85 protein-coding genes and 1 pseudogene are annotated in these 98,010 nt (G+C 41.6%); 41 read left to right on the top strand and 45 right to left on the bottom strand.

From position 1 onward, the window contains the following. Nucleotides 1-81 precede the first annotated feature (81 nt). Both J3L16_RS14530 and nhaC read right to left on the bottom strand, forming a co-directional pair. Nucleotides 82-1,011, bottom strand: a complete 930-nt coding sequence (locus tag J3L16_RS14530; RefSeq protein WP_347564685.1) for an aminotransferase class IV — start codon at nucleotides 1,009-1,011, stop codon at nucleotides 82-84. Nucleotides 1,012-1,034: 23 nt separating this feature from the next. Further along, on the bottom strand, nucleotides 1,035-2,510 hold the full coding sequence (gene nhaC / locus J3L16_RS14525) for a Na+/H+ antiporter NhaC (RefSeq protein ID WP_207613722.1): 1,476 nt from the start codon (nucleotides 2,508-2,510) through the stop codon (nucleotides 1,035-1,037). Nucleotides 2,511-2,652: 142 nt separating this feature from the next. Between nhaC and sulP the strand changes: the two genes are divergently transcribed. Together sulP and J3L16_RS14515 are read left to right on the top strand one after the other, a co-directional pair. Next, nucleotides 2,653-4,347: a sulfate permease gene (gene sulP, locus J3L16_RS14520; protein ID WP_207613721.1), complete on the top strand. Its 1,695-nt coding sequence runs from the start codon at nucleotides 2,653-2,655 to the stop codon at nucleotides 4,345-4,347. A gap of 115 nt (nucleotides 4,348-4,462) precedes the next feature. Next, on the top strand, nucleotides 4,463-5,158 hold the full coding sequence (locus J3L16_RS14515; protein ID WP_207613720.1) for a GntR family transcriptional regulator: 696 nt from the start codon (nucleotides 4,463-4,465) through the stop codon (nucleotides 5,156-5,158). On the opposite strand, the gene J3L16_RS14510 is transcribed toward J3L16_RS14515, so the two are convergent. The 5 genes from J3L16_RS14510 to J3L16_RS14490 all read right to left on the bottom strand — a co-directional run bounded on the left by J3L16_RS14510 (nucleotide 5,155) and on the right by J3L16_RS14490 (nucleotide 9,716). Next, complete coding sequence (locus J3L16_RS14510; RefSeq protein WP_207613719.1) at nucleotides 5,155-6,714, bottom strand: DUF2235 domain-containing protein; 1,560 nt, start codon at nucleotides 6,712-6,714, stop codon at nucleotides 5,155-5,157. The genes J3L16_RS14515 and J3L16_RS14510 overlap by 4 nt on opposite strands. Before the next feature lie 146 nt (nucleotides 6,715-6,860). Next, nucleotides 6,861-8,051 (bottom strand): PepSY-associated TM helix domain-containing protein, encoded by a 1,191-nt coding sequence (locus J3L16_RS14505; RefSeq protein ID WP_207613718.1) that lies wholly within the window; start codon nucleotides 8,049-8,051, stop codon nucleotides 6,861-6,863. A gap of 79 nt (nucleotides 8,052-8,130) precedes the next feature. Then, nucleotides 8,131-8,469: an AzlD domain-containing protein gene (locus J3L16_RS14500; RefSeq protein ID WP_207613717.1), complete on the bottom strand. Its 339-nt coding sequence runs from the start codon at nucleotides 8,467-8,469 to the stop codon at nucleotides 8,131-8,133. Continuing rightward, complete coding sequence (locus tag J3L16_RS14495; protein ID WP_207613716.1) at nucleotides 8,459-9,193, bottom strand: AzlC family ABC transporter permease; 735 nt, start codon at nucleotides 9,191-9,193, stop codon at nucleotides 8,459-8,461. Before J3L16_RS14495 ends, J3L16_RS14500 begins: the two co-directional genes overlap by 11 nt. Then, entirely contained in the window at nucleotides 9,186-9,716 is a 531-nt protein-coding gene (locus J3L16_RS14490) for an XRE family transcriptional regulator (protein WP_207613715.1), read from the bottom strand. The genes J3L16_RS14495 and J3L16_RS14490 overlap by 8 nt, the downstream gene beginning before the upstream one ends. Before the next feature lie 196 nt (nucleotides 9,717-9,912). Here J3L16_RS14490 and J3L16_RS16455 point away from each other — a divergent pair, with 196 nt between their 5' ends. The 3 genes from J3L16_RS16455 (at nucleotide 9,913) to J3L16_RS14480 (ending at nucleotide 12,489) form a co-directional block, all read left to right on the top strand. Beyond that, nucleotides 9,913-10,038: a hypothetical protein gene (locus tag J3L16_RS16455; RefSeq protein WP_278252896.1), complete on the top strand. Its 126-nt coding sequence runs from the start codon at nucleotides 9,913-9,915 to the stop codon at nucleotides 10,036-10,038. A 116-nt stretch (nucleotides 10,039-10,154) separates the two neighbouring features. Continuing rightward, on the top strand, nucleotides 10,155-11,075 hold the full coding sequence (locus tag J3L16_RS14485) for a DUF547 domain-containing protein (protein WP_207613714.1): 921 nt from the start codon (nucleotides 10,155-10,157) through the stop codon (nucleotides 11,073-11,075). After that, nucleotides 11,032-12,489 carry a glycosyltransferase 87 family protein gene (locus tag J3L16_RS14480; protein ID WP_207613713.1) on the top strand — a complete coding sequence of 486 codons (1,458 nt, stop codon included), beginning with the start codon at nucleotides 11,032-11,034 and terminating at the stop codon, nucleotides 12,487-12,489. Before J3L16_RS14485 ends, J3L16_RS14480 begins: the two co-directional genes overlap by 44 nt. Here J3L16_RS14480 and J3L16_RS14475 read toward each other — a convergent pair. After that, a complete protein-coding gene (locus J3L16_RS14475; RefSeq protein WP_207613712.1) occupies nucleotides 12,422-13,576 on the bottom strand; it encodes a serine hydrolase domain-containing protein in 1,155 nt (384 codons plus the stop codon). The two genes, J3L16_RS14480 and J3L16_RS14475, sit on opposite strands and share 68 nt — an antisense overlap. A gap of 180 nt (nucleotides 13,577-13,756) precedes the next feature. Between J3L16_RS14475 and J3L16_RS14470 the strand changes: the two genes are divergently transcribed. From J3L16_RS14470 to J3L16_RS14460, 3 genes are read left to right on the top strand one after another with little or no spacing between them, the layout of a single operon-like run. After that, a complete protein-coding gene (locus tag J3L16_RS14470; protein ID WP_207613711.1) occupies nucleotides 13,757-15,118 on the top strand; it encodes an Ada metal-binding domain-containing protein in 1,362 nt (453 codons plus the stop codon). 8 nt (nucleotides 15,119-15,126) lie between these two features. Then, on the top strand, nucleotides 15,127-15,591 hold the full coding sequence (locus J3L16_RS14465) for a methylated-DNA--[protein]-cysteine S-methyltransferase (RefSeq protein WP_207613710.1): 465 nt from the start codon (nucleotides 15,127-15,129) through the stop codon (nucleotides 15,589-15,591). Beyond that, a complete protein-coding gene (locus J3L16_RS14460; RefSeq protein ID WP_207613709.1) occupies nucleotides 15,592-16,476 on the top strand; it encodes a DMT family transporter in 885 nt (294 codons plus the stop codon). On the opposite strand, the gene J3L16_RS14455 is transcribed toward J3L16_RS14460, so the two are convergent. Both J3L16_RS14455 and J3L16_RS14450 read right to left on the bottom strand, forming a co-directional pair. Continuing rightward, the gene (locus J3L16_RS14455; RefSeq protein WP_207613708.1) at nucleotides 16,466-17,887 is read right to left on the bottom strand and encodes a sensor domain-containing diguanylate cyclase; all 1,422 of its coding nucleotides are present in this window, start codon (nucleotides 17,885-17,887) and stop codon (nucleotides 16,466-16,468) included. The two genes, J3L16_RS14460 and J3L16_RS14455, sit on opposite strands and share 11 nt — an antisense overlap. Before the next feature lie 215 nt (nucleotides 17,888-18,102). Then, on the bottom strand, nucleotides 18,103-18,888 hold the full coding sequence (locus tag J3L16_RS14450; RefSeq protein ID WP_207613707.1) for a transporter substrate-binding domain-containing protein: 786 nt from the start codon (nucleotides 18,886-18,888) through the stop codon (nucleotides 18,103-18,105). A 238-nt stretch (nucleotides 18,889-19,126) separates the two neighbouring features. On the opposite strand from J3L16_RS14450, the gene glmU reads away from it, so the two are divergent. The 3 genes from glmU (at nucleotide 19,127) to glmS (ending at nucleotide 23,189) form a co-directional block, all read left to right on the top strand. Beyond that, the gene (glmU, locus tag J3L16_RS14445; RefSeq protein ID WP_207613728.1) at nucleotides 19,127-20,488 is read left to right on the top strand and encodes a bifunctional UDP-N-acetylglucosamine diphosphorylase/glucosamine-1-phosphate N-acetyltransferase GlmU; all 1,362 of its coding nucleotides are present in this window, start codon (nucleotides 19,127-19,129) and stop codon (nucleotides 20,486-20,488) included. Between the two features lie 85 nt (nucleotides 20,489-20,573). Continuing rightward, nucleotides 20,574-21,344: a DeoR/GlpR family DNA-binding transcription regulator gene (locus J3L16_RS14440; RefSeq protein WP_207613706.1), complete on the top strand. Its 771-nt coding sequence runs from the start codon at nucleotides 20,574-20,576 to the stop codon at nucleotides 21,342-21,344. Nucleotides 21,345-21,356: 12 nt separating this feature from the next. After that, entirely contained in the window at nucleotides 21,357-23,189 is a 1,833-nt protein-coding gene (gene glmS, locus J3L16_RS14435) for a glutamine--fructose-6-phosphate transaminase (isomerizing) (RefSeq protein WP_207613705.1), read from the top strand. A gap of 205 nt (nucleotides 23,190-23,394) precedes the next feature. Here the strand turns inward: glmS and J3L16_RS14430 are convergent, their stop codons facing one another. Further along, nucleotides 23,395-23,799, bottom strand: a complete 405-nt coding sequence (locus J3L16_RS14430) for a nuclear transport factor 2 family protein (protein WP_207613704.1) — start codon at nucleotides 23,797-23,799, stop codon at nucleotides 23,395-23,397. Nucleotides 23,800-23,926: 127 nt separating this feature from the next. On the opposite strand from J3L16_RS14430, the gene J3L16_RS14425 reads away from it, so the two are divergent. Further along, nucleotides 23,927-24,871: a helix-turn-helix domain-containing protein gene (locus J3L16_RS14425; protein ID WP_207613703.1), complete on the top strand. Its 945-nt coding sequence runs from the start codon at nucleotides 23,927-23,929 to the stop codon at nucleotides 24,869-24,871. 8 nt (nucleotides 24,872-24,879) lie between these two features. Here J3L16_RS14425 and J3L16_RS14420 read toward each other — a convergent pair whose 3' ends face one another. Next, nucleotides 24,880-25,815 (bottom strand): LysR family transcriptional regulator, encoded by a 936-nt coding sequence (locus J3L16_RS14420; RefSeq protein ID WP_207613702.1) that lies wholly within the window; start codon nucleotides 25,813-25,815, stop codon nucleotides 24,880-24,882. 103 nt (nucleotides 25,816-25,918) lie between these two features. On the opposite strand from J3L16_RS14420, the gene J3L16_RS14415 reads away from it, so the two are divergent. The 7 genes and pseudogenes from J3L16_RS14415 to J3L16_RS14385 all read left to right on the top strand — a co-directional run bounded on the left by J3L16_RS14415 (nucleotide 25,919) and on the right by J3L16_RS14385 (nucleotide 36,260). After that, the gene (locus J3L16_RS14415) at nucleotides 25,919-27,106 is read left to right on the top strand and encodes a multidrug effflux MFS transporter (protein ID WP_207613701.1); all 1,188 of its coding nucleotides are present in this window, start codon (nucleotides 25,919-25,921) and stop codon (nucleotides 27,104-27,106) included. Nucleotides 27,107-27,227: 121 nt separating this feature from the next. Next, complete coding sequence (locus tag J3L16_RS14410; protein ID WP_207613700.1) at nucleotides 27,228-29,318, top strand: TonB-dependent receptor; 2,091 nt, start codon at nucleotides 27,228-27,230, stop codon at nucleotides 29,316-29,318. Between the two features lie 57 nt (nucleotides 29,319-29,375). Next, entirely contained in the window at nucleotides 29,376-30,611 is a 1,236-nt protein-coding gene (locus tag J3L16_RS14405; protein WP_207613699.1) for a HAMP domain-containing sensor histidine kinase, read from the top strand. Between the two features lie 20 nt (nucleotides 30,612-30,631). Then, a complete protein-coding gene (locus tag J3L16_RS14400) occupies nucleotides 30,632-31,150 on the top strand; it encodes a response regulator (protein ID WP_242698851.1) in 519 nt (172 codons plus the stop codon). Between the two features lie 114 nt (nucleotides 31,151-31,264). Beyond that, nucleotides 31,265-31,690: a BLUF domain-containing protein gene (locus J3L16_RS14395; RefSeq protein ID WP_207613698.1), complete on the top strand. Its 426-nt coding sequence runs from the start codon at nucleotides 31,265-31,267 to the stop codon at nucleotides 31,688-31,690. 75 nt (nucleotides 31,691-31,765) lie between these two features. Beyond that, the gene (locus tag J3L16_RS14390; protein WP_207613697.1) at nucleotides 31,766-35,938 is read left to right on the top strand and encodes an EAL domain-containing protein; all 4,173 of its coding nucleotides are present in this window, start codon (nucleotides 31,766-31,768) and stop codon (nucleotides 35,936-35,938) included. A 46-nt stretch (nucleotides 35,939-35,984) separates the two neighbouring features. After that, a pseudogene (locus J3L16_RS14385) lies at nucleotides 35,985-36,260 on the top strand (TIGR03643 family protein). A 35-nt stretch (nucleotides 36,261-36,295) separates the two neighbouring features. Here the strand turns inward: J3L16_RS14385 and J3L16_RS14380 are convergent. Beyond that, complete coding sequence (locus J3L16_RS14380; protein ID WP_207613696.1) at nucleotides 36,296-37,135, bottom strand: glycosyltransferase family 2 protein; 840 nt, start codon at nucleotides 37,133-37,135, stop codon at nucleotides 36,296-36,298. Between the two features lie 134 nt (nucleotides 37,136-37,269). Beyond that, complete coding sequence (locus tag J3L16_RS14375; protein ID WP_207613695.1) at nucleotides 37,270-38,235, bottom strand: nucleoside recognition domain-containing protein; 966 nt, start codon at nucleotides 38,233-38,235, stop codon at nucleotides 37,270-37,272. A gap of 133 nt (nucleotides 38,236-38,368) precedes the next feature. Here J3L16_RS14375 and J3L16_RS14370 point away from each other — a divergent pair, with 133 nt between their 5' ends. Further along, entirely contained in the window at nucleotides 38,369-38,839 is a 471-nt protein-coding gene (locus tag J3L16_RS14370; RefSeq protein ID WP_207613694.1) for an Lrp/AsnC family transcriptional regulator, read from the top strand. Nucleotides 38,840-38,886: 47 nt separating this feature from the next. On the opposite strand, the gene J3L16_RS14365 is transcribed toward J3L16_RS14370, so the two are convergent. Next, nucleotides 38,887-39,348, bottom strand: coding sequence for an Lrp/AsnC family transcriptional regulator (locus J3L16_RS14365; protein WP_207613693.1), 462 nt, complete (start codon nucleotides 39,346-39,348; stop codon nucleotides 38,887-38,889). Nucleotides 39,349-39,492: 144 nt separating this feature from the next. On the opposite strand from J3L16_RS14365, the gene leuA reads away from it, so the two are divergent. Beyond that, nucleotides 39,493-41,139 (top strand): 2-isopropylmalate synthase, encoded by a 1,647-nt coding sequence (gene leuA / locus J3L16_RS14360; RefSeq protein WP_207613692.1) that lies wholly within the window; start codon nucleotides 39,493-39,495, stop codon nucleotides 41,137-41,139. 73 nt (nucleotides 41,140-41,212) lie between these two features. Next, nucleotides 41,213-41,614 (top strand): DUF302 domain-containing protein, encoded by a 402-nt coding sequence (locus tag J3L16_RS14355; RefSeq protein ID WP_207613691.1) that lies wholly within the window; start codon nucleotides 41,213-41,215, stop codon nucleotides 41,612-41,614. Nucleotides 41,615-41,684: 70 nt separating this feature from the next. Here J3L16_RS14355 and J3L16_RS14350 read toward each other — a convergent pair whose 3' ends face one another. From J3L16_RS14350 to J3L16_RS14325, 6 genes are all read right to left on the bottom strand, one after another. Beyond that, nucleotides 41,685-43,277: an ABC-F family ATPase gene (locus J3L16_RS14350; RefSeq protein ID WP_207613690.1), complete on the bottom strand. Its 1,593-nt coding sequence runs from the start codon at nucleotides 43,275-43,277 to the stop codon at nucleotides 41,685-41,687. Nucleotides 43,278-43,436: 159 nt separating this feature from the next. Next, a complete protein-coding gene (locus J3L16_RS14345; RefSeq protein ID WP_207613689.1) occupies nucleotides 43,437-43,880 on the bottom strand; it encodes a group II truncated hemoglobin in 444 nt (147 codons plus the stop codon). Beyond that, the gene (locus tag J3L16_RS14340) at nucleotides 43,877-45,757 is read right to left on the bottom strand and encodes a TonB-dependent receptor plug domain-containing protein (RefSeq protein WP_207613688.1); all 1,881 of its coding nucleotides are present in this window, start codon (nucleotides 45,755-45,757) and stop codon (nucleotides 43,877-43,879) included. The genes J3L16_RS14345 and J3L16_RS14340 overlap by 4 nt, the downstream gene beginning before the upstream one ends. Nucleotides 45,758-45,824: 67 nt before the next feature. Further along, on the bottom strand, nucleotides 45,825-49,109 hold the full coding sequence (locus J3L16_RS14335) for a glycosyl hydrolase (protein WP_207613687.1): 3,285 nt from the start codon (nucleotides 49,107-49,109) through the stop codon (nucleotides 45,825-45,827). A gap of 271 nt (nucleotides 49,110-49,380) precedes the next feature. Further along, the gene (locus J3L16_RS14330; RefSeq protein WP_242698850.1) at nucleotides 49,381-50,499 is read right to left on the bottom strand and encodes a polysaccharide lyase family 7 protein; all 1,119 of its coding nucleotides are present in this window, start codon (nucleotides 50,497-50,499) and stop codon (nucleotides 49,381-49,383) included. Nucleotides 50,500-50,583: 84 nt separating this feature from the next. Continuing rightward, nucleotides 50,584-52,455: a glycoside hydrolase family 2 TIM barrel-domain containing protein gene (locus tag J3L16_RS14325; RefSeq protein ID WP_242698849.1), complete on the bottom strand. Its 1,872-nt coding sequence runs from the start codon at nucleotides 52,453-52,455 to the stop codon at nucleotides 50,584-50,586. A 277-nt stretch (nucleotides 52,456-52,732) separates the two neighbouring features. Here J3L16_RS14325 and J3L16_RS14320 point away from each other — a divergent pair, with 277 nt between their 5' ends. The 4 genes from J3L16_RS14320 (at nucleotide 52,733) to J3L16_RS14305 (ending at nucleotide 58,368) form a co-directional block, all read left to right on the top strand. Beyond that, nucleotides 52,733-54,997 (top strand): polysaccharide lyase family 7 protein, encoded by a 2,265-nt coding sequence (locus J3L16_RS14320; RefSeq protein ID WP_207613686.1) that lies wholly within the window; start codon nucleotides 52,733-52,735, stop codon nucleotides 54,995-54,997. A gap of 304 nt (nucleotides 54,998-55,301) precedes the next feature. Next, nucleotides 55,302-56,936, top strand: coding sequence for an outer membrane protein assembly factor (locus tag J3L16_RS14315; protein ID WP_207613685.1), 1,635 nt, complete (start codon nucleotides 55,302-55,304; stop codon nucleotides 56,934-56,936). A 202-nt stretch (nucleotides 56,937-57,138) separates the two neighbouring features. After that, nucleotides 57,139-57,465, top strand: coding sequence for a hypothetical protein (locus J3L16_RS14310; protein ID WP_207613684.1), 327 nt, complete (start codon nucleotides 57,139-57,141; stop codon nucleotides 57,463-57,465). A gap of 18 nt (nucleotides 57,466-57,483) precedes the next feature. Continuing rightward, on the top strand, nucleotides 57,484-58,368 hold the full coding sequence (locus tag J3L16_RS14305; RefSeq protein WP_207613683.1) for a putative metalloprotease CJM1_0395 family protein: 885 nt from the start codon (nucleotides 57,484-57,486) through the stop codon (nucleotides 58,366-58,368). Here J3L16_RS14305 and J3L16_RS14300 read toward each other — a convergent pair. Next, a complete protein-coding gene (locus tag J3L16_RS14300; protein ID WP_207613682.1) occupies nucleotides 58,365-60,671 on the bottom strand; it encodes a Tex family protein in 2,307 nt (768 codons plus the stop codon). The two genes, J3L16_RS14305 and J3L16_RS14300, sit on opposite strands and share 4 nt — an antisense overlap. A gap of 212 nt (nucleotides 60,672-60,883) precedes the next feature. Here J3L16_RS14300 and greB point away from each other — a divergent pair, with 212 nt between their 5' ends. Next, complete coding sequence (gene greB / locus J3L16_RS14295; RefSeq protein WP_207613681.1) at nucleotides 60,884-61,417, top strand: transcription elongation factor GreB; 534 nt, start codon at nucleotides 60,884-60,886, stop codon at nucleotides 61,415-61,417. A gap of 21 nt (nucleotides 61,418-61,438) precedes the next feature. Here the strand turns inward: greB and J3L16_RS14290 are convergent, their stop codons facing one another. From J3L16_RS14290 to fkpA, 3 genes are all read right to left on the bottom strand, one after another. Further along, nucleotides 61,439-62,167, bottom strand: coding sequence for a sulfotransferase family 2 domain-containing protein (locus tag J3L16_RS14290; protein WP_207613680.1), 729 nt, complete (start codon nucleotides 62,165-62,167; stop codon nucleotides 61,439-61,441). Next, nucleotides 62,164-62,877, bottom strand: a complete 714-nt coding sequence (locus tag J3L16_RS14285) for an SGNH/GDSL hydrolase family protein (protein WP_207613679.1) — start codon at nucleotides 62,875-62,877, stop codon at nucleotides 62,164-62,166. The genes J3L16_RS14290 and J3L16_RS14285 overlap by 4 nt, the downstream gene beginning before the upstream one ends. A gap of 179 nt (nucleotides 62,878-63,056) precedes the next feature. Next, nucleotides 63,057-63,818 (bottom strand): FKBP-type peptidyl-prolyl cis-trans isomerase, encoded by a 762-nt coding sequence (gene fkpA, locus J3L16_RS14280; RefSeq protein WP_207613678.1) that lies wholly within the window; start codon nucleotides 63,816-63,818, stop codon nucleotides 63,057-63,059. A gap of 119 nt (nucleotides 63,819-63,937) precedes the next feature. Between fkpA and J3L16_RS14275 the strand changes: the two genes are divergently transcribed. Together J3L16_RS14275 and J3L16_RS14270 are read left to right on the top strand one after the other, a co-directional pair. Continuing rightward, nucleotides 63,938-64,915, top strand: coding sequence for a hypothetical protein (locus J3L16_RS14275; protein WP_347564686.1), 978 nt, complete (start codon nucleotides 63,938-63,940; stop codon nucleotides 64,913-64,915). Continuing rightward, nucleotides 64,912-65,145, top strand: coding sequence for a SlyX family protein (locus J3L16_RS14270; protein WP_207613676.1), 234 nt, complete (start codon nucleotides 64,912-64,914; stop codon nucleotides 65,143-65,145). The genes J3L16_RS14275 and J3L16_RS14270 overlap by 4 nt, the downstream gene beginning before the upstream one ends. 12 nt (nucleotides 65,146-65,157) lie before the next feature. Here the strand turns inward: J3L16_RS14270 and J3L16_RS14265 are convergent, their stop codons facing one another. Continuing rightward, nucleotides 65,158-65,364: a YheV family putative zinc ribbon protein gene (locus J3L16_RS14265; protein ID WP_207613675.1), complete on the bottom strand. Its 207-nt coding sequence runs from the start codon at nucleotides 65,362-65,364 to the stop codon at nucleotides 65,158-65,160. A gap of 142 nt (nucleotides 65,365-65,506) precedes the next feature. On the opposite strand from J3L16_RS14265, the gene J3L16_RS14260 reads away from it, so the two are divergent. From J3L16_RS14260 to J3L16_RS14245, 4 genes are read left to right on the top strand one after another with little or no spacing between them, the layout of a single operon-like run. Continuing rightward, the gene (locus J3L16_RS14260; protein WP_207613674.1) at nucleotides 65,507-67,423 is read left to right on the top strand and encodes an ATP-binding cassette domain-containing protein; all 1,917 of its coding nucleotides are present in this window, start codon (nucleotides 65,507-65,509) and stop codon (nucleotides 67,421-67,423) included. A gap of 1 nt (nucleotide 67,424) precedes the next feature. Next, nucleotides 67,425-67,868 (top strand): TIGR02444 family protein, encoded by a 444-nt coding sequence (locus tag J3L16_RS14255; protein ID WP_207613673.1) that lies wholly within the window; start codon nucleotides 67,425-67,427, stop codon nucleotides 67,866-67,868. A gap of 2 nt (nucleotides 67,869-67,870) precedes the next feature. Next, entirely contained in the window at nucleotides 67,871-68,875 is a 1,005-nt protein-coding gene (locus tag J3L16_RS14250) for a hydrolase (protein ID WP_207613672.1), read from the top strand. Next, complete coding sequence (locus J3L16_RS14245; protein ID WP_207613671.1) at nucleotides 68,872-69,075, top strand: YheU family protein; 204 nt, start codon at nucleotides 68,872-68,874, stop codon at nucleotides 69,073-69,075. The genes J3L16_RS14250 and J3L16_RS14245 overlap by 4 nt, the downstream gene beginning before the upstream one ends. A gap of 38 nt (nucleotides 69,076-69,113) precedes the next feature. Here the strand turns inward: J3L16_RS14245 and cysQ are convergent, their stop codons facing one another. After that, entirely contained in the window at nucleotides 69,114-69,956 is an 843-nt protein-coding gene (gene cysQ / locus J3L16_RS14240; RefSeq protein WP_207613670.1) for a 3'(2'),5'-bisphosphate nucleotidase CysQ, read from the bottom strand. Nucleotide 69,957: 1 nt separating this feature from the next. After that, complete coding sequence (nudE, locus tag J3L16_RS14235; protein ID WP_207613669.1) at nucleotides 69,958-70,521, bottom strand: ADP compounds hydrolase NudE; 564 nt, start codon at nucleotides 70,519-70,521, stop codon at nucleotides 69,958-69,960. Nucleotides 70,522-70,589: 68 nt separating this feature from the next. Here nudE and yrfG point away from each other — a divergent pair, with 68 nt between their 5' ends. From yrfG to J3L16_RS14215, 4 genes are all read left to right on the top strand, one after another. After that, nucleotides 70,590-71,282, top strand: coding sequence for a GMP/IMP nucleotidase (gene yrfG / locus J3L16_RS14230; protein WP_207613724.1), 693 nt, complete (start codon nucleotides 70,590-70,592; stop codon nucleotides 71,280-71,282). Next, the gene (gene yjjX, locus J3L16_RS14225) at nucleotides 71,282-71,815 is read left to right on the top strand and encodes an inosine/xanthosine triphosphatase (protein ID WP_207613668.1); all 534 of its coding nucleotides are present in this window, start codon (nucleotides 71,282-71,284) and stop codon (nucleotides 71,813-71,815) included. The genes yrfG and yjjX overlap by 1 nt, the downstream gene beginning before the upstream one ends. Before the next feature lie 80 nt (nucleotides 71,816-71,895). Continuing rightward, nucleotides 71,896-73,596 carry a D-lactate dehydrogenase gene (dld, locus tag J3L16_RS14220; protein WP_207613667.1) on the top strand — a complete coding sequence of 567 codons (1,701 nt, stop codon included), beginning with the start codon at nucleotides 71,896-71,898 and terminating at the stop codon, nucleotides 73,594-73,596. A 96-nt stretch (nucleotides 73,597-73,692) separates the two neighbouring features. Further along, nucleotides 73,693-74,880: a tetratricopeptide repeat protein gene (locus tag J3L16_RS14215; RefSeq protein ID WP_207613666.1), complete on the top strand. Its 1,188-nt coding sequence runs from the start codon at nucleotides 73,693-73,695 to the stop codon at nucleotides 74,878-74,880. On the opposite strand, the gene J3L16_RS14210 is transcribed toward J3L16_RS14215, so the two are convergent. Genes J3L16_RS14210 through gspC form a run of 12 tightly spaced genes read right to left on the bottom strand, consistent with a single transcriptional unit; the run spans nucleotide 74,875 to nucleotide 86,266 of the window. Further along, complete coding sequence (locus J3L16_RS14210; protein WP_207613665.1) at nucleotides 74,875-75,630, bottom strand: type II secretion system protein N; 756 nt, start codon at nucleotides 75,628-75,630, stop codon at nucleotides 74,875-74,877. The genes J3L16_RS14215 and J3L16_RS14210 overlap by 6 nt on opposite strands. Next, nucleotides 75,627-76,106: a type II secretion system protein M gene (locus tag J3L16_RS14205; protein ID WP_207613664.1), complete on the bottom strand. Its 480-nt coding sequence runs from the start codon at nucleotides 76,104-76,106 to the stop codon at nucleotides 75,627-75,629. The genes J3L16_RS14210 and J3L16_RS14205 overlap by 4 nt, the downstream gene beginning before the upstream one ends. Then, a complete protein-coding gene (gene gspL, locus J3L16_RS14200; RefSeq protein WP_207613663.1) occupies nucleotides 76,103-77,302 on the bottom strand; it encodes a type II secretion system protein GspL in 1,200 nt (399 codons plus the stop codon). The genes J3L16_RS14205 and gspL overlap by 4 nt, the downstream gene beginning before the upstream one ends. Then, complete coding sequence (gene gspK, locus J3L16_RS14195; RefSeq protein ID WP_207613662.1) at nucleotides 77,303-78,301, bottom strand: type II secretion system minor pseudopilin GspK; 999 nt, start codon at nucleotides 78,299-78,301, stop codon at nucleotides 77,303-77,305. It lies immediately after the preceding gene. Continuing rightward, nucleotides 78,298-78,939 (bottom strand): type II secretion system minor pseudopilin GspJ, encoded by a 642-nt coding sequence (gene gspJ, locus J3L16_RS14190; protein ID WP_207613661.1) that lies wholly within the window; start codon nucleotides 78,937-78,939, stop codon nucleotides 78,298-78,300. The genes gspK and gspJ overlap by 4 nt, the downstream gene beginning before the upstream one ends. 1 nt (nucleotide 78,940) lies before the next feature. Further along, nucleotides 78,941-79,327 (bottom strand): type II secretion system minor pseudopilin GspI, encoded by a 387-nt coding sequence (gspI, locus tag J3L16_RS14185; protein WP_207613660.1) that lies wholly within the window; start codon nucleotides 79,325-79,327, stop codon nucleotides 78,941-78,943. Continuing rightward, the gene (gspH, locus tag J3L16_RS14180) at nucleotides 79,320-79,955 is read right to left on the bottom strand and encodes a type II secretion system minor pseudopilin GspH (protein WP_207613659.1); all 636 of its coding nucleotides are present in this window, start codon (nucleotides 79,953-79,955) and stop codon (nucleotides 79,320-79,322) included. The genes gspI and gspH overlap by 8 nt, the downstream gene beginning before the upstream one ends. A gap of 8 nt (nucleotides 79,956-79,963) precedes the next feature. Further along, nucleotides 79,964-80,401, bottom strand: coding sequence for a type II secretion system major pseudopilin GspG (gene gspG / locus J3L16_RS14175; RefSeq protein ID WP_207613658.1), 438 nt, complete (start codon nucleotides 80,399-80,401; stop codon nucleotides 79,964-79,966). Beyond that, nucleotides 80,402-81,625 (bottom strand): type II secretion system inner membrane protein GspF, encoded by a 1,224-nt coding sequence (gspF, locus tag J3L16_RS14170; protein ID WP_207613657.1) that lies wholly within the window; start codon nucleotides 81,623-81,625, stop codon nucleotides 80,402-80,404. Between the two features lie 2 nt (nucleotides 81,626-81,627). After that, nucleotides 81,628-83,133, bottom strand: a complete 1,506-nt coding sequence (gspE, locus tag J3L16_RS14165) for a type II secretion system ATPase GspE (RefSeq protein ID WP_242698855.1) — start codon at nucleotides 83,131-83,133, stop codon at nucleotides 81,628-81,630. A gap of 23 nt (nucleotides 83,134-83,156) precedes the next feature. After that, a complete protein-coding gene (gspD, locus tag J3L16_RS14160) occupies nucleotides 83,157-85,247 on the bottom strand; it encodes a type II secretion system secretin GspD (protein ID WP_207613655.1) in 2,091 nt (696 codons plus the stop codon). Between the two features lie 29 nt (nucleotides 85,248-85,276). Next, nucleotides 85,277-86,266, bottom strand: coding sequence for a type II secretion system protein GspC (gene gspC / locus J3L16_RS14155; RefSeq protein ID WP_207613654.1), 990 nt, complete (start codon nucleotides 86,264-86,266; stop codon nucleotides 85,277-85,279). A 91-nt stretch (nucleotides 86,267-86,357) separates the two neighbouring features. Here gspC and J3L16_RS14150 point away from each other — a divergent pair, with 91 nt between their 5' ends. Further along, on the top strand, nucleotides 86,358-86,762 hold the full coding sequence (locus J3L16_RS14150) for a S4 domain-containing protein (RefSeq protein WP_207613653.1): 405 nt from the start codon (nucleotides 86,358-86,360) through the stop codon (nucleotides 86,760-86,762). Between the two features lie 14 nt (nucleotides 86,763-86,776). Then, nucleotides 86,777-87,679: an Hsp33 family molecular chaperone HslO gene (gene hslO, locus J3L16_RS14145; RefSeq protein WP_207613652.1), complete on the top strand. Its 903-nt coding sequence runs from the start codon at nucleotides 86,777-86,779 to the stop codon at nucleotides 87,677-87,679. A gap of 14 nt (nucleotides 87,680-87,693) precedes the next feature. Here hslO and envZ read toward each other — a convergent pair whose 3' ends face one another. Beyond that, complete coding sequence (gene envZ, locus J3L16_RS14140) at nucleotides 87,694-89,004, bottom strand: two-component system sensor histidine kinase EnvZ (RefSeq protein WP_207613651.1); 1,311 nt, start codon at nucleotides 89,002-89,004, stop codon at nucleotides 87,694-87,696. 12 nt (nucleotides 89,005-89,016) lie between these two features. Continuing rightward, entirely contained in the window at nucleotides 89,017-89,739 is a 723-nt protein-coding gene (ompR, locus tag J3L16_RS14135; RefSeq protein ID WP_242698848.1) for a two-component system response regulator OmpR, read from the bottom strand. Nucleotides 89,740-89,921: 182 nt separating this feature from the next. Between ompR and J3L16_RS14130 the strand changes: the two genes are divergently transcribed. Next, nucleotides 89,922-90,374, top strand: a complete 453-nt coding sequence (locus tag J3L16_RS14130; RefSeq protein ID WP_207613650.1) for a YHS domain-containing (seleno)protein — start codon at nucleotides 89,922-89,924, stop codon at nucleotides 90,372-90,374. Nucleotides 90,375-90,408: 34 nt separating this feature from the next. On the opposite strand, the gene J3L16_RS14125 is transcribed toward J3L16_RS14130, so the two are convergent. Genes J3L16_RS14125 through J3L16_RS14115 form a run of 3 tightly spaced genes read right to left on the bottom strand, consistent with a single transcriptional unit; the run spans nucleotide 90,409 to nucleotide 94,846 of the window. After that, complete coding sequence (locus J3L16_RS14125) at nucleotides 90,409-91,923, bottom strand: tryptophan halogenase family protein (protein WP_207613649.1); 1,515 nt, start codon at nucleotides 91,921-91,923, stop codon at nucleotides 90,409-90,411. Further along, a complete protein-coding gene (locus J3L16_RS14120) occupies nucleotides 91,920-93,323 on the bottom strand; it encodes a tryptophan 7-halogenase (RefSeq protein ID WP_207613648.1) in 1,404 nt (467 codons plus the stop codon). The genes J3L16_RS14125 and J3L16_RS14120 overlap by 4 nt, the downstream gene beginning before the upstream one ends. A 2-nt stretch (nucleotides 93,324-93,325) precedes the next feature. After that, on the bottom strand, nucleotides 93,326-94,846 hold the full coding sequence (locus tag J3L16_RS14115; protein WP_207613647.1) for a tryptophan halogenase family protein: 1,521 nt from the start codon (nucleotides 94,844-94,846) through the stop codon (nucleotides 93,326-93,328). Between the two features lie 261 nt (nucleotides 94,847-95,107). Between J3L16_RS14115 and J3L16_RS14110 the strand changes: the two genes are divergently transcribed. Further along, the coding region (locus J3L16_RS14110) for a TonB-dependent receptor (RefSeq protein ID WP_207613646.1) at nucleotides 95,108-98,010 on the top strand (2,903 nt) is incomplete at its 3' end.

Here is a 98,010-nt window from a genome sequence, read left to right as displayed (position 1 = left end):
TTTTGACTCAGAACCACTGAGCCTGCAAGCAAGTGCCTCGGTCAGCAAGGCCCTAAATGAACAAAACTTGTACAGCAAAGATCAACACGCCCTAGTCGCTTTTTGTTTGTATAACGCTTTGATTTTAGCTAACACTGAGCCTATTTTACCATCACCTATTTGCCTTCCATCTATTTCAGTAACTGGCGTTTGCCCTGCAAACGTTCCTGTTAAAAACGCTTCGTCAGCAGAATAAGTTTCGTACAAAGAATAATTTTTCAATTTAATAGGGATCCCGTTTTCCTCACAGATCTCTATAACTTTTTTACGGGTAATACCATTCATGCAATAGTCTCCAGATGAAGTCCAAAGTTCACCTTTACGGACAATAAAAAAGTTACAAGAATTAGAAGTATTCACAAAACCATGAGGGTCGAGCATTAATGCTTCGTTAGCGCCTGCTTTCAAAGCGTGATTAAGAGCCGTTATACAGTTCAATTTGTTATGGCAATTCAATTTAGGATCTTGAGTAGTAGGTAGTCCTCTAACAATTGGTACAGTATGTAAAGTTACACCACTATTAGCAGTTTCTAAGTTAATCACGCTATGCTCAGCAATCACCACTATAGTGGATCCAAAAATACTTAAGCGAGGGTCTTGGAAAGGTTTCGTCTTTTTACCTCGGCTCACCATTAAACGTACATGTACATTATCTGTCATGTCATTAGCGTCTAGAGTTTGCTGTAAAATAGCTTTCATTTCGTCGCGGCTTACGCCAATGTCTATATCTAGAAAATAAGCTGACTCATATAAACGCTCTAAATGCTCATCAAGGAAAGCTAACTTCCCTTTGTACAAACGCAAGCCTTCCCATACGCCGTCACCTAGTAAAAAGCCACTATCGTAAACAGAAACTTTCGCATCTTCTTTGTCAACTAACTCACCATTCACATAAATTTTTATATGCTCATTGCGAGGATCATTTTCACTATCATGGGTTGAGGGCACATATGCCACCGTTGTTGCTTTCACGTTGTTCTCCAAAGTAAAAATGACTACTTAATCAATAGCGTTTGGGTGTTTTCAGGCGATGCTTCCACCATATTGCCCTCAAACAAAATGAGCGACTTTTGCTGACACCAATGTTGAATTTCTTGCTCTGAGGCTTTGGGAATAAACCAGCCAGTTATGCCCCAAAATAAATTGATAAGAAAAGATATCCAGTTACAAAATGCAAAAGGCGCATAAAGCACAGTAGGGATGCCTAACGTGCTAGATACAAACACGGCACCTGAGTTCCATGGGATAAGTGGAGCACTCATAGTCGCTCCATCCTCTAATATTCTAGAGACATTACTGCTTGCTAATCCCTGTCCCCTAAATGCGGGCGTGAACATTCGCCCTGGTACGGTGTAAGCAATAAACGCATTGCTAGCAAAGTTAAAACCAACAGTTGCAAACATAGTGGCAAACACTAAGCCGATGCGCCCTTTAAGAAAAGGCATTACACTAGATAAAATGGCTTCAAAACATCCCGTTTTTTGCAACATACCTCCAAATGCCATAGCTATCATAATAAGAGTAATCACCCATGTCATAGACATAAGCCCACCTTTAGACAGCAAAGTATCTATGGCAGGATTACCACTATCGCTAACGTAACCACTCATCATTACCTGCAAAATTTCGTTTACTGGCATACCTTGTACAAAAAATGCGATCAAACTCGCCATTAACACACCTAGAAACATACAAGGCATGGGCTCTACCTTTTTCCAAATACAAATACCTATTGCCACAGGCGGTAATAGCACCCAAAGATTGAGTACAAAGGACTCGGTCAATACTCTATCCAAGACCTCCATATTACCCAACTCAGCCAAGCTACTAGTGTAGGCATGTCCCAAATAGGTATAAATAACCAAAGAAACAACAAGCGCAGGAAAAGTTGTAGGTAACATATTACGCATATGTGCGTAGAGGTTAGTGCCCGTAATGGCTGCCGTAAAATTAGTGGTATCAGATAATGGAGACATTTTATCTCCAAACCAAGCGCCAGAAACAATCGCGCCTGCAGTAAAGTAGCTGGGTATGCCTAAACTTTCACCTATCCCAAGTAATGCTAAACCAATTGTGCCCACAGTGCCCCAAGAGGTTCCCGTAAATACCGAGACAATGGCGCAAATGATACAAGTGAGGGGTAAAAAGCCTGCAGGGGTTAAAATTTCCAAGCCAATTTTAGTTAAAAATGGCACTGTTCCACTGGCAATCCAAGTACCTATAGTCATACCCACAACCATAAATATTCCGAGTACAGGTAAAGAGACAGCTACACTTGACAACATTCCCTGTTGTAAATCTGACCATTTATGCCCGTGTAAAATCCCAAAGATGGCGGTAATACCAATACCTAAGATAAGAGGGATATGCGGTGCCCCTCCAAATACTAAAATTTGCACCATCAATATGGCTAACGTACTCATAATAGGTATCAACGCAATTTGCCAACTTGGCTGACAAAGTTTTTTCATCTGATCATCACCTATCAACATTAAGTGCCCAAAGCATATCAAGACAAAATCATGATGTCGACAAAGCTGTACACAATATAAATTGTTGAGGTATAAAGGGTACCAAGGTAGGCTTAATTTCTAAATCGAGGAACAGCGACAGATGACTTGGTTCAAAAATTACAATTCAAGTATGTTTGTTGGAGACTGTGTGGCGGGGTTAGTAACCGCAAGTATTGCTCTCCCCCAGTCATTAGCCTATGCCCAACTTGCAGGGTTTCCACCAGAATATGGCTTATACGCGGCGATTTTACCTTTGTTGATTTATGCCTGCTTAGGGAGTAGCCGTACATTAGTTGTTGGCCCAGCTGCACTGATAAGTTTATTGATAGGTTCATCGATAACCAAGTTAGCACCGCAAACCACTCAAGAGTATATAAATCTAGGTGCCAATCTCACTATTTTAACAGGGTTATTTTTGTCACTACTCAGCTTGTTGCGGCTAGGGAGTTTAACTACTTTTATCAGTAAACCGGTCATCAGTGGCTTTACTAGCGCGTCTGCTATCATTATAGCAAGTAGTCAAATTCCTATTATTCTGGGTTTGCAGCCTAATAGTGGCTTGTCCTTTAAGGATGCGTTGCTCTTTACAGGCGTCCACTTGGATCAAACCAATTTGGCAGTGATGGCTTTAAGTATTCTGGGAATGATCTTACTTTGGTCTAGCCAGTCACTCCTCCCTGCTTTATTAAAAAAGCTAAAATTAACGGGCCCTGTTGCCTTAGCGTTAAGCAAATCTAGCCCAGTTTTACTGATTATCATTAGCATATTTTTAGTAGACCAATTCCACATGCAAGACAACTACAATATAGCCGTTATAGGTCAAATTCCTGATTCGTTACCCACTATTAACTTAAATATTTTGAACATTAACCGCTGGCCAGAATTGGCTTTTCCTGCAGCATCCATAGCCCTAATTTGTTTTTTAACCAGCATTGCTACTGGAGTTACCCTTGCCAGTAAAAGACGTGAAAAACTGAACTCAAATCAAGAGTTGTTAGCGTTGGGCGCGGCCAATATTGGTTCGTCTCTAATAGGCTCATTTGCATTAGCAGGCAGTGTCAGTCGCTCTATGGTGAATTATGCATCCGGTGCGGTTACACAAGCGGCAAATCTAATATCCGCGGCAGTGTTAGTCATTAGTTTATTGTTTGTTACCCCATACCTAATTAACCTGCCCAAGGCTGTGTTAGGGGTTATTGTAATCACGTCTGTGTTACCTATGATAGATTTCAAACATATTCGACGTTGTTGGGTGTTTAACAAGGCCGATGCCATCAGTTTATTATTTACCTTTCTAAGTTCTTTATTTTTTGGAGTAGAAATTGGAATTTGGGCGGGCATTGCCTGCTCTATGGTATTGTTCATACACCGAACTACTCACCCCCATATTGCAGAAGTTGGGAGGGCAGAAGGAGGGTATTTCAGAAATGTGAATCGCCTTAATGTGAAAACACAAAAACACACTGTATATTTGAGAATTGACGAAAACTTGTTTTTTGCCAATGTTCAATACATTGAAAACTATATTATTGATCGATGTAAACAAAGCCCAGAAGTTAAACACCTAGTGTTACTTTTTAGTTCGGTTAATTCTATTGATGAAAGTGCACTAGAGACACTCGAAGCCCTTATACTAAACTTAAGAGAAGCGAATATCACACTACACTTGTCAGACGTAAAAGGCATTATTCAAGATAAATTAAAACTAACTGACATTTTGCAAATATTGCCTCCAGGGAAGTTGTTCTTTACCGCAGATCAAGCCATGAACCATCTCGAGAATTTGAATGAATAACGCACAATTCAATCCAAAAGCATGTTGGAGTGACCCAAAGCGATCGATATTACTGCTTATTCGTTTTATCCCCTTTATAATACGGGAAGAGAGATAACACTTGTCGAACCAAATTATGTCTAACAGCTCAGCCCCTACTAACAAGGTATCCAATGCCGTTACCATTTACGAAACGATCAGAGAAGAAATACTCACCCTAGTATTAGCGCCTAGTAGTACCATTGATGAAAACAGTATGGCCAAACGCTTTAATGTGTCACGGTCGCCGGTTAGAGAGGCTTTTATACGTCTAGCGGCAGATGGCCTAATTAAAACTCTGCCTAATAAAAACTCTCAAGTATCTCCCTTGGCTCTAGAGGACTTTCCTAAATTTATGGATGCTCTTGATTTAGTGCAAAGAGCGGTGACACGCTTGGCTGCCGAGAACCACACAGATATAGACTTACAAATTATAAAAGATAAAAATCAGCAGTTTAAAGAAGCGGTTCGCTCCCATGACGTAGTAGCTATGATAGATTCTAACCATGCATTCCACATGGCCATAAGTGAAGCGTCAAAGAACAGCTACTTTACATTAATGTACAAACGGTTATTAGACGAAGGAAAACGAACATTGCGAATTTATTATCGCCTGTTCGACGACAATCCTCCTCCAGAGATGGTGGACAATCATGATTTGATCATCGAAGCCATTGAAAATAAAAATTGCAATCTTGCAGACAAGCTAGCACAACAACATGCCAATCAGCTGAGCGATGGTTTTATTACTTATTTGAGTAAGCGACAATCTCAAAACATGCATTTAAGTTAGGCTATACGAGTGACAATGGCATCAACAGTACCCATATTGTTTGCCATTTTCGACACTATATCGTTTGCAAAAAAGGTAAGTTCGCCCTTCTTTTTAACAGTGTAAACACCAGAACATCCCATTTTTTCGGCTAGTTCATCGTCTCGCCCGATACTAATGCACAAAGTAAACCAGTCTGCTTTAGGTACTCGTCGCAGTTTTCTTGCGACTTTTATCGGGATACCTTTCCAACCTAGCTCTTCATCATCTATTGTCCAACCATTGGCATCACAAGTGATACTTCCATCTGTCCAGGTATCTGATGGGGCTGAGGATACGTCATAAGATTCGCCTTGCTCCACCAAGATGCCTGAATGGGTATATAAAGACGCTGACTCTACACTGACGGTCATTGACTCTCCTACCTCTAATGCATACCAATTGGATCTAGGGTTGTCGAAATAATCACTAATACCTTTTCCCATTTCATTGGCTTGGCTAAAGCTACACCAAACTTGGTGGGTTAAATTCATTAGTGATTTAGGTCGGTAATCCTTATCAAAGGCAATTCTATTTACAATCGAATAGTGAATAATAGGAGCTTGTTTAGTGGATATTTGGTCCTGTTCAATCACACAGCAAATACGATCTTCTAAAGTTAGCCAATCACCAATTGGCCACCTATCTTGTTGATGATTCTTACCTAGTTCATTCGGTGCTCGGCGTATATCATCAAGACCAATTTTATTAATTAATTTGTCGGGTAAAAGGGCGTTTAATGCGTTTTCATCCGGTAACTTTAATGCGGGATCAATAAGGTTATGAGACTTCACTTGAAACGCAATCCATTCAATAAGATACGTTAAACTGATATCCGATAAACCATCTCGATAGTAGCCTCCTCCGACATCGCTATGAGCACCAGCAAACCACAACTCAACAATTCTACTTGGGTCATAATTCATTAGCGTTGGTTGAAATGCTTTGCGCTTGTCATCTAAGCTTACCATGTGTACAGCTTGTTTGATTAAAGGCGAAAGCGTACAGCCTTTTTCAAATACTACATCATAATCAGGCCGATCCGACTGGCTTAAGTTCGGCAAGCCAATACTGGCAACAGTGTCGAACACTGCCAAATGAATAAAACTATCACAGCCATCAGTTAAATAGGACGATTTTTCTATTAGTTTAGAACAAAAACGACGAGCAATAGCTGCACCTCGAGAGAACCCAGTAACGATAACTGTATCCCCTATTTGGTAACTTTGGTTAAAATCAGCATACGCACGATTCAAAATTGTCGCTATATCTCTAGACTCTGGCGAAACGCCTTGATTAACCAGTCGTGACAACCAATCTCCATAGGTCCCTACACCTTGGTAGTAAAAACATTGCTTGATTGAGCCATGACTTGATTCACCATACCTTTGGTCGAAATGAAGGTTTCCACCACATAAGAAATGAAATTTCAGTATGTTAGTAATGTTGTCGTCTTCTTTTTTACCTTTCTTTACCGTCTGATGCGCATCGACAGGTTCATTACCCGTTCCATCAAAATTGAATATTAACAGTGCCATGACAAATCCTTCTACCATTTACAAAAGAACAACAGGTCAAAAAATACACAAAGGGTACATCTTATTTTATGCTCTTTACAACACTTGGTTTTGTCGCATGTTAATTCAATTAGAACAAAGGAGCCTAGAAGGGGAGCTAGATTCCTTTACAAATAATTGGGCACATAGAAGCAGAAAAACACCACAGACAAAAGCAATATTGGCAAGGTGCGTTTTTGTACTTTAGTGAGGGTCGACATTCCAGTTCGCTTCCATGTCATTAATACGCCAGTGAACGACATAGCCGTGAGCGCAATACCAAAGACAAACCACAGCAACTTAAGCCAAAAGCCTCCAAAGTCACCAAAATGAAGCGGATCTGCATATTCATTAATATAAGCTTGGGTACTTATTGTATCTGGTGACCACGCCTCTACCACATCGAATGTTTCAGGGTGAATGTAAACCCTCAGAGCGCGATTTCGAATAACGGGGTTATTTTTACTGACGCCTCTAAGTTGAATAGGCGCTGTATTTGACGTAGGCATGAATAAAGCGGTTATTTCCCAGTTTTCATGAGTATCGTATGCTTTTGTAACAATTTTTCTAAACTCATCAACTGAAAAAATGATCGGTTTTTCTGTTTCAAGCTGTTCTATTTTAGGCCCTTTAGGCTCGATAGGTGATTGAGCAATGGCATTACCAAATTCATAAAAATACCAAGCGCCGGTAACAGCCATTAGGATAGAAAACCATATTCCCCACAATCCCATGACTTTATGAAGATCACTGAGGAGTATTCGTTTTCCTTGGTCGAATCGTATGCGCCACAACGCTTTTCGCCAATTCCTCGTGGTTTTTAAGCCTGTATAAATAGAAATTAAAAGAACAATGGATAACGGACCGACAATAAGTAGCCCCGGAAACGCAGACATAAATAAATAACGATGAAAATCTCTGAAAAATCGCTGAACAGTGAGCCTTGGCATATCGCCTTTGATTTCATGGGTCCAAGGGTCGATTTGTACAAAGCGATTATGCAAAGCATCTGACTTAAGTACCGCCCGCGTAGACAAATATTCTGAATCTAGCTGAACTATGGAAGTAATTTCAGTATCAGGGTACGCAGAGTGAATTGACTGGTAGGTTGCAACCCACTCTTCTATTCCCATAGCCGCAGGCGCATCATCTGGTTTTTCGCTTGATCTCAACTCAGGAAAAATAAGCCAATCAATTTCATTGGATAAGGTTGCTATAGTACCTGTAGCTAACACCACAAACATCAATAACGCTAATTGAAACCCTACCCACGCATGCCAATTATAGAGTTTTTTTAAACCAGATTTCTTGTTAGACATGCCTTCAACGCAAATGATAATGGATATTATTATAGTGTTTAGATTAACAGTTTTAGCGGGCTTCAGATAGCTTTTATCCCTACCTAAAAATCAATGCAACTACGCCAAATGCCAGTACACCTAAAAACACAGGCAACCCCAACGAACGATAGCGAAGCCACACCATAATAGTAGCGATTACACCAACCAAGGTAGACAAAGCACCCACCCAGTCACCACGCACCGGAACAAGTGAAGAGCCCAACATACCGGCTATCATCAAAGAACCAATTAACCCCAGCCAAACTGGTGGCACAACTTCTTGATCAGTTTGCTGTTGTTTTTCTAAGTGTCGACGCATCCAAATAAGAGGGATACATCGCATTGCAAAGGTGCCGATTGCGCACACAAAAATAGCAAAGGCGATTTCAAGCGTCATTACTTAGTGCTCCTTGTGACTGTTTTTCCAATAGAAAATAACATAATGCGCCACATAGAGCGGCCGAGGGAATAGCCAAATTTGTCATATCAAATAACGAAAGCATAAGTGCAACAACAATGCTCACTCCCAACGTCAGCGACCATAGCTGAGACGTAAACTTAGGCGCCAACAACACAATAAAAAGAGCGGGAAGCGCAAATGGCATCACTTGGGTTAACGTCGGCCATGTTTGCGTGACTTCCTCGCCGATAACAGCACCTAATGCGGTTCCTGCTACCCAACTAAACCAAGCAAGCAGCGACGCACTAATAAACCAAGCACTGCGATATTGTTCTGGAATATGAGGGAGCCTTGTATGGGCTAAGGCATAAATTTGATCTGTTAAACCATACATTAACAACCACCAATAGCGTTTATTCGGTATGAATAAAGCAAGATTTGGTGCGTAGACTAGGTGCCTCGCGTTAATTAGTAAGGTCATTAATACCGCTAGCCATAGCGAAGCCCCGCTAGCGACCATGGCCACTAATAAAAATTGAGAAGCACCAGCATAAATAAACAAGGAAATGAGCGTTGCTTCAAGAGGAGAAAAGTTGGCCTGAGTAGCGATAATTCCAAACGAAATAGCCACAGGAATATAGCCTCCCAAAAGTGGCATTGAATCTTTTAAACCCTTAATAAGAAAAGCGTTATTATTTAAAGAACAGTCATTCTTATTCATTGTTTCCATCCTTGTGATAGACAATGGTTAAAATACAACTCGTCCAGTCTTCAAAACTCTGATAACAATGAGCTTTATCGGATTCGAATGTTTTGCACTCTCCCGCTCTGAGTTTTTGCAATTCGCCTTCAACACCCACTGTTAACTCACCGCTTATGACATGAATAGTTTCGGTTGTGCCTGAGCTGTGTGCTTCAGCTTTGCGTAGTACATGAGGAGCAAATGACATCCAGTAAGCATCGACATTAGGGGTGCTACGACCTCGCTCGATTAAACGAATTTCCAAACCATCTTCACCAATAGAAGTAGTTAGTGGCACTACCAACTCACCAAAGGGTAAACCTAAGGTATTCGCTAGGCGCCATAACGTGTCTATCGTTGGATTGCCGTTTCCTTGTTCGAGGCGTGACAAGTTTGATTTAGCAATTCCTGCATCAGACGCAAGTTGAGACAAAGACAACTGCTTGTCCAAGCGCAATTGTTGAATGTGCTTACCCAAAATACTGAATGATTGATTAGTCAATTTAGCCTACTTACAAAATTGTTCCATATATGAAACGTTCTATATAATGAACACTGTTTTGTCAACCAATCCTCGCTATGTTTTTATCAAAACCCACACTAAGTAAAGCTGACGTTACTTAATGTAAAATATAGGCTGCATTAATTAGTACTTTCAGGGGTGTGCTGAAATCTAATTATTTTAAAAAGGTGTGAATATGAAAAGTATCAAAAGTACCAATATAGAAAAAGGAAAGTTCGATCCTAACTTACCTTTGGCATTTAAAGCTGCTAGATTGTTCGACATACTCATAGAGTCTATTTTTGATGACGGTGTTTCTTAAATTCCAAACCTTACATCTAACAGAGTTATAACAAAACCGACATAAAAATGTACAGCTGTTGTGCAACAACTATATTTAGATGCACTATTAGATTTTTATTCACGGAGTATACAACCATGCGCAACAAAATCGCATTGTTTAAATCTTTGGCGATAGCCCAAGGAATAGTACTTGCTGTAATGTTTAGCTTGTCGGTTCATGCTCAAAGTAGCATTCATGATCGCTGGGCGAAGCATGATGACACCTCAAAAAAAGTCGTTGATCATCAAGCAATGGATAATATTTTAACCTTCATTGCCATTCCCCAAGACAATACCAAATATAACTTGAGAGGACTAAACTCTCGCGTTATCCAATACATCACAGATTACAGAACATTCCTACAAACTGTTCCTGTGTCGCAGTTGAACAAAAACGAGCAATTGGCATTTTGGTTAAACCTATACAATGCTGCCGTTATAGAGAAAATGACAGCAAATATCTCTGACAGTGGAAAGCTGAAGAAGCTTCGCGGTGTTCCGGGTGATGCAGGGAAATGGTGGAGCGATAAAAATATTGAAGTTGAAGGTGTGTTGTTGTCGTTAGAAGATATTGAACAACAAGTTCTAGCAAAACAGTGGCAAGATCCTCTTTTCATTTACGGTTTGTTTTACGGTGTAAATGGTGACGGCTTTTCAACTAGCGTAGCCTTCACAGGCGCTAACGTTGAACGCCAACTGAAAACAATGGCAAAAAACTTTATCAACGACAAAGCGAACTTAAAAGTTAAACGTGGTCAGGCTAGAGTTTCAAGTTTAATTGCTTGGAATAAAGAAACTGTTTTTAACAATAGCGATGAAGCTATATTAGCCCATCTTCGCACCTACGCGAACTCAAAAACAGCACAACGTTTAGAAGGTGTATCTGAAATCAGTAAGAAACATTCTTTCAGTTGGAAAACTGCAGTTTACACCCCACCTGCAGTTAACCGTAATAGTTACGCAGGCTCAGGTAGTGCAGGTTTTGGCGGCGGCGGTGGGTATCGCGGCGGTTCTTAAGCACCAATCCAAGTTATTAGCGTTAGCACTTTCTCTAACGCTAATTTCATTGGCTCTAATTTCAAGTTATTTTGATTACGAAACTCCTTTTTCGCCTTTTTGGACATCCGTCAACATAGCGTTAATGGTCACCTCTGGCCTGTTATTTTTACTTCTTATCAAATCCGTTTTCAAAAAAGACCTTAGCGATAAATCGTTTTTCACATTTCTATTGATGGGACTTGCACTAAGAGCCATATTTATTCCGACACCGCCTATTTTAGAAGACGACCTTTACCGTTATTTTTTCGACGGTAGCATAGCTATCCACGGACATAACCCATATAACCATAAGCCTTCAGACGCCTATTCAAAAATTGAGAAAGATATAGTGGGAGAGGTGGCAATAGAAGCTAATATGCAGCTGTTATACCTACATGATTTCCACTTATTCTCGCGAGTTGCCTACCCAGAAATAAAAACAATTTACCCTTTAACTGCACAAGTTATTTTTGCCATTAGTGCAATGTTCGACGAATTCAATATACAGGTTTGGCGATGTGTACTCATAGGTATAGAAGTGATTACCTTGTTCTTACTCATGAAGCTTCTTCACCTCCTGCCCGTCAAACGAACTTGGAGCTTGATATATTGGCTAAACCCCTTGCTGATAACCGAAGGTGTTAATGCCGCTCATATGGACGTGGTTTTAGTCCCTTTTTTATTACTGACTTTGATTGCAGTACATTTTCGACATTATGGTGTAGCCGGGATATGCATAGGTTTGGCTGCGGGAGTAAAAGTATGGCCAGTGCTATTGGTACCCGTTATTGCGGCTTATATGATTAGACAATCGAAAACATTTGTGGTGTTTTTGATTGGATTTATCGTCACTTGCACTTTAGTTTTTCTGCCACAAATATTGGCATTAGATACAGAAGCCGGATTAGTGAAATATGCCCAGCACTGGCAAGTAAATAGTTTTATTTTCAACCTAATACATAGCGCCATGTTTGATTTTATTTATGCCGATATTACGGCCAGAGTTATTGTAGCTTCGGTGGTAGGGGGAACGGGGTTGTTTGCCGCTTGGCGAGTATTAAAATGTACACCATCATTAGCGATTAATGATCTTGCCCACTGGTGTTTGTGGATAGCCCTACTACTATTTTTGTTATCGCCCACAGGTTACCCTTGGTATAGTTTTTGGTTTTTTCCCTTTTTAGCGCTCGCTATGAATCATAGAACATGGCCAATTTTGCTGCTTACTGCAACCCTTCCACTTTATGATATGCGCTATTTAATAGCCGACTTTCAACACCCAATACTGTGGCAATGGGCTGTTGTCACACTCACATTTTTACCGGTTATTGTTTGTCTACTGATTCAAAATTTTCAAAAAAACGCGCCCAAAACTCAGCCGTCGCTGAATTAATCATATTCGATTCGGCATTCATCAACATCACAAAACCAGAGCCAGTTTCTGGAGAAAATGCAACATCTGCTCGATACCCTTTCACCCAACCGCCATGATAATTAATAGTATGACCATCAAAGTCATAAATACGCCAGCCTAAACCATAGTGCGCATCATTAAGGTATTCGCGCCAACCTCGTCGATAGCGTTCTCGGGTCGTTTTAACTCTAGGAGTGGTGATTTCATCAATAAGGTACGGAGGTAACACTTGAGGGAGCTCACCTAACAATGCTTGCAGATAGCGAGTCATATCTTGAATACTTGCGTTCACTCCAGCAGCCGGTGAAAAGCGATAATAATTGTTTTGTACGCTAGTTTCTCGCCATTTACTTCGCGTTATCGCCATATGAGGACGAGCCCAGCTTTCAGACTGCATCAACCCTGCTTTACCAACACTTGCTGTATCCATAGCCAAAGGCGAAAAGACTAACTCTTGCATTTGCCTGTGATAGGAAGTATCTCGTTGATGAAAATATTCCGTTAGCGCACCAAAAAGTGCATTTTGATAAGTGTAGCAATCTCCAGGAGCGCACAATAACTCTAAGTCGGTCAAATCATGCAAAACTCGCTGTAGCGAATAATCAGCTTCAATTAAATTATCGTACGCATTAGGTATGAAGCCGCTAGATTGACCCACAATATCGCCAAGAGACAAGGTATCAAAACGAGGTTGTTGCCACTCTGGCTGGGTTAAAATTGAACCAATTGGAGTGTCCCAGCTGGTCTCGTTTGCAACGTTCCATTTTGACATCATCACGCTTGTAAACGTTTTCGAAACAGATGCTAACCTAAATACAGTTTGCGGTGTTACCTTGCCACCCTTTTTATGGGTAACGCCATAGGTAACAATTTGAGGAGGCTGACCTTTTTGGTAATAAACAAAAGCATAACCAGGGACATTGTATTTTTGAGCTTGTTTGCGAACGTAGCGTTTATATTCTTCAAACCATGTATCGCTCTTCGCATTTACTGGATCCAGCAATAAGAAAAACGTACACAAAGCATACATAAAAAAACGGAAAAGCTGCAAAAAAACCTCTGTCATTGCTAATAAGCGCACTATTATGTTCATCAACGGAGTACCATGCAACTCACCTTTGTAAAATTTTATTTGAAAGTAGTTCCGTTCTTTTCGCATTTTATGCTTCAAGCTTATATATACTGTTTGAAATTACTGCATTACTTGTGATTTATGCTAGCTCAACTTTCTCTGAACAAAGAACAGATGCACAAAGCTCGTCAATCTAGAGACCACCGTTTTGATGGTTTGTTCTACATTGGTGTATTATCAACAGGCATTTTTTGCCGCCCTATTTGTCCAGCAAAGCTCGCGAAAGAAGAAAATGTTCAGTATTACCTTAGTGCAGCCCTTGCTATTGAAGCAGGTTTTAGACCCTGTAAATTATGTAAACCAGACATTGCCCCTATTAACTCGTCACTCCCTTCTATTAATCCGCTCATCGACAATGGAATTATATTAATACACAAAGACCTAGGGTTAAGTATAAAAGATATAGCCGCTCAACTCGGTGTCTCGACACGGCACTTACACCAACAATTTCAGCAAAAAATGGGACTTTCACCTTCCAGTTATCAACTAAGCGCCAAATTGCTATTCGCCAAACAGTTACTTCAGCATTCTCATTATTCAATATTGGAAGTCGCAATCGCATCAGGCTTCAACTCTAGCCGAGCCATGCAGTATGCGTTTAAAAACACGTTTTCTATGTCGCCCTCTAGCCTGAGAAAATCGGACAAAGACAAAATACCCTTAGAAACTAAACTGTTCATTGCTTATAGACCTCCTTATCTTTGGCATGCCTTAAGAGATTTTTTAGCTTCAAGGCAGCTGCCAAATGTAGATCAGGTCACTGAGAACAGCTATACCCGCTGGTTCGAAATTGACGGATACCAAGGAAAGGTTATAGCAATACACAACCCCGCTAGATCAGGTTTTGACCTTTTCATTTGTGTTCAACACTCAACGCATATCAAGCCTTGTCTCGACCAAATGACTCGAATTTTAGATTGCAGTGCCGATTGGCTTTCTATTGCTGACGGAATTAAGAAATCCGGCTATACATTGACAGAATCCACTGAAGGCCTTCGACTACCAGGTACTTGGAATTGCTTTGAAGCAGGCTGCAGAGCCATTCTAGGGCAACAAGTTAGCGTCGCGGGAGCCGTAACAAAAACAAGAGAATTTGTTCAAGCGATAAGAAAAATTCATTCTGGTATTGGTTTTCCTGCTCCTTGGCAAGTCACTCAAGAAACCTTGTGTGATGTTGGAATGCCTATTTCAAGGAAATCCACGTTACTCTTGTTTGCTGAATTCATGAGCGAAGAAAAGAACCAAGAACAAATAGAAAAAGGTGATGTAAGCCAACTACTGACCTTAAAAGGTATTGGCCCTTGGACATGTCAATACATCTTGATGCGGGGAGTTAGCCACCCAGATATTTGGATGGAAAAAGATTTAGGTATTATTCGCCAATGCGAACAGAACAACTTAGAACCACACAAAGCCAAACCATGGGGAAGCTACCTTACCCTGTGTTTATGGCACGACTACATGAATAAACAATAGGTATTTCTATGACAACTCACTACGTTGAAACCTTTGATAGCCCTTTGGGAATAGTAGAGGTAACAGCCTCGGAAAAAGGCGTTATATCAATCTATTTTGTCGAAAAACACGCTAAAAATCAAAATAAGAACATTCATTCCTCTTCAGCTGTAACTCAATTGCGCGAGTATTTTGTAAAATCGCGTACACAGTTTGATTTAACTCTAGAGCCTGTAGGTACAGAATTTCAAAAAAGCGTTTGGCAGGCTCTACTCGCAGTGCAATATGGAGAAACCGTAAGTTACAGCGATATCGCAAATGCAATAGACAAGCCTAAAGCTGTGCGGGCAGTTGGCGCAGCAAACGGGAAGAACCCTTTGTCTATTGTTGTCCCTTGCCATAGAATCATAGGAAAAAATGGCGCACTAACCGGTTATGCAGGTGGCATGGACAGAAAAGCCGCCTTATTAGTCTTAGAAAAAGAGGAGTTCTAATTGCAGTTATCATCACTCGTGGCGCTATTCATTTTAGCGGCTATTTGGGGCGCATCTTTCTTATTCATGCGTATTTCCGCCCCAGAGTTTGGCGTAATCACACTAGTATTCATTCGCGCACTCTTAGCTGGAATAGTGTTGATTCCTTTCGTGATAGCGGCAAAAGCAACGAAGGATTTAAAGCAACATTGGAAAGCAATGGCTATTGTAGGTTTGTTCAATACAGCCATTCCATTTGCTCTTTTTAATTATAGCAGTCTGCACCTTCAAGCTGGCGTGAATGCCATCCTCAATGGCACTGCCCCCATGTTCGCGGCATTAATTGCTTTTATTTGGCTCAAAGACAAGTTAAACATCATCGCTATATGTGGCTTGGTATTGGGTTTCGCAGGCGTTATTGCCATTAGTTACGATAAAACCCATGGTTCGACAATTTCCGCTATTCCTATCCTAGCGGCACTTGCTGCAACCTTTTGTTACGGTGTCGCCGCGAATTACATAAAGAAAAGCGTTATAGGCTGTAACCCTATAGCTTTGGCCACAGGTAGCCAAATATTCGCAGCACTTGTTTTGTTCCCCCCTATGCTATTCGATATTCCACCGGAAGTGCCGTCTAACTTAGCGTGGTTTAGCGCATTAGGGCTTTCTATCTTCGGTACTGGAATCGCTTATTTACTGTATTTCTATTTAATAGGAAAAGAAGGTGCTTCCAAAGCAATTACAGTCGCCTACCTCGTGCCTTTATTTGGCATTATATGGGGCGTATTATTTTTAAAAGAAAGTTTATCTATATCTGTTCTACTTGGCGGCGTACTTATACTGTTAGGGGTGATGCTTACCACTGGAGTGGTAAGTATTAAAAGGAAGAAACTCGCTACTCAATAAGACTTACACACACAGCATTTTTACCTTTTTGGCGAGCTTGGTATAACGCATTTTCTGCGTAACCAGACACTTCCATAAGCAAACGATGCGTATTTGTGTACGACACACCAAAAGAAGCCGTTACTGTTAAGCCCTTGTATGGTGGAATTTCAGACATGGTGGCAATACCATGACGTAGATTATTCGCTAGCTTTTCTGCGTCTTTTGCTTTTTTCTTAGGCAAAAGTAACACAAATTCATTACCACACCAGCGCCCAATTGCGCCACCTTCAGACATATTTTGCTGCAAATAAATGGAAACCTTTTCTAATACTTCATCGCCAGCATTGCGGCCAAACTGCTGATTAATTTCAAGAAAGTTATCAATGTCAACTAATACAAGGCTTAAATCACCACTTTCTTCAATTAACTCATTATATATGTCTGTAATTTTCAACCTATCGGGCAAACGAGAACTATCGCGAATAATAAGATCGGGCTTGATGTCCTTTCTAAAGTAATACAATAAATTATAAATCAAAATAAAGAGGGCAAACACAACAGCAAGCAGAACGACAACACTTACAATAAAGCCGTTAGAAATTTCTGTTTGACGCTTATCTAATGGATTGAGCAAGTAAACGGTCCAATCAAACTCCATCAAAGTTACTTGTGCAATTAAGAAATCCTTATTTTCTATACTGACGAGTTCATTGTTCAAATCTCTACTTGTCTGAATTTCGCTAGGAAGCGATGCAAACCAAGGCAAATCTTTTAAATTGGCAAATTCAGAAAAAGACGCCATTAATGAAGGGTCTGATGACAACATAATGTTGCCGTTTGGATCGACAAATAAAAAGTCATAACCGTATAGTCTTTTATATTGTTCAAATACATTGATAAAACTACTCAAACGCTTTCCAACGCCAAAAAAGCCTAAAAACTTCCCTCTATCGTCATAAATTTTCAAATCGATATAAAAGTGAGGGTCCTCCCACTTTCCGATATCTGCAACTTCATCGTCATCTTTCTTTTTATACTTAAAATACCAACTTACCTGACCTTCATTCAACGCCATCTTTTTACCATCTGAATGGTATTGCATACGGGTTGTTTCATGAGCTATGAAAAAAGTCATCCCAAACTCTCGCTCCAACCGAGAAAGAGTTAAGAATACTTGTTCTTCATTTATAACATCGCTGTTCATAATATCGATAAGCTCTCTAGACTTACCTAGCGTCTCAGAAATATGTAATGGTTTAAAAAGTTGGTCGACAATAAGAGATAAGGCTGGAGAAGTGCTACGCTGCTGAACAAGACTTTGTTCTGCAACAATTTTTGAAATACTAAAATGAACCAAAGTCACAATAGCTATAACGACGATAGCAAATAGTAACAAAATACTTCGATGGAGGGTTCTAAACGTGTTCATTTTTCCCTTCCTGAGATTTTGCTATTGATTGACTTTGATTATAATAACTCATAGCGACCTATATTCGAAAAATTTCTTCTTTTTGCAACACAACGCTGACAAGTATAACGGCAAAATATACTGTTTTTAACTGTTAGCTTAGCAGCAAGCAGAATTGGCTCTCTAAAATCATTGTTAATCGAAGCGTGCTTTAGACGGTGATGTTCAATCGTACATTACTTACCAGAAAGTAACGTCAAAAAATGCTCATCTATTAAGGCTTTTTCTCCGCTAATTTCCAGTTCAAACAATGCATTGTTAAACTTACGCATGTAGGTATTTGCATCTGGTATATTTCTAGAAATAATAAAGTGCAATGAAACCTCTCCGAATGGTTGTTCTAAAATACTAATGCTATCAACAGACCCGAACCTTGCTTTTAGTTCTGTGTCTTCAAAATACCCATTAGTTAAACCAAAATCACTCCACCCTTTTAACACTTGGCCTGCACATCCAGCAGCATCTTTTGCTCGATTAACCACAATTTTTAACTTTTTAAAAAGTTGCTCAGAGGTAGCGTCTAAATTGTAACCGTACGGTAAACAAAGTAGTTTACCAGACAAGGAATCTATATCGCCTATATCACTATTTGCAGCAACAAAAATACGCATAGGAACGGTATTTATCGGGTTGGAGAATAAAAATTCTTGACCGCGCTGGTCATTATAAACATAAGGGAAGGTCCCAAAATAAACCCCTTCATACGCCCACTGATAACCTCTAGACCAAGGTAGAGAATCGATCTTAATCGGCATTCCCATTTTATTAAAAATAGCTTTGACGATAGATTGGGACCACCCACCATTAGGCAACCTATCACTAATATAGGGAAAATAGGTGTCTCCAGTTACTAACTTCGTGTCATCTTCTGACTCATCTGCCACCGAGTGACAAGCCGCGAAAAGCATACAGAGTAAAACCAAAATGTTATATAAGGGCAGCTGTTCTGTTACTTTAATCATCCATACCTTTAGCAACAATTTAGATAGTTAATTATAGCAAGGTAAACGGGATTTACGGGTTACTACTTATCCCAAAAAACCGTAGCCTAGCTCAAAATTTATTCACTATTATGAATAGCCAAATAACTCTGAACTTATCTCTATTTTCAAAAAATTCTTCTTTTTTATAATGTTAACACTGGCATTTATAGCGACAAAGCGTACACTTTTTAGCAGTTTTAGTTTAATCCTAGTCTTTATTATGTTTTCAGTTGTTATTTTAGCGGCCGGCAAAGGCACGCGTATGAAATCGTCGTTACCCAAAGTGCTACACCCTGTAGGTGGAAAGCCGATTGTCCAACGCATTATTGATACGGTTGAAACCCTGTCACCAAGTGCTATTCAATTGGTATATGGCCATGGTGCGGATCAATTAAAGCAAACCTTAAAAGGTGAAAATTTAAACTGGTGCTTGCAACAAGAACAAAACGGGACAGGCCATGCGGTTATGCAAGCACAGCCTTATATTTCCGACGACGAGGACGTAATTGTTTTGGTCGGCGATGCGCCGCTGATACAAGCGTCGACCCTTCAACGACTGCAAGAAGCGAAAAAGAATGCGGATATAGCGCTGCTAACAGTAGATTTAGACGACCCAACAGGTATGGGTAGAATCGTCCGCGAAGGCAACAATATTGTGGGCATAGTTGAACACAAAGACGCCACCGAAGCACAGCGTACAATAAAAGAAATTAATACTGGCATGATGATGATGGGCGGCGCAGATTTAAAACGCTGGCTAGGACAATTATCAAATGACAATGCACAGCAAGAATATTACCTTACCGATGTGATTGCCATGGCAGCCTCAGAAGGTAAGCGTATTCAAAGTGCTCAGCCTGATACCGCAATCGAAGTTGAAGGCATCAACAACCGCGTTCAGTTGTCTCGTATAGAGTTAGCATTGCAAGCCAGACAAGCAGACGCCCTTATGACCGAAGGAGTTACTTTATTGTCTCCTACGCAGTTTAGTTTACGAGGCAACTTAACCGTTGGACAAGACGTTATAATAGATGCAAACGTCATTATAGAAGGTGATGTCAACCTAGGTGACAATGTTTACATTGGTCCAAATTGTGTCATTAAAGATTCAACTGTTGCCAGTAACAGCCGCATAGAAGCCTTTAGTTTACTAGAAAAAGCAAAGGTTGGGGAACAGTGTAATGTTGGCCCTTATGGACGTTTACGCCCTGGTGCAATTATGGAACAAGGCGCAAAGGTGGGTAATTTTGTTGAAATGAAAAATGCCGTGCTACGAGAAGGGGCAAAAGCCAATCATCTCACCTATTTGGGCGATGCCGATATAGGCGCTCGTACCAACATAGGCGCAGGAACCATTACCTGCAATTACGATGGCGTAAACAAATCGAAAACTATCATTGGTGAAAATGCATTTATTGGTTCAAACAGTGCACTAGTTGCTCCGGTAACCATAGGCAGTGGAGCTACAGTAGGCGCAGGCAGTACGATTAATAAAGACATCGACGACAATGTACTTGCAGTAAGTCGCGCCAAACAACGGGCAATACAAGGCTGGGAACGCCCCACAAAGAAAAGTTAACGAAATAAATAAACAACAAAAAACTTGCACATCGAAATTTATTCGTTATATTTACTTTCAAATCGAAGGATAACGAAAGATAAACGTGCAGAAACGAAACACGCAACAACGTCGAAGAAGCATCATAGAACAACTTCATCAAACTGGTGAAGTTGCTGTTGATGCGCTTGCGAGTGCGTTTTCCACCTCTGAAGTTACTATTCGCAAAGACTTAGCTGAACTTGAACAAAACGGCCTGCTACTTCGAAAGTACGGCGGCGCTGTTTTGTTACCACAAAACGCGTCTGAACTTTCAAACGAAACGGTTTCAGTTCGAAAGAAGTCGATTGCTAAAGTCGCCGCATCGCTCATCAGCGATCATAACCGCATTATCATAGACAGCGGCAGTACCACTGCTGCCTTGTTACCAGAACTAAGCCAGAAGCTGGGCTTGTTGGTTATGACAAATTCGCTACAAGTCGCCAACACCTTACTTGAACGTGAAAACGAACCTACCGTATTAATGACTGGCGGTACTTGGGATGCTCAATCTCATGCGTTTCAAGGGAAAATGGCCGAGCAAATGCTGAAATCCTATAACTTTGACCAAGCCTTTATTGGTGCGGCTGGCCTTGACCTTGAACGAGGTACAACTACATTTAATGAGCTGACTCATTTATGTGTAGTGATGGCCGAAGTCTCAAATCAAGTCATAGTCATGGCTGAATCTGAAAAACTTCAGCGGAAAATTCCAAATATCGAACTGCCATGGTCCGCTATCGATGTGTTGGTTACCGACACGCTTATCGAAGAATCGGCCAAACAAAAATTAACTCAACAAGGCGTAACCGTAATGTGCGCTGAACTCATCACCTAAACGGAGAACATTATGTGTGGTATTGTCGGCGCAGTTGCAGAGCGCAATGTTGTTGAAATTCTTTTAGAAGGCCTAAAACGTTTAGAATACAGAGGGTATGACTCAGCAGGTGTGGCACTTTTACAAGCCGATGGCACCTTCAGCCGCACCCGTCGTATTGGCAAAGTACAAGCCTTAGCCGATGCTGTTGATGCATCTCCTGTTTTAGGTGGTACAGGCATTGCTCATACACGATGGGCTACTCACGGCGGTGTAACAGAAGACAACGCCCACCCACATCAATCGTCCGACCGTATTGCCGTTGTGCACAATGGCATTATTGAAAATTACGAAACCCTTCGGTCTGGACTAGAAAGCCAAGGTTATACCTTTACCAGCGACACCGACACTGAAAGCATAGCGCACACAGTACATTCATTATTGAAAACCAATGAAACCTTACTCGGTGCAGTACAACAAGCTGTTGCTCGTTTTCATGGCGCTTATGGCACTGTGGTGATGGATAAAGAAGACCCTTCACGTATTGTGGTTGCTCGCTCAGGTAGCCCTTTAGTCATAGGATTAGGCTTAGGAGAGAACTTTGTTGCCTCTGATCAAATGGCTCTGTTACCGGTAACTCGCCGGTTTATCTTTCTAGAAGAAGGCGATGTTGCCGAGATCACTCGTCGTTCAGTGAGTATTTTCGACGCCAACGGTGCGCCTGTTGAACGAGAAATCATCGAATCCAATGTAGAACACGACTCTGGCGACAAAGGTGGTTACCGCCACTACATGTTAAAAGAAATACATGAACAACCTACTGTAGTTCGCAATGCATTACAGCATCGCTTAGTGGGTAATGACATCGCTGACAATGTATTTGGCGAAGGCGCTGACGCTATTTTCGCATCGGTAAAACACGTTCAAATTGTCGCCTGTGGTACTAGCTATCATTCAGGGATGACAGCGCGTTATTGGCTAGAAGAATTTGCAGGCGTTTCCTGCAACGTTGAAATTGCATCAGAGTTTCGCTATCGCAAATCAGTGGTTCTTCCCAACAGCTTGCTGATTACCATTTCTCAATCAGGCGAAACCGCCGATACCCTTGCTGCGCTGCGTTTAGCCAAAGAAATAGGCTATTCATCGAGTTTAGCCATCTGTAATGTGGCCGGTTCTTCGTTGGTGCGTGAATCTAGCCTTTCTTACATGACCCGGGCAGGTGCAGAAATTGGTGTAGCCTCAACCAAGGCGTTTACCACACAACTTGCTGGCTTCTTGCTACTGACTATGGCACTGGGCAAGCACAATGGTATGAGCAGCGACACCAGTAATGAAATTGCCCATGCCCTGCACAGCCTGCCAGCGAAGCTAGAAGAAACCTTAACAATGACCCAAGGCATTGAAGATTTAGCTGAAGAATTTGCAGACAAACACCACAGTTTATTCCTAGGCCGTGGCGATCAATATCCCATCGCAATGGAAGGCGCATTAAAACTAAAAGAAATTTCTTACATTCATGCTGAAGCCTATGCTTCAGGTGAATTAAAGCACGGCCCATTGGCACTGATTGATGATGAAATGCCGGTTATCGTGGTCGCGCCAAATAACGAGCTATTAGAAAAGCTCAAATCTAACGTAGAAGAAGTGCGAGCTCGCGGCGGTATCATGTATGTATTTGCCGACAAAGATGCCCACTTTAAAGGCGACGACACCATGCGTGTTATCGACGTACCTCACTGCGACAGCCCTATCGCCCCCATCATTTACACAGTACCACTGCAACTGTTGTCTTACTACGTTGCGCTCATCAAGGGGACCGATGTAGACCAACCAAGAAATCTCGCTAAGAGTGTTACGGTTGAGTGATGATGAAAAGAAACGCTGCTTTTGCAGCGTTTTTTGTCCCGTAGCACCACGCTGCAAAGTCACTTAAAAACAATACACTTAACCCGCGTTATGTATAAAAAGTTAATTTAATATACACAAACCAAAAACGTGTCGAAATTATCCAATAATATCGACATATATACTTTACCTGTCGATTCTATCGACATATGTTCAACAACAAAACTCAAACCAGCTTATCAACCTTCTCTAAATGCCATACTTTTGCGACTATTTTCCACTGGTTGTTTTCATCGAAAACAAAACTGAGATGATCAACAAAAATGTTGTCGAAGGCTCTGAGTCGTAATTTAACCACGGCGCTTTTTGCTGACAAAAAATCAATCATGATGACTTCTTCTTCAGCTCGGCTTTGCTTAATGCTGGCGGGTGCGTCTCGCTGGTCTACGTCTTTTCGGAAATCGCAAATAGGGTCGGTGAAGATTTTTCCTTCATCAACATCGAACAAGCTTGCAGTGTGATGGAACACCACATCTAACAAGCTAGCATCGGCAAAATAGATTGCGTCGAAATAGGTGTTAACTGTTGCTAGTAGTGACTGATAGTTTTCAGTTGCTGTGTGTTGGCTCATGTTGTTTTTCTCTGAATGTTGAGTATGAAACACACAATAGCAAAACAAAACCAAATGAAAATTGGCGAAAAAGACAATATAGATTAATATTACGCCATTATACTAAATTCATGAGCTTACCTGTTCCATGGCCTCAACCAACCCACTAGTGGTCATACTGACATACAACAATTTATGTATGTTTGAATATGCCATTGCATTGGAAATCTTTGCCCTACCCAGACCTGAAATAGACACCTGGTATGACTACAAAATTGTCTCGGTTAACCAAGCAAAGATAACTGCGGGTTTAGGCAATGTAATGGTCAATGCGTCTACAGATTTAAACACATTGCTTGAAGCGTCTTTGATTATTGTTCCTGGCTGGGATGGTGAAGCCAGTGCCGATTTAAAACGTGTTTTACGCCAAGCGAATCAGCAAGGGGTTCGTATTGCAACCATATGTTCTGGTGTGTTTTTGCCCGCACAATGTGGCTTGCTTGATGGCAAAAATGTGACCACTCACTGGCGCTATACCGATAAGTTACAAGCTGAATTTCCACAAACCAAAGTTAATCCCGACGTTTTGTATGTGGATGAAGGCACAATATTAACCTCGGCTGGTTCTGCTGCGGGGATCGATTTATGTTTGCACATAGTGCGTAACGATTTTGGTAGTGAGACTGCCAATAGCGTCGCTCGCAGATTGGTATTGCCAGTGCATCGGGAAGGTGGGCAAGCTCAGTTTATTCCAAAGCCCACATTGAAAACCAATGACAGATTTTCGCCTTTTCTTGATGAAATTCGCACTAAGCTAAATGAAAACTGGCCAATTGAAAGAATGTCAGACGTAATTGGTATGTCGCCACGCACCTTGCTGCGGCGCTTTAAAAACTCTACCGGAGAAACGCCTTTGGCTTGGTTAACATTGGAAAGAGTATCTTTAGCACGAGAACTATTAGAAACAACCACCAATAACGTGGATCAAATTGCCATTGCAGCGGGTTTTCGCAGCCCTGAATTACTGCGCTTACATTTCAAGCGTCACTTTAAAGTCAGCCCTTTGACGTACAGAGCGCAATTTCAAAGATAACAACGCCACTACACGATGGCTTGTTTAACGCTTTGGGTAATTAAATCCCGCAGCCACTTATGCCCTAAGTCTTTTTCAAAATGCTTATGCCAAAGCATGACATAAGCACCAGATTCAAATTCGATAGGCATTGGCAAGGTGCGTAATTTGAAATGAGATGCCATGTTGTTTGCATGCCTAGCGGGGGCGCAAAGTATCAAATCGCTTTGTTCACATAAACTCATAGCGCAGTGAAAATCCGGCATTTCTATCGCAATGTCCCGCGTAATATTTTGTTCTAATAGCACATCATCTAACAACCATTGCTCTAGTCCTCCCATCACTACCTGAATATGCCGGTAATACAAAAAGCTATCTAAGTTCCACGGTTTATTTAACGCTGGGTGATCTTCTCGTACCAAGCACAGCGAATGCTCACGTATTAACGTTGTGTGATATAAATCCGGCGGAATATAGCGCATATGCAAAGGCGAACGCTCGTCCCACTCACGACAAGCAATACCAATGTCTATCTCACATTTAAGTAATTTGTCTAAGCTGTGCTGTTCCCACGTTTGCGTTAGTAACTTCACATTAGGCGCTTTGGAAAGTAAATCCGGCATGAAATGAGGGAAGGTTAATGAGTACGCAGTATTGAGTAAATCAATGCGAAAACGTCTATCACTCACAGCGGGATCAAAAGCACTGGGGCGAGCGAACTGATCAAATTGAGATAACAACTGGCGTAGTTGAGGAAACAACTCTATTGCTCTGGGAGTGGGCTTTAATCCTTGGGCTGTGCGATCGAACAAGGGGTCATCAAACATATCCCGTAAACGAGCAAGATGTTTGCTGACCGCGGACTGACTTAAATTTAAACGTCGCGCAGCCGAGGTAACACTTTGTTCTTCAAATAAAGTATGTAAAACACGTAATAGTTTTAAATCTAGATCTTTCACAAGCATTCCAAATTGGAATAATTAAAATAACAATAATTCATTTTTACTCATAACGCTAATACACTACACTTGCGCGGTCTTAACAACCTTTTATGAGTCGGAGCAAGGAATGACTGGTTCACGCTTATTACCTTTATTAATTTTAATGGTGCTATTTAGTCCATTAGCAATTGATATTTTCTTACCTGCGTTACCCGTTATGGCAGAGTCTTTAGCTGTGTCTGTAGACACCATGAGCTGGAGCATAACCGTGTTTCTCTTAGCCTTGGGTGTCGGCCAGTTAATCAGTGGTCCACTAGCCGATAAATACGGCCGTAAACCTATCGCCCTTGTTGGCATTGTCATTTACGGTTTATCTTCCGCTCTCGTCATTTTTGCATCGACTATAGAGCTCATACTCTTTGCTCGTTTATTACAAGGACTAGGCGCTTGTGCGATTGTGGTTGCCGCTTTTGCATGTGTTCGAGACCGCTATAACGCCATTCAAAGCGGCATAATGTACAGTTATTTAAATGGTGCTATATGTTGTATTCCCGCGCTAGCACCTCTTTTGGGTAATGCGTTAACAACGTATTTTGGCTGGCGCAGCAACTTTGAGTTTATGGCGGGATATGCCGTTTTTGCAGGAATAATTATTGCCTTTGCGTTAAAAGAAACTCAAGAACCAACCAATAAAGCAGAAGTTAAATTATTAGACGCAAAAGCCTATTCTTTGATTATCCGCCACCCTGTTTTCCTCTTTAATGCGTCAGTCGTTATGCTGGCTATGGCGGTTATCATAGCTTATGTAACATCAGCGCCCGGCTGGTTGATGGTGAATTTAGGCTTAGACCGAGAAGGTTTTGTATTTTGGTTCAGCATTAATGCGCTGTTTAATATCGCGGCCTGCTTACTTGCCCCTAAAGCATTACTTAAATGGGGCCCAAGACCAACCATTGGGTTTGGAATGCTCACGCTCATATCATCTGGGCTAGTTATGGCAACGCTGTTGCAATGGGAACATCCTGCGGGGTTCATGATCCCCATAATGATGAGCTCGGTTGGGTTTTCTTTAATTATGGGTTCCTGTGCAGGTCAGGCGCTTGCGCCATTTGGCGACAAAGCGGGTTCTGCTTCAGCACTGCTGGGTTTAGCTCAAATGACTGGCGCATCGGTCATTGTAGGCGTACTGCAACTAACGGGGCTTAATGCCGCGGAACAGTTAATCATATTAATGTTAAGCCTATTTCCCATGTACTGCTTATACAAAAATTCCAGTGTGAAGAAAAAAATCACTTTTGTTGATATTGCCGATTAATAGCATCTGTCTGTTGATCTAAATCAAGAGTTGAAGCCCATCACATGCGACAATTTGCCACATCGGAAACATGGTTGTACCACGTTAAAATAGCATACCAATCGTTAAAAATTATAATGTTATGACTTACCGCACTTTATTTATCCCTACCCTATTAGCTTGTTATTCCATTGCCGTTATTGCTGAAGAACCACTCGAGACTATCGAGGTGTATGGGGTTCGTTCTAGTATTGAAGCCGACCGTCAAGAAATTCATTTGACGCCTGGCGGAGTGACACTCATCGACATAGACAAACTACAAGAAGCAAGCATAACCAACCTCGCCGATGTATTGCGCTATGTTCCAGGTGTCACATCAAGCAGTGATGCTGGTAGCGACGGTATCTTTTTTAGCAGTCGAGGTTCTAATTTAGATGCTTCTGACTTTGATATGAATGGAATAAAACTATTGCAGGATGGCTTGCCTGTAACCACAGCTGACGGCAATAATCACAACCGAATTATCGACCCACTAGCCTCTAGATATGCCGTTTTTGCTAGAGGAGCCAATGGTATTAAGTATGGAGCAAGTACACTCGGTGGTGCTGTTAATTTTGTATCACCTACAGCTCACGATACTTCAGGCACAGAAGTATTCATCAATGGCGGCAGCCATGGTTTACTTCAAGAAAGGGTTACATTTAGTAAGGTTTTCAATGAAAACTACGATGGTCTAGTGACTATTGAACGCAAAGACTGGGACGGGTTTCGCGAGCAAAACGAACAACAAAGAACAGGTATCTATGCAAATTTTGGCGTTCGCTTACATAAGGATGTATCTACACGTTTCTTTGTTACCTATGTAGAAAACGATCAAGAACTACCAGGCTCACTAACCCGAGCCCAAGTACAAGAAGACCCTGACCAAGCAGGTTCAACTGCGGTAAGTGGTAATTTTCAATTAGACGTTGAAACCCTGCGTTTAGCGAACGTTACTCGTTGGAATATTAATGACACTAGTAACTTACAAGTAGGCCTTTCAATCGAACAACAACGTTTATTTCATCCAATTGTCGACCAAATATTTGTTGATTTCGATGGCCCCGGTCCCGCAGATCCAGTAGAAGTATTCAGTTTATTGATAGACACGAATCATCAAGATGTAGCGGCGAATATACGCTACCAACAGCAATGGGGGAAACACGACCTATTATTCGGTGCAAACTATGGTAGAAACCGGGTAGATGGCGAGCATTTTCGCAACCTCAACGGAAGACCAAACGGCCTTACAACATTAATTGATAATCGCGCCGAGAGTTTAGAGTTATTTGCATTAGATCGCTGGCAATTTGCCGACAAATGGACACTCGTTGGCGGAACCCAAGTAGTGACTGCTACCCGAGACATCAGTAGCATTGATGTGTCTGACGACTCAGTGCGTGCGCCCAGCGGTACTTTCGATAGTATTAACCCACGCTTAGGGTTAATTTACGCGGTTAATAACAATGCCAGCGTATTTGCAAATATCTCTCGAGTATACGAACCACCAACAAATTTTGAATTAGAAGACGAAGTCAGCCAGAGCCAACAAAGTCTAGATGCTATGGATGGCACTGTATTTGAAGTGGGTACAAGAGGCCAGCAAACGTTAAACAGTAATCTAACTTGGAACTGGGATATAACCGCATATTACACGAAACTTAATGACGAAATTTTATCTGTTGAAGACCCAAATGCTCCCAACACCAGTTTAGCAACGAATGTCGACAGCACTATTCATGCGGGCTTAGAAACTCTTTTTGGCGCTAGCTTCAAACTTGGCAATTCCAATAATCGAATAGATCCTTTGTTAAGCTTTACATATAACCGTTTTGAGTTCGATAACGACCCTATATACGGTGATAACGTATTGCCTGCTGCGCCTGAATACCAGATTAAAGCCGAGCTAATTTATCGCGCTGAAAACGGGTTTTATGCAGGCCCAACATTGGATTGGATAGATAAACGATTCGCCGACTTTGCCAATACTTTTGTAGTTGACGACTACACTTTAGTAGGCCTTCGAGCGGGTTGGAGTAATAAGGATTGGCGTGTATTTGCAGAAATTCGAAACTTATTCGACCAAGAGTTTATTGCCAATCATGGGGTAAGAGAAAGAGCCAGTGAAGATGACGCGATACTCAATCCTGGTCAACCACGATCATTCTATGTTGGTTTACAAGCCTCATTTTAAGTAGAATCGTCGTTGTGTAAACATGGATAGTTAAGCCTGCGAGGATTAAGACAATATATGCCAAAACAGCTCAAACTTACGGTTAGTCTTTCTCAATCAACCAAAAACTGGCTGTTTTGGGCTCGCTGGCTACTTATATTTATCGCCATTGCGTTGGGGTGGTTTTACTCTGTAGACATTGTGTACTGGGGTATTTTAACGCTTTACACAGTTCAATTTAGTCTTCTGAGCTATACGAACCCCAATTTTTCGTTGCGACATCAACTCGCTTTTGGCTTAACTTGTGACACCCTTTTTATGACCTGGGTTTTGCATTTTATTGACGGAGTCTTGTCCGGTTTAATCTCCATTTTATTTTTACCGGCCTTAGTTGGCAGTCTGTCATCAAGGCGGTCACTCGCTTGGGGTCTAACCGCTTTAGCGATACTGAGTTACAGCTTACTAATGTATTTACAACTAAAACAAATACATCTTGGACACCTGTCTCATGATAATTCTGATATGTCATCTCATTTACTTGGAATGCTAACCACATTTTGTGTAGCTGTTGTTACTTTAACCGGATTCATTTCTCATCAAGCTAATTTACTGCGTAGAAATCAAAAAAAACTCGTTCAATTACAAGAGCAGCAATGGCGAGAAAAACAAATTGTCGCTTTGGCTACCTTATCTGCCAACACCACACACCAAATCGCTACACCAATAGCTTCAGCTAAGCTATTACTGGAAGAGTGGTTTGAAGATCATCCTAATCAAGCTCCCTCATCCCTAATCGAAGCCAAACACCAGCTGGAAAGGTGTCAATCCGTATTGCAATCTCAAGTGATAAAATCTCGGCAAAAAGACCCCAACCTCATTGAGCGTGTTGACCTTCAACTCTGGTTAACGCAACTCTGCCAAGACTGGTGGGTAGGCCACAATGAAGTGACATTCGATTACAAGATTAACTTAGAGAATACCTACGTAAATACTGACCAAAATATGATGTTTTCGCTACTCAATCTTTTGGACAACGCTGCAATAGCCTGTTCTAACGAGCAGGAGCCGACAATCACCTTAATCGCAGGCATGAGTGGTAACCAACATGCTAGTATTCATATACTCGATAATGGCCCAGGATTTACTGAAAAAATGAATGACTCTTTAGGCAAACAATTTATAGAGAGTGAAAATGGCCTAGGTATTGGTATTGCATTAGCAGCGGCAGGAATTGAGCGAATGGGTGGAGAAGTGACATTAGAAAATACCCCTTCGGGCTCAATGATCACTATCTGTTTAGCGCTAACGAACTAAAAAACAAATAAGAGTGTTGTATGTCGTTGAATATAGCCATTTTAGATGATGATTCTGTTTTTGCAGACACATTAAGCCGCAGACTAACTAAACAAGGCCATAATGCCCATGCTTTTTATAGTTTAAATAAGTTGTTTACCGATACACATAATTGGCATTATTTGTTGTTAGACATGAATCTAGGTACGGAGTCTTCTATTCCCTATTTACCTCGTATCAAAGTCCAGTGGCCAAACGCAAAAGTATTAATGCTCACAGGCTATGCAAGTATTGCCAGTACTGTGGCAGCAATAAAAAATGGTGCAGACGATTACTTAACGAAACCTTTGGATTTTTCAACACTGTTGTCTTGCCTTGGTAACCAAAGGACATTTGGTGCACCATTAGAAGAAACACTTTCAGCCTCTCAAATAGAGTGGGAGCACATTCAGCGTATACTGAAAGAACAAAATGGCAATATCTCTGCCACGGCAAGAGTGTTAAATATGCATAGACGAACACTTCAGCGAAAGCTCCAAAAAAAACCCCACTGGATTTAATGCCATTAATCATCAAATAGCATGGAATAAGTCGCCGAAATTATGAACTATGCTATCTTTTTATATGCTCCCTCTTTTTAAACTAGGCAAACCTCAGCTGAAAAAGGATTTTTTATGAGTGGTTTACACCGTCTTACATACGTATCTCGTTCCGTGCGGCTCTTGAATATGCCTGATTTCAATGTGCTTTTAGAACAAATAAGACCAAAAAACAAGCAATTAGATATAACCGGCTTGTTACTTTATAAAGATAAAACCTTTCTACAAGTACTTGAAGGAAAGCTAGAAAACATCAACGCCGTATTTGAAGCAATAGAACACGACCCTCGCCATTTTAAAATAAAGTTATTGGAACACCTTCAGCCTTGTGAGGAGCGGTTCTTTCCAAATTGGTCAATGGGTTTTTTCTCTCTAGATGACTCTTTCAGTATGCCGTCTAAATTCGTAGATTTTTTCTCGCCAGAATTTACTCTTGTATCAAATTCTCAGTATCATGACGAACTTGTAAAATTATTGTTGTATTTTCAGAAAAATTCATAACATCCGAAACTTCAAGCTGTTTATTTTTTATGCTACTATTGATTCATAAGGGACTATATAGAATGAACCATTCTAATGATTGATCATAAAGATATAGCTACGCCTGAAACTAAAAACTTGATTTGTATTGCTATTGGAGCATCAGCAGGCGGACTCAAACCCCTATGCGATCTTCTTTCCGCATTGCCTCATAACAAAGTCTGTTACATTGTTGCAATGCACTTGTCTCCTTCACATGTAAGCCATTTAGATGAAATTCTTCCTCGCTACAATTCTAACTTAGATGTTGTCGCAGTAAAAAACGGAGATACCCTTGAAGCAGGAAAACTCTATCTCCCTAGCCCAAATTCTCATGTAGAAATCAAAAATCAAAAGCTCCTGATATCAGCGCCATCAATAAAATCAGGATCGAAACCGTCAATAGATAAACTCTTTTCCTCAATTGCCACTGATTTCAAGAAAAACGCCATTGGCATCGTTTTATCTGGTAATGGCAATGATGGTTCAAAAGGAGCGATAGAGATAAATGGCAACGGAGGAACGGTTATTGTTCAATCTCCTGATTGCTCTCAATATACCAGCATGCCTAGCAACTGTTTAAAAACAAACGTTGTCGATTTTTGTGGAACTATTGAAGAAATTGGTACCTGCTTACAAAGAGTCGTTGAAGATTCAATTTCTCCTGCTAAGTTTGCAAAAAAAAATGTGTCTGATTTAACTAAATTACTTCAAGTTTTATCGCTCAAGACGAAAGTAAATTTCACACAATATAGAACGACAAGTATAGAAAGGCGTATAGGCCGACGTATGGCAATGCTTAACATAGCAAGTGTCGGCAGTTACAGAAAATTACTAGAAGCTGATGATGCAGAAGCTTGGGCTCTCTACAATAGCATTTTTGTCATTGTCAGTGAGTTTTATCGCGATGCCCCTGCTTTTAATCGGCTAGCAAAGGAAGTCTCGGAACACATAGAAAAAAAGTCATCCGGTGAGGAGTTTAGGATATGGATTCCCGGCTGTGCGACGGGCGAAGAAGTTTATACATTTGCCATGATCATCGAAGATATTAATAAGAAAAATAAACAATATGTTCCATACAAAATTATTGCTAGTGATTTGTCACAATCTGCATTAACGTCAGCCAGAAATGCCGTATACAACATAGATAAAGTCACACACATACCGAAAGAATGGCCTGAGAGGTATTTTGATATTACTGGCAAAAAATACACAGTAAAAAAAGAAATACGCGAACAAGTTATTTTTGCTTCTCATGACATTTTAGCAGATCCTGCGTTTTCAAAACTGGATCTCATATCATGCAGAAATCTACTTATTTACTTTGACACCACCGCGCAAAAACAGCTCTTTGAAACATTTTCCTACGCGCTAAATGACAACGGGTTACTGTTCCTAGGCTTAGCCGAAGCATGTAACAATAGTACACTTTTTGAAGAAATCGACAGTGAATTCAAACTTTATAGGCGAAGCGAAAATGCTGCGCGGCGTATTAGTATCCATGGCGGGCTTGAAAGAAAAATAATACAACCTATCAGCCCAAGTAAAGCCGCACTAGAAAAAAAGCTAACCGTATACAAGCAGCTTTTTGAAAGCTTTTCTATTCCAATTATTGTGATAGACGAAAATGAGCATCTTGTCTTCACCCATGATGATTGTTCATCTATCTTTTCATTGACTACTGGTTTTGTCGAACCCGGAATTTACAACCAAATAAACCCTGAATTCAGGCCAGAAATACGTGCTCTGATATTCAAATCAAAACAAAATAATACTCATCAACAAAGTCAGGTGCATCAAGACAAAAATGGAAACAAATTTAGAATAGAAGTTAGGCCACTAAGCGATGAACTGACTAAATGGAGGGTTCTGAGTCTTCACTATATTTTACAAGAGGCCAATAACGTCCTGTCACCTGAGTCGCCACACAACTTATTACAGGAGCTTGACTCGGAACTCTCTGAAACAAGAGAAAGTTTGCAGGTTGTAATAGAAGAGCTTGAATCAAGCAACGAACAATTGCAACTTTATAATCAAGAATTGCAATCGGCAAATGAGGAATTTCAAAGTACCAATGAAGAGTTGCAAACCGTCAATGAGGAACTGCAATCAACTAACGAAGAACTCATTACTGTAAATGAAGAATATACTCATCAGTCGCAATTGTATAAACGGCTAACAACTGACCTAAATAATATTCAAGAATCCACTCAAATCCCAATTGTATTAGTGAATTTAAATTATCGAATTCAACGTTTCACAACAAAATTTAATGAAATATTTAACACATACAATATAGAGTTAGACGATCTGTTCTTTGCTTTAGAAAGTGAATATTCAGTAAAGGACTTAAAGCCTCTTTTTATCGCAGTAAAAGAAAAGCAGACCGCCGTAATTAAAGAGGTATTAATTGAAAATTGTTATTACGACTGCCAAGTATCACCTTATGTCAATGAAGAGAATCAATTCTCAGGCTACACAGTTGTTTTTTATAATACTAATGACATTAAAAAAGCCAGAGACAAAATAACTAGAGAACAATATTTAGCACAAATGACGCTAGAAACCATAATGGATGGTGTTATCAGAATTGACCGAAACTTATGCGTGCAATACTCAAACCCCATAAGTACAACACTAACGGGTTGGTCAAGTGATGAAATGAAAGGGCAGCCTATTAATCGAGTGCTGAAACTTTTCAATGAAAATAATGAAATAATCCTCGATAAACAATTGCAAGCATCAATCGACTCCAACAATAGTTTTAGAAATACAGAAACTGGACTCACGTTAAAAACCCGCCGTGGTGTGGATATATTTATAGAAATTTCATTCTCTCCATTAAAAAATAATGACAGCAATCTTGGTGGCGGTGGTGTGGTTGCATTTAGAAATGTGACAGACAAAACTAAACAAATGAAATCCCTAATGTGGAACAGTACACACGACCCATTAACTGGCCTTATCAATAGAAAAGAAATGGAAAGCCGCATTGACGCGGCTATTTTAACGGCCAAAAGAAATCACTTGAATTCAACACTACTTTACATGGATTTGGATCAATTCAAAATAGTCAATGATACCTGCGGACATGAAGCTGGAGATATTTTACTACAGCAAATATCACAGCTTATGGCTACTCAGCTTCGCTCAAGAGATACACTCGCCCGCCTTGGTGGTGATGAATTTGCCATTTTGCTTGAAAAGTGCCCACTGCTTGAAGCAGAATCAATCGCATTAAAACTTCAACGAGCAATTTCAGATTACAAGTTTTACCGAGATGAACAGCTATTTAGAGTAGGTGTTAGTATTGGCGTTGTTGAGATAGATAGCATGTGTGAAACTGTATCTGATGTGCTTCGAGACGCTGATTCTACCTGTTATATGGCGAAAGATAATGGTCGCAACTGCATTCAAATACACAGCCATAATAATCGGGAGCTAGAAGAAAAACGAAATGAAATGAACACCATTTCACGTATTGCCGAAGGTATAGACAACGACCATTTACGCCTTTACTTCCAAGAAATAATTGATACTGAACAACCAAACGGTTCACATTGGGAAGTTTTGGTACGCATGTACGACCCCGTGAATTCAGAATTTTTATTACCTGCTAAATTTTTACCCACAGCAGAACGCTATGGTCTCATTGACAAAATCGATCTGTGGGTATTAAAACACACCTTCAAAAAACTCAATGAACTAAAAGCCCGACACGCTATAACAATACCTAAAATTCATCTCAATGTATCTGGAGCAACACTAAGCAGCGTGGAATACGTAACTACATTAGCGAATTTACTTAAAGAGTGCAAAACACCACCAGATCGTTTTTGTATTGAAATGACCGAGACTGCGGCGATGGGACAATACGTTAAAGCCATACCCTTCATGGAAAAAGTAAAAGAGGTTGGCTGCAAAATAGCGCTAGATGATTTCGGTCGAGGAATGAGTTCACTTTCATACCTAAAAGAATTACCTATCGATACAATTAAAATAGACAAATCTTTCGTTAGAACTTTGGCAGACGATGCAGTGAGCTCGGTCATTATGAAGTCGGTAAAAGAAGTATCTGACATCTTAAATCTAGACATCATCGCCGAAGGCGTAGAAATTGAAACTGAACTTGAAGCGGTTAAACGTCTTGGAATTAGGCTTATACAAGGGTTCTACTTTTCAAAACCTATTCCTTATGAGGAGTTTTCATCTTTTGTTCACAAACAGTAACCGGATTTATTCGGAGATCTAAAAAATCAGGAACAACGTAGTACTGATGAAAACAAAATTTAAAACACTCTCTGCCACAGACAAATCTCGAATTGTTGAAATGGCATGGGAAGATCGTACCCCATTTGAAGCTATAGAAAATTTGTATAATCTAAACCTGAATCAGGTTACCGAACTTATGCGCCACGAAATTAACCCAGGTGCATTTCGAGTGTAGCGCAAAAGAATGAGGGGCCGTAAAACTAAACACCTACAATTGCGCCCTCTAGGTGTAATACGCAGTCATTGTAAAACTCAATATAAACACCGAACCAGTAAATAACGAAATATCAATTAAAACGATGAGTCACTATTTTATTAGATGGAGACCGATTCTTTTTCACTCGTCCACTGCGCTATTCCAACTTTCGCCTGAATCGATTTGTTATTCTTAGTATTCAGGCGAATAGCCTCACTGTTTTGCAGCATTTCAGGTGTAACATAACTCCGCTTGTGATCTAAATGCACACATACAGCTGAATATCGAATGCATTTTGGCTTTAATCCGTAATGCACTAGCCTGTCTCCAAACTCACAGTCTTGACCACCGTATTGCATTGATTCTTCAAAGCCATTAACCGCAAGTATGTGCTTCTTGTAGCAAGAGGCGTTGTGACCATTCCAAGTAGGCCGAGCAGGACTTATGTTGTTCAAAAAATTAGCCCACACACCAGAAGCTGTTAACTTCATGGTTTTATGTGTTTTCTTTAGCCCATTCGAAACAAGCCATTCCACATCAAAAGCGCGCTGAGAAATAATATCTTCTTGTTGAATAGTTTCACTAATAGACATAAGTAATTTGAAGTAGCCACCGGACAAATAACCATTGGGTTCCGACAACCTTAAGTGCTGTTCCACGAAATCAGCTCTAGGAATACAATCTCCATCCGTGAAAATGAGATAATCTCCCTCAGAAGCCATTATTGCTTTGTTGAGTATGCGGCACTTTTGAAACCCATCATCTTGTTGCCAAATGTGCTTTATTTCTACAGGTACTTGTTTTTTAATATTTTCAATAAGTTGACGTGTTTCATCACCAGAACCATCATCGGCAATGACAATTTCGAAGTCTTTATGTGTTTGCTCAAAAAAGCCCCAAAGAACCTTTTCCAACCAAACAGGTGAATTATAAGTTGTAAAAATTACGCTTGTTTTCATTGTAATTTCTCACATTACGGATAACTCACTCTAATCTTTAAACATTTCACTAAGGTTACAAAATCATCACTTAGGGTCTCATTTTTTAGTCATGTGCTGTGGACTACATAATTGAGTGAAACACATAAAAGAACTTATATTCTTTTATTTTTCAAACGATATGCAAATCTACTTTGCATTAGCCAATCCATGCCCCTTGCTAGCGCAGCAACTACAATAAATGCAAATATTAACCGTATCCATAAAATGGTAAGCAAATCCGCACCAAGCAGTAACATAAGTAGTGTGTCTTCAATAATGCTATGGGAAAGCCCTAAGAAAGCCATGATTAAAAAGATGTCCTTGCGCGTCATTTCTCCGTCTTTTTCTTCTTTTATTAATAAGCTACCTCCGAAAGTCAAACCTAATAAAAACCCGATAACGATGATGTTAGATGCTTTGCTTCCAATACCCAATAAACGCAATAGAGGCGATAACAAAAAGTGAATAAACTTCTCTAAACCAATGTGTCGAATACCACGCAATAGCAGCGTCAATAAAGCAATAATGCACAGTGCTGCAACCAGTGTTTTCACTTGTACTATCAGCCAGCTTAACCACCCACCATTGCTATGCTCTGGCACCCAGTAGACACTAACCGGGGTCTGCAATACATCAAAAAATTGATAACTTAGGTGTAAAATCACTCCAAACAATAATGCACCGCCGACTCGCAGTAAAAGTGTAAACCTAAGACTCACCCCTACGGCTTTAGCAACAGCGGCTTCTATTGGAAGCCCATGCGCTATTAGCATCATAGAAGACAAAATACTGACTTGGGCCACAGTTAATTGTTCAACCGTGTTAAATTGATAAAACAACGCCATTCCAGCGTACAAATTGCCTGTTATTGCAGTTACCCACACAAGGCCCATTTCACCGGGTAAACCAACCCAAGACATAATCGGACTAATCCCTTCGCCCAAAAGCACTATCCAACCTAATTCTTCAACAAATTTAACGACAATCAATATGGGAACCATTATTTTTACTAGTCCCCAAAAAATATTTAATACGTCAAAAGCCCAATCACGTGTTGCGTGGTATATGGTGTTAAACATCTCGTTTCCTAACAGGACAGTGGTGGTTAAAAACTAATGAGAAGATTAACAAGACAACGAACTAATTAATGGTTTTAATCACTCCTTAAAGAAACTATAGTTTCTTTAATAGTAAAAATAAGAAACTTTATTAATGAAGTTACAAACTTTAGATATTCGAATATTGACTGAGCTTCAGCGCAATGCTGATCAAACCAATATTGCACTAGCTGAAAAAGTCGGTTTATCTGCCCCTGCTTGCTTGAAACGTGTGAAAAAACTCAAATCTGAAGGGATCATAGAGCGAGTGGTCGCAGTAGTGTCATCCACAGCCATAGGAAAACGCTTAAATATGGTGGTGGAAATCTACATGAAAAATGACGATTTGGCACTTTCCAATGTTTTTATTAATGCCATAAATGAATCGCCAGAAGTCAAACAGTGCTACAAAGTGACAGGAGAAGTAGACTTTGTATTGATAGTCAATGTAGCGGATATGTTTGAATATGAACACTTCTGCAAACGGGTACTATATTCTCATTCCAATATGAAAAAATTCACAACCTTAATCAGCTTGCGCCGGACCAAATTCGACTTGTGTCAAGAGGGATTGCTAGCCGATTAAGAATAACTATTCTTCATTAAAACACTTACTTATAAAGGGCTGAGCTATTAAATTGGTAGTTGGTGCTTATGAATAGGCTGCCTTAGAACAAAGCTCGTATGAACGCCATTTACCCCTTCAATTTTAGTCAGGCGTTTTAGTAGGAATTCTTCGTAATGACGCATGTCTCTTACTAAAACTTTGATAAGGAAATCTGAATCTTGCCCTGTAACCACATAACATTCCATGACTTCGGGCAATGCATTTGCAGCTTCTTCAAATTTTTCAAAACGGTCAGCGGTATGCTGATCCATAGTCACCCCAATCATGGCCATCAGATTCAAACCTAGCAATTCTCGGTTCAACAAAGTGACATGAGTTTGAATAATTCCCGCTTCTTCAAGTTGCTTAACCCTTCGAGCACAAGGCGTAGGCGATAAATTCACTTTCTCTGCCAATTCCAAATTACTAATACGAGCATTAATTTGAAGCTCGTTAAGGATCTGTTTGTCTTTTTGATCTAAATCCACATATATCACTAAAAACTATAAATATAATAGTGATAATAACTACAAAAATAAAAAATAACACTTATTTTAGTTACTTTAACTCAAAGGAAATAGATATAATTTCTAGCATATATCTTTAATCGTTATTCCTATTGAGCAAGTACAATGCAGCGCTTTGATCACACTAAGTACCCTAAGATTGTCACCTTAAATAAACCAGATCGTCGTTGGCCCAATCGCACTCTAGAAAAAGCACCTATGTGGTGTAGTGTTGATCTTCGCGACGGTAACCAAGCTTTAATCGACCCCATGACGCCAGAGCAAAAAATGGACATGTTTGATATGCTGATTGATGTTGGCTTTAAACATATTGAAGTAGGCTTCCCCGCTGCATCTCAACCCGACTTCGATTTTGTTCGCAAGCTTATTACTGAAAATCGCATTCCAGACGATGTGACCATTCAAGTACTTACGCAGGCCCGTAAAGAGCTTATTGTCCGTACCTATGAGGCACTAAAAGGGGTAAAAAAAGCTATTGTTCACGTTTATAACTCCACATCGACGACGCAAAGAGAGCAAGTGTTTAAAAAGTCGAAAGAAGAAATAAAACACATCGCAGTAGAAGGTGCTGCTTGGGTGAAAGAATTTGCGGCTAGACAACCTGAAACTCAATGGCAGTTCCAATATTCTCCAGAAAGCTTTACTGGCACAGAAATAGACTATGCCATTGATGTCTGCGATGCGGTAATTGATGTATGGCAAGCAACCCCAGACAACAAAGTCATTATCAATTTACCCGCAACAGTCGAAGTTGCTCCGCCCAATGTGTATGCCGATCAAATTGAGTGGTTCTGCGACAACGTTAAAAAACGTGACTCCATTATTGTGAGTCTGCATACCCATAACGATAGAGGATGCGGTGTCGCTGCATCAGAGTTAGGAATATTAGCCGGCGCAGATAGAGTTGAAGGTACCTTGTTAGGCAATGGAGAGCGCACAGGTAATATGGATATCGTTACCATGGGAATGAATTACTACAGCCGAGGTGTTGACCCAGAGCTAGACTTTTCAGCCATGGACAAAATTATTAATGTTGTTGAAAAATGTACGGCCTTGCCGGTGCACCCTCGCCATCCCTATGCTGGAGAATTAGTTTTCGCAGCGTTTTCTGGTAGCCACCAAGACGCCATTAATAAATGTTTAGCCAATCAGAATGACGGTGACATGTGGGACGTAGCATATTTGCCTATCGACCCAAGAGACGTGGGTCGAAATTATCAAGAAGTCATTCGCATCAACTCTCAATCAGGCAAAGGGGGGGTTACCTATGTGCTTGAACAAGAGCACGGCATTAAAATGCCCAGATGGTTACAAATAGATTTCAGTCCTGTGGTACAAAAAGAAGCCGAGCGTACTGAAGCTGAAGTGAATGCTGAACAAATTTTCGCGTTATTCAACAAAACCTACCTCAATGCCAATCAAAGCCGATCGCTTATCAAATACGAAGTTAAACGAGAAGACGGCATTGATGTGCTAAGCGCAGTGTTAGTAGAAAACGGTAAGGAGCATCATTTATCAGGTAAAGGCAGTGGTGTGTTAGAAGCCTTTGTTTCGGCAATGAGCGCTCATACCGGAAAGCCCTTCGTTATCATTAATTACAACGAACATACCCTAGGCACTGACGAAAGTGCTGAAGCTATGGCCTATGTGCAAATTAGTATTGATCAAAAACGGGTGTGTGGTGCCGGTAAAAGCCAAGACATTTTAGGTGCAATACTCAGTGCGATTTTAAACGCAGTGGCATTTGAGTAAGTAAAAATCCGTTACTTTTTGTGTTCTTCCTCGGTCTTCATACTACACAATGAAAACCGAGGAGTTAAACTCAATGCAAACCGAACGCTCAAAGGGTGTCACCCAGACTAAAAGTACACTTAGTTTTAACGACACTGTAAATACAATAAAAGCGCAAATAGATGAATTAGGGTTTAAAACCATTGCCGATGTTGATCATTCGGCAGCCGCCGCAAGCGTAGATTTATCTTTGCTGCCCAGCCGTTTAGTTATATTCGGTAAACCTCAAGGTGGCACGCCTCTTATGCAAGAAAACAGCTTGTTTGCCCTTGATTTACCGCTAAAGGTTTTAATTCACAGCAGTGAAAATAATGAGACTTTCGTAAGCTACAACACACCTAGTGAGTTAGCTCTGCGGCACAATGTTGATAGCGAACACAAAGCCATTACTATGATGCAGAACGCGTTGGCCAAAATAGTGTCTGCTGTAGTGTAAATTTGCCCAAATAAAAAAGGCCTGAGTCCGATACAATATCGAAAACAGGCCTTTTATCGAATTTATACTCTTAGTGGGCTTCTAAGTGAGCTTGGAACTCTTCGTAACCACCTTCGAAGTGATTAATTTTGTTATCTGTTATTTCAATAATTTGCGTTGCCAACGAGGTAATAAATTCGAGATCGTGACTCACAAAAATCACTGTACCTTCAAAATTCATTATCCCTTGATTTAACGCTTCAATTGATTCCATATCTAAATGGTTAGTGGGTTCATCCAACACTAAAACATTGATATCTTGCAGCATTAACTTACCAAACAAGAGGCGGTTTTTTTCACCCCCAGAACACACTCCGACCTTTTTCTTAAAGTCGTCAGCACTAAACAGTAAGCGCCCTAACATAGCTTTTACTTGTAAGTCGTCGTGCTTTGGTTGACGCCATTGCGACATCCAATCAAACATATTAATGTCTGCAGCAAAGTCTGCTGAACTGTCTTGAGGAATATAACCCGCTACCGCATTTTCAGCCCATTTTACTGTACCTTCATTAGCCTTAACTTCGTCAATTAGGCATTTCAATAAGGTGGTTTTACCCGCGCCATTTTCACCAATAATCGCCAGCTTTGCGCCCGCTTCTAACAACAAGTTACCGTTGGAAAATAACGGTGTGTTAGTATAACTATGGCCTAAATCTTCTAGCGTTAGGGCTAAACGATGCAGTTTTTTATGCTGCTTAAACTGAATAAAAGGCTTGCGACGACTAGACGCTTTAATGTCATTCAATTCAATTTTTTCTAGGCGTTTCGCTCTTGAGGTCGCTTGCTTTGCTTTTGAAGCATTAGCAGAGAAGCGCGCTACAAAGCTCTGTAATTCTTGTATTTCTGTGGCTTTTTTCGCATTTTCATTGTGAAGCTGTTCTTGCACCGCAGCAGCAGCCTCACTAAACGCATCATAATTACCCGGATAAATACGTAACTCGCCGTAATCAATATCCGCCATATGAGTACACACAGAATTCAAAAAGTGTCTGTCATGAGAAATAATAATCATGGTGGATTTACGCTTGTTTAGCTCTTCCGCCAACCAATGTATGGTGTAGATATCCAAGTTGTTGGTAGGTTCATCAAGTAGCAGTATATCTGGGTCAGCAAACAAGGCTTGGGCCAACAGCACCCTAACTTTTCGTCCTGGAGCAACTTCTCGCATGAGACCAAAATGATAGCTTTCTTCAATTCCAGCAGAAATCAAAATATCACCTGCACGAGACTCTGCGGTATAGCCATCCATTTCTGCAAATTTAACTTCTAGCTCGGCTACTTCCATGCCTTCTTCTTCGGTCATATCAGCTTTGCTGTAAATTTCATCACGACGCTGCTTTACGTCCCATAACTCACGGTCGCCCATGATCACGGCGTCAACCACTGACATGTCTTCAAACGCGAACTGGTCTTGATTCAAGATGCCCAGCTTGGTATCAGGTGCCAATGATACGTTTCCGGCACTTGGCGTAAGTTTGCCACTGAGTATTTTCATGAATGTAGATTTACCACACCCATTCGCCCCAATCAGACCATAGCGGTTGCCATTGCCGAATTTAGCAGAAATATTTTCAAATAAAGGCTCTGAACCAAATTGCATTGTTATGTTGGCAGTCGTGATCACAAGTGTATTCCGGAGTAAGTAAAAACAAAAAGCGAATGAACGCAGAAAAAGAGGCGCGAATATATAGAATTAAGGCTCGCCAGTCTACTAAATATACAAGGTTTAACCGTTATCAAACCAATTATTAATTATAAGAATAACCATTCTGATATTATTTAACTACTTATAATTTGCTGCGCATGTATTAGTAACCATTTGGGCAGGCCGTGAAAGTTGTTCAATAAGGTATTTCTGAAATGCTTCTGGATAGCCTTGTTGTGACAGTGCAAAGCTCATGCAGCTCAACCACATATCTCGCTCGACGTCAGTAATTGATAAGTGTTTATGAGCATGTGGAATATTAATTCCCCCATACTTTTCTTGGTACCGTTTAGGTCCGCCCATCCAGCCACACAGAAAGCTTGCTAGTTTATCTCGCGACAAGGCTTTGCTGCCATTGTCAGTCGTTTTGTCTTCGGGGTGCCAGCCCCAAATACGCTGATAATCAGGGTTGTCTCTCATTTCGTCATAAAAGCAATTCACTAAACGACGAATACCATCTTCGCCACCAGCGGCGTTATAGGTTGCATCCCCTGTTCCGTATTCAGTAGGAGTTAAATTCAAAATACGTACGTCCCGTTAATTTGTATGTCTCTGCCTCTAGCTAAAGGCGACAAGTCATCAGTGCTCACGGCGTAGGTTCTGTTTGTCAGGTTGTTCACTTGAATATTAATTGATAGTGAATCAGACACAGCCGCGCTTAATCCTAGCTGCAAGTAAACCGCGCTGCCTATGGGCAATTCGCTTGTTCCTGGTCTACGGTGGCGTTGTCGGTAGGTGGTGTTTAGCCAGGTTTCAATATTTTGGCCTTGATAACTTAAGCGTACATTGTGCTCGTGGGGGCTAACGTCGTTAATGGCTAAACCTTCATCGTCTTCACCCCATAACCACTGGCCGCTGAAACGCGCGTTAAACCTTGAAGTTAAAGGTATTGCGACAACATAGTTAACGCTGTCTATTTGCACATTCCCTACGTTAATGTACTGCTGTAGCTCATCACTTAGAGACACGCGTTCTATGTAATTGTCGATCCACTGGCGTGCTGCACTGAATCCTAGCTCTATTACATCACTGCGGTAATCAATATCAATTTGGGCATTTCTGCCTTGTTCTGTTTCTAGGCTGGGCGAGCCTAAAGTGACGCCACGAGGAGTACTGCCATTAAAGTAGCGTTCGGTGAGTACCGGCGCTCTAAAAGCACTACTTAAATAAAAGCTGGTTGATAAACTTGATAACCATTGATGCTTTGCGGTTAAGAAAATCGAACTATTGGTATCTGAATCTTTTCTTGGTGTGGCCGAAGAATCTTGTTGACGCAAGTGCTCCAAGCGAACCCCTCCGGCAATAGCTGTTTCTTGCCATTGATATAGGGTATCAGCAGAAATTGACCAGGCTTGTTGGTTTGCGTCTAAGTTACTTCTATCAAACACAACTAGGCCATCGTTACTTATTTCTTGTTCTTTGGCTTCTACTTTACTACGTGCATCTAACGCCGCTTTCCAATTCACGTCTAAACCCAACAGTGAAACCGAGTCGCTCACGTTTAGGCCCCAGCTTAATGCTGAATTAGACAAAATATTACGGCGCTGCTCAGGCCTTACTACGTCGGTGTCTAGAGAAAACTCATGGGCATACACTTGTGCATTTAGCCAACTAAACCTTAGTTTAGCTAACCAGTGATCGTTAGATGGGTATTCGGTTACTCGCTCTGTGGGTAAATCACTACTCGCCTTGCCCACATTATTTGCGGTTGAAACCAAAAAAAGAGCGTCTGTTATTGGCGTAGTCGTCGATGAGTATTTAACCCATCCTGCTGATTGCTCAAAACCGTCGAAAATCGACGTATTGTCAGCTGCTTCGCTGTTATTGCCATGGCGATAGCTGGCCCCCCAATGTATATCGCCATTGGCAACTTCGCTTCCACCTAATACTTGAATGTCTCGATAGTCTTGTTGTACGCCATATGCAGCGCTGATTTGAGTATCAAATGATGAGGCCAAACGTAAATCTATTCCACCGCCCAAAGCTCCGCTTCCCAACTGAGTCGATGCAGCTCCTGGCAACAAATACGCTCGGCCAAGTAATCCAGGAGGAATAAATTCAGCGGTATTTCCCGCTCGTCTTTCTGAGTGGATAGGAATACCTTCCACTAAGGTTTGCACTCTCCATCGAGACAGACCTCGGATACTCAAGGTTTGTAGTAATCCACCTTGCCCATTGAAAGTCACTTCTGGCGCTGAAGTTAACGCTTCTGCAATACTTAAGGAGCTGTTTAACGGGCTTCCTTCAATGGTCGAAACAGGTAATGTATCTTGTAAATGATATAAATAAGAAGGTGTATCTGCGTGTACGACAATATGTTCATCAACCTCTTCACTGGCAAATAAACTAAATGAGACAAATAAGGCTAAATAAGAAAGATGTGTTAATTGATGCTTCATTAAAGAGATTGTGATTAGGCCGCTACACCTAAGTGCAGCGGCTATTTTTTATTATGTTACTTTATTTTTATAAGCTAGGTAAATCTTGCCCAGGAACCCAAGGCGCACCTGCGCTATGAAGTTTCTGTTCAAACGCAGGAATATCTTGCGTTAAAATGGCATTGAGTGATGTTCTTAGCTCAGTTATTTCTTCTTTCGCGATATCTAAACTTCTACGAATAGCTGGAGTAGGGCCATACGTAGAACGGAATGTACCAATGTTAACATGGCTCAAACGGTCATAAATACCCGGTTCAGTCCATGCGCCTACTTGGTTTTTCGCAGGGTTACCGTTCAATTTAGTATCTAATGCGAATAACTTTTGACTCAATGCTGCGTAGTCTGCATCTAAGTCTCCAGGTGCTTGCGTTGTTCTATGCATCGCGGTTTTCAACGACTTCAAGTGTTTCACTGCATTACTTAGGGCCGCATCTACAGCCGTCATCACTCGCTGTGTATCAGACAACTCTTGCCAGAACGCTGTTACTTCAGCAGGATTCACATCTTTTAATGCACCCGCTTTACGTAAAGGTTCAACCTCAAAGGTTTGCGCTGCTTGCAATTCAGTAATAACACCATCTACTTCTTTGCTCATTGTCACACTATAAGTACCCGGTGCAACCATCATTCCCTGTGGTGTTCTACCTTGAGAAGTGACCGCTTGGAAAGCAGGCCAACGTAAATCCCATGTTGCACGGTGAAACCCTTTGCTAGCTTTTGCTGACATGCGGCGAACAACGTTTCCAGTCTTATCTTTAATAGTAAACCAAATCACAGGAGCAACTTCACGAGCTTCAACTTCAAGTTCATCCCAAGAAGGAAACGGCACTGTTTTGTCGTCTTTCTTTAATGCCTTTTCGTTTGCTTGGCGTGTTGCTTTATGTGACTTAATGTCGTCTTTTAAGTAATAAGTAAAGGTCGCACCGAACTCAGGGTTAGGCGCTGCATATAAAGTTGCACCATGGTTGCCTTTTGCTCCTCGCCCTAATGGCGCGCGCTCGATATACCACCAAGCTTTACGCGTAGGGAATAAGATAGCTTCTTGTTCTAGGGCTTTTTCAGACACATCTCTCAGCGCAGTATAATCATCAAGAATGAAGAAGCCACGGCCAAAACTCGCACCTACAAGATCATTTTCACGACGTTGTATTGCTAAATCACGAAATGAAATCGTCGGTACACCACCTTCTAGTTTCACCCATTTCTGACCGCTATTCGGGCTAAAGAACAATCCAAACTCAGTAGCAGCGAACAATAAGTCTTTATCGACGTGATCTTGTACCATGCGCCATACAAGGTGGTTGTCAGGTAAATCACCCGCGATAGACTTCCATGACTTACCTCGGTTAGTACTTTTCAATAAGTAAGGTGTGAAATCACCGTATTTATGATTATCTAAAGAGATATACACCGTATCGGCATCGAACAAATCGGCTTTTATGTCATTAATAAAGGCAGTATCTGGCACTTTTGGCAAGTTACCGACTTCAATTTTACGCCAGTTTTGGCCACCGTTATCGGTTACCTGAATGTGACCATCATCTGTACCTGCGTAAATAAGCCCTTCTTGAACTGGCGATTCAGCTAAAGAAGTAATAGTAGAAAACTGAGACATAGCGAAGATATCCCAAGGACCATCCCAGCTTTGCTGTCCACCCATGATAGGTTGACGTATTCTTTCTAAGTTCTTAGTTAAATCACCAGATATAGCAGTCCATGAATCACCTCTATCTTCTGAACGCCACACGCGATGTGATGCGTAGTAAAGTCTGCTTGGCTTATGTGGGCTAACTAAAATAGGTGCATCCCAGTTAAAACGTTCGGCACCTTCACCTTTTTCAGGTTGAGGTTGAATATAAACAATTTCACCGTTGGTACGGTCGTAACGCGTTAAATTACCTTGTTGCCATTCAGCATAAACAATATCAGGGTTGCCAGGCTCTGTTGCTGGCTGATGACCATCACCAAATAACACCACTTGCCAATCGGCGTTTAAAATACCGTGAGAGTTATCCGTGCGAGAAGGTCCGCCTTGAGTATTGTTGTCTTGTGTTCCACCGTAAATATTATAAAACGGCGCGTCATCATCGACCGCAACTTTATAGTATTGAGTGATGGGTAAATTGTTCACAAAACGCCAATTTTCACCCTGGTCGTAGCTTTCATAAATACCGCCATCAGACCCAACAATCATGTAGTTTTTATCAGAACCCACAAACTCCATGGCATGGTTATCAGAGTGCTTATGTTCTTCTTTCATTGTGGTAAAGGTTTTACCGCCATCATGAGACTGCTGCATACGCACACCAGCCAAAAAGATATGGTCGAAATAATGAGGGCTAACATAAAGCTCTTGGTAGTAATGTGGACCCGTGCCTCCAGCTACCGCATCAGCACCTTTAACCCATGATGCACCACGGTCAGACGAACGGTAAACTGCGCCAGTACGACGTTCAGTTTCAATGGCTGCATAGACTACATCCGGTTGCATTGGCGAAATAGCTAAGCCTATTTTACCCAACTCTCCTTTCGGTAAGCCTTGGGTTAATTTAGTCCATGTTTCGCCGCCATCTACTGATTTGTGTAAACCTGAATTCGGGCCACCGCCATAATAAGCAGCAACAGTACGGTGGCGCTGCCATGTTGCAGCGTACAATACGTTAGGATCTCTTGGGTCAATAATAAGATCGGTAACACCAGTCCATTGGTCATCGCCTAATGTGCGTTCCCAATCTTTACCGCCATTGGTCGTTTTGTATAAACCTCGCTCACCACCTTCAGCCCAAAGGTTGCCTTGAACTGCAACCCAAACAACATCTGAGTTTGTCGGATGAACTATAATTTCTGAAATATGTTGGCTGGTTTTTAACCCCATGTTTTTCCATGAGCCACCGCCGTCTTTACTCAAGTAAATGCCATCGCCAAAACTAATGTGACGACCACCGACGTTTTCTCCAGTTCCTACCCAAACGTTTGCGCTATTTTGAGGGTCCAAAGCAACAGCACCGATGGCATAGACGTCTTGGTCATCAAATACCGGCTTCCACGTCACACCAGCATTAATTGTTTTCCAAACGCCACCAGAACCAGCGCCAACGTACCAAACGCTTTCGTCGTTAGGATCAATGGCAATGTCTGCAATACGACCTGACATAAACGCAGGTCCAATATTTCTTAACGATAAGCCTTTAAATGTCGCACTAGACAAAGTAGATGTTTCTTCATCTCCTTTCTTAGCTGCGAACGTATTCGAACAAAAAACGGTAACGCAAAGCACCGTAGTCATTACTACAGGCCTAATTTTGTTAAACATGGTTTTCCCCTAGATATTTTTATTTTTTTAATGGCACAAACTGCGTGGGTATCAGTGTTCATGAAAAATTCAGATCATGAATCAGGCTAAATTAAATCACTCAGCCTCGGCCTTGAACTTAGTTACGATGAACACACGAAATAATAAGCGGAGATGCGCAACCAGAAAAATGCAGATATTGAGCGAATTTCACAATGAGCACCTGCAAAGAAGGTGGAATCAAAAAAGCCCTTTAAATATAAAGGGCTTTTAATACTAAATAGTGTCAGTTTTAACGCTTTTCGCCCTGACTCAATTCAATTTTAGAAAAAGTCACTTGGGTATAGTCGCCATTTTTGAAGTCAGTTTCCCAATCGCCTGTTCCACCACAACCGGTTCCCCAAAATGCGTGCTTCGTACCACCATTGCATTGGTTGTACGCACCCGCTTTAAAGTAATGCCAATCTCCCGTATAACCTTGAGGATGATCCTTGCTATCTACGTTACCGTATGGATCAACGTTATCAGCTAGATTTACCGCGTATTCAATCGTTTCTTTTCCTTCAGCAGTAAAGGTCAAATACATGGTGTCTTTGTATACGTTAATTTCGTAACTAAAGTCTTCACCTAATGCTATTCCAGCAGCTTTAGGATCATTGGGATTTTCCCACGTATTTCCCCACACAGGATAAGCGATATCAGTGCGGTTTGGATCTTCTTTAGGAAGATTTCGTTCATAGTTCCAAAATACAGAACCGGTTTCATGGTTAGGGTATTTTTTAAAATAAATCTTGATTGGTTCATTGCCATAGCCAAAACCATCTACAGGGACTTTATCTTTACCCGCATGAATTTGACCAACAACAACAGAATAGGTTGGTTTTAACTCAGGCTTGCTGCTGTTTACTGCTACGTGATCAACATGCAAAGTTGCGTTTAGTTTACCCCCAATCTGTGCAAATGCGTCTGCATTTTTATGCGACGCTATTGCGAAGTTATTCTTAGGCGCTTTTGTTTTAATACGGGTATCAAAACCACGCATCATGTGCCTAAGTTCGCTTCTCGTATTTTTAGAGTTTGCCGTAGTAACCGCTACGTTAGGGCTGGTAAACACCACTTCACCACTGTCATTGACATAAAAGTAGTCATCGTGAGTGTAGGCTTGAATGTCTTTGGTTTTTATTTGATCTGGCTTGCCATCATTATTGGCATCTTGAGGTAATGTAATATTCCAATATGATAAATCGATAACTTGCCCTGGGTGTACAAGGGTGGTTTTACTCTCTGCTTTACTTGCATCTGAATCAGTGCTTGAACACCCCATTCCCGCAATTGCGGTAACTACAGAAATACCTGCAAGGCTTAATAATCGTTTGTTAGACGATAAGCCCAAAATTTCTTTCAATAACATAAATAGCTTCTCTTGATTCACTTGAAAATTGATGATCCTTCACTTTAATTCGTGAAGAATAAAGATCTATCAAGCAGAGTACAACTAGTCTGATACTTTGTTATAGAAAAGTTTGACTGAATCAAAAGCCTTTTTCTTTTCTCCAACTGGAGACATTAACCCTTTTCTGTTGAAGTCTTTTTGAAATTTTCCGTGAATACGCCTAGGGCTGCGAAAATCCATTAAAATCCAAGGCGAAACGCCAGACCACCCATCAATAGCGTCTAACATTTTAAAGGTTTTGTCGTACACCTCTGCTTGAAACTCTTCCGTCCACCTTTCTGTTTTATCACCGTGCATACCTTGTACTGCACCCGCGCCAAACTCACTAATAATAACAGGCTTATTGTAGGGAATATGCCAGCGAGTCCGTTCTAATTTTTTTGATAAACCTTCATACCAACCGATATATTGATTGAAACTAACAATGTCGACAATATCCGATAACGGATCAGATACTATGGCCAAGTTTTCATCTTCTTGGTCGTAGTGCTTTTCCATAGCCGCACTAATTAAACGACTGCCATCTAAACCCTCGGCTTCTTTAGCCAAACGAGATAAAAAGACGGTTCTAGATTCGGTCACAGGGGTTTCATTGGCAATAGACCAAATAACAACCGCTGCGCGGTTTCTATCGCGCACAATCATTTCGGTTAACTGCTGCTCTGCTTTTTTATAGGTTGCTTCGTTTGTCCAATTAATTGTCCAATAAACCGGTATTTCAGACCATACGAGCAATCCCAGTTCTTCTGCTATTCGAACCGCACTTTCACTATGAGGATAATGAGCCAAGCGTACATAATTTGCGTTTAGTTCTTTTACTTTGTTAAGAAGATAGCGAGCTTGTTCTGCATTTTTTACTCTTCCCCCTCCATCTACAGCGTATTCCTCATGAAGCGATACACCTTTGAGGAATATTTTTTCGCCATTGAGCAATATGTCTTTGTCTTTAGTTTCTATTGTTCTTAAACCAATGGTGTCTTTGAGTTCATCAAATTCTGTGGAAAATTTAATGTCATAAAGTTTTGGGTTGGTCGGCGACCAAGGAGTAAACTCAGGCAAGTTCGTATTAAAGCTCGCAACACCTTCTTTATCTGTAGTTGCCTTAACCACTAGATTCAATTCAGGTATTGCCATAACAACGTCTGTATCTTGAATTTGAGACCCCGACAGTTTGACCTTCACATCAAAACTCTTTGTTTTCACAGAGTCTAATGTGCTTTGGTAATGCTGAATAAACTGTTTTGGTAAGGGAATGAGATCCACGTCTCTAGTGATCCCACCATAGTTCCACCAATCAGTATTAAGCGTAGGCACCTCATCTGCACCACGCTTATTATCAACTTTCACTACTAGGGAGTTAATACCGGCTTTAACTGCATCTGTTATATCAAAGAAAAAGGGAGTAAATCCGCCCAAATGTACACCTAATTTTTTCCCATTTAGGTAAACGTCTGCACGATAATTAACGGCGCCAAAACGCAGAACCAATCGGTCGCCTGCGGTTTGTTCAGGCTTGTTGAATTCCTTTCGATACCAAACTGTACCTTCGTAAAAGTACAAACGCTCATCTTGTGTGTTCCAATCAGAAGGGACTTTGATTGTTGATGCTTCATCAAAATCGTATTCCAATAATTCAGACTTTGACTTTACTTTTGAATCAGTGAAAAACGCATTTTTACTCGGGTATTCTTGATCATCAAATTTCTGCCAACGGTAGTTGTAAAATCCATTTTCATAGGGGTCAACGATATACCGCCATTGCCCGTTTAGGCTGATTTTGTAACGGTTAAAGCTATCTAATCCGTTAATATCCTGGGTTTTGGCAAAAACATTAGCGCCAAAATTACTAGTTAAAATCAGAAAAAATACAAGAAATAATTTGAATCTAGCAGTGAACATCATGGTATTCGCCATGTTCTTTGTTAAAAAACAAATGTAACACATTTATAACAAACATCGATTTTAAATTACAAATTTTCATGGCTAACTTAGCCTCGCAGGTTTCATTTATCATTAAAACAACAGCTTCAAACGTAATAAAAGCCATAAACGCGGATTTACTCCTTTTCACCTTTATTCGTATTTGGACTAAGTATGACAAAATCGTTAATTTTTTAGTGATTTAATTTAACGTATAATTAACCTATATGAGTTTGGTAAGTTAACGGGAATTGTTGAGGTATCCGGAATAATGAATAAAACAATAGTATTAAGCGCAGGTGTATTGTTGCTCTCCGGTTGTGGAGGCTCATCTGGCAGTGATCCTGAGCCAGTCTCAGTTGTTGAAGAAGCTCCACCAGTCGAAGGCCCAGCGCCCGTCGAAGATCCAGAGCCTGATGAAACTCCAACACCGGGTAATAGTGTCGCCAGCCCTTTGTTCCCGCCACTCTCATCAGTTACAACATGCGCAGGTTTAGATTATATCAATCTAATCAGTGCGCAAAGTGATGCTACGCCCTCAGCGAATTTGACTGCAGACAATGCCATAGACAATTTATTAACAGCTGAAGCGAGATGGGAGACAACGGATTCTCCCGCGGCATTAACCATTGATTTAGGCTATCGCCATCAAATTAAAGAAATTGGTACCGCTTGGTATCAAGGTGATGAAAACATCACATCTTTTGACATTGAAATATCTGAAGACGGTATTAGCTATTCTTCTTTATTATCTGCTGAAGCATCTAGCGGAGATACAGAATCTATTGAGCGCTTTGATGTTCAAGATTCAGTCGCTCGATTTGTTAGAATTACGAGTTTTGGTGACAGCCAGACCAACACCACCTCCTTATTAGAGGCTTCAGTATTTGGATGTCCGCTAGATGTAGACGTAGCGCCAATAGAAGAACAAAATATTGATGTTGCACAATTTGGTTTAGACCCGACTCTTCCTCCTGGGGATAACTTTGACTTATTAACTTGGTCTCTAGATACACCAGAAGAAGATCCAGATGATGGCAGAGCACTACGAACAAGCGAACGCGATCTGGACAATGGCTATGAAGAAGACGATTTTTTCTTTACTGCAGATGATGGCGGAATGGTTTTCAGAGCAACGCTGTTTGGCGCAACGACTTCAGATAATACACGATTTACGCGCTCTGAACTGAGAGAAATGTTGCGCCGCGGTAATACAGGTATCAGCACTCAAGGTGTAAACGCAAACAACTGGGTTTTAGGTTACCAGCCAGACACACCTAGGCAAGTTGGCGGTCGAGGCGGCCTTTTGACTGCTACCTTAAAAGTTGACCACGTAGCAACAACAGGCTCTAATCAACACGTAGGACGCTTTATCATTGGTCAAATTCACGCCGAAGATGACGAGCCTATTCGCTTGTATTTTAAGAAATTTCCAGACAACGACCGTGGTTACATATACTTTGGTCATGAAATCCGCAACCAAGATGATATTTGGCGTGTGGTAGTAGGGGACGAACACCCGATTGTTGACGAAGATAATGAGCCAATCTTTAACCCCAATCCTCAGCAGGGTATCGAATTAGGGGAGATATTCTCTTACGAAATAGATCAGTCGGGCTCTCGAATCGACGTTATCGTCCGCCGAGGTGACTTGAATGGACCTATCATAGGCCATAACTACATTGATATGGCTGAGCAAAACAGTGGCTACGATGTAGTCGAGGAATGGAATTACTTCAGAGCAGGTGCTTATTCGCAAAACGATACAGGCGAAGATGATGATGAAAACAACGGCTTGAATTCAGATTTTTATCAAGCAACGTTTTACGCTGTATCAAATAGTCATGATGTTAACACTGCAATCGACGATCAACCCAGTTTAGGTAGCCCAGCCGGCAATCAGTTTGCAAATATCAACGATACCGATGCAAACGACACTGGTGAACTTCGCTATTCATTGCCTAGCTCTCTTGCACAAGGTCGACTAGAAGTTCGTTTCACTCGCACCGATGACGATGCCGGAAATACCGATGGTTTTATCAGTTTATACAATGCTGAAAATCGTAACGACAACTCAATTCTCGATTTACGGGTTAGAGACGATTCCTTTGGAACCCGCTTTCCTAGTTTAAATATTGACACTGATATAGCTGCTGTTACGCCCAATACCTTCCAAACTGCAGTTATGACGTGGGAATATCCAAATGGCAACACAAGTTCTGGTTCTCTTCCTACGGTTACTGTAGCTATCGACGGAGTAGATATTGCAGGTCCATTTACACCCGTTGGGAGTGACCCTGAAGGCGGTGTAACAACTGTATCCTTCAGGTTCGGTGATAACTCGACACAAGTTTCTCCTAAAGCAAGACTCGCTATCGACGATATACGTATCTACTCAGACACGGAAGGAACGAACCTTGTGTTTGAAGATGACTTCGAAAGTTATGACAACGGAATTGACTTAAACCCTAGTGTCAATAGTGCATCTGTGTATGACTCTAGAACATCCGAAGCAACTGTTGCCACAGAGCAGTAAACGAAAAAAAGACTAAAAGCCCTCTTTCATTATGTAAGAGGGCTTGCAGGTTCACTGATTGCTAGCACGCTGTTTTCTTCTCTTGAAGATACAAAAAATTGTGCCTTCCCTTCATATCTGTACGTCATTTCCCAAGACTCAGTCAAACCTCAAACTAACAACTTAAACTCTTCATTATTCACTTGCTCAACAACAAAAGCATGCATTATCTGCCGGTTTTAATCCTGTTTATAAGTTGCCATTAAGCTAATGTGTTCTAAAGTATTAAATAGACACTTAAAGTTATCGTTATAGCGAGTGGTACATGCATATTCAGCACGTTGTTCGCTTGAGCCTAGTACTCTTTTTATCCAATTACGCTCATGGAGAAACGCAGTTAAAAAACGATTGTAAGCCCTCAAATTTAGAATCATTTCATGTAGATAAGATTGATATAAAAGCACAAACTATATTTGATGAAACAGCCAAAAATACGCTAAATATCCACCGCTGGGCAAATAAATTACACATAAACACCCGTGAATTTGTCATAGCAGAGAGGCTACCTTTTCAACAAGGTGACAGCGTCAATTTATCTGATTTAGGCGAAGCTGAAGCTCTGTTGCGAGGCCAAAGTTATATTGCAAATGCAGCTATCACTGTATTGGGTATATGTAACGCGAAAGAACCTAATGAAATTAAGGTTGAGACTCAAGATAATTGGACCTTATTTCCTGCATTTTCACTTAGTAGAACAGGGGGAAGAACCAGCAGCCTTATAGGCGTAAGTGACGCTAATTTTCTTGGGTTAGGTATAGGCGCTCGCGTTCGTTATACACAAGATGAACAGCGCAGTGGCTACCAAGTCTCTTTTTCATCTGCCGTTCATTGGATTCGACACGCCAATGTGCGATTAACCCTTGCTAATAACGATGATGGAAACCAGTATCGATTTACTTTCGATAAACCTTTTTATCATTTAGGAACAAACACAAGGCAATTCTTGCAAGTAAATAGCGATGAAAGAACCCAAGATATTTTTCAGAATGATAAAACCCGCAATAGCCTAAATACCCGAACTCGATTTTTTCGCGGGGCATATGGTTGGCGCTTACACTCAAATGAACTCAATTCATCAAGACTTACAGTTGGTTTCGACTCTTCCAATACCGAATTCGAATTTGATGAAACTAGCCCTAGTTTTAACCCTTTATTTTTGCCGGAGAACAGGAACTACCGTTATCCATGGGTATCCTACGAATACCTTCAACGGAATATAGTGGTAATGCACGATGTTCACTTAATTAAACAACCTGAAGATATTAATTTAGGCTGGCGATATAGGGTTCAGCTGGGCCTAGAAACTAACGATGTAAGAGAAAATAGTGATCTCGGGTACCACATTAATGCCAGCGCAAACCGGGCTTTCAAAATAGAAAACTGGTTACTGTTGTTAGATTCTCGATTTAATGCAATTTTAAATACTAGCGCCAAAGATTTTATTCGCTCATCCAACAAAGTTGAAATTTTCTACCGGAAAAACAGAGCTTTAGGATACTACGGGAGAGTATCTGCAGACTTTTCAACAGGCCAATTTATCGACCGACCGCTTGTTATTGACGACGACAATGGTGTACGAGGCTACCCGCTCCAATACCAACATGGCGACCACAGAATATCAGCAAGTGCGGAAGCTCGCTTTTACACTAATTACAATATCTACCAATTTTTTGAGCTTGGATTTGCTACTTTTATTGACGCTGGCCGTGCTTATCAAGGCGAACTATCAGCATTTAATGAAGATGATGGTGTGCTAGGTAGTATTGGTTTAGGCGCACGATTTTATTCTAACAAAGCCACTAACACTGGGGTAATACATGTGGATCTTACTTTTCCTCTAACAAACGGAGAAGGCGTTGATACCCTAGCTTGGAGCGCCCAGCTTAGACGTTCTTTTTAATTTTATGTAAATAATAACAATTATCATTTGCATAAGATAAATTACTGTGCAATTATACAACTAGACACAGTCTCCACGTGTCTCTCACTATGATGTTTTTTGCAGGCCTCCTTAGGCCTGCTTTTTTTTGTCTGAATCAATTTCATTAATACCCTAGCAAAATCACCAATTTTGTACGATAATTATGCAATAGAGGTGATGTATGACAGTTTCAATTAACACAAATTCAATTTTAGCTTCTGGCCTACAAGGCCTACAAAATGCATCTAATGGTATTGCTTCTGCTTCGCTGTCTATTGCTCAAAGAACAGCACAAAATACCTTAGAAACCGAAGGTGTGAATGGTGTATTAGAAAATGCCGCCGTTCAAGGTTTAGAAACTACCCGCCAGCTTATTCCCCAAGCAGAAGGAAGTCTCACCAGCGATCTTATTTCGCTACAAGTCAATGCGCTGAACGCACAAGCCGCCGCAGAAGTTATCGACGTTGCCGATGAAACCGTCGGCCGTATAATTGATATCTTTGCCTAGTCGCGCCGTTTATTTGCCATGAACATTGTCACTCCTTTCGCTATTAGCCCAATTATCAATACGGCTAATCCAAATACGGAAGCCGTTAGAAGAGACAATATATTACGCGAAACCATTCCCCAACCAACGAGAGGAGAGGGTGGAAGCGCAGAACAAGGCCTAGGTTCAGAAGGCGATAGAGCTCGCCAATCGGCAGGTTTAATCAGCAACCCCACTTACGATCGTCCTGAAATACAAGCCGCGCCTTTAGAACAAGGTGAAGAAACTGAAGCCAACCAGCAAGACAATGGCCAAGATGAAAGTGCAGGAAGAGAAGACGCGCAACAAGAACAGCGAGAGCAAGCCGAAATAAGAGAGTTGCAAACTAGAGACCAAGAAGTCCGTGCTCATGAACAAGCCCATGCAGCAGTAGGTGGTCAATATGCGGGGACGCCTACCTATGAATTTGAAACCGGCCCTGATGGACAACGTTATGCCGTTGCCGGAGAGGTGTCTATTGATATATCAGAAGCAGGTACGCCTGAAGAAACAGTAAGAAAACTCCAGCAAGTGCGCGCCGCAGCATTAGCCCCAGCAGAACCATCAGCACAGGATTTACGGGTAGCTGCAGAAGCGGCAAGAGGCGTCATTGAAGCACAAGCTGAAATTGTCAGAGAAGCAAACGAAGAGGAAGCCTCTTCGGAAGACACTCAAGATGCAAGTACCATCGCTACACCATCACTGGACGATATTGTTAACCAAGCCGATGTGTCCACCCCAACTCGCTCTCTCGACTCGATCACATTAGAAGAAGACGACGACGAAACCAATCAAGCTTCATTTTCCAGCATAAATCGCGTTATTTCACAATTTTACGAACGCGCGGTTAATCCCCAAGATGGTATTATCTTCGAACGCGCTTAGTTTTTCTTCGCTTTCGCAAAGGCATCAGCAAAGGCATTCCCCATAGCTCCATTTTGCGGTTGAGGCTTGCTTGCCCTAGGCGCTGGCTTACCTTTCGGTTTATGGTTATCTCGCTGTTGCGCCGGACGTTGCTGGGTCTGCTTTTCATCTAAACGCATGGTAAAAGAGATGCGTTTACGATCAACATCAACTTCTAGTACCTTAACCTTAACAATGTCGCCTGTTTTAACCACGTCTCTAGGGTCTTTTATAAACTTATTCGTCAGCGCAGAAATATGCACTAAACCATCTTGATGTACACCCACATCAACAAAAGCACCAAAGTTAGCAACGTTACTGACTACTCCTTCTAAAATCATACCGGGCTTTAAATCAGCCACGGTATTCACGCCGTCTTTAAACGTGGCAGTTTTAAACTCTGGTCGAGGATCGCGACCGGGTTTATCCAATTCAGAAATAATATCTTTCACTGTCGGCAAACCAAATGTGCCATCGGTAAAATCATCAGGGCTAAGCTGTTTTAACAATTCAGTGTTGCCAATTAAATCATTGACCGCCACATCTGAACGACTGACGATTTTGTCCACTACTGGGTAAGCTTCTGGGTGCACTGACGAGGCATCAAGGGGGTTTTTACCGTTCACAATTCTTAGGAATCCAGCGGCTTGCTCAAAGGCTTTAGGTCCAAGGCGAGCCACTTTTAATAGCGTTTTTCTGGAATCGAACACCCCATTTTCATCGCGATATTTAACGATATTTTGTGCAAGTGTTTTGTTCAATCCAGACACATAACTCAATAGCGAAGGAGAAGCCATATTCAAATCAACGCCCACCGCGTTAACACAGTCTTCAATGACCTTGTCGAGGCTGCGTCCCAACTGGCTTTGATTTACATCATGCTGGTATTGGCCAACGCCAATAGCTTTAGCTTCTATTTTTACTAGCTCCGCCAATGGGTCTTGTAGTCTCCGTGCAATAGACACAGCACCTCGTATAGAAACATCAAGATCAGGTAGTTCATCTGAAGCCAACTGAGACGCTGAATACACCGAAGCGCCAGCTTCACTAACCATGATTTTTTGCACCCCTAAATCAGGGTTAGCTTGCATCATTTCGGCAACCAGTTTATCGGTTTCACGAGAGCCAGTACCATTACCGATACTGATTAATGACACCTTGTGTTGTTTGCACAAATTCGCCAAGGTACGCAGTGATTTGTCCCACTGGTTTTGCGGTACATGAGGGAAAATAGTTGCCTTGCCCGCTACCTTGCCCGTGTTATCAACAATGGCGACTTTTACCCCTGTGCGTAAACCAGGATCCAGCCCCATAGTAACCTTGGCGCCGGCAGGTGCAGCCATCAACAAGTCATTTAAATTCTTAGCAAAAACCTGAATGGCTTCCTCTTCCGCTTTTTCTTTTAAAGCGCCAAACAACTCAGTTTCCATATGCAAAGACAACTTTGCCTTCCACGTCCAATGAACAACTTGTTGCAGCCATTTATCGGCTTTACGGCCCAAAGAACGAATTCCTACGTGTTCACTGATAATGTCTTCACAAGGAGACAACGCCGACTCTTGTCCGGGAGTGGTATCAAGCTGGATATTCAATACACCTTCATTTCTTCCTCTGAACATGGCTAATGCTCGATGAGAAGGAGTGTTACTTAGCTTTTCTGAATGTTCAAAATAGTCTTTAAACTTAGCCGCGTCTTGTTCTTTGCCTTTGCTCACTCGACTTGCAATATGAGCATTAGTTTTTAAATAACGTCTCACTTTTGCCAATAGTGAAGCATCTTCAGCAAAGCGCTCCATTAAAATAAAACGCGCACCGTCTAGTGCTGCTTTGGTGTCCGCTATGCCTTTTTCACTACTTATATATTCACTAGCTTGAGATTCTGGATCCAGCGTTGGGTCGTTAAAAAGAGTATCAGCTAACGGCTCTAACCCTGCTTCAATGGCTATTTGGCCTTTCGTTCTGCGCTTGGGTTTATAAGGCAGATACAAATCTTCTAGCGTGGTTTTGCTATCTGCACTGAGGATAGACTTACGCAATGTATCAGTTAGTTTTCCTTGTTCATCTATGCTTTTAATTATCACTTCTCTGCGGTCATTCAAATCTCGCAAATAACCCAATCGCTGCTCAAGAAGGCGCAATTGTGCGTCGTCTAAACCTTGTGTTATCTCTTTTCTGTATCGAGCAATAAATGGCACGGTAGAACCATCATCGAGTAAGTTAACTGCGGCTTGGATTTGCTCGGGTTTTACTTGAAGTTCCTGAGCCAAAATAGTGTTTATTGTCATGATTGTTTTACTGAAATGAAATTTGAAAGAGTGAACAAGTGAATAATTAAATTCATCGTCATAATGTATTTGTGCAATAAGCCATACTCTTTTCCTTATTGCGACATCGCCAGTATAACACCGAATAAGCCAAAGAATAATTGAAGTACCATAAATAAACTCAGTTGATACAATGACGTTAACTCACCAACATCCCTTGTTTAGGAAAGTGATTGAAGACTAAGCTAGTAACGCCAGAAGGCTATAAGAAGTTAAAAGACGAACACGACCATTTGTGGTACGAAAAGCGCCCAGAAATAACTAAAATTGTGACTTGGGCAGCGAGTCTTGGCGACCGTTCAGAAAATGCAGATTATACCTTCAACAAACGCATATTAAGACAAATCGATAGGCGCGTGCGTTTTTTGCGAAAGCTACTGCCAGATCTAAAGGTGATTTATCACTCTCCCGAACAAAATGGCAAGGTGTTCTTTGGCGCATGGGTTGAAATAGAAAACGAAGATAACCCTGACGAAATAAATCGCTTTAGGATTGTAGGCCCAGAAGAAATTTATGGCGATTCTACTGCTTGTATCTCAATAGATTCGCCTATGGCGAGAGCGTTAATTGGGAAAAGCATAGACGATGTCTGTACCGTAAAAACCCCAGCAGGAGAAAAACACTGGGTTATTTCCAATATTGAATATAAAAGTGCTTTTGAAAGCGGCTCTCTTAAAAACACGTCCCTTAAAAACGAGCCTCTTTAAAACAATATTTAATAGAAAAGACTATTTAAAGTCATACCCTAAATACTCAATGTCTTTTTGATACATTTTCGCAACCACAGCCTGGGTTTCTTCGTTGTAGTAAGCGCAATAATCTTTGCGTTTACTTCTATTGTTCACAGGTAATTCTGCATCGACATTTAATTTGTCACAAAGAAATTTAAAATCCTCGTCAATGCGCTCTAAATAACCAATAAAGTCTATTTTCACTTTATTGTACTTGTCCAAAATGTAGTGAGTTTGTGGCTTAAAGTGATGATGCTTGTACAAGTTTTTTGGGTTACTCAACCAATTTTTTACGAAATCATCAAAACTTTCATACTGTGCCAGCTCTTTTTCGTAGAATTCCTTGTCCCATTTATTCATTCCTCCTTGCTGAAGGAAAAAATAGGCGGAAACCACTCGATCCCAAGGGTTTCTAACAATAGTAAATTTAAAATAATTCTGAATTGCTTTAGGTTCATAAACAGTTAAGTATTGCTCTAACGTAGTATGGCCACCCGCTAAATTACCAAATAATGCTTTGTTAACCGAAATACCCGCACACTTTGGAATGTGTACAAAGATTGCTTTTTTATCATCAAACGGTTTATAGGAACCTTCAGACTCAGTCTCTTTCTTTCTCAATAGCTGAGTAGCACTAAAATCGTCTTTACGCCTTAATTTATAATCGAGCCACTTTAGTTCTAAATAAATACGTGTTGGCAATAATTTAATCAGTTGCTCTTTCATTCAACTTCCTTTTCCAGGTTGAGCATTGTTTCATTCAATTTATTAGCCAACATAGTGGCATAAACATCTTGTGCATAGTGATGATCTAGCAAGTCTGAGTTCAGTAAATAATCGGCTACTACCCCATTGTCGCCAAGAGATTCAACGTCTAAATTAATGTACTGAACTTCTTCGTCTGCACAAATTTTTTCAATGGCTTTATTAAACGCTATAGTTAAATCAGTGCGCTCTTTTTGCGTTGCTGTAATGTCTTTTCGAGCATTCGCTATTTCACCCCAAGTTTGATCGTCTTTAATCGTCGGCAAAGGCGTACTAATACAAACGATCTGACTTTTTTGAGACAGCTCAACAATGAGTTTTTTGTAGTTTGAGATTGCCTTATCCATCATCTCCACTACAGGTACCTTGTACTTTTCAGCGCGATACCAAATAACAAACCCCGTATCCACTTCACCTAGCTGCAAAATAGTAATATCGGGTTCTATTTTTTCAAATTCCGCCATAAACAAAGGCAGAGCTTGGGTTTTTGAATTGGGGTTTTCTAATCCTGAAACTGTAGCACCACCCACAGGCAAAGCAGTCAACTTATAGTCGTTCAACGCTTTTTTTAAAATTTTATGATTAAAAACGCTAACATGGGAGTCACCCATGACTAATAGCTTTTTTTTTGCTTTAAAAAGGTGCTTACTCAGCTTCAATAAACCTTTCATAAATAGACTCATCGCAATGAAAATGAGAGAACACGCAAGGTAAAGCATTCACCAAAGGTATTCAACTGCTATTGTGCAATTTCCGTCTATGTTGAAGGTGTAATTGTGAAGTGAGAAATGAACAGCAAATATCAAGTTAACTAGCAAGAAGCTAGCTAACTTGATACGAAAAAAGCTTTTTATTCTTCAGCAGGAACGTCAGGTTTAATTACAGCAAGTAATTCAACATCAAAAAGCAATGTTGAGTTTGGTGTAATGCTGCCAGTAGCACGCTGACCATAAGCCAATTCTGATGGGATATAAAAACGGTACTTTCCGCCTTCTTTCATCAATTGAACCCCTTCAGTCCAACCCTGAATAACGCGGTTCAATGGGAAGGTTGCTGGTTCACCACGGCTGTATGATGAATCAAACTCAGTGCCATCAAGCAATGTGCCTCTGTAGTGCACTGTCACTGAATCAGTGGCAATCGGTGAAGCTCCTTCACCTTCTTCAAGTACTTCGTATTGAAGGCCGGATTCAGTCGTTACAACACCTTCTTTTTTGCCATTCTCTTCTAAGAATGCCAATCCAGCTGCAATGTTGTTTTCCGCTGCTTTAGCCGCTTCTTGTTCAACAAGATCACGCATAGCTTGTTCGCCAGCTTGCGCAAACTCTCTAATTTGATCATTGGTCAATACTGATTTTTCAGCTAACGCATCAACAAAACCTTGTACAACAACGTCTTTGTCTAATTCGCCACCTAAGCGAGTCATTTCATCTTTACGGCTATTTACAAACACAGCCATGCTTGCACCCATAGCGTAATCTTGCTTCTGAGTTTCAGTTAATGTCTCGATATCAACAGTACTTGCTGCAGATTCAGTTGAAGGCGAGTCTTTTTGACACCCCATAAGGCCAAGTGCAGCAACAGCTGAAGCAGCAATTAGTGTTTTACGCATTTAAAATCTCCCAGTTAGTGATTAGATCATTCCGTGCTATGGTATTAATAGCGGTTAATAATCTAAACATAAATCTCATGAATACGCGATGTTTGTCGTTCAAACGAATACTACAATTTATTTCATACTCGCTGGCACTATCGCTGGTCATAATTCTTAATGGGTGCTCTATACCTGAAACTCAACCCATAGATCGCGTTCGCCATGTAGATGAAGGCGCATATGCAGCGGATATTAGCCCAAAGGGCAATATTGTTGTAATGAGTGGTGTCAATAATGGTATTGATGTTTGGCGAATAGGGGCCAAGGCTCTAATGTTCAGCTGGCAACATCAAGAAGGAGATAACAGCAATAGCGTTACCAATGTTCATATTTCAGCAGACGAACGCTATGTTATTACTTCCGACCGAGAAGCCTTTGCGCTTTGGAGCCTAGAGTCTGGAGAGCCTGAAGGTTTTTGGCGCATTGACGAATCATCCATAAGAGACGTTGCTGTTTCCAATAATGGCAAAGCCGTATTAGTGGGCCGTAGTAATGGCACAATAATGTATTTTGAACCAAGATCGGGTAGACGATTAGAGTTTTTGGGCCATACAGAGAAAATTAACAGTATTGATATCTCACCTAATGGGCGCTATGCATTAAGCGGTGGCAACGATTATGTTGGTTTGCTTTGGGACACAAAAACAGGCCAAATTATTCACCGGTTTGAACACAACACGCGGGTAACCAAAGTAGCCATTGACGATTTAGGCCGATACGTATTTACTGCTGACAGTATACGCCAGTCGCAAATTTGGAATGTGCAAACGGGCGAACCTGTCAGCACACTACAATACACAGCTCGACAAAAAATATTCACCGATGCGGTATTTTCAGAGGATGGCGAATACCTTATCACTGGTTCGCCGGCAAGAAGAATGAACCTTTGGCGTGTGAAGGATGGTACAATGGTTGCTGAATGGAGAGTTGCCCCTAGGGAGTCAAGCTCACCTCCTACTGCAGTTGTATACGGTGTTGGTTTTTCTAAAGACGGCTCTGTGTTGTCATCGAGCAGTTCAGGCTACACCGCAACTTGGAGTATACCCCAACAATGAAAACAAAAAATTCACCGTCAGCCGAGCTACACCAAGCCGTTGAACAACTAGAGATTAAAGTCGCGTATCAAGAACACACTATTGAGTCTTTGAACGAAGAAATTGCGCGTCAACAAAAAGACATTGAACAGCTCAGGTTTACACTTAATCATGTTGTTGAGCGAGTGAAAGGTTTTGAACCCTCAGATATAGCGAAGCCTAGTGAAGAAGCTCCACCACCTCATTACTAACTCTATAGCAAGTTAGTCAGGTTTAAACACACCAATGACATTTTCGTTTTTACGGGCGACATCTTGCACTTTGGGTTCAGCTTGAGACTCAGCATAGTCACATTCCGTGCATTTTATCTTTTCGATATTGTTTTCAAAATACAGCATTATCGTGTCTAAAGATTTGCACTTAGGGCAACGGGCACCTGCAATAAAACGTTTGCGCTGACGCTTACTCATAAATTTCACTCATTACTTTTTACCGATTATACGGCGAATTTGAATATACCTGGGTATTATACCCATGAAACGGTTTGGGTGATCACTGGTTTTTGGTACACTCTGTTGGCCTTAACTATTCTAGCGACCTATATCGAACACCATGATCCAACTTCAATCCCTTTCGCTTAGACGCGGCACCAAACATTTATTAAAAGATGCAAATGCAACTATTTACCCGGGCCACCGCGTTGGATTAATTGGTCGCAATGGCTGCGGTAAGTCCAGCTTGTTTGCGCTTTTACGCAAAGAACTAGATATAGATGAAGGTGATCTGCAACTGCCTACACAGTGGAAAGTTGTCAGTGTTGCACAAGAAACTCCCGCATCCAGTCGTTCGGCTATTGATTACGTTATCGATGGCGATACCCATTTGCGCCAGTTACAAAAAGAATTAGCCTTAGCAGAAAGCAAGGATGATGGTGTTAAGATAGGCGCTCTACATGCAAAATTAGCCGAATCTGGCGCCTATGATATAGAGCCAAGAGCCGCCACAATATTATCGGGTTTAGGGTTTTCTCAGTCTCAGCTTCGCGCGCCTGTCTCGGATTTTTCAGGTGGATGGCGAATGCGCCTTAATTTGGCGCAAGCACTGCTTTGCCCTAGCGATTTATTATTGCTCGACGAACCCACTAACCATTTAGACCTCGATGCCGTTATATGGCTAGAAAAGTGGTTGCAACAATACACAGGCACACTGCTTTTAATTTCCCATGACAAAGCCTTTATAGACCAAACCGTTAATCAAATTTTAAGTGTTGAACAGCAAACATTGGTGACTTATACAGGTAACTATTCAAGCTTCGAAACCCAACGGGCAGAACGTGCGCGGTTGCAAAATATTGAATTTGGCAAGCAACAACAAAAAGTCGCTCATTTACAATCCTTTATTACTCGCTTTAAAGCGAAAGCAAGTAAAGCCAAACAAGCCCAAAGTCGAATTAAACAATTAGAAAAAATGGAAACGCTGATGCCCGCCCATCAGGATTCTCAATTCCATTTCTCTTTCTTAGATTCAGTGTCTTTGCCTAGTCCCTTAGTCAGTATGGAACATATTGAACTCGGTTATGGTGATAAAACCGTGTTGGAACAGGTAAAGTTAAACCTAGTACCCGGATCACGCATAGGGTTATTGGGCAGAAATGGCCAAGGGAAATCAACATTAATAAAATTACTCGCATCTGAATTAACGCCCATGCAAGGCGACTTCAACCTGTACAAAGGCTGCCAGATTGGCTACTTCGCTCAACATCAGTTAGAAACTCTAGACCCCGAATCCAGTGCTCTTGAACACTTACAACGTCTAGACAAAAAAGCCTCTGAACAAACTTTGCGGGACTTTCTAGGTGGGTTTAACTTTAATGGCGATAACGCGCTTTCTCCTGTGGCACCTATGTCTGGTGGTGAAAAAGCCCGCTTAGTACTCGCCATTTTGGTGTATCAAAAGCCAAACTTATTGTTGTTAGATGAACCAACTAACCACCTAGATTTAGATATGCGCCACGCCCTCACCCTTGCCCTTCAAAACTTTGAAGGTGCTATGGTTTTAGTTTCCCATGATCGTTTTTTACTTGGTGCCGTGTGCGAAGATTTTTACCTCGTTGACAACAAAAAAGTACAGCCCTTTAGCGGCGATTTAGACGACTATAAACAATGGATTTTATCCGCTAACACACAAGACGTTGACGAAAACACATCAGCCAATGCCAGCGCATCACCTTCTGTGGAAAAAACCGATAGAAAAACAGAGAAACGCTTACAAGCTGAACTGCGTAAGAAGTTACAGCCCTTTAAAAATGCACTTAAAAAGGCAGAAACAAGTATGACGGCTTTGTCAGCAGACATGGAATTAGTAGAAGCCCAGCTTGCCGAAAGTGATGTGTATGAAAAAGAAAACAAAGAGACGTTAACAAAGCTATTAAAACAACAAGGGGATCTTAGTAGTCGCTTGCAAGAAGCGGAAATGGCTTGGTTAGACGCACAAGAAGCCCTAGATTCTCTAGAATCTGAAGCAATGTAACATGTGTAGCGACGGGTTTTGGTCTTTTAGCCTTCAAGTTTATTCCCAGCCTCAGGTATCTGAACATTGTTTATATCTGCAAGATAACCACGGATGTAACGTGAATCTGTTGTTATTCTGCTGTTGGTTACACAGTTTAAAACGGTCTTTAAGTGTTCAGGCGTTAACGACTATCGCAAATGAAATAAGAGATCACGACCTAAAAATAAAGGCCCACAGAGCCAAAAGAATTCAGAATAAGCATTCTTCTATATACGAAACATTTAAAAAAGAAGAACTTGTGATGGAAAAAGAACAACAGTCTCTTATCTCAAACGCCTATCATCAAGGCTGCCTAGAAGCAGACGACAAGAGTAACCCCATTGATAGCTTTATTGATTACTACTCTTTGTCTCAACATACGGTAAACAATGCCATTTCACCAATACGTTTAGCTATTAACTAATTATGCAAAAAAACACTATGGGTCGAGTCATTACAAGCAGTTTTCAAGCTCCGAAATGGGCCAAAAATCGGCATGTACAAACCATATTTCCTCGCTTTTTTCAAAAACGAAAAGCATTGTCAATAAAATGGGAAAAGCTCTCTCTACCAGATGGTGATTTTACTGACTTAGCCTGGGGACCTATTCCAGCGGAATCGAAAGGCTTGGTTATTCTGTTTCATGGTCTAGAAGGCTGCGTGCGTTCACACTATGCCAATGATTTAATGGCTAGTTTGACTGAAAACGGTTGGCAAACGGTGATGATGCACTTTCGAGGCTGCTCAGGAAAACCAAACGCAACCACACGAGCCTACCATTCAGGCGATACAGCCGATGCCCTGTATTTTTTAGCAAAGCTACAACAAGACTATCCAAGTACACCTAAATGCGCAGTGGGTGTTTCCTTAGGTGGAAACATGTTATTAAAGCTACTAGGTGAAACACCTTATGAGCACGGGCTAAAAGCCGCCATCGCCATATCGTCACCGTTAAAATTAGACGAATGTTCAATGACCATGAATCAGGGGTTTTCTAAGGTTTATCAAAAGCACTTATTAAAGAATATGAAGCGTAACCTGAAGAAAAAGATGGCTATTCTTGATTACTCTAACGCCATTGCGCTTAGGGCAAATGAAGTAGATTCCATTACTAATTTCAAAGCCTTTGATGACGCTATTACCGCACCATTACACGGTTTTGATAGTGCTGATGATTACTATCAAAAATGCAGTGGCTTTCAGTTTCTCAAAACCATTCAGTGCCCAACGTTAATCTTACACGCGAAAGACGACCCCTTTATGAACGAGAAGGTGATCCCAAAAAACGAAGACTTATCTGATCATGTTTCCGTAGAGCTGAGCGAAAATGGGGGCCATGTGGGTTTTTTACAAGGTACACCTTGGCGCCCATCCATATGGCTACATCAACGCGTTGCACAATTTTTCACTCAGCAGGTTATTAAAGAATGATTATTCCCATAGCAGATATTGCGCCAGAGACCTTGAATAACATAGTCGAGAGCTTTGTATTAAGAGAAGGTACAGACTATGGTGATTATGATCACGACTTAAAGCAAAAAGTGGAATCAGTCATCGCACAACTAAAAAATGGAGATGCTGTACTTTTGTATTCTGAAGAGTATGAAAGTATAGATATACGCCCTGCTTAACGACTGTCAGGGCGCAATAGTATTATTTACACCAAGTGCTAATAATACTGAATAATAGACTCCCAAGGTACGCGCTGGTCGCCTAGTACTACGAAATCGGGATTGGTTGTTTCTTCTCGTTGATTGTAGGAAAGCGGGTCAAAGTTCACATCGCGAATGTCTCCACCGGCTTCTCTCACAATGCACTGGCATGCACCTGTATCCCACTCGCCAGTAACACCCATGCGCATAAACACATCAGCTTGACCATCAGCAATGAAGCACGCTTTTAACGAACAACTACCCAAGGGTAGGGTTTGGTATGTGCGTTCACTGCTCATACGAGACATGATTTTTTCACGTGGCTGGCGACGGCTTATGGCAATCATCAATACGCTGTCTAGCGGACTGTCTAATTGACGCACTTCCATGCGTTTGTGCTCTTGGGCACTTTCTTTAAACGCACCTTGATCTTTAGAGGCATAAAATAAGGTTTGCCCCGGCGGCCAAAAAATAACGCCAATCACAGGCTTGTTGTTTTCGATTAACGCAATATTGACAGCAAAATCACCACTTCGCGCAATGAATTCCTGAGTACCGTCAATAGGATCAATAAGCCAGTAACGGTGCCAATGCTTGCGTTCTTCGAGGCTTTCTATTTCCCGCTCTTCAGACATAATTGGAATATCGGGCGTCGCGGTTTGCAGCGCATTCACAATAATATCGTTCGCCAGGTAATCGGCCGACGTAACAGGAGATTCATCATCCTTTTCGTAGCTGTCGTATTCACCTTTTTCGTAAATATCAAGGACGGCTTTACCAGCTTCAACAGCGGTATTTTTCGCTAATTCGAGTAACTCTTCAAGGGGTTGATTTTGAGCATTATCATGTTGAACATTCATTTTATTGCTCCTCTATCCATTTTTGGGTCAGAAGCAAAGCAACAATACAGCGTGCTTCTATAAAATCGTCTCTCGCTAACAACTCACTGGCTCGACTAAGAGGCCACTTAAACACATCAAGAGGTTCTGGTTCATCACCAGGTAGTGTTTCCGGGTAAAGGTCTTGGCCGATAAGAATGTGCATATGGGCATCAAAAAACGTCGGCGCTGTACTCACTTTGTGAAGGTAATGTAGGGTATTTGCGCCGAAACCCACTTCTTCTTTGAGCTCTCTGTTACCTGCTTGTTCTGGCGACTCTCCTGGGTCGATTAACCCTTTAGGAAATCCCAGCTGATAACTGTGCGTACCCGCGGCATATTCGCGAATAAGTAACATATTCCCATCGTCGGTAAGAGGCACAACCATAACTCCACCTCGGCCAGATCCAGCCATTCGTTCGAACTCTCGGGTCGCGCCATTACTAAAGGTGAGATCGACTTGCTCGACATTAAACAGCTTGCTTTTCGCAACAATTTTTCTGTCGTTGATAGTGGGTAGTGTTTTTTCTTGGTCGATTTCTGACATAGCCTTGCGTACACTTGCGCTTTCATTCAATGCTTTATGAAAGCTTACTAGATTTTTGGAGAGTTCGCTTGTCCTTTCTACCTTGGAACGAGATAGACACAGTTTTGCTTGATATGGATGGCACCTTATTAGATTTGCACTACGACAACGTGTTCTGGATGAACACCTTGCCTGAAAAGCTCGCCGCTCGTTCGGGACAAACGCTAGCTCAAAGCAAAGCCGCCTTATTCGCTCGCTACGAAAAAGTGATGGGTACAATAGATTGGTATTGCCTAGATTACTGGGCGGAACAATTAGATATAGACATCATGGCTGCCAAGCGGGAGGATCAGCATTTAATTAGAATGCGTGACGATACCATTCCCTTTTTAGATGCATTAAATGTGTCGGGTAGAGAGGTTGTACTTGTTACCAATGCTCACCCAGAGGCGCTAGCGTTAAAACTAGAAAACACTGAATTAGGTAACCACATCAGCCAAATGATATCCACTCATGAGTTTGGTGTACCGAAGGAATATCAATCTTTGTGGCAACAGCTTCACCAGCGAGTGTCTTTTAACCCTAGTAGAACCCTATTCGTCGATGATAATTTACCTATTCTCAACGCGGCACAAACCTTTGGCATAAAGCATTTACTCAGTATAATTAACCCTGATAGCCAAAAAGAAGACAGAACTATAACTGACTTCCCTGCGACAGCTGACTATCGCGATTTTACTAACGAAATACTCGCAACACCGGTTCAAAAAGGTAAACAATAATGGCCTTATACGTTGGCTCTCTCAATCCTGTAAAGATTAATGCATCAGTCAAGGCTCTGCGCACTATTGAAGGTCTAGACGCAATAGAAGCAACAGGCGTAACCGTTCCATCTGGGGTTGCAGATCAACCAATGACAGAAGCGGAAACACGGCTAGGCGCACTCAACCGCGTTGAACGATTACGAGAAATAGACACAATACACTCCACTGATTGGTGTATTGCCATTGAAGGGGGAGTGGACCTCTTTATTGATGGGCCCGCCGCGTTCGCCTATTTTGTCATTGATCACAACGGCTATCGCAGTGTAGGGCGCAGTGCAAACTTGCCACTTCCTCACATTTTTTATGAAAAATTAACCCAAGGTCAAGAATTAGGCCCGGTTATGGATGAAGCCTTTAATACTGACAATATAAAACAAAAAGGCGGAGCCATTGGTTTACTTACCAATCATTTAGCCACACGACAAAGTGTTTACGAAGATGGGCTCATTTTAGCCCTGTCTCGCTTTCGCCATAAACTGCTTTACAACTAGCAGTTCGCTTTATTCGCACCACCCAACTATGTTATAATGTAACATTTGATTTTAGCTGATAAAAACAAGGTTTATTCTTTATGTCTGCACAACCTGCTTCCCACGACTTCATAGATGCACTTAGGGCTATTGTAGGCCCATCTCAAACCATCACTGACGAATCCAAAATGCAGCCGTACTGTAAAGGCTTTCGATTCGGTTCTGGCGAAGCAATTGCTGTTCTTAAACCTAAAACCTTGTTACAAATTTGGCATAGTCTTGAGGCTTGTGTAGACGCAGGCGTTATTGTCATCATGCAAGCTGCAAACACAGGACTTACCGGAGGCTCAACCCCTGACGGTAACGACTATGACCGCCCCATTGTCATTATCAATACAATGCTGATCAGTGAAATTCAAATTATCGATGACGCCAAGCAGATTATCGGTTTACCCGGCAGTACCTTGTTCGGTTTAGAAGACACTCTTGCTCCGTATGGCCGTGAACCACATTCCGTTATTGGCTCATCATGCATCGGCGCATCTATTGTTGGCGGTATTTGTAACAACTCTGGTGGTGCTCTTGTACAGCGTGGGCCAGCGTACACTGAACTATCGCTTTACGCGCAAATTAATGATGATGGTCAACTAAGCTTAGTGAATAACTTGGATATTGAACTGGGTAATACGCCAGAAGAAATCCTGACCAATTTACAAGAAAAACGCTATACTCCAGAAGACATTCAGCGCAGTGAAAAACGCGCGTCAGACAACGAATACCACGCTCGCGTTCGCGACATCGACGCTGACACGCCGGCCCGCTTTAATAACGACGGTCGTCGTTTACACGAGTCATCAGGGTGTGCCGGAAAGCTCGCAGTATTTGCAGTGCGCTTAGATACCTACCCAATCCCTGATAAGCAGCAAGTATTCTACGTCGGCTCAAACGACGCTAAGGTTTTTACACAAATTCGCAGAGATGTCCTTTCCACCTTCAAATCTCTTCCGGTGTCTGGCGAATATTTACATCGCGATTGCTACGATGTCAGTAAAAAATACGGAAAAGATACCTTTGTGGTTATCGAAAAGTTAGGCTCGAAATACATACCGAAATTATTTGGTTTAAAACGGGTTGTCGACCGTATTGCCGGTAACTTTTCGTTTTTGCCATCAAAAATGGCTGACCGCATTATGCAGTGGTCTAGTTATTTGTGGCCTAATCACCTGCCAGCTCGAATGGAAAATTTCCGCGATAAATATGCTCACCACTGGATACTGGAAATGAGCGGGCACGGGGTAGACGAAGCCAAAGAGTACTTAGAGAACTTCTTTAAAAACAACGAAGGTGATTATTTCGAATGTACCAAGCAAGAAGGTGATAAAGCCATTCTTCACCGCTTTGCTGCAGGGGGGGCAATTGGTCGTTATCACGCTATGCGTGGCGATGAAGTCGGCGGAATGATGACCATAGATGTAGCCCTTCGTCGCAACGATGCAGATTGGTTTGAAACACTACCGGCAGATATTGAATCGCAAATTGAAGACAAGTTCTACTATGGCCATTTGTTCTGCCACGTAATGCACCAAAACTATGTATTGAAAAAAGGCACCGACGGGAAAGCACTCAAGCAGCGTATCTTAGATACCTTCGACGCCCGCAGTGCTGAATATCCTGCAGAACACAACGTAGGCCACGAGTACGCGGCAAAAGAAACCTTACAGAACTTCTACAAAAAGCTAGACCCAACCAATGCATTTAATCCAGGCATAGGCCGTACGAGTAAAAACAAAAACTGGAAATAATCGCTTTTGCTTGCCCACTTTTGTTAAATACTTGTAAATACGCTCTCGTTTACACTAAACTAGAGCGTGGCTTTCGTACAAGTAGGCGAGTGATGTATGCGTTATCAAATTTCATTTTATGGGGTTTTATTGGCATTTTTGCTTACAGCTTGTGCGGGAGGTTTGGACCGAAGCAACCCAAGTCTCGAAACAAATTTACTCCACGACACTGCCTTCCCCGACTATGAATATATTCACATCGAAACAAAAGAAGAAATATTCACTCTTAGCGATGAAGCAAAAGCTTACGTTGATGGCTCCATTCACCGAATAGATACGCCAATAGAGCAAATGCGCTCTCTGGTATCAGCCATATTTGACCACTCAAGACTCGATTTATTATATATTTCTGGCGCGAATACCGTTGCCGATGAAACCTTTAAGAATCGCGCCGCAAATTGCCTTTCAATGTCAATTATGACCTATTCGATGGCGTCCTATGCCGGCTTTCATGCTGAATTTCAAGACATAGAAATTCCAGAGTATTGGACGCGACGGGAAGGCTACAGCGTATTGAATGGGCATATTAATGTAAACATCTCTCCCCCACGAGATTTGGGAAAAGTAAATTTAATTAATAACACGTTAGAAGTAGATTTCGACCCACAAACTAGGCGCAACAAATTCAAAAAGCGCGCTGTAGATGTGGCTGAAGTAATGAGTATGTTTTACAACAATAGAGCAGTCGATGCACTGCTAGTTAAAGATTATGTCACCTCTTATGCTTACTTGCGCCAATCACTGGTCTTAGACGCAGATCACGCCTCTGCCTGGGTCAATTTAGGTTTGTTATATCGACACAGTGGTATGTTAAATGAAGCTGAAAAAGTCTATAAAAACGCCCTTTCTATTGAAAAAAATAACCCTTCAGCAATTGAAAACCTCGCCCACCTTTACCGCAGAACAGGCCGAATTGAAGATGCTAACCGACTTTTGGCACAGGTCGACCGCAATTTAGAAGACAACCCTTATTATCACTTTATACGCGGTGAGCAAGACTTCGAAAATGAAGAATATGAACAAGCGCTTTCTCACTATAGAGACGCACTGCGGTTAGACAAAAGTAAGCACGAAATCTATTTTGGTTTAGCGAAAGTCTATTATGTGCTTGGCGATATCAACAGAAGTCAGCGTTATTTTCGCGAAGCAAAACGCAAATCAACCAATCGCCAAGACCAGAATCTATATCAAGGTAAACTAGATTTATTTTCTAGTAACCGTGTTCATAATGGCTCTAATTTATAATTCGAAGCGGGTATAGCCATCCCTTTCAGGCTCACCAAAAAAGTTTCCTGCTTGATGTATTTCTGCTGGTAGGTTGAGATCAGGTTTAAATTTGCCTGAGACATTAAATTTCTTAAAGTCAGATGAAAATTCAGACTCAAAAGATAACCCTAGGGTATTTGGCTCGGCTAAGCTCATTACGACTCCATCGTCTTTACACGCAAGGTCAGCCGCAAAATTACCTAAGGTTGTTGTTCCACTGGGAAGCGCCACATTCGCATTCAACCACTCTGCAGTACCTTCTAGAGCTTCGCAGTTAGGTCCATATTCCAAGTCTTTAAAACGTAACTTAAAGCGCCCTCCCATGCTCAGTTTAATAGGGAGCTTGGCCTTAGCTATCAACCTTTCACTAGGTAAATACAACGACAAGTTTTGGGCTTCTACATGAGCAAGGTTGAATAATGAAGTAGAAATGGGCCCACTAACGGCGATTGCGTTTGCGTCTCGAATATTACCGCCTTTCACATTTAACGACAGCTTTCCTATCAGTAAGGGAAATGCGCTCAACTCCCAATTGACCTTATCAACAACAAAACCATTCACGGAGACCCTGTCTATTTTACCATTCCATATAGATCCCGACACCTTCCCCACTAGTATATTGTTTTGCAAAGGCAACCGATAAACCACATGAGCTGCAGGTAATTTAGCGAGTAAAAATACAATAAGAGCGAAAACAGTCCCTATGCTCCAAAATGCTATTTTTTTCATACTTTTCCTAATTGTAATCGGCGTATGCGAATTATACCTGGTGTATTCGACTCTGAAATATCTACTTGTTTAATCAATATGCCCATTTTTTCTAATGACTGTAACCACGCGAGAACTTTATTAAATTCGGCTTCATCAACCCAAACTTGTAATTCCTCACTTTGCGGTTGCATACGACTTATCGCAATTTGATGCCTAGCAGAGGTGGCATTTACCGCTTGAGGAAGTGAACCGTTAAAACTCGACTTTTTCCCAGATAGGCTGCGTAACTGGTTAGCCTTTACAGCTTGTGACTGAACCCAATCTAACATCTCTGATTGCTTTTCTAAGCTTGCGGTTTGTTTTGCAATACCGATTTGAAGGGGCTGCCACACAACAAAGTAAAACAAACCAACGACGACAACGACGGCAGATATTAGTACCAGTAGTTGCTCTCTCTCTGTCAGCGCTTTGAACTTTTCTTGTAATTCGTTCATACACCACTCCTAATCACTAAGCTTCCCACTACGCCTTCGTCTCGCTTATTAATTGCACCTTGGTCAACCACAAAGCCTGCTGCTTCAACGTCTCGTTTAAATTTTTCAAGGGATTCAAAGTTACTCGCAACGGCTTGTACGCGGATCTCATTTCTTGCACTGTCAAAACGAAGGCTTTGAGGTTTCACATCCGAGCCTGAAAAAGCAGGAGCTAGGTTTGACAACATACTCAACATACTGGCGCTACCGCCCCCTTGTTGTAAATTGGCTAGCTCCTGAGTAATTTTACGCCTTACGTCACGAGAGCCTCGAGCTCTAGGGAATGAAGATGATACCTGTTGTTGAATTTCAGCTTTTATTCTATTGTTATCCGCACTGAGTGTTCTTAGCGTAACCGCTTTGTCGACCAAGGTTACAAGCAAAGCAACACTGGCTAGCACTGCTGCAACGCGCCATTGCTTCCACACCGTATTGGTTTGTTTACGAACTTTATAATCACCTTGAAACAAGTTGAACTTAGCTATCAGCGCCTCTTTCGCTAAAACAGCCATAGGCAATTCAATGTTTTTGGGATCTATGTGGGCATTTGGGATAAGTCCTAAATCTAGGTCGCTGTAATTGTGAATACTTACAGGCTCTGGTTGGCTTTTGGTTAAATGCGCTAAAGCAGGTGTTATCCACGCTTCTTCCCCCTGTAACCCTTTCCATTCATCTTCTCTGACTAGAAGGTGATCGCCCAAGGTTAACACCGACATGCCGTCAGAATTTAGTGGCACGGACAACACATCTGGAAGTATTTTGTCACAAGCCAAACCCGCACTTTTAAGCTGAGATTGCCACAATTCCATTTGCGAATGACGCACCACGGCCACAGCTTGTCTATCGCCTTGTTTAGGGCCATAGGCAAAAAACAAATCGGAAATATCTTCGCTCAAATCGTCTTCAAGCATAAATGGAATAGCCGATAGGATTTTACGCCCCGCTCGAGGAGGTAAGTCGACCCACTTAAGGACAATATCGCTGGAAGGGGCTAACGCAATAACAGGACGGTGCCCTGCACGTTCAGTTAAACTATTTAAAGCAGCAGCATTTGGTAACACACCAGAAGCAATGACTTCAGATTCCGATGTCGACCACACTAACCAAGAAACATTAGACTCTGGTTCCGATCCCAGCCTTACAATGAGCTGTTCCACTTATTCAATTCCTCCAAATTCCCGTCTTATGACGGACACAGACGTTGCGCTTGTCGATTGAAAAAGCGATGACATCGAAAACGACGCGTTATTATAACGGGCCTTTGTGTGTAAAATAAAATACGTTGTTGTAATGTCGAACCAAGCTCGCTGTTCATCGTTTAAAGGGGTGGTTTGAAAAACACTTTCACCCAAAAAATCTTCTATATCTTCCCAGCCATCACCAGGACGGCGGCCTATAAGTTCGTTGGCTTCAGACAAGGAAATCCCCGCCAATCCCGCAAGTACAGGAGCTTGTTCTGGCGTTAGTGTATTGACGTTAATTTTCAATTCAGATGAATTCGGGATCACACATACAAAAGGCCAGACGTCGTTAATCCAATCACTGCTGACGCCGTTAATTAATCTGAACTCGGTTTGGCTAACCATAAGCCCATTTGCGGCAAGGTAAGGTACTTGGCGGCTCTCATATTCTGGGTCTTCAGCACCAAAATCTCGCGTTCTATCATCGGTATCCAACCAATCCGCCAGTGAATCTCTAACTGTGTCTATGGTAAAGCTTTCTATGGGCTCTTCTCTTTCTATACTCGCTAACAAACGCTGAAACGCTTCCATTTGTGGTGTGACAGATTGTTCTTGAAGTTGATCGCTAGTTGCTTCAGCTAATGCATTGAGATTAAAGCAGCTTTGCATATCAACGAGTTGCGCCTGTAAACCACCGCCATCTAGCGGAAAAATCACTTCCTCCGCCCAAGGCTGACCTGCGTGAATTTTCTCAGCTGATTGTTCATAAATTAACTTAATTGATTTTTCGGCAAACGCTTCGGCACTGTAGGCGTACCACTGTGCTTGGTTGTTATCTTTAATATTTTGGATACGCTGAATATTAAGTTGTAAACGGCCACCCATTTCCGTGCCAAGCACCACCACGAGTGCAACAATCAATAACACAATAATAAGTGCTACGCCCCGCTGATGTTGGTGTTGACGATTAATCATAATTCATCTTCCACTTCATCAGCTCCTCCAGCGGATGCGGCCAATTCAAATTCACGCCGTATAATGCCAAATGATTCCGTATCAATTTCTAGCGCTATACCTCTTGGCAAGGCGGTTCCCGTATAGCTCTCATTCCAATCGACATTGCCATCCAAGGTGTTTCCGATGAAAAACTCGACACTAAAATTAGTAACATCATCAAGTAACACCCTTACTCTCGGTTCATTACCTATAGCGCCATCTACATAATGCCCTGACACTCTTTCGAAGCGTTTTTCGACTACGCGGTAAAGTATTGGCTCAAGAGTACTACGAGGCAATATAAACTGAGGATTAAGCCAGCCAGAGCGAACAAAACGCAAACTATCAGCGTCACTTTCACTACTTACGCCATCTTCAATAACTGTTTCACTAATTTCACCGTCAATACGCGCACTTCGTGCTACAGCTTGTTGTAGATCCCGTTCGATTATAATCATTGCTCTTTGCAATCGTTGTAGCTTATCGAAACGCTCGCCCGACAGCTCATTACTGTCGATGACTGTGGATAACAACCCAGTTGCAGCAAAACCAATTAAGGTAAAAATAGACATGGCGACTAATATTTCTAGAAGCGTAAAACCTTTAGCTTTTTTCATATTAGCTTTTCGACACCGGCTTAGAGAAGAAAGACGTTACTGATGTTTCTGTGTCGTTAAAGGTTTCATCTAGGCCTACAGAAATAGTGACTGACTTTAAGTCATCGTCATTGGTCGACACGACACTTTGCTGCCAATACCAAGTTCTATTGGCCATTTCAACGCTGCCTTTTTGGTTATTCTTGATTGGCCAAGGCTCTTCCAGCTGAATTTGTGTTAACTGATTATTTGCAACCCAGTTAGCTATAGTAATAGTCTCTAACTGCCCCACTGAGCTTAGGTTATCCCCTACGGCTTTTAATATTGCTGATCCTGTTATGGCAAAAATAGCGAGCGCAACAAGGACTTCCAATAAGGTTAAGCCGCGCTGTTTATAACGATTAAGCATCTTGTGCCTCTCCAAAAGGACCAAGCAACTCTAAGGGAGGTACATCTTTGTTATTCAAATAAAAATAAGCCGGTGCGTCATCGTTGAATGTGGGTTCATATATCCATTCAAGACTGAAAGGTGTAATTTCGCCACTAGACATAATTAAAATTTGCGGTGGAGGCAATGGCTTTTCTTCTTTATCGCCAATATCAACACTGGCATCATCCAACGATAATTTTTCGTCAAAGATTTCTCTATCAAATAAGCGATCGGCTTCTTCCCAAGGTAAATCATCCAGAGAAAGCGCCAGTTCAAATTCCTCAGGTAATAACTGCTCACCATACAAGGGATCATCGGATAACAATTGCCATTTGTTATCCTCATCTAGCACCATGAAAAAGTATTGGTTTTCTGCTTCTTCAATACGAATACCCAATTGTAATTGATTTAGCACTGCGTAATCACTGGCCATATCGACGACAACTTGAAAACGTCTTGCTTGATCTTTTAACTTGTCTTGCTGATCAACGGAAAACGCGTTGAACATCACATAAGAGGTTGCAAGGCCCATAAGTAACAATACCAAGAGTATCTCAATAAGAGTAAATCCGAGGTTTTTTGATGCTTTCATGGGCGCTAACTGCATAATGCTGCTTAGTTCAAGTAATCGTTGATATTCCAAGTGCCGATATCGTCATCAGTGCCTGGTTCACCGTCTGGCCCTGTAGAGTAAATATCAATAACACCTAATTCACCTGGGCTAATAAGGGCATATTCGTTGCCCCAAGGATCTTCAGGAAGACGTTTGATGAAACCACCCACAGGGTAATTTCTTGGGATTGGGTCAATAGATGGCTCGTTAACTAATGCATCAAGACCCTGTTCTGTAGTTGGGAAGTTACTGTTACGCAACTTGTACATTTCTAGGGCACTTTCTAATTGCTGAATATCTACAGCTGCTTTTCTAAGGGCTGCCTCTTCAGACGAACCAAGTACCGACGGAGCAACTAATGCTGCCATCATGCCAATAATCAATAGCACGACCATGATTTCAATTAAGCTAAAGCCTTTTTGCAATTTACGATTTTTCATTTACACATTCACCAGGTTGTTCAGCGCTAAAATAGGCTGAAGAATTGCTAACACGATAAATAATACGACCCCAGCCATACTAACAATAAGCATGGGCTCGAACACTTTAAGTGAGACACCGATTAGGCTCTCAAATTCCCTGTCTTGATTGTCTGCGGCACGACCAAGCATACTTTGTAACTCTCCCGACTTTTCACCTGACGCAATCATATGCATCATCATAGGCGGGAATAATTTAGTGTTGTCTAACGCGGCTCGTAAACTAGAGCCTTCTTTTACGTTAACAGAAGCATCAGCAACTGCGCCCTTAATATGAAGGTTTTCCAACACATCACTGGCAATACTCATAGCTTCGAGTAAGGGTACTGCACTCGCTGTTAATATACTCAAGGTTCGCGCAAAACGAGCGGTATTTAGCCCTCGGTTCACCTTGCCAATGAGTGGCAACCGCAAAAGAAATTTATGGTATTTGAGCTTCAATACTTTTTGCTTAAGTAAGTGCTTAGCAACAAATATGGCGACGGCAATTATGATAACAAGGAAAATACCATAACTTTGTAACCACTCACTTATGGCAATCATAAACTTGGTCATGGCAGGCAAGTCTTGCCCCATATGATCAAATTGGCCAACGATTTTTGGCACCACAACGGTCAATAGCAGCACAACAATACCCACTGCAAAAAACAGCATGATGAACGGGTAAATCAGTGCCTGACTAATTTGACTACGGGTTTGTTGGCGTTTTTCAGTATAATCAGCCAATCGATTCAATACTGTGTCTAAATGGCCCGACTTTTCACCTGCAGCAACCATGGCTCGGTAAAGCTCGTCAAATACACTAGGGAACTCAGACATCGCAAAAGCAAGCCCGTGACCTTCTACCACTTTACTGCGCACTGCCATCATCATATTTTTATGACGCTGTTTTTCGCACTGTTCAGCTACGGCAAGCAAGGCTTCTTCAATGGGTAATGCCGACTCAACCAAGGTCGCTAGCTGACGAGTAAGTAAGGCTAAATCTGACGCTGATATCTTAGGTTGAAACAAAGTGAAGCCGGAGCTTTCGTTACCTTTATTTTTTTCTGCGACTTGGTCTACAGAAAGAGGCACTAGGCCTTTCTCTCTAAGCTGTTGACGAACCTGGCGGGCATTATCGCCTTCTAGTACACCCGATTTATTGCGGCCTTTATTATCAATTGCTTTATACGCGAATGCAGCCATGGTTAATCCTCGCGTGTCACGCGAAGTACTTCCTCAAGCGAGGTAATACCCGCAAGCACTCGGCTACAACCATCATCACGAATACTAGGCACAGTTTGCCTTACGAATTTTTCTATGGCTTGCTCACCTTTACCTGTGTGCATTAGCTCCCGTATCTGTTCATTAATTATTAACAGTTCGTGAATACCTGTTCGACCTCGATACCCTGTTTGGTTACACTCGGCGCACCCTTGTGGAGAATAAATAATATTGTTTTTAGCCTCTGATTCGGCAATACCTAAAATTTCACATTCGCTTTTCGTGGGTATGTGTTCAATACGACATGACTTACATAGCGTTCGCACTAAACGCTGAGATAACACAGCAAGTAAACTAGAAGACAAAAGAAACGGTTCAATACCCATATCTTCTAAACGAGTAATCGCCCCAGCGGCGGTATTGGTATGCAAAGTAGAAAGCACTAAGTGACCGGTTAAACTGGCTTGCACACCAATTTGAGCGGTTTCAATATCCCGTATCTCACCGACCATTACCACATCAGGATCTTGTCGAAGTATGGCACGTAACCCTCGTGCAAAGGTCATATCAACTCTAGGGTTAACCTGAGTTTGACCTATACCTTGAAGATCAAATTCAATGGGGTCTTCTACCGTTAAAATATTGCGGTCTTTGGAATTGATTTCAGTTAAGCCGGCGTACAAGGTGGTACTTTTACCTGAACCTGTCGGCCCAGTAACAAGAATAATACCGTGAGGCTTTCTAATAAGCTCTGAGAAATGTTTGCGATTGGCGGCAGTCATTCCTAAATCAGCTAAATTGAGTCGCGTATTGTTTTTATCTAGTAAACGCAACACCACTCTTTCACCGTGGCTTGAGGGCATAGTCGAAACCCTAACATCTACCGCACGGCCAGCAATGCGCAACGTAATACGGCCATCTTGTGGTACCCGTTTTTCAGCAATATCAAGCTTTGCCATAACCTTAATACGGGAAACCAACATAGACGACATTTTGCGATTCGGGCGTAAAATCTCTCGTAATACCCCATCAACGCGAAAACGCACGACTAACTGATTTTCAAAGGTTTCTATGTGGATATCAGAGGCGCCTTCTTTGATTGCCTCCCCCAACATAGCGTTGATCAATTTTATGATAGGCGCGTCGTCTTCGCTATCCAGTAAATCTTCGGTATCGGGTAATTCATCTGCAAGTGAGAACAAATCACTTTCGTTGCCCAAATCTTCCATTAATTGTTTTGCCGCTGATGAATCACGTTGAAACGCTGCCGTTAGCATTTGATCGAATTGATCTGTGTCTATTTCTTTGGGAGTAAAAGTCGCACCGTGAAAACGACGTACTTCAGCAAACGCGTTAAATGGGGTATCCACGGTGTAATACAAAATAGCAGGGTCTTGGTTAATCTCAAGTAGTACTTTGTTGCGCTTGGCATAGCCAAACGCAAGTTGTCTTTCTATTTCAATGTCCTGCTCACTTTCGGAGTCAGGCATTACCCCTGTCTCTTCAAGTTCACTCATTCATCATCTTCCTGTTTTTCTATGCCTAGCTCTTTTTCAGATTTTTCGAGTAAAAACTCATCGTAGCTTGGAGGTAACGCTAAGCTGTCATCCCACTCAGGTAAAACAGGAGTTTCAATACTAGGAAGTAAGGCAACACCTTCAGATTGACGCTTCAACTGTTCTGCTCGTATGAAGTTGTATTTCCGCTGACTAATAGTATTAGCAAGAATACCATCGCGGATTATAGTTGGGCGTAAAAACACCATCAAATTACGTTTACGGCTAGTTGAAGACGTCGTTTTAAACAAGTTACCTAATATTGGAATATCGCCCAACCACGGCACCTTAGATACACTTTCTTGAATATCTTCATCTATCAAACCACCTAACACTATGGTGCCACCATCATCGACAATAACTGTGGTTTTGATTTCTCGTTTATTAATCGAAATATCTACCGCTGTCGCGCCGCTAACACTGGACACTTCTTGTTCAATCAACAATTGAACAGCTGAACCTTCGTTAATTTGCGGCGTCACTTGAAGCTTTATTCCGACTTCTTGACGGTCCACTGTAGTGAAGGGGTTAGTGTTATTCGCACTGGTTGTAGTACCCGTGATAATAGGTACCTCTTGACCCACAATAAAGAAGGCTTCTTCATTATCCAAAGTGGTTAAATGAGGAGTCGCTAGTACATTTGAATTTGTGTCTGTGCTGACTGCTTGTAAAACCGCGGTCCATCCGTCTTGTACAACACCAGCAATTAAACCGTTAACACCACCAAGTAAATTCGCTAATCCGGTAAAATCCCCTTGGGTAGAGGTCGTGACCGTCACAGCATTGCCATCATCATCAACAACAGTGTTGCCTTCTGTATCGGTTACAAACGACGTTTCTTCTACATCATCAGCAGCAATGGCTGCAACGGCTAACGAACCAATACCAACTGTGCCATTAGTAAACTGAGTACCGCCACCGGCTTCAGAGCCAAATTGAACACCCACTGTAGTACCGTCGCCTTCAAATACTTCCACAACAATGGCTTCTACTTGGACTTGCGCTCGACGTATATCTAACTGGCGTATGACTTCTTCTAACGAGCGCATCATATCTGGCTCTGCAGTAATAACCAAAGAGTTTGAATCTTCGTGAGCATCAATACTGACATCGCGATTATTTGACGAGCGCCTCGATGCATTTGAAGAACCACCTTGTTGGTCATCAGCTTGAATACTAGCACTAACGCCTTGTAACACCTGAACTAAATCAACCGCTTTGGCATAGTTCAAAAAGATAACTCGAGTATTACCCGTGGTTTCTAATTCTTGATCCATACGTTCTATCAAGTTTTTCAAACGACTACGAGATTTGGAATCACCACTAATAATTACACTATTGGTACGATCATCAGCAACAAGCCGAGGAGCGGCTTTCGCCGTAGTATTCGCTTTCCCTTGGCTTTTATTAATACTTTCAATAATTCGCACCATTTCAGAGGCAGAAGCAAACTTTAATTTTACAATTTCAACTTCTTCATCACCGGCTTGGTCAACTCTATGAATGATATCCACAAGCCCGTTTACCACAGCAGCTCGACCCGTTAACATCATTACGTTGGAAGGATCGTGGTGAACAACGTTTCCGCCACCGGCGGCATCATTCAACTGACGAAGAATAGGAGATAGTTCTCTTACTGGTACATTGTATACAGGAACAACCCGGGTAATCATTTCGTCGCCGTTTAACAGCGCGCCTTCAACCACAGGTATATTCGCTTGTTTCGCATTTTTAGATCGAACAACCTTTAAAATTCCGCTTGGCATTTCTACCACTGCAAAATCGTACACTTGAAGTACATTTAAGAAGAACTGATAGTATTGGTCTTCATCAAGTAAATCATAGCTGCGAACGGACAGTTTACCTCGTACATCGGGGTCAACAATAATAGTGCGCTGTAAGTTTTTGCCAACAATATTAATAAACTCATTAATATCGGTATCTTTGAAGTTAGGCATATATTCAGCCGCATACAAAGATGCACAAGCTAAAGATGTGGCCAGCGCTACGGTAATACGGCTAACTGCTTTTTTGAAACCGTGCCTCATTGATTTATTTCCTATTATCTTTGCCTGACTTAACTGTCAGATGCCTCTGGTAATTCTAAAAAGAGCGACAAGGTTTCATCTTTGCGACTGATTGTCAGCTCTATGGTGTCAGCCTTGCGTAATACGCCTAAAGCTTCAATGGTTTGACTAGGGTCAGTTACATCCAAGCCATTAATTTGTTTAATCACATCCCCTCGTTTTAACCCTACAGCATTAAATAAGGCAGGATCTTTCCCTGGAGATACTCGGTACCCAACTGTTGTGTTATTTTCACGCTGTGGAGCGATACTAATAAAGTCAATAAAACTATCTGGAGACCCTCTTAACTTCTGCGTTGCTGCTATACTTTCTTGTGATAAACGCGGCTTTTCGGTTTTTGAGACAGGCGCTAATTTACTTGCTTTATTTGGCTTTGACCTATTGGGCTTTCTCGGCTCAACTGGCGCTTGAACTGTGTCACGAGTTCGCGGGCCATTGCGATTTTCATTGTCGAAATCAATCCCTTCAAGCATTAAGGTTTCGTCTCGCCCTCTATTGCGAATAATAACCCTATCTGTATTAACTTGTTTCAGCGTTGCCTTAGTCCCTTCAATATCGTCACCAACACCATAAGTGTATTGAGTCCCCTTTGATTCAATAATTGCAGCACCAAATTCAGGCGAGCTACTGGCGACTACTCCTGCAAGTACGAGGTTCAAACTGGTCTCTGGTGCATCTTGTACTACATCTTGTTCCTGAACCTCAACTTGAACGGCATCGCCAAATAAATTAAGTTGCTGTAACGAACGCAAAATAGCGGAACTGCTCGTTGACCCAGCTTTAACTGACGGCCTGTTTCCATTTTGCTCACTGATATTTTGTGATGATGGTTGTGGCTCTGGTATAATCCGCCAAATAAGGTCTGCGGACAACGCGAGCAAATACAACACCAATACTACAACAATAACCCTATTGATGTGGCGTTGATATTGGCTAACATAAAGCGTTAGCAATTGTAGGTTCAGTTTATCTACAGTCATACTGTACCGAAAGCTCCAAATTGGCCGTCCATGATAGCCTAGTCATTGCAAAGGCCACAACACTAAAGCGAAAGAGTGACAAATATTTTATATGAATAAAGACCCGACAAACACGCAAGAGGTTCCCGTTCGTTTAGACAAATGGATTTGGGCCGCTCGTTTATGTAAAACCCGAAGTCTTGCCAGAGAATGGATTCAAGCGGGTAAAGTGCACTACAACGGGCATAGAACAAAGCCTGGGAAAAATGTAGAGCCTGGCGCTATGGTTAAAATTCCAGCGGGTTGGGATACTAAAGAGATAAAAATTTTATACATTGTCGATAAGCGCCAGTCAGCGCCTATTGCACAAACTTTATACGAAGAAACACTTGCAAGTATTGAAAAGCGAGAACAAAACAAAGCCGCTAGGCAAGTTCAAGCTTTTCATAATCCAAAACCCGAACACAGGCCCGACAAAAAACAACGTCGAGAAATTATTAAACTTAAGCATCAATAGTCTGAGTATTCCCAATGACACAAAAAGATTTACTACATAGGTTTGTTTTTAACGAAGAACACATTCGCGGAGAAATCGTTCAGTTAGATTACAGCGTTAAAGCGTTACTAAATAAAGGCGATTACCCAGCGCCAATTAGAGATTTACTAGCAAAAATGGCTAGTGCTGCTTCGCTTCTCTGCGCCACACTAAAATTTGAAGGTGAAATAAGCTTACAAATTCAAGGAAAAGGTCCCGTAAGCTACGCCATTCTCACCGCCACAAATACGTTAACCTATCGGGGTGTAGCTCGCTGGGATGAAACCCTAGAACAACTACCTCAAACCTTTGAAGAACTTTGTGCAGATGCAGTTCTAGTTATCACTTTGTCACCCAATGAAGGTGAGCGCTATCAAGGTGTTGTGGCGTTAGATAAGCCTTCTCTTGCCCAATGCATAGAAAGCTACTTCGAGCAATCAGAACAGCTACTTACAAGGGTGTATTTGTACAGCGAAACAGAGCAAGATGTCAAAAGTGGAGGTATGCTACTGCAAGTTCTACCACAAAGTAGTGAGGCGACAGAGCATCAAGAAGCAGAAGCTTTTCATCACTTTGCCACCCTTGCCGACACCCTTACGGCAGATGAAGTATTTTCTTTACCAGTAAAAACTCTGCTACACCGTTTGTATCATGAACACGATATTGAACTATTTGATGCTGAAGAAATTCGCTATGCCTGCACATGCTCACGGGAAAGAAGCCTTGCAGCTTTACTTCACGTAGAAAAGAGCGAGTTGCTGAGTATCGTTGAAGAACAAGGTGAGATAGCCATGAATTGCCAATACTGCCACGCCACGTATTCCTTTGATGCTATAGATGTAGAAGCCCTTCATGCTGGAAATGTTGCGACACAAAACAGTGCGTCACCACAACATTAGAAGTGTCTTAAAAATTAACGTTGAGGAAGGGTTACTCTTGCTACCAGCCCTTTTTCAGCGTGATTGAGTAGTTTAATTTTACCATTGTGTTTATCAATAATACGCTTAGTAATTGCTAACCCTAAACCCGAACCAGCTCCACCTCTGGCGGCGTCTCCTTGAGCAAAAGGCATAAACATAGCGTCGAGGGATTCTTCTTTTATACCGTCACCAAAGTCTCTAACTTCGCAAACCAAAGTCGACTCGGTTTCATCAAAATAAGATCGCACTGTAATTTTATCGCTTCCGTATTTAAAAGCGTTTTCTACTAAATTATCTAACACGCGTTTTATCGCAACTTTACGCAACAGGGTTAAAGGTAAGGGCTTCAAATCCAATTCAATTTCATGATTAGCTTCAAGCTTACGAGCCTGAACAATGTCGTTAATTAAACTGTTTAAGTTGGCTTTTTCCACCTCTGTATGCTGATCCACCCGGGCATAGTTAATACACTGATCGATAATCGCGTTCATATCTTCGATATCGTGAATTATGCCATCTCGTATCCACTCTTGATCGTCAGGTAACATTTCTGATGCAAGCCGAATGCGAGTCAGAGGAGTACGTAAATCATGGGATATACCTGCAGTCATAAGTGTTCGGTCATGCTCTAACTGCTGAATCCCTTTATTCATAGAGTTAAAAGCCCTAGTCACTAAAATACTCTCCGTAGTACCTTGCTCTTCTAGCGGTGGAGGGAACTGACCTTTACCTACTTCTTTTGCAGCTTTTTGCAGTGCTTGTAGCGGTCTATTTAAATGCCGAACAAATGCCCAGCCCCCCACCACACTTAGAAAACCGATCACCATTAAATACATGGTTAAAGGTGAAAGACTCGTTTCATCTAAACCATAAATGGGAATAGAGATCCATTTATCCGGGTATTCAGACAATAAAATCCAAACAATAAACGGACTTTTTTGCGCTTCGCCTATTCCTGAACCAATTCGTACATCTGCGTTATAACCTAATTGATTACCAATTTGCGCAGACATAAATTCATAATTGATCGCGTTACCAAGCCCTTCTTCAAGAGCATTACTCTCACTCACTATCCGAATTTTGGATGCACCTACAAAAACCTCTTCTTCTGCATCTCCGCGGGTAAGGATCCCCGTATCCTCTAATATAGAAATATGGGTCGCGATCAAACTATTAATTTGCTGATAGCTAGGTTTAATAAAGTAATAAGTCACCGATAAATACGACACAACCTGATTAATAAGCAGTAATACACCAATTAATAAAACGGTTTGTCCAAAAGCACTTCTAGGTAAAAACCTCACTCAATTTTTACCTTATTTCAATTCACCGTCGGGCACAAAAACATAACCCAAACCCCATACAGTTTGTATATAACGCGGGTTTGCAGGGTCAACTTCTAGCATACGGCGAAGCCTTGAAACTTGAACATCAATACTGCGCTCAAGGGCACTGTAATCTCTACCTCTCGCTAAATTCATTAGCTTGTCACGAGATAACGGTTCTCTAGGGTGGGTTACTAGTGATTTCAAAACCGCAAATTCACCACTTGTTAAAGTGAGTGGCTGGTCGCCACTAAACATTTCTCTAGTCGCCAAATTAAGTGAGTACTTACCAAACTTAACCAATTGCTCTTCCTGAGATGGTGCTCCAGGTGCCTCTACTGACTTTCTTCGCAATACCGCTTTTGCTCTAGCTAATAGCTCTCTAGGGTTGAATGGTTTAGGGAGATAATCATCTGCGCCCATTTCTAAACCAATAATACGGTCGACTTCATCGCCTTTTGCAGTAAGCATAATGATTGGCAACTCGTTTTCTTTGTTACGTAAACGACGACAAATAGACAAACCATCCTCACCCGGTAACATGAGATCAAGTACCATAAGATGAAAGTTTTCTCGCTCTAACAGTCTGTCCATTTGCTCTGAATTAGCGGCTGTTCTTACTTGAAAGCCCTGCTCGACTAAATAGCGCTCAAGTAAACTACGCAAACGCATATCATCATCAACAACCAAGATTTTAGACGTTTCATGTCCCATAAGCATCACCCTCAATTTATTCTTATTAACTATAACGATAAGTGTATTCTTAAAAAAGAAAACTTATACTTTAACAATGGGTTTACCCCTAAAATAATGTTACAAACAGTGTATTCGCTGAAAGAAAGTCTCGATTTATCGGGTTTTATTCAGTTAGATAAACGTTTTACGGAGGAATTCCTATGCAAAAAATCGTCGCTGTACTCATTACAACATTCGCGCTGTTATCATTTAATGTGTTTGCCAAAGATGCGATAGAAACAGGAACGTTCAATAACAAAGCCATTTATGGTTACGATACTGTGGCTTATTTTACTCAGAACAAAGCCACCAAAGGGTCTGAAAAATACACCAGTCAATGGCGTGGTGCAGATTGGTATTTTTCATCAGCCGAGCACAAAGCGCTGTTTGATGAGAACCCTGAAAAGTATGCTCCCCAATATGGTGGCTACTGTGCATATGCAATGGCAGCGGGTAACTTTTACGGAATCGACCCCGATATTTTCACTATAGATAAAGGTAAGCTTTACTTAAACTACAGTGCCGGCGTACAGAAAAAATGGGAGAAAAAACAGGCTGAATTTATCATTGATGCTGATAAAAACTACCCTGATTTAGTCGACTTAACTAAGTAAGTAATCCTATTTAAAAAGCCGCAACAACTGCGGCTTATAAATCATTTCCTCTCACATGTTTAGCAACAAAATCTGTATGAGTTGGTAACCCTGCTACGGTTTGTTTCATCGCCTGATTCATCGAGCCTAAGCTTTGTGCAATTTGCTCGGCAGGTATTCCTGACAAAATAGGGTCGCTAAAATTGGGAATAATATTTTGTCCCAGCATAACCGCAATCCAACTTGGCCTAGAAAACAGTTCGTCTGAATCTCTAAACACGCGGCCACCCGCTTTAAATAAATCAATTTTTTGCTGCAAACTATCTGGAATAGACATAGTGCGGCAGTAATTCCAAAATTCAGAATCGTCTCTCGTTGTCGCTTTATAATGCAAAATGATAAAGTCTCTAACTTGATGGAACTCCCGAGTCATTAACCGATTGTATTCATCTCGCACCACAGGGGAAATATCACCGCTCGGATACAAAGAAATAAAGCGAGTAATGCCTTGCTGAATAAGAAAAATCGATGTGGATTCTAAAGGCTCTAAAAACCCTCCAGCTAATCCGATCCCCACACAATTCTTATTCCATAATTCATTGCGATATCCGGTTTTAAAGCGGATCGTTCTTGGCTCTGTCGTAGGTTTCGCATCTAACCCCGCCAATAACACATCATGTGCAGCGTCATCAGACATAAAGTCAGTACAATAAATATGACCATTTCCAGTGCGATGTTGAGTGGGAATACGCCACTGCCATCCTGCGCTTTTCGCTGTTGAAACGGTATAAGGAAGCAAGGGTTCAGTTCGCTCTGTTGCAACAGCTTGAGCACTGTTACAAGGCAGCCAGTGGCTCCAATCATGAAACTTAACACCCAAGGTTTTCTCTAAAAGTAAGGCGCGAAACCCCGAACAATCGAAAAAGAAATCAGCGTCTAAGCAACGACCATCGTCTAAGAGAACATGGCTGATATTACCAGACTCACTGCTCACCCCCACTTGTTCAACTTTACCTTCAACGCGAATGACTCCATTCTTTTCTGCGTATTGACGCAAAAAACTTGCATAGGCTGTAGCATCGAAATGATAAGCGTAGCGTAAATGAGACATAACCGATCTGGGATTATTATCAGGAGGCGAAAATTTCCCTTGTTGCGCTGCCACCGCACAAATACTGTAATCTTCTAGAGGTTTAGGGTTACCCTGTTCTCTGGAATGTAACCAATACTGGTGAAAATCAATCCCATTCATCGCAACGCCATGTTCACCAAAAGGGTGGAAGTAACTGTCGCCAATTTTTCCCCAATCGCGAAACTCAATACCTAGCTTAAATGTCCCGTTCGTCGCCTTCATGAAGGCCGCTTCATTTATTCCCAACATCCGATTAAAGTTAGCAACATCAGGAATGGTTGCTTCGCCAACTCCTATGGTGCCTATTTGCTCAGACTCAATCAGTGTAATTTTCACGTTTTCAGGTAACAGCACTCGGGATAACGCAGCAGCAGTCATCCAACCCGCAGTGCCTCCGCCGACAATGGCAATATGCTGAATTCGTTTATTCGCTGTCATTGTAGACCTCGCAAGTGCTGCTTTAACTTGGTGATATATAAATGATGGGGTGGCATTTGCTTAGCTAAATGTACTATGCCTTTTTTCATTGTAGTTAGCTTGGCTGCCATATCTTTTTCACTAACTTGATCAGCTAATTGATCGTAATTGTTAGGTGTTCTTGCTACCCCTGCATGAAGTATTGTCCAATCTTGGGCATTAAAGGGCTCCAAATCAAAACTAGCTACGATCCCTCTATGATTAAATTGAGTTAGTTTTCGCGCTAATTTTTCACAAACAGAATACCCCACATCATATTGATCATGGTACAACGCCTTGTGGAATAACAGTCCGTGTTCAATATCATTCAAATACCGTCGGTTGTATTCTTTACTTTCTACTTCTAATACCCTCCCCAAAGGAACAAGCTCAAGCAATCGCTCTATATCCTTCATCAAAAGTGTATAAGGCCCGTGAGTGACAGGCTCTAGCATATATGCTGAATGGCCTATTCCCACACAATTCCCAATCCAAGCCTTTTCATTGTGCCCAAGGCTATATGGGCGATACCCTTTGTGAACATCGCCATTCAGTGCTTTTTGTGAAAAATGTAAATTGCAATTTTGAAGGGGGGTAATACTCTCCCATCCATCAGCCCTTCCTCTAACCTGACGATAAGAAGGGCCAGTCTGGGCTACCGCTTGGCGCGTGCTTGTAGCTTGAACTTGTCGCTGAACATATCTTTTACCATTGAGTTCAGACAACAAATAACTTTTTGAACCACTACAATCAATAAATAAATCTGCGGTTATTTTTGTCTCATTGTTCAATAATATCGATGCGATATTGCCATCGACCACCTGAACTGAAGTGACGGCACTTTCAATGATATTTACATCTTGTCGAGTGGCATAACCATAAAACAGCTCAGACCATTCTAATGGGTCAAAATGATACCCGTATTCCGCTCTAGACAACGCAGAATTTGGGTTATCCGAGGGTGGGTGAGCGAAACGACCGAGTTTAGCGGCCTGCGCACTGATAAGGTAATCGCTAAGATTGGCATTATGCCGAGTCATAAAATGATGGAAATACACGCCAGCTTCGGCATGAAAGGGAAGGTGAAAACACTGCATCCACTGGTGCTTTTGCTGCCCCCATTCAACAAACCCTGTACCAAATGAGAAACTGGTTCCCGTTTTCAACAAAAGATCCGGCTCAGTACAGTTTACATTGATATTAAATTTATAAGCTTCTGGCGACGTTATACTGCCGTACATTTCGTCACTTTTTGCTTTTCCTGTCGGCCTCACCCAAACGATTTCGAATGAGCTAGGCAGCTCGTTGAGCAGTGCAACAACACATTGGCTTGCTGCAAAACTATTACCAACAACAACAAGGCGAGTTTTTTGTATTTCCACAGTTAACCTACTCTTAGCGGCTTAGAATGAGAGGCAGCGCCAATTGAATCAATAAACTCTTTATGAGATTTAGCGGCATTTACCGACATCGCAATGTCATTTCGCATATGTACAGCGTGAGCGGTTAATTCATCTATATTCATTTTATCCACTCTAGGGTCATAATTAGACGGGATCATGTTTTGCCCCAACATCACAGCGACCCAACTTGCTGGCAAAAACGCACCAAATTCATACTTTTGGATGTAGCCCCGACGTAGCCATAAATCCATTTTCTCTTGTAAGCTATCAGGTAACGTCATAGACCTAAAATAGCGCCACATATCACTGTCATCTCGTTCATTGGCAACATAGTGCAATAGCAGGAAATCTCTCACCCGCTCATATTGCAGCGACATTCTTTGATTGTACTCCTGTGCATCTAACTCCGTATTACCATCAACAGGAAACAGCTCGATCAAATTCGTTATTCCTTCTTGAATGAGATGAATTGAGGTGGATTCTAGTGGCTCTAAAAACCCCGCTGATAATCCAATTGCCACGACATTATTTTTCCAAAAATGATTCCGCCTGCCAGTTTTAAAAAACAATTGCTTAGGTTCTGCTAGCGCTGGGCCATCTAGGTTATCCATTAATTGAGATATCGCCTCATCATCAGAAATAAATTCATTCCAATATACATGACCATTTCCCGTTCTATGTTGCAGTGGGATACGCCATTGCCATCCGGCTTTTCTAGCAGTAGCCCGAGTAAAAGGATTTAACTCGCCTCTATTTTCGCATGGTACTGCCACAGCGCGATTACAGGGTAGCCATCTTGACCAATCTTGGTAGCCAGATTGCAAGGCTTGCTCTATAAGCACTCCTCGAAACCCAGAACAATCTATAAACAAGTCAGCTTCAACACATTGCCCGCTTTCCAATGTAATGCTGTTTACATTACCGGATTTCTCATCCGTATCAGTGGTCACCACTTTTCCTTCTATACGTTGTACACCGTTCTTTACTGACAAATCGCGGAGAAATTTAGCGTACAGAGATGAATCGAATTGGTATGCATAACCAAAGGCTTTCTGTAAATCAGACTTACCATCTGAAGGCAACTGAAAGCGGTTTCTTGATGCAGATGTAATGCCATATGCATACTCCCCTAAGCCGCCACAGCTGTCGTTAGCTCCATAATTAGAAAGTTTCAGCCACTGCTGATAAAAAGGAGCTTTGGGACTCGCTTTTCCAAAATCGCCAAAGGGATGAATGTAGCTCTGACCGACTTTACCCCAGTCACAAAATTCAATTCCTAGCTTAAAGGTGGCTTCTGTCGCCCTCATGAAAGCGCTTTCTTGAATATCTAGATTGTCATTAAAAAACCGTATATGAGGTAAAGTCGCCTCTCCAACACCAACGGTACCTATAGCTTCAGACCCAACCAAAACAACTGATTTATAACAATTTTTTATTTTTTTAGATATAGCTACAGCTGTCATCCAACCGGCAGTTCCGCCACCTAAAATACACACACGCATAATAGAAATCCACCTTAACCCCAGTCAAACTGTTCCCATTTAATGAAATTAATGTTAATTTTATTAACAGCAATTAAACAATAGTAACTATAATATCACTAAAGTGTGCATTTATCACTCTTTATTGGGAACACCGAGAAAGCGCTTTAGCTACTAATATTGCTGGTTTTTGAACGAATTTTTAGCACATGTACGTGGTTAACTATTCATCAAAATGACTTTACGGTTTATAGCATGCTCTGGCTTTTTCAGTGTCATGTTATGATAAAATATCTTGGAGAACACACAGTGAATTTACAAAAGAAATCGTTTATTGCCACATCGGTGAAAACGGCTCTCTACGGAACCACAGCACTGATAACAAGCATAGCTGCTTCCAATGCAGTGGCACAAACTACAGAAGAAAATGCTGCAACCGACGAGTCAGTTGAAGTTATTGAAGTAACCGGAATAAGAGGCTCACTTGCTTCTGCTGCCGAACTAAAGCGCGAAGCCAGTACCTTTGTCGACTCTATTACAGCAGCCGACGCGAGCTCACTACCGGATTTATCCGTAGCTGAAGCGCTTTCAAGAATACCAGGGGTTACGGTTACTAAATTTGATATAGGTTCAGACGGTGGCGATTTCCCATCAGCTGAAGGCTCAGGCAACTTAGTTCGTGGCTTGGGTTTTAACCGTGTTGAACTAAATGGTCGAGACGCCTTCAGTGCAAATGGAGCTCGAGATTTAGATTTAGCGTCTATCCCTCCTCAATTAATTGGTGGTGTAGATGTCTATAAGAATCAAACTTCTGATATTACAGAAGGTGGCATTGGTGGAACCATCAACGTGCGCACATTAGATCCCTTCGATAAGGATGGTCTGTATGGCGTGGTTTCTGTTGAAGGTACCTACAGTGATTTGCGAGAAGATACTTCTCCCCAATTTAGCGCTTTAGTCAGTAACCGATGGAAAACCGATGCCGGTGAATTTGGTATTTTGGTGTCAGGCTCTTATTCTGAGCTCAATTCGTTGTTTAATGGTTATCAATCGGGCGCTATTTTACCTGTGCCTGTAGGCTCGGTCGCTGGTGATAACTTTAATGATTTTGATGTAGAAGACTTTAGTGGCGGCGTTATTCCACAAGAAGGCCAAACTGTTGGTATCGTAAATGGCTTCCAACTGCGCTCAACAGAGGTCGACCGCGAGCGCTCAAGTGTTTATATAGCGGGCCAATGGCGCAGCAGCGATGAAAAAGTAAAAGTCACAGCTAAGTACCTTCGCTTAGACAACGAAACATTTGAATTAGAAAGAACCACTGAGGCACAAGATGGCGGTTTCGCATTTGAACAAGCCGTGTCTGACAATGCAGTTCAAGGCTCTGATATTGTTTTAGCTCCGTTTACAACATCTGTGGGAGTGCCTCGTTGCGGAAGTGGTGATACAGGTGATGAACCAAATGATTTTTGTAATGAGTTAGTTCCTATCGATGGAGGCTTATTTCAAGAAGGTAATATTACCTCTCAGCAAGATGCGTGGTTTGGCGCTCCAGGTGTCAGAATTGGTAATTTGGGTATAGGCAGAACCACCGAATCCACCACAGACGATTTGAGTCTTAACGTTCAATGGCAAATTGATGACAATTGGAAGGCTGACTTTGATATTCATCGAACCACGTCTGATTTCCAATTCCGCTCTCTTTGGGTTGGTTCTTCTACGAACCTAGATGTGTTCACACGCCCAGACATCGATGACCCAGAGGTGTCGTTTTCAGTCTCTCCTGGAACTTTAATACAAGACTCAGCAGTATTTGACCAAGGCGTTAATCAACAGCCAATCACCACTCCGACTTCAACTGCAGACCCCGCAGGTTCTTTCCATGGTTTTGCTGCAGACGAATTCCAAGATGGTGACGGGGATAGTGTTGCGGCAAGAGCTGATTTCACCTATGAATTTGATAATAGTGACTGGTTCAAATCTGTAAAGTTTGGAGCACGCCACTCTGAGCGGGATCAAGTGTATCAAGAGGCTGCGCTAAATTGGCAAGCTGCAACTCAAGCATGGAACGGTGGTATAGCGCGCTTCAATGCGTTTGATGCAGAAGATACCTTTGAAATTGTTGATTTTTCAGATTTCCAACGTGGTGGCGTGGTCACTGGTGACAATACTTCATTCGTTTATGCTAACTCCCGATTTTTAAGAAATCACGATGAATATTTTGAATTCGCACTCAATGAGCCAGATTTAGTTAATTCAAACTTCAGCCCTTTCACAGACTCAGAAGGTAATCAGCGTCGAGATGAAAACTTTAATGAGCAGTACACTGATGATCAAACTTCTACAGTAAGTGAGTCTGTTACCAACTTTTATGTTCGCTTAGATATAAGTAAAGATTTCAACAATGGAATGTACCTTGACGCGAATGCGGGCTTAAGGTTTGTCGACGTCAGTATTGACTCTGATGGATTCTTTAATTTCATGACGATCGACCCAGATGATCCAAATGATTCAATACCAGAAGTCGAACCATTTGATGATATTAATGACTTTGCACCAAATGGTGTATCCTTCTTTAATCAAGATTCTGAGTTTCGGACTGTTGGTATTGACGACAGCTACTTATTACCATCGTTAAACTTAAAATTAAACTTAACTGACTCAAGTTTAATTCGATTCGGGGTCAGTAGAGGGCTTACATTACCGAATATCGCAGATCTAAACGCCTCTCAAACTATAACTGGTACAAGTAGATTAACTCGGCCTATGCTAGACCCAGACTCAGATGTTGATGTGTCGACAATTCCGGCAACGGGTGGGGGCTTTAGTCGCTTTACTATTCGCGGAGGCAACCCTGACTTATTGCCAACCACATCAAATAATTATGACTTGTCATATGAGTGGTATGGTGAAGCAGGGAACTCTTTCGCATTATCTTTGTTCTATAAAGATATAAAAAATGTCATTCAAAATGACGCGACGACTCAAGTAGACTCAATAACACTGGATGGCGATACTATTCCAATCTTCTTCGAAGGGTCAATCAATCAAGCAGAAGCAGAAATTTTGGGTCTAGAAATTTCGGGCCAATACTTCTTTGATTTCCTACCGGGAATTTGGTCTAACTTTGGTGTGCAAGCAAACTATACAGCACTAGATGTAGACGCTGCGCCACCAACATTAATTCT

This window comes from Alteromonas sp. 5E99-2 (assembly GCF_017368475.1).
Classification (GTDB): Bacteria; Pseudomonadota; Gammaproteobacteria; order Enterobacterales; family Alteromonadaceae; genus Alteromonas_F.
The sequence above is the reverse complement of the archived record's forward strand: the minus strand, read 5'-3'. Positions and strand labels throughout refer to the sequence as shown.

Excerpts from the sequence above, each read along its gene's own strand:
- gspJ (WP_207613661.1), bottom strand. The coding sequence starts at position 78,939 with ATGAAAAAAGCTAAAGGTTTTACGCTTCTAGAAATATTAGTCGCCATG.
- fkpA (WP_207613678.1), bottom strand. The coding sequence starts at position 63,818 with ATGCGTAAAACACTAATTGCTGCTTCAGCTGTTGCTGCACTTGGCCTT.
- gspH (WP_207613659.1), bottom strand. The coding sequence starts at position 79,955 with ATGCAGTTAGCGCCCATGAAAGCATCAAAAAACCTCGGATTTACTCTT.
- J3L16_RS14390 (WP_207613697.1), top strand. The coding sequence starts at position 31,766 with ATGATTGATCATAAAGATATAGCTACGCCTGAAACTAAAAACTTGATT.
- J3L16_RS14325 (WP_242698849.1), bottom strand. The coding sequence starts at position 52,455 with ATGGCGAATACCATGATGTTCACTGCTAGATTCAAATTATTTCTTGTA.
- J3L16_RS14455 (WP_207613708.1), bottom strand. The coding sequence starts at position 17,887 with ATGAACACGTTTAGAACCCTCCATCGAAGTATTTTGTTACTATTTGCT.
- gspF (WP_207613657.1), bottom strand. The coding sequence starts at position 81,625 with ATGGCTGCATTCGCGTATAAAGCAATTGATAATAAAGGCCGCAATAAA.
- J3L16_RS14395 (WP_207613698.1), top strand. The coding sequence starts at position 31,265 with ATGAGTGGTTTACACCGTCTTACATACGTATCTCGTTCCGTGCGGCTC.
- J3L16_RS14290 (WP_207613680.1), bottom strand. The coding sequence starts at position 62,167 with ATGAAAGAGCAACTGATTAAATTATTGCCAACACGTATTTATTTAGAA.
- J3L16_RS14495 (WP_207613716.1), bottom strand. The coding sequence starts at position 9,193 with ATGAATAAGAATGACTGTTCTTTAAATAATAACGCTTTTCTTATTAAG.
- glmS (WP_207613705.1), top strand. The coding sequence starts at position 21,357 with ATGTGTGGTATTGTCGGCGCAGTTGCAGAGCGCAATGTTGTTGAAATT.
- J3L16_RS14260 (WP_207613674.1), top strand. The coding sequence starts at position 65,507 with ATGATCCAACTTCAATCCCTTTCGCTTAGACGCGGCACCAAACATTTA.
- J3L16_RS14405 (WP_207613699.1), top strand. The coding sequence starts at position 29,376 with ATGCCAAAACAGCTCAAACTTACGGTTAGTCTTTCTCAATCAACCAAA.
- J3L16_RS14475 (WP_207613712.1), bottom strand. The coding sequence starts at position 13,576 with ATGACAGAGGTTTTTTTGCAGCTTTTCCGTTTTTTTATGTATGCTTTG.
- J3L16_RS14300 (WP_207613682.1), bottom strand. The coding sequence starts at position 60,671 with ATGACAATAAACACTATTTTGGCTCAGGAACTTCAAGTAAAACCCGAG.
- J3L16_RS14425 (WP_207613703.1), top strand. The coding sequence starts at position 23,927 with ATGGCCTCAACCAACCCACTAGTGGTCATACTGACATACAACAATTTA.
- J3L16_RS14205 (WP_207613664.1), bottom strand. The coding sequence starts at position 76,106 with ATGAACGAATTACAAGAAAAGTTCAAAGCGCTGACAGAGAGAGAGCAA.
- J3L16_RS14255 (WP_207613673.1), top strand. The coding sequence starts at position 67,425 with ATGTGTAGCGACGGGTTTTGGTCTTTTAGCCTTCAAGTTTATTCCCAG.
- J3L16_RS14375 (WP_207613695.1), bottom strand. The coding sequence starts at position 38,235 with ATGTTTAACACCATATACCACGCAACACGTGATTGGGCTTTTGACGTA.
- J3L16_RS14265 (WP_207613675.1), bottom strand. The coding sequence starts at position 65,364 with ATGAGTAAGCGTCAGCGCAAACGTTTTATTGCAGGTGCCCGTTGCCCT.
- yjjX (WP_207613668.1), top strand. The coding sequence starts at position 71,282 with ATGGCCTTATACGTTGGCTCTCTCAATCCTGTAAAGATTAATGCATCA.
- J3L16_RS16455 (WP_278252896.1), top strand. The coding sequence starts at position 9,913 with ATGAAAAGTATCAAAAGTACCAATATAGAAAAAGGAAAGTTCGATCCT.
- nudE (WP_207613669.1), bottom strand. The coding sequence starts at position 70,521 with ATGTCAGAAATCGACCAAGAAAAAACACTACCCACTATCAACGACAGA.
- J3L16_RS14115 (WP_207613647.1), bottom strand. The coding sequence starts at position 94,846 with ATGCGTGTGTGTATTTTAGGTGGCGGAACTGCCGGTTGGATGACAGCT.
- J3L16_RS14250 (WP_207613672.1), top strand. The coding sequence starts at position 67,871 with ATGCAAAAAAACACTATGGGTCGAGTCATTACAAGCAGTTTTCAAGCT.
- dld (WP_207613667.1), top strand. The coding sequence starts at position 71,896 with ATGTCTGCACAACCTGCTTCCCACGACTTCATAGATGCACTTAGGGCT.
- J3L16_RS14125 (WP_207613649.1), bottom strand. The coding sequence starts at position 91,923 with ATGACAGCGAATAAACGAATTCAGCATATTGCCATTGTCGGCGGAGGC.
- gspI (WP_207613660.1), bottom strand. The coding sequence starts at position 79,327 with ATGCTTAATCGTTATAAACAGCGCGGCTTAACCTTATTGGAAGTCCTT.
- J3L16_RS14515 (WP_207613720.1), top strand. The coding sequence starts at position 4,463 with ATGTCTAACAGCTCAGCCCCTACTAACAAGGTATCCAATGCCGTTACC.
- J3L16_RS14370 (WP_207613694.1), top strand. The coding sequence starts at position 38,369 with ATGAAGTTACAAACTTTAGATATTCGAATATTGACTGAGCTTCAGCGC.
- gspC (WP_207613654.1), bottom strand. The coding sequence starts at position 86,266 with ATGACTGTAGATAAACTGAACCTACAATTGCTAACGCTTTATGTTAGC.
- J3L16_RS14310 (WP_207613684.1), top strand. The coding sequence starts at position 57,139 with ATGACAGTTTCAATTAACACAAATTCAATTTTAGCTTCTGGCCTACAA.
- nhaC (WP_207613722.1), bottom strand. The coding sequence starts at position 2,510 with ATGAAAAAACTTTGTCAGCCAAGTTGGCAAATTGCGTTGATACCTATT.
- J3L16_RS14335 (WP_207613687.1), bottom strand. The coding sequence starts at position 49,109 with ATGTTTAACAAAATTAGGCCTGTAGTAATGACTACGGTGCTTTGCGTT.
- J3L16_RS14305 (WP_207613683.1), top strand. The coding sequence starts at position 57,484 with ATGAACATTGTCACTCCTTTCGCTATTAGCCCAATTATCAATACGGCT.
- J3L16_RS14270 (WP_207613676.1), top strand. The coding sequence starts at position 64,912 with ATGAAAACAAAAAATTCACCGTCAGCCGAGCTACACCAAGCCGTTGAA.
- leuA (WP_207613692.1), top strand. The coding sequence starts at position 39,493 with ATGCAGCGCTTTGATCACACTAAGTACCCTAAGATTGTCACCTTAAAT.
- J3L16_RS14245 (WP_207613671.1), top strand. The coding sequence starts at position 68,872 with ATGATTATTCCCATAGCAGATATTGCGCCAGAGACCTTGAATAACATA.
- J3L16_RS14470 (WP_207613711.1), top strand. The coding sequence starts at position 13,757 with ATGCACAAAGCTCGTCAATCTAGAGACCACCGTTTTGATGGTTTGTTC.
- J3L16_RS14505 (WP_207613718.1), bottom strand. The coding sequence starts at position 8,051 with ATGTCTAACAAGAAATCTGGTTTAAAAAAACTCTATAATTGGCATGCG.
- J3L16_RS14285 (WP_207613679.1), bottom strand. The coding sequence starts at position 62,877 with ATGAAAGGTTTATTGAAGCTGAGTAAGCACCTTTTTAAAGCAAAAAAA.
- ompR (WP_242698848.1), bottom strand. The coding sequence starts at position 89,739 with ATGGGACATGAAACGTCTAAAATCTTGGTTGTTGATGATGATATGCGT.
- J3L16_RS14215 (WP_207613666.1), top strand. The coding sequence starts at position 73,693 with ATGCGTTATCAAATTTCATTTTATGGGGTTTTATTGGCATTTTTGCTT.
- J3L16_RS14380 (WP_207613696.1), bottom strand. The coding sequence starts at position 37,135 with ATGAAAACAAGCGTAATTTTTACAACTTATAATTCACCTGTTTGGTTG.
- J3L16_RS14500 (WP_207613717.1), bottom strand. The coding sequence starts at position 8,469 with ATGACGCTTGAAATCGCCTTTGCTATTTTTGTGTGCGCAATCGGCACC.
- J3L16_RS14510 (WP_207613719.1), bottom strand. The coding sequence starts at position 6,714 with ATGGCACTGTTAATATTCAATTTTGATGGAACGGGTAATGAACCTGTC.
- cysQ (WP_207613670.1), bottom strand. The coding sequence starts at position 69,956 with ATGAATGTTCAACATGATAATGCTCAAAATCAACCCCTTGAAGAGTTA.
- gspE (WP_242698855.1), bottom strand. The coding sequence starts at position 83,133 with ATGCCTGACTCCGAAAGTGAGCAGGACATTGAAATAGAAAGACAACTT.
- J3L16_RS14400 (WP_242698851.1), top strand. The coding sequence starts at position 30,632 with ATGTCGTTGAATATAGCCATTTTAGATGATGATTCTGTTTTTGCAGAC.
- gspK (WP_207613662.1), bottom strand. The coding sequence starts at position 78,301 with ATGATTAATCGTCAACACCAACATCAGCGGGGCGTAGCACTTATTATT.
- J3L16_RS14450 (WP_207613707.1), bottom strand. The coding sequence starts at position 18,888 with ATGATTAAAGTAACAGAACAGCTGCCCTTATATAACATTTTGGTTTTA.
- sulP (WP_207613721.1), top strand. The coding sequence starts at position 2,653 with ATGACTTGGTTCAAAAATTACAATTCAAGTATGTTTGTTGGAGACTGT.
- J3L16_RS14410 (WP_207613700.1), top strand. The coding sequence starts at position 27,228 with ATGACTTACCGCACTTTATTTATCCCTACCCTATTAGCTTGTTATTCC.
- J3L16_RS14330 (WP_242698850.1), bottom strand. The coding sequence starts at position 50,499 with ATGTTATTGAAAGAAATTTTGGGCTTATCGTCTAACAAACGATTATTA.
- J3L16_RS14430 (WP_207613704.1), bottom strand. The coding sequence starts at position 23,799 with ATGAGCCAACACACAGCAACTGAAAACTATCAGTCACTACTAGCAACA.
- J3L16_RS14485 (WP_207613714.1), top strand. The coding sequence starts at position 10,155 with ATGCGCAACAAAATCGCATTGTTTAAATCTTTGGCGATAGCCCAAGGA.
- J3L16_RS14315 (WP_207613685.1), top strand. The coding sequence starts at position 55,302 with ATGCATATTCAGCACGTTGTTCGCTTGAGCCTAGTACTCTTTTTATCC.
- J3L16_RS14130 (WP_207613650.1), top strand. The coding sequence starts at position 89,922 with ATGCAAAAAATCGTCGCTGTACTCATTACAACATTCGCGCTGTTATCA.
- J3L16_RS14415 (WP_207613701.1), top strand. The coding sequence starts at position 25,919 with ATGACTGGTTCACGCTTATTACCTTTATTAATTTTAATGGTGCTATTT.
- hslO (WP_207613652.1), top strand. The coding sequence starts at position 86,777 with ATGACACAAAAAGATTTACTACATAGGTTTGTTTTTAACGAAGAACAC.
- J3L16_RS14420 (WP_207613702.1), bottom strand. The coding sequence starts at position 25,815 with ATGCTTGTGAAAGATCTAGATTTAAAACTATTACGTGTTTTACATACT.
- J3L16_RS14355 (WP_207613691.1), top strand. The coding sequence starts at position 41,213 with ATGCAAACCGAACGCTCAAAGGGTGTCACCCAGACTAAAAGTACACTT.
- J3L16_RS14320 (WP_207613686.1), top strand. The coding sequence starts at position 52,733 with ATGAATAAAACAATAGTATTAAGCGCAGGTGTATTGTTGCTCTCCGGT.
- gspD (WP_207613655.1), bottom strand. The coding sequence starts at position 85,247 with ATGAGGCACGGTTTCAAAAAAGCAGTTAGCCGTATTACCGTAGCGCTG.
- gspG (WP_207613658.1), bottom strand. The coding sequence starts at position 80,401 with ATGAAAAATCGTAAATTGCAAAAAGGCTTTAGCTTAATTGAAATCATG.
- J3L16_RS14210 (WP_207613665.1), bottom strand. The coding sequence starts at position 75,630 with ATGAAAAAAATAGCATTTTGGAGCATAGGGACTGTTTTCGCTCTTATT.
- J3L16_RS14465 (WP_207613710.1), top strand. The coding sequence starts at position 15,127 with ATGACAACTCACTACGTTGAAACCTTTGATAGCCCTTTGGGAATAGTA.
- J3L16_RS14150 (WP_207613653.1), top strand. The coding sequence starts at position 86,358 with ATGAATAAAGACCCGACAAACACGCAAGAGGTTCCCGTTCGTTTAGAC.
- J3L16_RS14340 (WP_207613688.1), bottom strand. The coding sequence starts at position 45,757 with ATGAAGCATCAATTAACACATCTTTCTTATTTAGCCTTATTTGTCTCA.